This window comes from Streptomyces sp. NPDC047880 (genome assembly GCF_040706515.1).
In the GTDB taxonomy this organism is placed as follows: domain Bacteria; phylum Actinomycetota; class Actinomycetes; order Streptomycetales; family Streptomycetaceae; genus Streptomyces.
The window spans coordinates 1-115,343 of the sequence record NZ_JBEZOK010000010.1 but is presented as its reverse complement, the minus strand read 5'-3'; the positions used below and the strand labels follow the sequence as shown (position 1 = coordinate 115,343).

Sequence of the window (115,343 nt, the reverse complement as noted above, 5' to 3'; positions counted from 1 at the left end):
GCGACCGCGGACACCGCCCACACCGTGGACAGCTTCGACTGGATCCTGGGGCGGTCCTTCAGCGGATAAAGGTCCGCGGCGAGGGTCTGCACCGTCCCCTGGAGCGCGCCGCCGCCCAGACCCTGCACGACCCGGAACGCGATGAGCGCCCCCATGTTCCAGGCCAGCGCGCACAGCAGTGACCCGAGCAGGAACAGCACCGAGCCCGCCATGAGAACCGGTTTGCGGCCGAAGGTGTCGGAGAGCTTGCCGTACACCGGCAGCGTGACGGTCACGGCCAGCAGGTAGCCGGAGAACAGCCAGGAGAAGACGGAGAAGCCGCCGAGGTCCCCGACGATCTGCGGAACGGCGGTCGACACGATGGTCGCGTCGAGGGCAGCCAGCGCCATCGACAGCATCAGCGCCGCGACGACGGCTCCGCGCCGGCCGGCCGTGGCGGAACGTGCGGCCTCGCGTGCCGTGGAACGGGTAGTGCCCACCCCGGTGCCTCCTCCGGCCCCGGCCGCGCCCGCGCCACGGGTCCCGTCGTATGCCTGCCCCTTGCACCTACCTGCCGCGGACAGCTTGCCACTTGACCCTGACGCGACGGGAGGGTGGAGCCTGAGTCGGCCGGCGGGTGGAGCGAACCCTGAGACGGTCTCCACCCATCGGTGGAGTGCCCCTAGGGGTACCTCCGTACTACGACCTGCGGTGGGTTCGTACCGACGGAGGACGAGAGGGCGAGGATGCCTTCCTTAACCTGGCTTTACGCCGCCGGGGGGCGGTGCGAACACCGGCGGGGGTGGGGTTTTCCACAGGAAAAGACTGCGCTGCACACCAGGGCGCGGGGCCCCTCCCCGCCGGGAGACTGACACACGTCGGACGGATTCCTGATCCGGCATCGCACACGACGGCTGCCGACCGGGCGACCGTCTTCACCATCTGCTGACCGATATAGGAGACATACCGTGACTTCGGCTGTGACCATTCCCAGGCACGGGGGTACTGGAGGGCGTACGGCCGTTGCCGCACGGGCTCGGCAGGTCGTGAAGGCGTACGGGTCCGGTGAGACCCGTGTCGTCGCCCTCGATCACGTCGACGTGGACATCGCACGCGGCCAGTTCACCGCGATCATGGGCCCCTCGGGGTCCGGCAAGTCCACCCTCATGCACTGCCTGGCCGGCCTCGACACCGTGACGGGCGGCCAGATCTACCTCGACGACACCGAGATCACCGGTCTGAAGGACAAGAAGCTCACGCAGCTGCGCCGGGACCGGATCGGATTCATCTTCCAGGCGTTCAACCTGCTGCCGACGCTGAACGCGATCGAGAACATCACGCTGCCCATGGACATCGCGGGCCGCAAACCGGACAAGCAGTGGCTGGCACGGGTCGTGGAGACGGTCGGACTCGCCGAACGCCTCAAGCACCGGCCCACCCAGCTGTCCGGCGGCCAGCAGCAGCGCGTCGCCGTGGCCCGGGCCCTCGCCGCCCGGCCCGAGATCATCTTCGGGGACGAGCCGACCGGAAACCTCGACTCCCGCGCCGGCGCCGAAGTCCTGGGCTTCCTGCGCCGGTCCGTCGACGAGCTGGGCCAGACCATCGTGATGGTCACCCACGACCCGGTGGCGGCCAGTTACGCGGACCGGGTGCTGTACCTCGCCGACGGTCGCATCGTCGACGAGATGTACAAGCCGACCGCGGAGGCCGTGCTCGACCGCATGAAGGACTTCGACGCCCGGGGGCGCACATCATGACCGTCCTGAAGACCTCGATGCGCAACTTCTTCGCGCACAAGGGGCGGATGGCGCTCTCCGCGATCGCCGTCCTGCTGTCGGTCGCCTTCGTCTGCGGCACGCTCGTCTTCACGGACACCATGTCGACCACGTTCGACAAGCTCTTCGCGGCCACCTCCTCCGACGTGACGGTGAGCGCCAAGGGCGCCTCCGACACCGGTGAGACGACCGCCGACAACGGCAAGCCGCCGGTCATGCCGGCCTCCGTGCTGGGCGAGGTCCGCAAGGCGCAGGGCGTGAAGTCGGCCGAGGGCACGGTGTTCTCCACCTCCGTGACCGTCGTCGACGGCGACAAGGACAACCTGTCGCCCTCCAGCGGCGCCCCGACCATCGTGGGCAACTGGAACGACACCGACGCCCGCACCATGAAGATCACCTCCGGTGCGGCGCCCAAGGGCCCCGAACAGATCATGGTCGACGCCGACACCGCCGACAAACACGACCTGAAGCTCGGTGACGAGATCGGCGTGATCAGCGCGGTCGGCACGCACAAGGCGAAGGTCTCCGGCATCGCCGACTTCACCGTCACCAACCCCGGTGCCGCGATCTTCTACCTCGACACCAGGACCGCCCAGCAGGCCCTGGTCGGCGAGAGCGACGTCTACACCAACGTCAACGTCACCGCGGCCGCCGGCGTCAGCGACGCACGGCTGAAGAAGAACGTCACGGCCGAACTGGGCGCCGGCTTCCAGGTGAAGACGGCCAAGGAGACCACCGAAGCCAACCAGAAGAACGTCGCGAGCTTCATGAACGTCATGAAGTACGCGATGCTCGGCTTCGCCGGGGTCGCCTTCCTCGTCGGCATCTTCCTGATCATCAACACCTTCTCCATGCTGGTCGCCCAGCGCACCCGCGAGATCGGCCTGATGCGGGCCATCGGCTCGTCCCGCAAGCAGGTCAACCGCTCCGTGCTGGCCGAGGCGCTGCTGCTCGGCGTCGTCGGCTCGGTGCTCGGCGTCGCCGCGGGCGTCGGACTCGCCGTCGGCCTGATGAAGGTCATGGGCACGGTGGGCATGGAACTGTCCACCGACGACCTGACCGTGGCCTGGACGACCCCGGTGGCCGGCCTCGTCCTCGGCGTGGTCGTCACCGTCCTGGCCGCCTACCTGCCCGCCCGGCGCGCCGGCAAGATCTCCCCGATGGCCGCCCTGCGCGACGCGGGAGCCCCCGCGGACGCCAAGGCCGGCTGGATCCGGGCCGCGATCGGCACCGTCCTCACCGGCACCGGCGGCTTCGCCCTGTACCTCGCGGCCGCGGCCGACAAGGCCAAGGAGGGCTCGATGTGGCTCGGCCTCGGTGTGGTGCTGTCGCTGATCGGCTTCGTCGTCATCGGCCCGCTGCTCGCCGGCGCCGTGGTCCGCGTCCTGGGCGCCGTCCTGCTGCGCATGTTCGGCCCCGTGGGCCGCATGGCCGAGCGCAACGCCCTGCGCAACCCGCGCCGCACCGGAGCGACGGGCGCCGCCCTGATGATCGGCCTCGCCCTGGTGGCCTGCCTGTCCGTGGTCGGCTCCTCCATGGTGGCCTCCGCCACCGACCAGCTCGACAAGACCGTCGGCACGGACTTCATCATCCAGTCCGACCGCAGTCAGCTGATCACCCCGCAGGCCGTCGAGGCCGCCAAGTCGGCGCCGGACGTCGAGCGGGTCACCGAGTACAAGCAGGGCAGTGCCGACTTCACCACTCCCGACGGCAAGACGCTCAAGGACACGTCGATCACCGCGGCCGACCCGTCGTACGCGACCGACCTGCGCACCGAGACCGTCGCCGGCAAGCTCCCCGACGCCTACAAGCCCGACTCGATGTCGGTCCACGAGAAGTTCGCCGAGGACCACGGCATCACCCTCGGGTCCAAGGTCAAGGTCGCCTTCAAGGGCGGCTCCGCCGCCGAACTGACCGTGCGGGCGATCACCAGCAGCGACGTCGTGATCGACGCGGGCGCGATGTACACGTCCATCTCGACGATGGCCAAGTACATCCCGGCCGACAAGATGCCGCTGGACTCGCTGGTCTTCGCCAGCGCCAAGGAGGGGCAGCAGGACGCCGCCTACAAGTCCCTGAAGTCGGCGCTGCACGACTACCCGCAGTACGTCGTGCGCGACCAGACCGACTACAAGGACGCCCTGAAGGACCAGATCGGCCAGCTGCTCAACATGATCTACGGCCTGCTGGCCCTGGCGATCATCGTCGCCATCCTCGGTGTGGTGAACACCCTGGCCCTGTCGGTGGTGGAGCGCACCAGGGAGATCGGCCTGATGCGGGCGATCGGCCTCTCCCGCCGCCAGCTGCGCCGCATGATCCGCATGGAGTCCGTCGTCATCGCCCTCTTCGGCGCCCTGCTGGGCCTCGGACTGGGCATGGGCTGGGGCGCCACCGCGCAGCAGCTGCTCGCCCTGGAGGGCCTGGGGGTCCTGGACATCCCCTGGCCGACGATCATCGGCGTCTTCATCGGCTCGGCGTTCGTGGGCCTGTTCGCGGCCCTGGTCCCGGCGTTCCGCGCGGGCCGGATGAACGTCCTCAACGCCATCGCGACGGAGTAGCGGGCCGTCGCCGAGAACCACCGCACACGGGGGTTGCGGGGGACCCGGCGCCGGGAAGTCCTGGACTTCCCGGCGCCGGGTGCTGTGCTGACCTGCCGGGCAATGCCGGGCATCTCACACCGGGGGCGTTTTCCACAGCCCCGCCGCCGAGCCGCGCATCGTCGTACGCTGGAGACCCCCCGGCCCGCGGCGCGCGTCGGGCCCGTGGTGTTGCCCACCTCCCTGGACGGAAAAAGCCCCGAATGAGCCTGCACGGTCTGCTCGACGCCGTAGTCAAGGACGCCGCCCTCGCCGAAGCGATCAGGGCGGCCGCAGACGGCAACCGCATGCACGTCGACCTGGTCGGCCCCCCTGCCGCCCGGCCCTTCGCGGTCGCCGCCCTGGCCCGGGACACCGGCCGCCCGGTGCTGGCGGTCACGGCGACGGGCCGTGAGGCGGAGGACCTGGCCGCGGCCCTGCGCTCCCTCCTGCCGCCCGAGGGGGTCGTGGAGTACCCGTCCTGGGAGACGCTCCCGCACGAGCGGCTCAGCCCCCGCAGCGACACCGTCGGCCGCCGCCTGGCCGTGCTGCGCCGACTGGCCCACCCGCGCCCCGACGACCCCGAGACCGGCCCCGTGTCGGTCGTCGTCGCACCCGTCAGGTCCGTGCTCCAGCCGCAGGTCAAGGGCCTCGGCGACCTGGAACCGGTCTCCCTGCGGACGGGACGGAGCGCCGACCTGGAGCAGGTCGTCGACGCCCTCGCGGCCGCCGCCTACGCGCGCGTGGAGCTCGTCGAGAAGCGCGGCGAGTTCGCCGTGCGCGGCGGCATCCTCGACGTGTTCCCGCCCACCGAGGAACACCCCCTGCGCGTCGAGTTCTGGGGCGACGACGTCGAGGAGATCCGCTACTTCAAGGTCGCCGACCAGCGTTCCCTCGAGGTGGCCGAGCACGGCCTGTGGGCGCCGCCCTGCCGCGAGCTGCTGCTCACGGAGGACGTCCGCACCCGCGCGGCCGCCCTGGCCGAACAGCACCCCGAGCTCGGTGAACTGCTCGGCAAGATCGCCGAGGGCATCGCCGTCGAGGGCATGGAGTCCCTCGCGCCCGTCCTCGTCGACGACATGGAACTGCTGCTCGACGTGCTGCCCAAGGGCGCCATGGCCGTCGTCTGCGACCCGGAGCGGGTCCGCACGCGCGCGTCGGACCTCGTGGCCACCTCGCAGGAGTTCCTCCAGGCCTCCTGGGCGGCCACCGCCAGCGGCGGCGAGGCTCCCATCGACGTCGGCGCGGCCTCCCTGTGGTCCATCGCGGACGTCCGGGACCGGGCCCGCGAGCTGGACATGATGTGGTGGTCGGTCTCGCCGTTCGCCGCCGACGAGGAGCCCGACGGGGACACCCTCAAGCTGGGCATGCACGCCCCGGAGACCTACCGCGGCGACACCGCCAAGGCCCTCGCCGACACCAAGGGCTGGCTCGCCGACGGCTGGCGCGCCGTGTTCGTCACCGAAGGCCACGGCCCCGCGGCCCGCACGGTCGAGGTGCTGGGCGGTGAGGGCATCGCGGCCCGCCTCGACTCCGACCTCGCCGAGATCTCCCCGTCCGTCGTGCACGTGGCGTGCGGCTCGATCGACCACGGCTTCGTCGACCCCGCCCTCGGACTCGCCGTCCTGACCGAGACGGACCTGACGGGCCAGAAGGCGTCCGGCCGCGAGGGCGCCCGCATGCCCGCCCGCCGCCGCAAGACCATCGACCCGCTCACCCTGGAGCCGGGCGACTACATCGTCCACGAGCAGCACGGCGTGGGCCGCTACATCGAGATGGTGCAGCGCACCGTGCAGGGTGCCACCCGCGAGTACCTGGTCGTCGAGTACGCCCCCGCCAAGCGCGGCCAGCCCGGCGACCGCCTCTACATCCCCACCGACCAGCTGGAGCAGATCACCAAGTACGTCGGCGGCGAGGCCCCCACCCTGCACCGCCTCGGCGGCGCCGACTGGACGAAGACCAAGGCCCGCGCGAAGAAGGCCGTCAAGGAGATCGCCGCCGACCTCATCAAGCTGTACAGCGCGCGCATGGCCGCCCCCGGGCACGCCTTCGGGGCGGACACCCCCTGGCAGCGCGAGCTGGAGGACGCCTTCCCCTACGCGGAGACGCCCGACCAGCTCACCACCATCGCCGAGGTCAAGGAAGACATGGAGAAGACGGTCCCGATGGACCGCCTGATCTGCGGCGACGTCGGCTACGGCAAGACCGAGATCGCGGTCCGCGCCGCCTTCAAGGCCGTCCAGGACGGCAAGCAGGTGGCCGTCCTGGTGCCCACCACCCTGCTGGTTCAGCAGCACTTCGGGACGTTCAGCGAGCGCTACGCACAGTTCCCGGTCAATGTGAAGGCGCTGTCCCGCTTCCAGACCGACACCGAGGCCAAGGCGGTCCTGGAGGGCCTGCGCGAGGGCTCGGTCGACATCGTCATCGGCACCCACCGCCTGTTCTCGTCCGAGACGAAGTTCAAGGACCTGGGCCTGGTCATCGTCGACGAGGAGCAGCGCTTCGGCGTCGAGCACAAGGAGCAGCTGAAGAAGCTCCGCGCCAACGTCGACGTGCTGACGATGTCCGCGACCCCCATCCCCAGGACCATGGAGATGGCGGTCACCGGCATCCGCGAGATGTCGACGATCACCACCCCGCCGGAGGAGCGCCACCCGGTGCTCACCTTCGTCGGCCCCTACGAGGAGAAGCAGATCGGCGCCGCGATCCGCCGCGAGCTGCTGCGCGAGGGCCAGGTCTTCTACATCCACAACCGCGTCGAGTCGATCGACCGCGCGGCGGCCCGGCTGCGCGAGATCGTCCCCGAGGCGCGCATCGCCACCGCCCACGGCCAGATGTCGGAACAGGCCTTGGAACAGGTCGTCGTCGACTTCTGGGAGAAGAAGTTCGACGTGCTGGTGTCCACGACGATCGTGGAGTCCGGCATCGACATCTCCAACGCCAACACCCTGATCGTGGAGCGCGGCGACAACTTCGGGCTCAGTCAGCTCCACCAGCTGCGCGGCCGGGTGGGCCGCGGCCGTGAGCGCGGCTACGCCTACTTCCTGTACCCGCCGGAGAAGCCGCTGACGGAGACCGCGCACGAGCGGCTCGCGACCATCGCCCAGCACACCGAGATGGGCGCCGGTATGTACGTGGCGATGAAGGACCTGGAGATCCGCGGCGCGGGCAACCTGCTCGGCGGCGAGCAGTCCGGTCACATCGCGGGCGTCGGCTTCGACCTGTACGTGCGGATGGTCGGCGAGGCCGTCGCGGACTACCGGCGTCAGCTGGAGACCGGTGAGATCGAGGAGGAGCCGCCGCTCGAGGTGAAGATCGAGCTGCCCGTCGACGCGCACGTCCCGCACGACTACGCGCCGGGCGAACGCCTGCGCCTCCAGGCGTACCGGGCCATCGCCTCCGCCAACTCGGAGGAGGACATCAAGGCCGTCCGCGAGGAACTCGTCGACCGCTACGGCAAGCTGCCCGAGCCGGTGGAGAACCTGCTGCTCGTCGCCGGTCTGCGGATGTTCGCGCGCGCGTGCGGAGTCGGCGAGATCGTGCTGCAGGGCAACAACATCCGCTTCGCCCCGGTGGAGTTGCGCGAGTCGCAGGAGCTGCGGCTCAAGCGGCTCTACCCCGGGACGGTCATCAAACCGGCGGTCCACCAGGTGCTGGTGCCGCGCCCGAAGACCGCGAAGGTGGGCGGCAAGCCGCTGGTCGGTCGGGAACTGCTGGCGTGGGTGGGGGAGTTCCTGACGTCGGTACTGGGGTCGTGATGCCGGGGCGCCGGCGCGCCCGGTGACGGGGACGGCGCCGGCACCCGGGTGACCGGGCGGATCGGGGGCGCTACCGCGCCCCGGTTCCGCTGAGCCGCCGTCAGGCCACCGGTCGTACGGGTGTGCCGACGCCGGCCCGGCGCAAGGCTTCCGCGAGCCGGTCGCGTACCGCGGTCTGCGCCGCGATACGGGCCTCCAGCATCGCGAGACGGTCCGCGGCCACCCGCAACCCCTTCCCGGAGGCGGGCCCCGCCGTGATGTCACCGTCCAGGCACGGCAGGAACACCCGTGCGTCCTCGAGCGTCAGCCCCACGTCGAGCAGCTGCCGGATGTTGCGGACCCGCACGGCGGCACCGGCGTCGTACAGGCGATAGCCGTTCGCGGCCCGTTCGGAGGCGATGAGGCCCGCCTGCTCGTAGTGGCGCAGGGCGCGCGGTGACGTGCCGGTCGCCTCGGCGAGTTCACCGATCCGCATGAGAGCTGCCGGCCTGTGCGTACGAGGTACCGCCCCACGAGGTTCTGCCATGCGCGTCAGTCTCATGTGACGACTGCGCCGCCGTCCACGGGCAGGATCACGCCGGTGATGAACGAGGCCTGCGGCGAGGCGAGGCGGGCGATCGCCCACGCCACCTCCTCGGGGCGGCCGACCCGCGCGAGCGGCGTGTGGCCGAGCTGCCACGCCCTGATCGCGGCCTGCTGCTCGGGGGTGTGCCCGGCGTGTTCGCCGATGGGCGTGTCGATCGCGCCCGGGGCCACCGCGGCGACCCGGATCCCGAGGGGCGCGAGCTCCACGGCCCAACTGCGGGTCAGCACCTCCAGGGCCACCTTCCCGGCGCCGTACAGGGAGTTGCCGGGCCAGCCGCGCTGCCCCACCGACGTCGTCACGTTCACGATGACGCCGTGGCTCTCCTCCAGTGCCGGGAGCGCGGCCTGGGTGAGCAGGACGGGAGCGAGGAGGTTCGTGGCGAGCAGGGGCTCGACGGTCTCGCGCGTGTAGGTGCGCAGCGACCGGGCGTCGATGATCCCGGCGTTGTTCACCAGCACGTCGATGCGGCCGTGCCGGTCGAGTGCCGTACGGACGACGGTTCCGGGGCCGTCGGCGGCCGTGATGTCGGCGATCAGTGGAGTGATGCGGGACGGGGCATGGCCGGCGGTCTCGACGAGGGGCGCCTCGCGGCGGCCCACCGCCACGACGTGTGCGCCCTCGTCGGCGAAGGCATGCGCGGTGGCGCGGCCGATCCCGGTGCCGGCACCGGTGACGAGCACGGTGCGCGGGGTCGCCCGCGCGCTGTGCCGCCCGGTCTGCGGGTTCTGATGTGGAAGCGGGCGCGTGTGTGGAGGCGGGGAGGTCATGCGGAGATCGTCCGACCCTGACGTCAGTGTCAAGGTCAAGGCCTCACGGCCGGGACGTGGGAGGCCGTCCGCGGGAGATGCGTCCGAACCTCCGCGGACGGCCTCGGAGTCGGAGGCGCTACCGCGGTTCGGGACGGTCGCGGTCGCGGTCCATGCCCAGCGAGCCCTCGACGTGCTGCTGGCCGGAGTCGACCTGGTCCTCGTACTTGCCGCCGGTCCTCTCGTTGATCCGCTGTTCCGCGGCGTCAGAGCCCTGCTTGCCCCTGTGCCGCGCCTGGCTCTTGAACTTGTCGAAGATGCCCATGCGCAAGCTCCCTCCGGAGGTGACTCAGAACCGACGATACGCGTGAGATGTGAAGTATGCGCACTGAGGGCCGATGTGGTCTGAACCTCTTCCTCGCTACCGTGGAACCGGGCACCGGCAGCCCGTGCCGGAGCGGAACAGGCAGACAGAGGAGGGGCGCAGGGTGACGCGTCTGAGGGGTGGGGCGGCACTGGCTGTCGCGATGGTGTTCACCGGTTCGGCACTCGCCGGCTGCGAGGGCCTGGTCCCGCCCGCGGACGGCGGACCCTCCGGCTCCGGTGCGGCGGCCGCGCGTGACGGGCGGGCCGTGAACCCGCTGGACAACCCGGACGGCACCAAGCCGGGTCTGGCGGCCGTCACGTCCGGCGCGGACAAGGAGGAGGCGCGTGCCCTGATCGAGAAGGTGGAGACGAAGGGCCGCGGCCCCAGGACGGGTTACGAGCGGGACGAGTTCGGCTACGCCTGGATGGACTCGGCACCACGTGACGTCCCCTTCTCCCACAACGGCTGCGACTCGCGGAACGACCTGCTGAAACGAGACGGGGAGGACCTGCGGTTCCGGGCGGGATCGGACTGCGTCGTCACGTCCATGACGCTGCACGACCCCTACACCGGGAAGGTCATCGAGTGGACCAAGTCCCATGCGATCGAAGTCCAGATAGACCACGTCATGCCGCTCTCGTACGACTGGCAGATGGGCGCCTCCCGCTGGAGCAAGGACAAGCGGGAGTCCATCGCCAACGACCCGCTCAACCTCGTCCCGGTGGACGGGCCGACCAACGGCTCGAAGGGCGACTCCGGCCCGGCGTCCTGGCTGCCCCCGGACAAGCGCATCCGCTGCGCCTACTCGGTGCGCTTCGCCCAGGTGTCCCTGAAGTACGAACTGCCCGTGACGGCACCGGACAAGGAGATGATGCTGAAGCAGTGCGGCGGGTGACCGGCCCCCCGGCGGTCGGTCGGCCCCTGTGAGCCCAGCACCCGTCGGCGGCCGGTCGTTGACGGCCGGACCCGTGACCGCCACGTAATTCGGTTCCGTGCGTTCGGCGCCGCCGCCTAGCGTGATCACATGCAGCCGAAGATATCGAGCCTCGCCGACCGCCCGGACATGCTGGAGCGGGTCGTCGGAATGGCGGACAGCTGGCCGCAGTTCGTGATCCAGGACCTCGTGGGCGCCGCCCACTTCCCGCGGATCGCCGCCGAACTCCCGGAGTACGTGCTGTTCGCCGAGGACGAGCAGGGCGAGATCGTGGCGAACGCCTACAGCGTGCCCTTCGCCCTCGGCACCGAGCACCGCGGTGGCCGGCTGCCGGCCAACGGCTGGGACGCGGTACTGGTGTGGGCGTTCTCCGACCTTCGGCGCGGAGCCCGGCCCGACACGGTCAGCGCGATCTCGGTCTCCGTCGCCCCGCACGCCCAGGGACGCGGCCTGTCCACGGTGATGCTCTCGGCCCTGCGCGACAACGCCCGAACCCGCGGCTTCCGGGAAGTCGTCGCGCCGGTCCGCCCCAGCGGCAAGCACCTCGAACCGCACACGCCCATGGAGGAGTACGCCCACCGCGTCCGCCCCGACGGCCTGCCCCAGGACCCCTGGCTGCGGGTCCACGCCCGGGCCGGAGCCACCATCGACTCGGTGGCACCGGCGTCGATGACGGTGGCCGCCCCGCTCGCGGACTGGCGCCGCTGGACCGGCCTGCCCTTCGAAACCGACGGCGACATCGAAGTGCCGGGCGCTCTGGTGCCGGTGCGCTGTGAGACGGAGCGCGGATACGCGGTGTACGTCGAGCCCAACGTGTGGATGCGGCATCCCCTGTAGGGCGTGACGCGCGCCAGGTCCCACGACCGGGCCGGGGGCGGGCTGTTCACACGAAGTGATCAGCATGACAACGGTTCGGTACAACCCGTGACCGCTTGTCCGTGTCGGGCTATACGCTCGGATCCCCAACAGGGTCTGTCACTCGCACGTCCGTCCCCATCGGTCACACCGGTCCAGGAGCAGTCATGTACGGCCACGGCGCGGCGCCGCCTCCCCGCAGCGCGGCAACGGTCATCTCCCTGCGCGTGCTGTTCGCCGCAGCCGGTTTCCTCACGTGCGGCGTGCTGGCCTGCGTACCGCTGTTCCGTGTGGCCGTCCTGCGCGGCCGGGCCCTCGACTGGGTGCTGGCCTGGGTCAGCCTGCCGCTGTCCATCGCCTGCTTCGCCGTCATCGGCTCACTGCCGGAGGACGACGTCCGCACCGACATCGCGCTGGCCGTGATCCTGCTGCTCGGGGCGGGCGCCGCCATCTACTTCCTCGTCGTGGACATCGGCCACCACGCCGAGCAGCGGAGGTTCGCCGGTTACGCCCCGCCCCACGCGGCGACCGTCACCCACACCCCGTACGGCTACCCGCACCCCGCGCCGCCCTACGCCCCGACGTCCACCCCCGTCCCGCAGCCCGCCGCGCCCCACACACCTGCCGCGCACCACACACCCACCGCGCACGACACGCCCCCGGCCCCGGGCGCGATCCAGCCGCCCCCGTCCCCCCAGCGGCCCGACCCCGCCCGCATCGACCAGGTCCGCGCCGAACTCGACGAGCTCAGCGACTACCTGCGCCGGCACGAGGGCGACGGCCACCGCGACGGCCACCGGGACGGCGACCACGAGGACGGAAGGTGACCGCGGCGGCGGGACGAGTCGTCGCCGGCCGCTACGAACTGTCCACCGTCCTCGGGCAGGGCGGCATGGGCCAGGTCTGGACGGCGTACGACCAGCGGCTCGACCGCCGTGTGGCGGTGAAGCTGCTGCGCCCCGACAAGGTGGCCGGCCAGGACGCGGAGGAACTGCGCCGCCGCTTCGTGCGCGAGTGCCGGGTGACCGCTCAGGTCGACCACCCCGGCCTGGTCACCGTGCACGACGCGGGCAGTGAGGGCGAGGAGCTGTTCCTCGTCATGCAGTACATCGACGGGGCCGACCTCGCCGGCCACCTCGCCGAGCACACTCCGTACCCCTGGCAGTGGGCGGTCGCGGTCGCCGCGCAACTGTGCGCCGTGCTGAGCGCCGTGCACGCCGTGCCGATCGTCCACCGCGACCTCAAGCCGCGCAACGTGATGGTGAAGCAGGACGGCACCGTCACCGTCCTCGACCTCGGTGTCGCGTCCGTGATGGACGCGGACACCACCCGGCTCACGCACACCGGCACCCCCATCGGCTCGCCGGCCTACATGGCCCCGGAGCAGGCGATGGGCGGCGCGGTCGGCCCGTACACCGACCTGTACGCGCTCGGTGTGGTCCTGCACGAACTGCTCAGCGGCGACGTGCCCTTCTCCGGCTCCACGGCCCTCGGCGTCCTGCACCGGCACCTGTACGAGCCCCCGCTGCCCGTGCGCCGCATCCGACCCGAGGTGCCCGAGGCCCTGGAGGCCCTCGTCCTGCGCCTGCTCGCCAAGGACCCGCAGCACCGGCCCGCCTCCGCGCAGGAGGTCTACGAACACCTGGAGCTGCTCCTGCCGTCGCGCGGGACGCCCACCGGAGCGGCCCTGGACCCCACCCGCCCGTTCCTGCGCCCGCACGCCCCCTGGCCGGATCGTGCGCGCACCCCGGCGCCCCGGCCCGCGCCCGCCCCGCCCGTCACCGAGCCCCCGGGGCACACGGACATCGCCCGCGCCGTCGACGAGGTCAAACGGCTCCTCGGCGAGGGCCGCGTCACCCAGGCCGTCGACATCCTCGGGGGCATCCTGCCCGCCGCAGCCGAACAGCACGGCGCGCACTCCCCGGTCGTGCGCACCCTGCGCAAGCAGTACGCGGCGACGCTCCTGGACGACGGCCAGTACCGGCGCGCGCTGCCCGAGCTGCGCCGTCTCGCCGACGAACGCGCCGCCGAGGCGGGCCAGGCCGACCCCCAGGCCCTGCGCTTCCGCTACGAGGCCGCCCAATGCCTCGAACAGCTCGGCGACCCGGCCGCGGCGCTCGCCGAGTACCGCGCGGTGCTGCCCTACTACGAGAACCAGTACGTCGCCGCCGGGGGCCCGGAGCTGGCGCACGACGTGCGCCGCCGGATCGGCCACCTCCTGCTCGCCCTCGGCGACCGCGGCGGCGCCCACGACACCCTGGCCCGGCTGCTCCACGACGTGGAGCGCACCCACGGCCCCGGGCACCCGCTCGGCGCGGAGATCCGCCGGACGCTGCAGTGGCTGGGGCAGGTCCGCGGCTGACGGGCGCCCCGGAGGCGCGGCGGTGCCGGAAGTCCCGGTGAATCGTTGGTCGAATGGGTTGGCCAGAGCCTGGTCACTGCCTACCATCGATCACCGCAAGACCTTGTGCACCGTCGCACAATCTCCTCAGGAGGTCTCCTTGCACCGCCGCCGTCGCACCGCGCTCGTCCTCACCGCCGCGATCGCCGCCGCGGCACCCCTGCTCACCGCCTGCGGGAACGACGCGCATCCCGGCGCGGCGGCCGTGGTCGGCGGCCAGCGGATCACCGTCTCCCAGCTGGATGAGCGGGTCGGCGAGGTGCGCGCGGCCCAGCGGGCGGCCGTACAGGACGAGGCCCAGTACCAGCAGGCCATCGCCCGGACCGGCACCCTCACCCGCGACACCCTGCACACCATGGTCCTGGACCGGGTGCTGCACCGCGCCGCCCAGGACGCCGGGGTGACCGTCTCCCGCAAGGAGGTCCAGGCGATGCGGTCCGGTCTGGAGCAGCAGGCCGGCGGCGCCAAGGGGCTGGAGACGACCTGGCTCCAGCAGTACGGCATCCCGCCGCAGCGCCTCGACGAGAACCTCCGCCTCCAGCTGGAGGCCCAGAAGCTCGCCGAGAAGCTCGGTACGGGCACCGACCGTCCCGAGTTCTGGAAGGCCCTCTCCGACGCCTCCAACGACCTGAACGTCGACCTCAACCCCCGCTACGGCACCTGGGACGTCCAGAAGAGCAGCCGCGCCGACGCGAAGACGCCGTGGGTCCGCGACGTCACGGCGGCGCAGACGCAGCAGGGCACGTAGGCGGTCAGAGGCCGGCTCCGCTGCGTGCCCGGGCCCCGGGGCCCGGCCTCCCGGGCCCTGGCATCGCGGCCTCCCGGTCTCCCGGCCTCCTGGGCCCTGCATGCCGGGCCCCGGCTTCCCGGGCCCCCTGGGCCCCGCCTCCGAGTCCCAGCCTCCCGGGCCCCGGCATCCCCGGGCTCTGCACCCCCGAGCCCCGACCTCCTGGGCCCGGGCCCCTGCCCGCCGGCCCCCCGGCCTCCCGGGCCCTGCCCGCGGGCCCCGGCCTCCTGGCCCCTGCACCCCGGCCTCCCGGGCCCTCCACCCCCGGGTCCCGGCCCCCGGGTCCCGGCCCCCGAGTCCCGGCCTCCCGGGCCCTGCCCGCGGGCCCCGGCCCCCGAGTCCCTGCACCCCGGCCTCCCGGGCCCTCCACCTCCGGGTCCCGGCTCGCGGGTCCCGGCCTCGCGGGTCCCGGCCCACCCCGGGCCCCACCCCCCGGGCGGCCCCGGCCCCCGCCCTCGCCCCCGCCCCTCCCAGGCCCCTGTGGGCAACTTCAGGCGCCGTCCGCGGCGTGGGATAGCTTCGAAGCGTGAACGCCAACAGCCCCGAAGACACCCCGGGCCCCGAGCGGACCGCTCCCGACGCGGTCGCCCCGGCCGGCCGCGTCGTCCTGCTCACCACCAGCCACCGCGTCGCCCCTGGCCTGCTCTCCTGGCCGGCCTGGCAGGCCCTGCACGAGGCCGACCGGGTGCTCTGCGCGGACGGCACGCACCCGCAGCTGCCGTATCTGCGCGAGGCCGGGATCGACGTCGCCGAGGTGTCCCCGAGCGCGCAGGAGCTGGTCGACGCCTGCGCCGGCGGGCACACGGTGGTCGTGGTGGCGACGGGCGAGGGGGAACCGGCCCTGACCGACGGCCTGGCCCGGCTGGCCGGCACCGGCCGCATCGCCATGCCCGAGCTGGAGCTGCTGCCGGCCTCCTACGACCTTCCCGGCGCCCGCCTCCTCGACCTCGTCCAGGTCATGGACCGCATCCGCGCCGAGTGCCCCTGGTCCTCGCGGCAGACCCACGAGGGCCTGGCCAAGTACGGCATCGAGGAGGCGTACGAGCTCGTCGAGGCGATCGAGGAGGGCGACCGTGACGAACTGCGCGAAGAACTCGGCGACGTCCTCCTCCAGGTCGTCTTCCACGCCCGCATCGCCGAGGAGGGCCGCCCGGAGGACGGCGAGGAACCCTTCTCCATCGACGACGTGGCCGGCGGCATTGTCGCCAAGCTGATCCACCGCCACCCGCATGTCTTCGGCGACGCGACGGCCACCACCCCCGAGGAGGTCAAGGAGCACTGGCTGCGCACCAAGGCGGTCGAGAAGCAGCGCACCTCGATCACCGAGGGCATCCCCCTCGGCCAGCCCGGCCTCGCCCTCGCCGCCAAGCTGGCCTCCCGCGTCCGCACGGCGAACCTGGACATACCCCTCCCGCCCGTCGAGGGCATCGGCTACGACCTCCTGGCCCTGGCCGTCCGCGCCGAGTCGGAGGGCGTCGACCCGGAGGCGGCCCTGAGAGCGGCGGCCCGCGCCTACCGCGACGCGATCCGGCAGGCCGAAGGCTAGGGCCCGGCGTTCGGAGCAGGCCGGCGTCGCCGGGCCCGGGGCCTGTCGGACCGGGGCGGGGCGTGCCGGGGGGCCCGCTCGGCCGAGCACCGACGCCGGGCGGGGGGACCGCAGGAAGCCGGATACGGTCGACGCGTGACCGACCAGCACAGGCCCAGCCCGCCCCCGCCCGCTCCCGACCTCTTCACCTGGGAGTTCGCGAGCGACCCCTACCCCGCCTACGCCTGGCTCCGCGAGCACAGCCCCGTCCACCGGACGCGGCTCCCGAGCGGTGTGGAGGCATGGCTGGTCACGCGGTACGCCGACGCCAAGCAGACGCTCGCCGACCCCCGGCTCTCCAAGAACCCGGCGCATCACGACGAACCGGCGCACGCCAAGGGCAAGACGGGGATCCCCGGGGAGCGCAAGGCGGAGCTGATGACGCACCTGCTCAACATCGACCCGCCGGACCACACCCGGCTGCGGCGGCTCGTGTCCAAGGCGTTCACGCCCCGCCGGGTCGCCGAGTTCGCGCCGCGGGTGCAGGAGCTCACCGACACCCTCATCGACGGATTCGCGGCGAAGGGCTCCGCCGACCTGATCCACGAGTTCGCCTTCCCGCTCCCCATCTACGCCATCTGCGACCTGCTCGGCGTCCCGCGTGAGGACCAGGACGACTTCCGCGACTGGGCGGGCATGATGATCCGTCACCAGGGCGGACCCAGGGGCGGCGTGGCGCGGTCCGTGAAGAAGATGCGCGGCTATCTCGCCGACCTCATCCACCGCAAGCGCGAGGCGCTGCCGGCCGAGCCAGCCCTGGGTGAGGACCTCATCTCGGGTCTGATCCGCGCCTCCGACCACGGCGAGCACCTCACCGAGAACGAGGCGGCGGCCATGGCCTTCATCCTGCTGTTCGCCGGATTCGAGACGACCGTCAACCTGATCGGCAACGGCACCTACGCCCTGCTCACCCACCCCGGGCAGCGTGCCCGGCTCCAGGCGTCCCTGGCCGCGGGGGAGAGCGCCCTCCTGGAGACCGGCGTCGAGGAACTCCTCCGCTACGACGGCCCCGTCGAACTCGCCACCTGGCGCTTCGCCACGCAGTCCCTCACCCTCGGCGGGCAGCGCATCGAGGAGGGCGACCCCGTCCTCGTCGTGCTGGCCGCCGCGGACCGGGACCCGGAGCGGTTCGCCGATCCGGACGTCCTGGACCTCTCCCGCCGTGACAACCAGCACCTCGGATACGGCCACGGCATCCACTACTGCCTCGGCGCCCCGCTGGCCCGCCTGGAGGGCCAGACCGCGCTCGCCACGCTCCTCACCCGGCTCCCGGACCTCCGGCTCGCCGTGGATCCGGCCGAGCTGAGGTGGCGTGGCGGCCTCATCATGCGGGGGCTGCGCACGCTGCCGGTGGAGTTCGCACCGGCCGGACGTGACGAAACATCAGGTCTGTGATCTTCACGTGATCTGCGCGGCATGAACTTGTGACAAGTGATCGTCTGCCGATACGTTCACCCATCAACGCGGCCGGTATCGCGCCGCGTCGGTCACTGCTGTCACGTGAAAGGTCTCCGTATGCTCTCCGGGAACGGTCGGCACCGTCGCCCCCGCCAGGCTCCGGCTCTCCTCGTCGCGGCCGGAGTGACCGGCTCCGCCATCGCGATCCCCCTCCTCGGGGCCTCCGGCGCCAGCGCGGCCGACGGCACGACCTGGGACCGGGTCGCGGACTGCGAGTCCGGCGGCGCCTGGAGCCAGAACAGCGGCAACGGCTACTACGGCGGCCTGCAGTTGTCCCAGGAGGACTGGGAGGGCCACGGCGGCCTCGACTACGCCGCGAGCGCCGACCTGGCCAGCCGCTCCCAGCAGATAGCCGTGGCCGAGAGAATCCTCGCCGACCAGGGGGTCGGCGCATGGCGCACCTGTGGCCTGCTCTCCGGCCTCGAACAGGACAAGGAATCAGATTCATCCGAATCGTCGGAATCGTCCGACTCGTCCGGTGAAGTGGACTCGCCCGGTTTGCTCGACTCGCTCGGTTCGTCCCTGTCGGAGAGCGCTTCCCCGTCGCCCTCGTCGTCGCCTGACGGGTCGTCGGCCTCGAAGGATGAGAACGCCGATCCGGACAAGTCGCCCGAATCCACCGAATCGCCGAAGGGTCGGCAGTCCGGCAGCTCCTCGTCGGCCGGCTCCAAGGGTGACAAGTCCAACTCGCAGTCCGCGGGCGACTCCTCGGAGCTGACCGACACCGGCTCCGGCCGCCATCGCGGCCCCAGCGCCGACGAGACCCGGGAGTCCGAGGACGGTCGTACGGGCGGGTCCACGGGCCGGCACGCCTCGCGCGGTGACGACAGCTCCCGCGACGCCTCCGAGGGTGCCTACATCGTGGGTGTCGGCGACAGCCTCTGGTCCATCGCCGACTCCCTTGACGTCAGCGGCGGATGGCACGAGCTCTACGAGAGCAACGAGAAGTCCGTCGGCGCCGACCCGGACCTCATCCTCCCCGGTGAGAAGCTCACGGTGGAGGGCGAAGCGGACGAGAAGTAGCTGTTCGGGCAGTGCGGAAACCGGGGCGGAAGTCGCCCCGAAACCGTGCGAGTTAGCGCCCCGATTCGCGGCTGATGTCCCGTTTGGGGCCCTGAGAGATAGATCTCAGAAGCCCTGATCGTCTTTGAAATTCCGCCGATCGCGTGTCTACGGTCATGACCGCTCGCCACCGCGAGCCCCGGCTGCCGCAACGCCGAATCCTGCCAGCGGCCGCACGGGAACAGTCGTCGCGTCAAGCGCCGTAGGCAGGAGCGGGGGACCCAAGGTAGGTGCCCGACCGGCAGGTTGTGCCGGAAGGGCTTGGGGTGAAGCCGTGTCCCGGGAGGGACGCGGCCGGGCAACTCAACCGGCCCGAACCCGACAGCTCACCTCGCAGGCGTCGGTGAGGGGATCCATCCATGCTGTTTTCCAGCAAGGGCAAGCACCGTCGTCCGTCCAAGGCCACCCGTGCCATCGCCGTCGCCGGTGTCGCCGGCGCCGCCGTCGCCGCCCCGCTGATGGCGGCCGGCAACGCCTCCGCCGCCACCGCCTCCGAGTGGGACGCGGTCGCCCAGTGCGAGTCCGGCGGCGACTGGTCCATCAACACCGGCAACGGCTACTACGGCGGTCTGCAGTTCTCCGCCTCCACCTGGGCCGCTTACGGCGGCACCCAGTACGCTTCCACCGCCGACAAGGCCAGCAAGGACCAGCAGATCCAGGTCGCCGAGAAGGTCCTGGCGAGCCAGGGCAAGGGCGCCTGGCCGGTCTGTGGCAAGGGCCTGTCGAGCGCCGGCTACACCGGCGGCGGCTCCTCGAGCGACTCCGGCAGCACCTCGCAGCAGAGCACCGACTCCCGCGAGACCCAGCAGCAGCCGGCCTCCCGCTCCGACGAGCGCCCGGCGGCCAAGAAGACCGTCACCACCCCGACCGGCAAGAAGGTCAAGAAGGGCGACGGCGAGTACAAGGTCGTCAAGGGCGACACCCTCAGCTCGATCGCCGCGGACAAGAAGGTCAAGGGCGGCTGGGAGAAGCTGTTCGAGCTGAACAAGGACATCCTCGAGGACGCCAACCTCATCTACCCGGGCCAGCAGCTGCACCTGAAGTAAGCAGCGGCCCACCCGGACCCTCCCGGGTCCACGGGCTCCCCGCCCCGGTGCGTCACCCCCCGTACGCACCGGGGCGGGGTTTTTTCGGCAACGGGCTTTGTTCCGTTCGGAAACAATTTACTCTCGGTTCTGTCCATGAGGTGGGCGACCCGGTGGCCGATCGCCCCGGGCCGGTTAGGCTCATGTCGCGAGCCACCGGGCCCGCACCTCGCCGGGTCCGCGCGACCCGCGTACCGCGTCACATCAAGAAGGAGATGCTCGTGCCGTCCATCGACGTCGTCGTAGCCCGGGAAATCCTGGACTCCCGAGGCAACCCCACGGTCGAGGTCGAGGTCGGCCTCGACGACGGCAGCACCGGTCGTGCCGCCGTCCCGTCCGGCGCCTCCACGGGCGCCTTCGAGGCCATCGAGCTCCGCGACGGCGACTCGAACCGCTACCTCGGCAAGGGCGTGGAGAAGGCCGTCCTCGCCGTCATCGAGCAGATCGGCCCGGAGCTGGTCGGCTATGACGCCACCGAGCAGCGCCTGATCGACCAGGCGATGTTCGACCTGGACGCCACCGACAACAAGGGCTCCCTCGGCGCCAACGCCATCCTCGGCGTCTCGCTCGCCGTCGCCCACGCCGCCTCCGAGGCCAGCGACCTGCCGCTGTTCCGCTACCTGGGCGGCCCCAACGCGCACCTGCTGCCGGTGCCGATGATGAACATCCTGAACGGCGGCTCGCACGCCGACTCCAACGTGGACATCCAGGAGTTCATGATCGCCCCGATCGGCGCGGAGTCCTTCTCCGAGGCCCTGCGCTGGGGTGCCGAGGTCTACCACACGCTGAAGAAGGTCCTGAAGAGCAAGGGCCTGGCCACCGGCCTCGGCGACGAGGGCGGCTTCGCCCCGAACCTCGGCTCCAACCGCGAGGCCCTCGACCTCATCCTCGAGGCCATCAAGGAGGCCGGCTACACCCCCGGCGAGCAGATCGCCCTCGCCCTCGACGTCGCCGCCTCCGAGTTCTACAAGGACGGCTCCTACACCTTCGAGGGCAAGACCCGCTCCGCCGCCGAGATGACCGAGTACTACGCGGAGCTCGTCGACGCGTACCCGCTCGTCTCCATCGAGGACCCGCTGTTCGAGGACGACTGGGAGGGCTGGAAGACCATCACCGCCAAGCTCGGTGACAAGGTCCAGCTCGTCGGCGACGACCTGTTCGTCACCAACCCCGAGCGCCTCGCCCGCGGCATCGAGGAGGGCGCGGCCAACGCGCTGCTCGTGAAGGTGAACCAGATCGGTTCGCTCACCGAGACGCTGGACGCCGTCGAGCTGGCCCAGCGCAACGGCTTCAAGTGCATGATGTCCCACCGATCCGGCGAGACCGAGGACGTCACCATCGCCGACCTGGCCGTCGCGACCAACTGCGGCCAGATCAAGACCGGCGCCCCGGCCCGCTCCGAGCGCGTCGCCAAGTACAACCAGCTGCTGCGCATCGAGGAGATCCTCGACGACGCCGCGGTCTACGCCGGCCGCAGCGCCTTCCCGCGGTTCAAGGGCTGACCCGGCACTGACCCCTACGGGGTCAAGCCGTAGCCAGTCGTACGTACGTCCCCGTACCCGGTCCCGTACCGTGTCCGGGGACGTACGCGCGTAGGACGGTGGAGCGGGAGGCGGACAGATGGCCGTGAAGGACCGGGACCGGTTCTCCACCGCGACCAGGATCCGGTTGCTCGGCGAGCAGACCGCGGCCCGGGTCTACCGTTCCCAGACCAGGCGCCAGGCCCGCCGCTCGCGGCTGACCGGCCGGGCCGCGCTGCTCGCCCTGGTGATGTGCTCGCTGATCGTGGCCCTGGCCTACCCGATGCGGGAGTACGTCTCGCAGCGCGCCGAGATCGACGACCTGCAGCGCGAGCAGCGGCAGGCCCGTGAGCGCGTCGAACGGCTGCGCGACCTGAAGGCGCGCTGGCAGGACGACGCGTACGCCGAGCAGCAGATCCGGCAGCGGTTGCACTACGTGATGCCGGGGGAGACGGGCTTCATCGTCGTCGACCCGCACGCGGCGAAGCAGTCGCGCACCGACCTGGGGGCGGCCGACCGTCCCTGGTACTCGAACGTCTGGGACGGGGTCGACAAGGCCGACGCCTCCGACCGGTGACCCGAACCCCTGCCAGTGACCCGAAACCAGAGAAAGACAGCCTGAAGACAGTCATGGAAACGCCCCCGCCGACCACCCCGCGCACCGAGCCGACCGACGCCGACGTCGAGGCCTTCAAGCAGCAGCTCGGTCGGCCCCCGCGCGGTCTGCGCGCGATCGCGCACCGCTGCCCGTGCGGACAGCCCGACGTCGTCGAGACGGCCCCGCGGCTGCCGGACGGCACGCCGTTCCCCACGCTATACTACCTGACGTGCCCGAAGGCGAACTCGGCCATCGGCACGCTGGAGGCCAACGGCGTGATGAAGGAGATGACCGAGCGGCTCGGCTCGGACCCGGAGCTGGCCGCGGCCTACCGCGCCGCGCACGAGGACTACATCCGGCGGCGCGACGAGATCGAGGAGCTGAAGAACTTCCCGAGCGCGGGGGGCATGCCGGACCGGGTGAAGTGCCTGCACGTCCTGGTGGCCCACTCGCTGGCCGCGGGGCCGGGGGTGAACCCGCTGGGCGACGAGGCGCTGGCGATGCTGCCGGAGTGGTGGCGCAAGGGCGCCTGTGTGACGACCGCCGAGGAGGACGCACAGTGACCCGTGTCGCCGCCGTGGACTGCGGTACGAACTCCATCCGGCTGCTGGTCGCCGACGCCGACCCGGAAACCGGAGAGCTGACCGACCTGGACCGCCGGATGATGGTCGTGCGGCTCGGGCAGGGTGTCGACCGCACCGGCCGGCTCGCCCCCGAGGCGCTCGAGCGGACCTTCGCGGCGTGCCGCGAGTACGCCGGGATCATCAAGGAGCACGGCGCGGAGCGGCTGCGGTTCGTGGCCACGTCCGCGTCCCGGGACGCCGAGAACCGGGACGAGTTCGTGCGCGGCGTGCTGGACATCCTCGGCGTGGAGCCCGAGGTGATCACCGGGGACCAGGAGGCCGAGTTCTCCTTCACCGGCGCCACCAAGGAGCTCGCCGGGGACGACCGCCTTGCCAAGCCCTATCTGGTCGTGGACATCGGCGGCGGTTCGACCGAGTTCGTCGTGGGCGACGACCACGTCCGGGCGGCCCGCTCGGTGGACGTCGGCTGTGTCCGCATGACCGAGCGGCACCTGGTCCGGGACGGCGTGGTGAGCGACCCGCCGTCCGAGGAGCGGATCGCGGCGATGCGGGCCGACATCGAGGCCGCGCTGGACCTCGCCGAGCAGACCGTTCCGCTGCGCGAGGCGCGCACCCTGGTCGGCCTGGCCGGCTCCGTGACGACGGTGTCGGCGATCGCGCAGGGGCTGCCGGGGTACGACTCGGAGGCCATCCACCACTCCCGCGTGTCCTACGACCGGGTCCGCGAGATCACCGAGTGGCTGCTGCGCTCCACGCACGCCGAGCGGGCGGCCGTGCCCTCCATGCATCCGGGCCGGGTCGACGTGATCGGGGCGGGCGCCCTCGTCCTCCTGGCGATCATGGAGCGGATCGGGGCGCAGGAGGTCGTCGTGAGCGAGCACGACATCCTCGACGGCATCGCGTGGTCGGTGGCGTAGCCCGCTTCTGAGCAGGCATGGACCACGAATGAGCGTGCCCGGGGGGTCCGGACGGACCCCCCGGCGACAGCCCGTCGGAAAAGTTCGTGAAGTTCTTCACAAGGAATTCGGCCCTCCCGGGCGACGAGAAGAACCCCGTTGACCCGTCCGGGGGCTGAACGGCCCTTTGAACATGTTCAGAAGCATGGTATGGAGGTGCCCGGAAGGGCACTCCGGGCGGCGCTCACGGAGTGCCTCACGGAGGCCTCCGCGGCACAGAGAGGCAGCTCACGCGGCATTGACAACGCTCCGCGGTGCACAAAGGAGCCCGGTTGTCACCATGACGTGGATCACGCGGGCCGCGGAGGATAGCACACACCCCACCCAAGCTTGTGAAGGGGCGCACGAGCCACCCCCCTGAGACGGGTGGATACTCGATGCCATGAGCACCACGGAGCGTCCCAGGATCCTCGTAGTAGGCGGTGGGTACGTAGGCCTGTACGCAGCTCGGCGCATCCAGAAGAAGATGCGCTACGGCGAGGCGACCGTCACGGTCGTCGACCCCCGGTCGTACATGACCTACCAGCCCTTCCTCCCCGAAGCCGCCGCCGGCAACATCTCCCCGCGCCACGTCGTCGTCCCGCTGCGACGCGTGCTGCCCAAGGCGGAGGTGCTGACCGGCCGGGTCACCACCATCGACCAGGACCGCAAGGTCGCCACGGTCTCCCCGCTGGTCGGCGAGGCCTACGAGCTGCCCTTCGACTACCTGGTGATCGCGCTCGGCGCGGTCTCCCGCACCTTCCCGATCCCCGGCCTCGCCGAGCAGGGCATCGGCATGAAGGGCGTCGAGGAGGCCATCGGCCTGCGCAACCACGTCCTCGAGCAGCTCGACAAGGCCGACTCCACCACCGACGAGGAGATCCGCCGCAAGGCGCTCACCTTCGTCTTCGTGGGCGGCGGGTTCGCCGGTGCCGAGACCATCGGCGAGGTCGAGGACATGGCCCGCGACGCGGCGCAGTACTACAAGAACGTGTCCCGTGAGGACATGCGCTTCATCCTGGTCGACGCCGCCGACAAGATCCTCCCCGAGGTCGGCCCCAAGCTCGGCAAGTACGGCAAGGAGCACCTCGAGGGCCGCGGCGTCGAGGTCTACCTGTCCACCTCCATGGACTCCTGCGTCGACGGCCACGTGGTGCTGAAGAACGGCCTCGAGGTCGACTCCAACACCATCGTCTGGACCGCCGGCGTCAAGCCCAACCCGGCCCTGGCCCGCTACGGCCTGCCGCTGGGCCCGCGCGGCCACGTCGACTGCGAGCCGACCCTCCAGGTCAAGGGCACCGACTACATCTGGGCCGCCGGCGACAACGCCCAGGTCCCTGACCTCGTCGGCCGCAAGGCGGGCAACGAGAACGCCTGGTGCCCGCCGAACGCCCAGCACGCGCTGCGCCAGGCCAAGGTCCTCGGCGACAACGTGGTCTCCGGCATGCGGGGCTTCCCGCAGAAGGAGTACAGCCACGCCAACAAGGGCGCCGTGGCCGGCCTCGGCCTCCACAAGGGCGTCGCGATGATCGTCATGGGCAAGATGAAGATCAAGCTCAAGGGCCGTCTCGCCTGGTACATGCACCGTGGCTACCACGGTCTGGCGATGCCGACCTGGAACCGCAAGATCCGCGTCTTCGCCGACTGGACCCTCGGCATGTTCCTCAAGCGCGAGGTCGTCTCGCTCGGCGCCATCGAGACGCCGCGCGAGGAGTTCTACGAGGCCGCCAAGCCGGCCCCGGTCGCCGCCGCACCGAAGGAGAAGACCGAGGAGAAGGCCAAGGCCTCCTGACCTCCGTCCGGTCGTCCGTCTGACGAAGGGCCTCCCGCCATCCGTGGTGCGGGAGGCCCTTCGGCGTGCCGGAAGACCCCGTTCGGCGTGCCGGGGTTCCCGTGCTGTCCTCCGGCACGTCAGGGTGCCGCCTCCGGGCGGGCGAAGGGGCGTTTTTGCCCATACATGACGCGTGCCGGGGACTGCGCCGAGGCCCCGCAGGTGTTTACGTGGTGTCGGACATTCCGGGATTCCCTGTCACGGAGGTGTACACCATGGCAGACGCCGCGCCGCGGCTGCAGGGCCTCTTCACACAGTTGCTGGGAGCACCGCTCCCGGTGCGCATCCGCGCCTGGGACGGTTCGCAGTCCGGCCCGCCGGATGCGCCGACCCTGGTCGTACGCAACCGCCGTGCGCTGCGCCGCCTGCTGTGGAAGCCGGGCGAACTGGGCCTGGCCCGCGCCTGGGTGGCGGGGGACCTCGACATCGAGGGCGACCTCTACACGACCCTCGATCTGCTGGCCGGTCTCATCTGGGAGCGCGGCGAGGACGCCCGCACCCTCGTCCAGGCCCTGCGCGCCCCCGAGGTCCGCGCCGCCGTCCGCGGACTGGTCAAGCTCGCCGGACCGCCGCCGCTGCCGCCTGCCCCGCCCCGCGAGGAGACCCGCAGCCCCCGCCGTCATCTGCACACCAAGCGCACCGACCGCCGCGCCATCAGCCACCACTACGACGTCGGCAACGACTTCTACGAGATCGTCCTCGGCCCGTCGATGGTGTACTCCTGCGCCTACTGGCCCACCCCGGACAGCACCCTCGAACAGGCCCAGCGGGACAAGCTCGAACTCGTCTGCCGCAAGCTCGGCCTGAGACCCGGCGGACGGCTGCTGGACGTCGGCTGCGGCTGGGGCTCCATGGCCGTCCACGCCGCCCGCGAGCACGGCGTGAGCGTCGTCGGCGTCACGCTCTCCCAGGAGCAGGCCGCCTACGCCCGCAAGCGCGTCGCCGACGAGGGCCTCACCGACAAGGTCGAGATCCGCGTCCAGGACTACCGCGACGTCCGGGACGGGCCCTACGACGCCGTCTCCTCCATCGGCATGGCCGAACACGTCGGCGCCGACCGGTACCTGGAGTACGCAGCCGACCTGTACGGCCTGCTCAAGCCCGGCGGCCGGCTGCTGAACCACCAAATCGCCCGCCGCCCGCAGCGCGACGAGTCGACCTACAGCGTCGACGCCTTCATCGACTCCTACGTCTTCCCCGACGGCGAACTCCAGCCGATCGGCGCGACTGTCGCCCTGCTGGAGCGCGCCGGGTTCGAGGTGCGCGACGTCGAGGCGATCCGCGAGCACTACGCCCTCACGCTGCGCCGGTGGGTGTCCCGCCTGGAAGCCGACTGGGAGCGTGCCGTGCGGCTGACCACCCCCGGGCGCGCCCGCGTGTGGCGCCTGTACATGGCGGCCTCCGCCCTGGCCTTCGAACGCAACCGCATCGGCGTCAACCAGGTCCTGGCCGTCCGCGTCCCGGACTCGGGCGCCTCCGGGATGCCGCTGCGGGCCCGCACCTGGATCGCGCCCGGACAGGACTGAGCGGCGTACGAACGGAAGGGCCGGGCCCCCGTGACGGGGAACCCGGCCCTTCGGCGTGCCGCGGCGCGGCGAGGTCACTCTGCCTTGATCGCGTTCAGCATGTTCAGCCGCGCGGCGTTGCGGGCCGGCCACATCGCGGCCAGCACGCCCACCAGACCGGCCAGCACCAGGAAGATCCCGATCCGGTCCCAGGGCAGGACCAGCGTGTACCCCGGGATCTGGTCCGCGAAGGTCTCGCCGATCGCCCAGCCGAGGAATGCCCCGAGACCGATGCCGACCACTGCGCCGAACACCGAGATGACGACGGCCTCCAGCCGGACCATCCGCTTCACCCGGCGCCGGTCCAGGCCGATGGCGCGGAGCATGCCGATCTCCTGCTGCCGTTCGAAGACCGACATCGCGAGGGTGTTGACCACGCCCAGCACCGCGATGATCAGGGCCATCGCCAGCAGGCCGTACATGATGTTCAGCAGGGTGTTGATGGCGCCGCCGAACTCGTTGCGGATGTCCTGCCGGTCCATGACGGTGATCGCGGGGTTGTCGCCCAGCGCGTCGACGATGACCTGCTCGTTCGCCGCGGACTGGCCGCCGTCGACCTTCACGAAGATCTGCCTGATGGACGGCTTCGTCTCGTGGCGGTCCACGATCTTCCGGTCGACGAGGACGGGGGAGAGGAACTCGCTGTCCTTGTAGACGGCGCCGACCGTCAGCCTGTCCTTCTTGTCGTCGCCGAAGGTGACGGGGACGGTGTCGCCGGTCTTCCAGCCCCTGCTCTTCGCCGTCTTCTCGGCGACCGCGATCCGGCCCTCGGCGAGCGAGTCCACGCTGCCGCTGACGACGTCGACGGTCAGGACCTTCTCGATGTCGCCGGGGGTGACCGCCGAGGCGGAGACGTAATCGTCGCCGTCGGCCTGGAAGTAGGCGTCCTGCTGCGGCGAGACCGCGGACACGCCCTTCGCCTTCTCCAGCGCGGTCAGGGCCGACCGGTCGAGGTCACCGCCGTTGGCCATCGAGACCATGTAGTCGGCCTTGATGTTGTCGGTGGTCATCTTGTCGATGGCCGTGCCGACCGTGATGCCGAGCACCGACAGACCGGTCACCAGCGTCAGTCCGATGGCCAGCGCCGAGGCGGTGGCGCCGGTGCGGCGCGGGTTGCGGACCGCGTTCTGGCCGGCCAGCCTGCCGGCCACCCCGAAGGGGCCGACGAGCAGCGGACGGACGAGCGCGATCACGGGCCGGGACAGCAGCGGAATCAGGACGATCACGCCGATCAGCGCGAAGAAGGCGCCGGCCCCGATGTACATGCGGCCGTCGTCGCCGCCGGCCGAGGCACCCGCCACGATCCCCACCGCACCGATGGCGGTGACGGCCGCACCGATGGAGTTGCGCAGCACCAGCGACTTGGTGGTGGCCACCGCGTGGACACTGTTCATGGCCGCCACCGGCGGGATCTTCGCGGCCCGGCGGCCGGGCAGCCAGGCGGCGAACGTCGTGATCAGCACGCCCACCGCGAACGCCGCGATCACCGGCGTGGCGGACAGGACCAGCGGACCGTCCGGCATCTTCATGTCGAACGCGGCCATGCCGGAGCGGAGTCCGACGGCCAGGCCGATGCCGAGGACGAAGCCGACGGCCGAGGCGACCAGGCCCACCAGCGCGGCCTCGGCGAGCACCGAGCGGGTGATCTGCCTGCGGGACGCGCCGACGGCGCGCATCAGGGCGATCTCCTTGGTGCGCTGGGCGACCAGCATCGTGAACGTGTTGGAGATCAGGAAGATGCCGACGAAGAGCGCGATGCCCGCGAAGCCGAGCAGGACCTGCTTGAGGTTGCCCATGCCCTGTTCGATCTGCTCGGCCTGCTCGTCGGCGAGCGCCCGGCCGGTCTGCGCCTCGGCGTCGTCCGGCAGCAGCGGCTTGACCGCGTCCAGGATCCTCGCGTCGTCGGCGCCGGAGGCGGCGGTGACGGTGACGCTCTCGAAGTAGCCCGGCTTGAGGTACTGCTTCTGGGCGACGGCGGTGTCGAACAGGACGAGGCTGCCGCCGGCGTTGACGGCGCCGTCCTCGGTGGTGAACACACCGCTGAGGGTGTACTCCTTCACCGGGCCGTTGGTCGCGACGCGCACCCGGTCGCCGACCTTGTACTCGCCCTTGGCGGCGGACTCCTCGTCCAGGGCGATCTGGTCGTCCTTCACCGGGCCGGAGCCGTCGGTGAACGTGTAGGCGGTGTCCTTGCCGTCCTTGCCGGGGGCGAAGTTGGAGCCCTTGTTGGACCAGCCGACACCGATCAGCTTCCCGTCGGGGTCGGCGACCCCGGCGAAGCCCTCGACACGGCCGTACACCCCTGCCACGCCGTCCACGGCGGAGATCCTGTCGAGGACCTTGCCGGACAGGCCCGGCTCCTGCTCGGGGTTGTCGGGGTCGGCGTACGAGGAGACGGAGACGGCGACGTCGTCGTAGCTCTTCGCCGACTGGTTGCGGAAGGCGTTGGAGAGGGTGTCGGCGAAGACCAGGGTGCCGGAGACGAACGCGACGCCGAGCATCACGGCGAGTACGGTCATCAGGAGCCGGGCCTTGTGTGCGAGCACATTGCGCAAGGCGGTACGGAACATGGGTTCTTCTTCTCAGTCCTGTCGGTCCTGACGGGGGATCAGCTGGTGCGGCCCTTGGCGTCGAACGCCTTCATGCGGTCGAGCACGGAGTCGGCCGTCGGCCCGTGCATCTCGTCGACGATCCGGCCGTCCGCCAGGAAGATCACCCGGTCCGCGTAGGCGGCGGCCACCGGGTCGTGCGTCACCATGACCACCGTCTGGCCCATCTCCCGCACGGAGTTGCGCAGGAAGCCCAGCACCTCGGCGCCCGAGCGCGAGTCGAGGTTTCCGGTGGGTTCGTCACCGAAGATGATCTCGGGCCGGGAGGCCAGCGCCCGGGCCACCGCGACGCGCTGCTGCTGACCGCCGGACAGCTGGGACGGCCGGTGACCGAGCCGGTCCGCCAGGCCGACCATGCGGATGACGGAGTCCAGCCACTCCTTGTCCGGCTTGCGCCCGGCGATGTCCATCGGAAGGGTGATGTTCTCCAGGGCCGTGAGGGTCGGCAGCAGGTTGAACGCCTGGAAGATGAAGCCGATCTTGTCCCGGCGCAGCTTGGTCAGCTGCTTGTCCTTCAGCGAGCCGAGCTCGGTGTCGCCGATGCGCACCGACCCGGAGGAGAAGGTGTCGAGGCCGGCCACGCAGTGCATCAGGGTGGACTTGCCGGAGCCGGACGGGCCCATGATCGCGGTGAACTCGGCCTGCCGGAAGTCGACGGAGACGCGGTCCAGGGCGACCACCTGGGTCTCACCCTGCCCGTAGATCTTCGACAGATCCGTGGCGCGCGCGGCCGCTGCGGTGGCCCGGTCGGTGAGGGAGGCGGTGGTCACGGGATGACTCTCCTGTCGGACGGCTGTGTGAGGGGGAAGGACGTGTTCCATCGTCCGTGTCCCTCGCCGCCGTGTAGTCACCCGTTGTTCCGGTTCCGAAGGCCGACTGCAGGCTGACCGCGTGGGGCCGTGTCATACCTGGGGATGACGAACACCCCTGAGAGGCCCCGCTGTCGGGAACGCATGCGTCCGGGTGTCGAGAACAGGTGGAGTGCCCTTGTTCGGGCGGTGAAATTCCGTCATTCCGCATACGCGGCCGACCGCCGCACGCAAGGCTATTGGCAAGTGCGGATGGCGCGTTCCGTGTGCTGATGCACCCTCAGACGTCAATAAAATAAGACAACATCGGTCCACGCTGCCGCTGTTCGGGGGACCCGTCCGGATAGTCTCGGAACCTCGATGCGGAGCCCACGGCCTGCCCGGATGGTGGAATGCAGACACGGCGAGCTTAAACCTCGCTGCCCCTTCGCGGGCGTGCCGGTTCGAGTCCGGCTCCGGGCACCATCCGATCCCTGTGTGGTCCATTGAAGAGTTCACGGCGTGCCCGTTGACAGCGGCTCCGTGTCGTCGGAGACTCACACGCACATGGTGAAAGAAATTTCACCTGACGAACGTGGATGAGAAGAGGTCGTCCGATGCGCACCACCGTCGGCATCATCGGAGCGGGCCCCGCCGGCCTCCTCCTCGCCCGGCTGCTCCACGACGCCGGCATCGACTCGGTCGTCCTGGAGAGCCGCGACCGCTCCTACGTCGAACGGCGGCAGCGCGCCGGGATCCTGGAGCAGGGCACGGCGGACGTGCTGCGGGCGGCCGGCGCCGGGGAGCGCATGGACCGCGAGGGCCTGCGCCACGACGGCATCGAGCTCCGCTTCGACCGCAGGCGTCACCGCGTCGACTTCCCCGCCCTCACCGGCGGGCGGTCCGTGACGGTCTACGCCCAGACTGAGGTCTGCAAGGACCTCATCGCCCTCCAGCTGCGCGAGGGCGGACCGCTGCTCTTTGAGGCCGAAGCGCTGGCCGTGGAGGACGCCGGCACCGAGGCCCCGCGGATCCGCTTCCGGCACGAGGGCCGCGAGGACGTCCTGGAGTGCTCCTACGTCGTCGGCTGCGACGGCTTCTGGGGTGTGGCCCGCAAGGCGATCCCCGCCGGACTGACCCGGGTCTTCGAGCGGACGTACCCCTTCGGGTGGCTCGGCATCCTCGCCGACGTGCCGCCCTCCCACGACGAGCTCGTCTACGCCCGCCACGACCGCGGCTTCGCCCTGCTCTCCATGCGCTCACCGGCCGTCTCCCGCCTCTACCTCCAGGTGCCCGACGGCACCGACGCCGGGGCGTGGGGCGACGAGGAGATCTGGGACGAGCTGGAACGCCGGTTCGAGACCGCCGACGACTGGCGCCTGGAGCGCGGCCCGATCACCCAGAAATCGGTCACGCCCATGCGCTCCTACGTCCACGAGCCCATGCGGCACGGCCGCCTCTTCCTGGCCGGCGACGCGGCGCACATCGTCCCGCCGACCGGCGCCAAGGGCCTGAACCTCGCCGTGGGCGACGTCGTGACCTTCGCGCGGGCCCTGGTCCACCGGCAGCGGACCGGATCCCCGGACCTGCTCGACGCCTACTCCGCGACCTGCCTGCGCCGGGTCTGGCAGGCCGAACGGTTCTCCTGCGACATGACGACCCTGCTGCACCGCGCACCCGGCGCGACGCCCTTCGAGGACCGGCTCCAGCTCGCCCGGCTGGAGCGGATCGCGACCTCCCGCGCCGCCGAGGCGGACCTGGCGGAGGCGTACACGGGCTTCCCCTTCGGCTGAGCCCGCGGACGACAACCCCCTCGGGTGAACGGATGACCTTCCTCCGGTGAGGGGATGACCCCCTCCGGTGAGGGGAATCACCAAGCCACGTAGCGTGTTGCGCAGCATGACGAGGGAAAGATCCTCCCCAAGCAGTAGGGTCATTCCTTTGCCTACCTATTACTCTTGAGCCAAGGCCGCGCCTGGTGGCCATGGAGGAGTGAAATGAGGAGCAGAAACCCGGTCTTCTCGCGACGGGGGTTCAGCCGCGACAACGGCTACGCGGGCTTCAACACCGCGCCGCAGGCCGGGGGTCCCGCTGTCGCCACCCAGGGCAACCCGTACGCCCAGCCGACGGGCAACCCGTACGCGCAGAACCCGTACGCGCAGAACCCTTACGCCCAGCAGCAGGACCTGCAGTACGGCGCGCCGCCGCAGGCCCCGGCCACCACCGGCCGGATGACCATCGACGACGTCGTCCTGCGCACGGCGAGCACGCTCGGCGTGCTCATCCTCACCGCGGCGCTCTCCTGGGCCCTGCTGCCGGTCGACGACGCCAACATCAGCCGTAGCTACGGCATCGGTATCGGCGCCGCCCTGATCGGCATGGTCCTGGCGTTCGTGCAGTCCTTCAAGCGCAAGGCCTCGCCGGCGCTGATCCTGACGTACGCCGCGTTCGAGGGTGTCTTCCTCGGCGTCGTCTCCAACATCGTCGACAGCCGCATCGCCGACGGTGCGGCCATGCAGGCCGTGATCGGCACCATGGCGGTCTTCGCCGGTGTGCTGATCGCGTACAAGGCCGGCTGGATCCGCGTCAACCGCCGCTTCTACGGCTTCGTGATGGCCGCCGCGCTCGGCTTCATCCTGCTGATGACCGTGAACCTGCTGTTCGCGGTGTTCGGCGGCGGTGACGGCCTCGGCTTCCGCAGCGGTGCCCTCGGCGTCGTCTTCGGCGTCATCGGCATCATCCTCGGCGCCTGCTTCCTCGCCCTGGACTTCAAGCAGGTCGAGGACGGCATCGCCTACGGCGCCCCGCGCGAGGAGGCCTGGCTCGCGGCCTTCGGCCTCACGCTGACGCTGGTGTGGATCTACATGGAGTTCCTGAGGATCCTCTCGATCCTCAACAGCAGCGACTAGTCCTCGACGGTCGTAGCGCGAAGGGCCCCGGCTTCGGCCGGGGCCCTTCGTCGTCGAGGGAGGATGCGCGCCTAGACCAGTTTGCGCGCGGCCCTCCTCAGGTCGTACTCGTGGACGATCGCCTTGGCGTGGCCGTAAGCGAGATTGTGTTCGTGCCGGAGCCAGCTGACCTTTTCCTCGAAGCGGAAGAGCGCCGGGCCTTCGTCGACGGTGCGCAACCAGTCGGAGATCTCACGACCGGTGCAGTGCGGGATGCGGGCGAGCATGTTGCGATGGGTCTCTTCGGAGAAGACTTGGGACATCGGCGCCTCCGGACGCTGGGATGTAAGCCGGTCCTTGAGGTCACGGTGCCTGAGTGTTCGCCCGTTGGCAACAGTCCCGGTGCGACGCGTACGCTCGCGGAGTGGTTGATACGACGCCTCTGAGCCGTGCGGTGGAGCACTTCGCCGATCGATTGAGGGCCGCGCCCCAGAGCCGGTTGCAGCGGGGTGCTGCCGCCGAGGCCCTGGAGCTGGCCCGGGAGTTGGCCCGGAGGTCGCAGGCCCTCGAGGGCGTGGAGCCCCGGGAGATGCCGGATGCGGGGATGTTTGCGGCAGCAGATCAGATCACCGTGGCCGGGCATGATCTGGCCGTTGTGCTTTCCGGCGATGCCGACGTCGCCGAAGCGGTGGCCTTGGTGGAGGAAGCGCAGAAGCGGGCGGGTGTCTGAGATCCGTTCGCGGGTGCGGGCCGTGATCGGCTGCTCGCGCTTTCCCGTGCCCCTGACGGGGCGCTCCCCTGCGGGGCGCTTCCCTACAGGGACGCGATGACCCTGTCCGCCAGGATGTAGACGTTCTCCTCGCCGCATTCGAACGTGAGGGTGTACGCGCCCGAGATGCCGGAGCCGCCCAGGAGGAACGGGGTCGCGCCTGCGCGGAGGGCCGCGGCGAGGTGCTCCGCCGTCTCCCGGTGGCCCGGGGTCATGCACAGGGTCGTGCCGTCGGCGAAGACGTAGACGTCCAGGGTGCCCAGCGGGCCGGGGCGGACGTCGGTCAGCTCCACGCGGGCGGAGGCCAGCTCCTCCAGGGTGGCGACGGTGCGCTCATGGTCGTTCACGACCGGCGACTGGGCAGGCACGAAGTCCGGGTGTGAGGGGTGGCGACGGCGGGCCGCGGCCAGCTCCGGGGACTCGCCGAGCGGCTCCTCCGTGTCCGCGCCGTGCTCGGACACCGGCTCCAGACCCGCGAAATCGGCCTGCCGGGGCAGGAACAGATCGTGGTCGGGCAGGCCCAGCATCGGGGGCGCGTCCGAGGCGTCACGGGCCTCCTGGGCGGCCCAGAACGCCCGCGCCTCGGCCAGTTCGCGCTCCCGCTCCTCCGCGAGAGCCGCCGCCACGGCGGCACGTATCTCGTCGGTGTCGGCAGTGGTGCGGGCGGCGGGCAGCAGCGCACGGGTGGTGGCGGCGCGGCTCTCGGCCAGCGCGGTGTGCAAGGCCGCGACCTGTCGGCGCAGCTGCAGGACGGTGCGCAGGACGGCGACGCCCACGGCGCCCGTGGCGGCCGTGGTGACCAGCAACGCGATCGGCATGGCGCTCACTGACGTACTCCCGGTTCAAAGTCGACCCCCGACTTCCTACATCAGCTTGAAGGGCGGACTAACCAGCTGTCAGTGCGTAACGTCACGAAACGGACAGGGCTTCGGTGTCGGGGAAGGGGGTGTGGCTACTGTGACCTGCTGTTCTTCCCTGGCGCAGGGATATAGGTCACATCCTGGGGGAGATTGGATCACAAAACAGCCCAGAACCCTGGTGTTTCCAGGGTTCCGGGCCGGGAGCTCACAGCGGGTGCTATGGCGGCTACGGCGTGCCGTTCAGCTGAGGCGCTCGATGACCATGGCCATGCCCTGGCCGCCGCCGACGCACATCGTCTCCAGACCGAACTGCTTGTCGTGGAACTGGAGGGAGTTGATGAGGGTGGTGGTGATGCGGGCGCCGGTCATGCCGAAGGGGTGGCCGACGGCGATGGCGCCGCCGTTGACGTTCAGCTTCTCCAGCGGGATGCCCAGGTCGCGGTAGGAGGGGATCACCTGCGCGGCGAACGCCTCGTTGATCTCGACCAGGTCGATGTCGTCGATGGTCAGGCCGGCGCGCTTCAGCGCCTGGTTGCTCGCCTCGACCGGGCCGAGGCCCATGATCTCGGGGGAGAGGCCGGAGACTCCCGTCGACACGATGCGGGCGAGCGGGGTGAGACCGAGCTCGCGGGCCTTGGTGTCGGACATGATCACGAGGGCGGCGGCGCCGTCGTTCAGCGGGCAGCAGTTGGCGGCCGTGACCATGCCGTCGGGGCGGAACACCGGCTTGAGGCCCTGCACGCCCTCCAGGGTGACGCCGGCGCGGGGGCCGTCGTCCTTGGAGACGACCGTGCCGTCGGGCAGGGTCACCGGGGTGATCTCGCGCTCCCAGAAGCCGTTCTTGATGGCTTCCTCGGCGAGGTTCTGCGAGCGGACACCGAACTCGTCCATGTCCTGGCGGGTGACGCCCTTGGCGCGGGCCAGGTTCTCGGCGGTCTGGCCCATCGCGATGTACGGGTCGGGCAGCAGGCCGTCCTCGCGCGGGTCGTGCCAGGTCGAGCCCTCGGACTCGGCGACCGCGGCGGTACGGGCCTCGGCGTCGGCGAACAGCGGGTTGTGCGTGTCCGGGAGGCTGTCGGAGTTGCCCTTGACGTACCGGGAGACCGTCTCGACGCCGGCCGAGATGAAGACGTCGCCCTCACCGGCCTTGATGGCGTGCAGGGCCATCCGGGAGGTCTGCAGGGAGGAGGAGCAGTACCGGGTGATGGTGCAGCCCGGCAGGTGGTCCATGCCCATCTGCACGGCGACGACGCGGCCGAGGTTGTGGCCCTGCTCGCCGCCGGGCAGGCCGCAGCCGAGCATCAGGTCGTCGATGTCCCTCGGGTCCAGCCCGGGAACCTTGGCCAGTGCGGCCTGGATGATCGTGGCGGTCAGGTCGTCCGGTCGCACGTCCTTCAGGGAGCCCTTGAAGGCGCGGCCGATGGGGGAGCGGGCGGCTGAGACGATCACGGCTTCGGGCATCACGGCTCCATTGGCGTACCGGGTGGTCTGGCAGGGCTGACTGGGAAGTTACCCGTACGTATGGGCTGGGTCACGGGTGTCACGGTGTGACCCTGACCGCAGTTTCCAAGCGCTTGCTTTTCCCTGCTCCACGCTCACCCCTCTGCACGCTCCTCCGCACGCTCCTCAGCTCGAAGGGGTCGCGGGTGCCGGCTCCTGCTCGGGTACCCGCCGGCGCCGCCGGCGCTTCAGCAGGGCCCAGGGGCCGCGCGGTCCGCTCGGCATCGCCGCCGCGACCTCCGTGCCCGCCTCCGAGGCGGCCTCCGCCGCGGCACGCGCCACCGGCAGGAAGCCCTCGCGGCGGGAGGCGTCCGGGCGCTCCTCCTCGGCGGGCCACAGGCCCAGGGAGGCGCAGACGGTCGGCAGGACCGCCATCGCCGCCGTCGCGTAGCCCTCAGCGGAGGGGTGGTAGCTGTCCGGGCCGAACAGCTCGCGCGGGTTCTCGGCGAACTCGGGGCCCAGCAGGTCGCCCAGGGACACGGTGCGGCCGCCCTGTTCGACGACTCCGATCGTCTGGGCGGCCGCCAGCTGGCGTGAGGCCCGCCGGGCCAGCCAGCGCAACGGCTGCCGCACCGGCTCGATCGTGCCCAGGTCGGGGCAGGTGCCGACCACGACCTCCGCACCGGCCGTGCGCAGCCGCCGGACCGCCGAGGACAGACAGCGCACCGAGCGGGTCGCCGGCATGCGGTGGGTGACGTCGTTCGCCCCGACCATGATCACGCAGATGTCGGGCACGGGGCCGCGATCGGCCAGCACCAGGGCCACCTGCCGGTCCAGATCGTCCGAGCAGGCCCCCGGTGTCGCCACCGTGCGCAGCTCCACCGGACGTTCCGCCAGCGCCGCGAGCCCCGACGCCAGGAGCGCTCCCGGCGTCTGCCCGCCCCGGTGCACGCCCTGGCCCGCGGCCGTGGAGTCACCCAGCATCGTCAGCCTCAGCGGTACCCCGCCCGGACCGGCGTACGTACGGCCGTACAGCCCGTCCGCGTGCGGCACTCGGGGAGACGTGCCGTTGCCCACCCGGCGCCGCGCCAGCTGCACCTCGGCCAGCACCAGCCCCAGTGCGGCCGCCCCGGCCAGACCGACCCCGCCGCCGCCATAAGCCGCGCCGGCCGCGATCCGCCGGGCCACCCTCGCCCTCGACATGCTCGTCATGCGTCGCCGCCACCTCCTCGAACCCGTACACCCAGTGCTTGCCCCGTACAGCCCGTCGTCCAATCGCAACCGGGAGTGAACGACCGTCACGGACCACGGCGAGGTCATAGGCTGGCGGCACCATCAGGATCACTTCTTTGCGGCATCCGGAGACAACGGTGCAATTCCACGACTCGATGATCAGCCTCGTCGGCAACACCCCGCTGGTGAAGCTCAACAGCGTGACCAAAGGCATCAGGGCGACCGTCCTGGCCAAGGTGGAGTACTTCAACCCCGGCGGTTCGGTGAAGGACCGCATCGCCCTGCGCATGATCGAGGCGGCGGAGGAGAGCGGCGCGCTCAAGCCCGGCGGCACGATCGTCGAGCCGACCAGCGGCAACACCGGCGTCGGGCTCGCCATCGTGGCGCAGCAGAAGGGGTACAAGTGCATCTTCGTGTGCCCCGACAAGGTGAGCACCGACAAGATCAACGTGCTGCGCGCCTACGGTGCCGAGGTCGTCGTCTGCCCGACGGCCGTCGACCCCGAGCACCCGGACTCGTACTACAACGTCTCCGACCGGCTGGTCCGTGAGACCCCGGGCGCCTGGAAGCCAGACCAGTACTCGAACCCCAACAACCCGCTCTCCCACTACCACTCGACCGGTCCGGAGCTGTGGGAGCAGACGGAGGGGAAGATCACCCACTTCGTGGCGGGCGTGGGCACCGGCGGCACCATCTCCGGGACCGGCCGCTACCTCAAGGAGATCAGCGGTGGCTCCGTGAAGGTCGTCGGCGCGGACCCCGAGGGCTCCGTCTACTCCGGCGGCTCCGGCCGGCCCTACCTCGTCGAGGGCGTCGGTGAGGACTTCTGGCCGACCGCCTACGACCGGACCGTCGCGGACGAGATCGTCGCCGTGTCCGACAAGGACTCCTTCCAGATGACCCGCCGTCTCGCCAAGGAGGAGGGCCTGCTGGTCGGCGGCTCCTGCGGCATGGCGGTCGTCGCCGCGCTGGAGGTCGCCGAGCGGCTCGGCCCGGACGACGTCGTGGTGGTCCTGCTGCCGGACAGCGGCCGCGGCTACCTCAGCAAGATCTTCAACGACGAGTGGATGGCCGACTACGGCTTCCTGGAGGACACCGGCCCGAGCGCCCGCGTCGGCGACGTCCTGAACGACAAGGAGGGCGACCGCATGCCCTCCCTCGTCCACATGCACCCGGAGGAGACGGTCGGTCAGGCCATCGAGGTGCTGCGCGAGTACGGCGTCTCGCAGATGCCGGTCGTCAAGCCCGGCGCCGGCCACCCCGACGTGATGGCGGCCGAGGTCGTCGGCTCGGTCGTGGAACGCGAGCTGCTGGACGCGCTGTTCAGCAAGAGCGCTTCGCTCGACGACCCGCTGGAGAAGCACATGTCCGGCCCGCTGCCCCAGGTCGGCTCCGGCGAGCCAGTCGCGGACCTGATGGCCGTGCTGGGCAAGGCGGACGCGGCGATCGTCCTCGTCGAGGGCAAGCCGACCGGTGTGGTCAGCCGGCAGGACCTGCTGTCCTTCCTCGCCCGCACGGGGAAGTGACGGCAGACTCCGGATGAACCGCCCGTGAACGGGGCGCACTTGCGGCTTCCGTGATCTTCGTGGACTTCGCGCAACCGGTACGCGGGTGTCACGTTCGCGCAGCACCCGCTTAACACGCGTCCTGCACATTGGTGGATGTCGGCAGGGGCGGGAGCGGCTCCCCGCCCGGGCCGGCGCCGAACGGCGTCGACGGACCTCCGGAGCGGCTCCCGGACCTCCACGGACGCCACGGACGCGCAAGCCCGGCCCTGACCGGGCCCGCGTCCCTCGCGGGGACCGCCGTCGTCCCGCCCCCCGTTCACGGGGGTGCGGCGGTCCCCGCGCACCCGCCTCACACGGCGTCAGCCCGTCCGGCTCGTCGCCCAGCTCCCCAGCAGCGCCAGGCGCTCCGCCGTCTCCGAACCCGCATCCGGCGTGTACGCCACGATCGTCTGGTCCGGGGCGGCCGGGATCCCGCCGCGGACGGCCGTACGGCCGACATCGTCAACATCTCGTCCATCGCGGCGCACGTCAGCTTCCCGAACTACGCGGTGTACGGCGCGGCCAAGGCAGCCGTCACCTACCTGTCGGAAGCCCTGCGCGGGGAGTTCGGGCCCCGGGACGTCCGGGTCACCAACATCGAGCCCGGCTTCGTCGAGAGCGAGCTGCGCACCCACATCGCCGACGCCGAACTGTCCCGGCAGGTCGAGGGCATGCTGGACGCGGTGGGCGCGCTGTCCGCCGAGGAGCTGGCCGACCTGGTGGCCTACGTGACGAGCCGGCCCCGCCGGGTCAATCTGCGGCAGATCGTCGCGCTGCCCACCCGGCAGGTGTGAGACGGGCGGGGCGGGGGCGCTCAGTCCTCCCAGTCACCGCCGGGGGAGGACGCGCGGCGGCGTCCGAAGAGGTTCGGGTCGGTACGGGCCGCCTGGACGAGGTTGACGCCGACGATGCCCGCCCAGGCGACCAGCATGCCGGGCAGACGGGCCACGCCTCCGCCGATCGCGGACAGCGGCACCGCGAGGACCAGGGAGACGATCCCGAAGCCGAACCGCTCGCCCCAGGAGTCCGTGGCCCGTGGCGCACGCGAGTCCCGGACCGTCTGCGTCTGCTGCTCGGCGAGCTGCCGCCGCACCCGGCGTTCCACCGCGCTGTCGATGCGCTGGTCGACCTTCTCCAGGAACGATTCGACCAGCGCCGACTCGTACTCCTCGCCCAGGTCCCTGCGAGCGTGCAGGGTGGCGTCGAGGTCCCTCTTCAGTTCGGTGTCCCGCGCGTCCATTCCCGTCATGCGCCCCACGGTAGAAAGCGCCGCCGCCGGGCGCACTGGGGCTAGCCCCAGGGTTCGCGTTCCGGGCTCATGGCCTTCTCGGTCTCGGCCGGTGTCTCCGCTCCCGTCTCCCGCTCGATGAACCGGCGCTGCTCGGCAGGCAGTTCAGGAGCCTGCTTCGCGGATCACGGACGACACCCTGACATCCCGAGGGAGGTCCGGCATAAAGGAGAATGCGTGAAAAGGGCCACGGATCCCGGACGGAACGGCCCGCGTTGATCGGTCCTCGTTCGAAGACACCGGTGGATGAATCGCATCTGGCATCACCAGGAAGCGGGGAAAATCCGGGGAACGAGAATCACGCGGATGGTGCATGAATCAACTTCACTGCAGAACGCCATGTGAGGTAGATGGCAAAGAGCCGGTCACGGTTGTCCGACTCCAGCACTATCCGGCCCAACTCCCCCTCCCCCCAGGGTGGTAGACAACACCGCCCTGTGGAGGGATCAAACCGCTGTGCACGCACGGCAGGGTGAATGCGTCCCCGTACGCATCGGCCTAAGGACTCAACGCGCGTGCGTAACAGCCGAATAGCCCTTTTCCTGGCGGTCAGCGCCGTCACTCCGCTGGTCCCCGTGCTCACCCCGGCCACGGCATCCGCCGCGGAGAACCCCCTCCGCCCCTACCTCCAGCAGAAACCGGCCTGGCACCGCTGCGACCGGACGGCGCCCGCCTCCCTTCAGTGCGCCACGATCAAAGTGCCGCTCGACTACGGCAAACCCGGCGCCAAGAGACTCGACCTCGCGATATCCAGGATGAAGACGAGTACCAAAAGGGAGCGGCGCGGCGTGCTTCTCCTCAACCCGGGCGGGCCGGGCGGGCCGGGCGTCGACATGCCGCAGTACATGGCCGGCGAACTGCCGAAGGCCGTGAAGAACAAGTACGACCTCGTGGGCTTCGACCCGCGGGGCATCGGACGGAGTTCACCGGTCGGCTGTGGCCTGACGTCCGGCGAGCGGAACTGGGAACGGCCCTACAAGGCCGAGACGTTCACCAAGGACGTGAAGTGGGCCCGGACCGTCGCCGAGAAGTGCGACAAAAAGCAGGGCGACAAGCTGCGCCACATCACCACCCGCAACACCGCCCGGGACATGGACGTCATTCGCGCCGTGCTCGGCGAGAAGAAGATCTCCTACCTCGGATACTCCTACGGCACCTACCTCGGAGCCGTCTACACGCAGATGTTCCCCAAGCGCACCGACCGCTTCGTGCTGGACAGCGCAGTCGACCCGGCCCGCATCTGGCGCGGGATGATCCAGGTCTGGGCGGAAGGCGCCGAGCCCGCCTTCACCCGCTGGACCGAGTGGACCGCCGCGCGGCACGCCACCTACAAGCTGGGCCGGACTCCGGAGGCGGTACGCACGACCTTCTACGGCCTGGTCGCCCAGGCCGACCGCAAGCCCATCGACCTCGACGGCACGCTGCTGACCGGTGACGACATCCGTCACGGCTTCCGGGGCGTGTTCTTCGGCACGCGCGAAGCCGCCGAAGCGGTCGCCGAGCTGAAGAAGGCCGCCGCCGGAGCACCCTCGTCCGCCGACCGGGAACTCAGGACGCCCGAGCCCGTTGCGCCGTCATTCGGCCGGACGGTGCCCGAGGACAACAGCGACGCCGGCTTCTGGGCCGTCGTCTGCGCCGACACCCGCGCCTGGCCCCGCGATCCCGAGCAGTACCGCAGGGACGCGATCCGGGACAAGGCCAAGTACCCGCTGTACGGGGACTTCGCCTCACACATCAAGCCGTGTGCCTTCTGGAAGAAGAGCGGCAGCGAACCCGCGACCCGGATCGGCAACAAGGTCGGCGCGCTGATCCTCCAGAACGAGTGGGATTCCCAGACGCCGCTGACCAGCGGCCAGGGCCTGCGCCGCGCCATGAAGGGCTCCAAAATGGTCACGGTCGCCGGAGGGGTGGGCCACGGCATCTACGGCAACAAGTCGTGCGCCGACAAGACGGCCACCGCCTACCTGACCACCGGAAAACTCCCCAGGAAGGACCTGACCTGCAAGGCCGCTCCGGCCGCAGACGACCGCAACACCCCCAACCGGCTGCCGCTCCCGACACCCCCCGGCATCCCGGGGATGGCCGGCCACTTCTGATCACAGGAGCCCCCGGCGGGGCCCGGCGGTCGGCGGGCCCGGAGGGACCACGGTGCCGGGGCCACCGTCGGGGCTGCGATCGGAGGCGAGGGGAGCCACGGAAGGGTTGAGCAGGCCGGAGCCACCGGTCCGGCTTGCCGCTCTGCATATGCTCATGCAGAATCCTCAGCTACTGAATAGGCGAGGGGGAGCACGTCATGAGCGTGACCGACAGCCCTGCCGCGCGGCTGCAGGCGCTCTTCGAGGGCCACCGGCTGACGCCGACCCAGCGGCGCATCGCGCACAGCATGGTGCGGCGCGCCGCCGACGTGCCGTTCCTGTCGAGCGTGGAGCTCGCCGAACTGGCCGGGGTCAGCCAGCCGTCCGTGACCCGCTTCGCGGTCGCCCTCGGCTTCGACGGTTACCCCGCCCTGCGCCGCCACCTGCGCGAGGTCGCCCCCGCCGAACCGGCGGAGGAGGCCGGGGTCCACAACGAGTACCAGCAGGCCGTCGAGGCCGAGATCGCGAACCTGCGGCACCTGTCGGAGGCGCTGGCCGACCCCGCGCCCGTGCAGCGCGCGGGACGCCTCCTCGCGGCCTCCCGCCCGCTCCTCGTCCTGGGCCTGCGGGCGGCCGCCGCCCAGGCGCACGGCTTCGCCTACTTCGCCGCCAAGGTCCACTCCGACGTACGGCTGCTCGGCGAGGGCGGCACCATGCTCCAGGACCGCATCGACGCCGCCGTCCGGGCCGGGGCGAGCGCGCTGCTCTGTTTCGCGCTGCCCCGGCACCCCCGCGAGGTCGTCGACACCCTCGGCTACGCCAGAGAGGCCGGGCTGACCGTCGTCACGGTCGCCGACTCCGCCTTCGCACCCGTCGCCAAGGTGTCCGACCTGCTGCTGCCCGCCGCGGTCGGCACCGGCCTCGCCTTCGACACGGCCTGCGCGCCGATGCTGCTCGGCCGGGTCCTGCTGGAGGCCATGTGCGACGACCTGCCCCAGGCGCAGTCCCGTCTGGAGGAGTTCGACGCGAAGGCGGCGGCGCGGGGCCTGTTCGTCGACTGACGGCATGCCGCGCGGCTTCTCAGACTCGTCTCACATTGCGTCGCTAACCTTCGGCTCCCCAAAGCTTCGGAGACCGGACGGAGGCTGGACGTGACGCGTGGAGGACAGGGACTGGCCCGGGTGGCCGTCGTGGTACGGGCGGGGGCGGCCCCGCTGTGGTGGCTGGGCGTACTCGCGACGGGCATCGGGCTGCTGGCACCGGGCCTGACGGGACGCCGTATCGGGGTCCTCGCCGGAGCGGCCCTCTTCGTCCTGGCGGTGGCCGTCGTGGGCCTGGGCCGCCGGGGGCGCTACGCGGCCCTCGCCGCCTCCGCGTCCCGGGCCGGGAAGCACGACGTACTCCAGGACCGCGCGGTCACGGTGCGCAACTGGCGCCGGGGACACCACTGGTGGCTCCTCCTCGCCTTCCTCGCCGCCCTGGGCAGCGCCTTCGCCGCCCCGGCGGCCGGGGGCATGCTCCTGGCCGGCTGCGGCGCGGGCCTGTGGCTGAAGTCGGCCTGGCTGGGCCGCCGGGAGCGGGAGGGCGACGCGCTGCTGTGGGTCCGCGTGGACTGGCTGCGCGGGGGAGCGGCCCACCCGGCCGGCCGGCGTGTGAGGGCGTACCGCAGCACGGGCATCGCGGCGGGCGACGCGGCGCCGGGCGGCGCACGGAGGAAAACGCCGGCACCGGTGTGATCGGGCAGCGGCACACTGCCCCAGGGGCGTGGGGAACCGCGCGACCAGCCAGGATGCAAACGCGGCCGGAATCCCGGGGAGCCTCCCACGGCGTCGGCGGCTAACGCGGCAGCCTACTCTGCAGAGGTACACGAACCCTCGGACCTCCCCACGCCTCTCCGGCAGTGGGGAGGTCCTGAGAGTCCACGGCAGCATCGCGGTCGTTGCGGAGGGCGGCGGTGAGCCACGGTGACAGCGACAGCCGCACATCCGGAGCGGTTGGCGACACTGCTGGCAGGTCATTCGTGCGACAGGGGGCAACAGTCATGCCGGGCCCGGAGGCCAGCGGCCCTCTTGCAGGACCGCGAAGAAAAAAACCGGGGAGAAGCCGGAGAGGCCCGCCCTCGGCGGTCGTTCGGCTCCCCGCGCAGCATGACCCAGGTCTTTCCGCCCACGATGCCGTCGGTCTTCAACCCATAGGCCTTCTGGAGTCGCTTTCGGCGGGTCCGACCCGCCACTTGGGACATTTGGTAGCGGAGCTGTCCCCGTACCAGCCGCAGACGAGGCACACCACGGCGCGCCAGAGGGGCGTACCAGAGCACACACCACATCACCCGGCGCGCAATCGGACCGGAACTCCTCGATTCACAAGTCCGGTGCCCGGGTGGCCGCCGTCGGCGATCCGACGCATGCTTTGACGTTGACCCACTGGACGGCGAGGAGCCAGGGGAGGGGCTGGTGCCCGCGGTGCGTCTGCTGGGCGCGCACGTCACCGGCGTCTGCGGAAACCCGGCACGACGATCTGGCACCTCAGCGACAGACCCCGGTCACCGGTAGTCCTCGGCGACGTCCTCCGCAAGCTTCTGTGCTCTGTTGAGTGCCGTCTCCACGCTGGTCTTGCCGGCGATGGCGGCGGAGATCTCCTGCGTGACCTTGGTGCCGAGGTCCTGGAATTCGGGGATGGCGACGAACTGGATGCCCACGGTGGGCCGCGGCTGGGTGCCGGGGTCGGAGGGGTCGGCCTGTTCGATGGACTTCAGGGTGATGTCGCCGAAGGACGCGGCGGCCTTCTTGTACTGGGGGATCTGGTAGGTGCTGGCCCGCTTGCCGGCCGGTACCCGGGACCAGCCGAGCTTCTCGCCGACGAGCTTTTCGTACTCCTTGCTGGACGCCCAGAGCATGAACTTCGAGGCCAGGTGGGACTTCTTGGTGGTTTCCGGCATCGCCCAGGCCCAGGCCCACAGCCAGCCGCTGCTGTCCGTCTTTTCGACGGGGGCGTATGCGTAGCCGATCTTGCCGGCGACCTTGCTGGTGGTCGGGTCCTCCAGTGAGCCGGCCGCGCTGGTGGCGTCGTACCACATGGCGACCTTGCCCTGGCTCATCGCGTTCAGGCACTCGGTGAACCCGGCCTGCGCGGCGCCCGCCTCGCCGTGCTTGCGCACCAGGTCGACGTAGAACTGGGTGGCCTCCTTGAAACCGCCCGTGTTGACCCGGGCCGTCCAGTCCTTGGTGAACCAGGCGCCGCCGAAGGTGTTGACCATGCTGGTCAGCGGCGCCCCCAGCTCTCCCCAGCCCGGCCGGCCGCGCAGGCATATGCCCTTCATTCCCGGCTTGGCGCCGTCGGCCTTCGCCACGAGATCGGCCACCTGCTGCCACGTCGGGCGCTCCGGCATCGTCAGCCCCTTCTCCGCAAACACGTCCTTGCGGTACATGAGGAAGGACGACTCGCCGTAGAACGGCACCGCGTACGGTCTGCCGTCCGAACCGGACAGCGACTTCATCATCGGCTCGAGCAGGTCGTTCCGGTCGAAACTGCTGGACAGCTCGAATTCGCCGTTCAGGTTGCGCAGCCATCCGTTGAAGTCCCAGATCGCAGCCTCGTAGGCGCCGATGGTGACCACGTCGTACTGGCCCGCCCGTGTGGCGATGTCCCGACTGACCTTGTCACGCAGCTCGTTCTCCGGCAGCACCGTGAAGTTGACCTCGATGCCGGTCTCCTTGGTGAAGTTGCTCTGCGTCAGCTTCGCGATGTCATGCATCTGAGGGTTGCCGACCATCAGCACGTTGATGCTCTTTCCGTCGGCGGATCCGCCGGCTCCAACGCCCGAACACGCGGTGGCGAGAAGAGCGGTGACGGTTGCACCGGCGATGAGTACATGTCTGGTTGATCGCATGAAGGGACCCCTTGTGCAGGTGAGTGGCATGTCCGAGTGACCGGTGTGTCCCCGAGCTGCCGGTCCGGCAGAGGGGCCCGTCGGGAGAAAAAGGGGGGCGCCCCCCTGGCTGCGGCAGCAGATTGGCCGAGCTGGGGGGCGCTGAGGGTGCGCCTTCGAGTGTGCGGCGTCACACCAGCATCGCCATTATTAGCAGACTGGCAGCGGAAGTTAACACACTGAGTGATAGATTCGTTACTGACCTATCACTGATTGGTGGCCGCTGGCAGGTCTTCAAGTGCGACCTCCCCTACCCGGATGGTGGGTATCCGATACACCCGGCCGCGAGACGGGCGCAGGGGATGGCCGGCGCAGGCGTGGGCGAGGACGAGCAGGCCTGCCGCCGGCGGGTGCCGAGCACGCGGCAGTGCCCAGCACCGGTCGTGACAATTCAGGGCCGTGGCGCTAGGGAGCCTCCCACCTCGCTCGCGTCAGCGCGTCCCCCTGCGCCCCACCCGACTCGGCGACGACCTCCTCCACGGTCTGCGCCCGCCGTACCACCGCGAACCGCCCGCCCGGCCCGAACCCGTAGATGCCGGGCCGGACCAGCGAGTTGTACCCGTAGTGGTGCGCGAAGTAGTACGCCCCGGTGTCCAGCGCCGCCGCGTAGTCCCCCTGCTCCAGCAGCGGCATGGACCGCTCCTGCGCCAGCAGGTCCCCCGCGAAACAGGCCGGCCCCGCGACGTCCTGCACCACCACCGGCCCGTCCTTCGGCAGCCCCTTCGCGTCGTACGCGGAGATCCGCAACGGCCAGCTCTCCGGCGCGTACACCGTCCGTGCGGCCACCTGAACCCCGGCGTGCGTCACGGCCACCGCCCGCCCGCCGGAGGCCTTCGCGTACTCGACACGCGCCACCACCGTCCCGTGCTTCGCCAGCAGTGACCGCCCGAACTCGGTGACCAGCCCGTACCGCCCGTCGAACAGCCCCGGCACGTGATCGGCCAGCAGCCGCGCGTACTGCGTGTACGTCGGTGTCGTCTCCTCGGAGGCGAAGTTCACGGGCAGGCCGCCGCCGATGTCGAGCGTGTCGACCTGCCGCCGCCCCGCCCGCCGGTTGATCTCCGCCGCCAGGGCGTACGTCTCGGCCACGCCCCGTGCCATCAGGGCCGGCGGGATGCCCTGGGAGCCGGTGTGCGCGTGCAGCCGGGTCAGCCACGGCCGGTCCAGATACGCCTGGACGACCCACTCCCGGGCTCCCTCGTCGCGCAGCGCCACCCCGAACTTCGAGGTGGCCGTCGCCGTGGACAACGCCTCGATGGAGCCCCCGCCCACCTGCGGATTCACCCGGATTCCCAGGGGGGAGCGGCTCGTCGGTGTCCGCATCAGGGCGTCGATGCGGTCCAGCTCCTGCGGGTTGTCCGCGTTGACGGCGATGCCCAGGGACAGCGCCTCGCGCAGCTCGGCCGGCGTCTTCGCGGGTGAATCGAGCACCGTCATGTCCGACGGCACGCCCGCGGCCCGCGCCAGCGCCAGCTCACCCGGGCTCGCGACCTCCGCGCCCACGCCCTCCTCGCGCAGCAGCCGCAGGACCGGCACCAGCGGGGTCGCCTTCACCGCGAAGGCGTGCAGCACGGGCGTGCCCGGCGCCATCACCGCCTCGAACGCCGCCCGCAGCTGCCCGACCGACTCCCGGATGCCGGTGACGTCCAGCAGTCCGACGACGGGGCTGCCGGGACCCAGCAGCCCTTGCTCGACGGCGGCCCGCACCGCCTCGTCCCGCCGGGCCGCCCGCCCGGCCCCGGTGCCGTCCGCCTCTTCCGCCTCGATGTGTGCGCCCATGCATCCAGCCAAACACCCACGGCACCGCCGCGCCGACACCCCGACGTATTGACTAGCTCTATTCATGAGGCCAGGATGTGAATAGAGGTAGCAACATTCCGCCGGGAAGCACCCACCAGGAGGCAGACCATGTCAGGACCCCGTCCCGTCCGAGCGCCGCGCGGCACGGAACCGAGCGCCCTGGGATGGCAGCAGGAAGCCGCCCTGCGGATGCTGCAGAACAACCTCGACCCCGAGGTCGCCGAGCACCCCGACAAGCTCGTCGTCTACGGCGGCACCGGCAAGGCCGCGCGCGACTGGCGCTCCTTCGACGCCATGGTGCGCACCCTGAAGGGCCTGAAGCAGGACGAGACCATGCTGGTCCAGTCCGGCCGTCCCGTCGGCGTCATGCAGACCCACGAATGGGCCCCGCGCGTCCTGATCGCCAACTCCAACCTCGTCGGCGACTGGGCCAACTGGGAGGAGTTCCGCCGCCTCGAGCACCTCGGCCTGACGATGTACGGCCAGATGACCGCCGGCTCCTGGATCTACATCGGCACCCAGGGCATCCTCCAGGGCACCTACGAGACCTTCGCCGCCGTCGCCGCGAAGAAGTTCGGCGGGACCCTGGCCGGCACCATCACCCTGACCGCCGGCCTCGGCGGCATGGGCGGCGCCCAGCCGCTCGCCGTCACGATGAACGACGGTGTGGCGATCTGCATCGACTGCGACCCGCGCGCCATCGATCGGCGCATCGAGCACCGGTACCTCGACGTGAAGGCCGACAGTCTCGACCACGCCCTCAAGCTGGCGACCGAGGCGCGCGACGCCCGCCGCCCGCTCTCCGTCGGCGTCCTCGGCAACGCCGCCGAACTGGTCCCGCAGCTCCTCGCCATGGGCGCCCCCATCGACATCGTCACCGACCAGACCTCCGCCCACGACCCGCTGGCCTACCTGCCGCTGGGCACCGCCTTCGAGGACATGGCCGACGCCGCCGCCAAGGACCCGGCCGGTTTCACCACCCGGGCCCGCGAGTCCATGGCCCGGCACGTGGAGGCCATGGTCGGCTTCATGGACGCCGGCGCCGAGGTCTTCGACTACGGCAACTCCATCCGCGGCGAGGCCCAGCTCGCCGGATACGACCGGGCCTTCGCCTTCCCCGGCTTCGTCCCCGCCTACATCCGCCCGCTGTTCTGCGAGGGCAAGGGCCCCTTCCGCTGGGCCGCCCTGTCCGGCGAGGCCTCCGACATCGCCAAGACCGACAAGGCGATCCTCGACCTCTTCCCGGAGAACGAGTCCCTGGCCCGCTGGATCAAGATGGCCGGCGAACGCGTCCACTTCCAGGGCCTGCCCGCCCGCATCTGCTGGCTCGGCTACGGCGAGCGCGACAAGGCCGGTGAGCGTTTCAACGACATGGTCGCGAGCGGTGAGCTGGCCGCGCCGGTCGTCATCGGCCGCGACCACCTCGACTGCGGTTCCGTCGCGTCCCCCTACCGGGAGACCGAGGCCATGCTCGACGGCTCCGACGCGATCGCCGACTGGCCGCTGCTGAACGCCATGGTGAACGTCGCCTCCGGGGCGTCCTGGGTGTCGATCCACCACGGCGGCGGCGTCGGCATGGGCCGGTCCATCCACGCCGGTCAGGTGACGGTGGCCGACGGCACGGCACTCGCGGGCGAGAAGATCCGCCGGGTCCTCACCAACGACCCCGGCATGGGCGTCATCCGGCACGTCGACGCCGGGTACGACATCGCCGAGTCGGTGGCCGGGGAGCGGGGCGTCCGCGTCCCCATGCGCGAGGGTGACCCGGCGTGACCCAGGACACCGGCGGCTCCTTCCACCAGATGTGGCGCGAGCTGCTCCCCCTCGGCCGGCATCCCGACTCCGGCGGCTACCGCCGATTCGCCTGGAGCGGCGTCGACGGCGACTGCCGCGCCTGGTTCGAGGACCAGGCCACCGCCCGCGGGCTGCGCTACGAGCTGGACCGGAACGGCAACCAGTGGGCCTGGCTCGGGGACCCCGCCGAGGGCGACGCCGTCGTCACCGGGTCGCACCTGGACTCCGTGCCCGACGGCGGCGCCTTCGACGGCCCCCTCGGCGTCGTGTCCGCCTTCGCCGCCCTGGACGAGCTGCGCGGCAGGGGCGTCCGCTTCGACCGGCCCCTCGCCATCGTGAACTTCGGTGACGAGGAGGGCGCCCGGTTCGGGCTCGCCTGCGTCGGGTCCCGGCTCACCGCCGGGCAGCTCACCCGCGAACAGGCGCACCGGCTCACCGACGGCGACGGCGTGACGCTGCCCCGGGCCATGGAGGCGGCCGGATACGACCCGGACGCCATCGGCCCGGACCCCGAACGGCTCGCCCGCATCGGCGCCTTCGTCGAGCTGCACGTCGAGCAGGGCCGCGCCCTCGACCTGTCCGGCGACGCGGTCGGCATCGCCAGCTCCATCTGGCCGCACGGCCGCTGGCGGTTCGACTTCCGCGGCGAGGCCAACCACGCCGGCACCACCCGGCTCGCCGACCGGCACGACCCCATGCTGTCCTACGCCGAGACCGTCCTCGCCGCCCGGTGCGAGGCCGAACTCGCCGGGGCCGTCGCCACCTTCGGCAAGATCGCCGTCGAGCCCAACGGCGTCAACGCCATCCCCTCCCTGGTGCGCGGCTGGCTCGACTCCCGTGCCGAGGACCAGGCGAGCCTCGACACTGTCGTCGGCGGTATCGAGAAGGCGGCCCGGAGTTACGCGGACGCGCACGGCGTCGACCTCGACATCGTCCGTGAGTCCTTCACGCCCGTCGTCGAGTTCGACCACGCCCTGCGCGACGAACTGGCCCGCATCCTCGGCACCGACACCGGCCTCAGGGTCCCCGTCCTCGGCACCGGCGCCGGCCACGACGCCGGAATCCTGTCCGGGAGCATCCCGACCGCCATGCTGTTCGTGCGCAACCCCACCGGCGTCTCCCACTCCCCGTCCGAGTCCGCGAGCGAGGACGACTGCGTGGCCGGGGTACTCGCACTCGCCGACGTACTGGAAGGACTGGCGTGCAGGTGACGACAGCAGCCCCGCGCACGTACTGGCTCGAGCACGCCTGGCTCGGCACCCGCGTCGAGCCGGGCGTGGCCCTGGAAGTCGCCGACGGACGCATCGCCGCCGTCCGCACCGGCACCCCCGCCCCGCCCCCCGGCGCCGAGGTCCTGCGCGGGCTCACCCTGCCCGGCCTGGCCAACGCCCACAGCCACGCCTTCCACCGCGCCCTGCGCGGCACCGTCCAGGTCGGCTCCGGCACCTTCTGGACCTGGCGCGAGGTCATGTACGCCACGGCCGCCCGCCTCACCCCGGACCGCTACCACGCCCTCGCCCGCGCGGTGTACGCCGAGATGGCCCTGGCCGGCATCACGGCGGTCGGCGAGTTCCACTACGTCCACCACGCCCCCGGCGGCACCCCCTACGCCGACCCCAACGCCATGGGCGAGGCACTGATCGCCGCCGCCGCCGAAGCCGGGATCCGCATCACCCTCCTCGACACCGCCTACCTCTCCTCCGGCTTCGGACAACCGCCCACCACCCACCAGCTCCGCTTCTCCGACGGGGACGCCGAGGCCTGGGCCGCACGCTCTTCACTTCTCAAGGAACGGGATCACGCACGGATCGGCGCGGCGATCCACTCCGTACGGGCCGTGCCCGCCGACCAGTTGGCGACCGTCGCGCGGTGGGCCGAGGAGCGGCGGGCACCCCTCCATGTGCACCTGTCCGAACAGACCGCGGAGAACGAGGCGTGCCGGGAGATCCACGGCTGCACCCCGGCCCAGCTCCTCGCTCTGCACGGCGTCCTCGGACCGCGCACCACCGGTGTCCACAACACCCACCTCACCGCCGAGGACATCTCCCTCCTCGGCGGCAGCGGCACCGGCACCTGCATGTGCCCGACCACCGAACGGGACCTCGCGGACGGCATCGGTCCGGCCGTCGCCCTGCAGAACGAAGGCTCACCGCTCAGTCTCGGCTCCGACAGCCACGCCGTGATCGACCTGCTCGAAGAGGCCCGGGCGATGGAGCTGAACGAGCGGCTGCGCACCCGCACCCGAGGTCACTGGACGGCGGCGGCCCTCCTGCGGGCGGCCTCGGAGGACGGCCACGCGGCCCTCGGCTGGGACGAGGCGGGTGCCCTGGAGGCCGGCGCGCTCGCCGACTTCACCACCCTCGCGCTCGACTCGGTCAGGACGGCAGGGCCGCTTCCGCGGCTCGGGGCCGAGACGGCCGTATTCGCTGCGTCGGCAGCAGACGTGTCGCATACGGTCGTGGCTGGTCGGCACGTCGTACGGGACGGGGTCCACTCCCTCGTACCGGACGTGCCGCGAGCCCTCGCGGACGCCGTCGAAGCCCTGCGCGGATGACCGGGGGCCGGCCGCACGCGCGGCCCGCCTCCGCCCCCGAACCCGCCCCCACCGCCGACCAGGCCACCAAGGACGCCATGAGCAACGCGACGACCGTCAGCCCCGCCCACTCCGCGAGCACCGCAAGCACGCTCATCACGAACATCGCCAGCCTGGTCACCAATGACCCCTCCCTCGGTGACGGATCCCCCCTCGGACTGGTCCAGGACGCGGCCGTCGTCATCGAAGGCGACCGCGTCGTGTGGACCGGTGATCAAAGCAAAGCACCCGCCACTGACAATCGGGTCGACGCGGAAGGCCGGGCGGTCCTGCCCGGCTTCGTGGACTCCCACTCCCACCTCGTCTTCGCGGGCGACCGGACACAGGAGTTCAACGCCCGTATGTCCGGGCGGCCCTACAGCGCGGGCGGCATCCGCACCACCGTCGCGGCCACCCGGGCGGCGAGCGACGAGGAACTCGAGGCCAACGTCACCCGTTACCTCGCCGAAGCCCTCCGCCAGGGCACCACGACCTTCGAGACCAAGTCCGGCTACGGCCTGACCGTGGAGGACGAGGCCCGCGCCCTGCGTATCGCCGCCGCCCACACCGACGAGGTCACCTACCTCGGCGCCCACATCGTCCCGCCGGACCACGCCGAGGACCCGGCGGCCTACGTCGCCCTCGTCACCGGCGAGATGCTCGACGCCTGCGCCCCGCACGCCCGCTGGATCGACGTCTTCTGCGAGAAGGGCGCCTTCGACGGCGACCAGGCCCGCGCGATCCTCACCGCCGGCAAGGCAAAGGGCCTGCACCCCCGCATCCACGCCAACCAGCTGTCCTACGGCCCCGGCGTGCAGCTCGCGGTCGAGCTCGACGCGGCCAGCGCCGACCACTGCACCCACCTGACGGACGCGGACGTGGACGCCCTGGCCGGCGGCCGAACGGTCGCCACCCTGCTGCCCGGCGCCGAGTTCTCCACGCGGGCCGCATGGCCGGACGCGCGGCGGCTGCTGGACGCGGGCGTCACGGTCGCACTGTCCACGGACTGCAACCCCGGCTCGTCCTTCACCTCGTCCGTCCCGTTCTGCGTCGCCCTGGCGGTACGGGACATGGGGATGACCCCCGACGAGGCCGTGTGGTCCGCCACGGCGGGCGGGGCCGCGGCCCTCCGGCGGGACGACGTCGGACGCCTCACCCCGGGCGCGTACGCGGACCTGACGCTCCTCGACGCGCCGAGCCACGTCCACCTGGCCTACCGGCCCGGCGTCCCCCTGGTCAGCGGGGTGTGGCGGCGCGGAGTGCGCGTGGTGTGATCACCGTCCGGTGAGAATGAGGTGCCGCGTCGGGGGAGCTGGCTGCTGAGCCCGGCCCCGCTCCTCCCCACGGCGGTGCTGGTCCTCGGCACCTGAAGGGCCGTCGGAGGCCACTGGTGCACGCGCCCGGGGGCGGGCCGTCCGGCCCGCCCCCGAAGGACACGTTCACCCGGGTCGAGGATCACTCCTCGACGGTCAGCCCCTTGCGCAGCCGCACCAGCGTCCGCGACAGCAGCCGCGAGACGTGCATCTGCGAGATGCCGAGCTCCTCGCCGATCTCCGACTGGGTCATGCCCGCGACGAACCGCAGGGACAGGATCTTCCGGTCGCGCGGCGGGAGTTCCGCGATCAGCGGCTTCAACGACTCGACGTACTCGATGCCTTCGAGCCCGTGGTCCTCGTAGCCGATGCGGTCCGCGAGCGCGCCCTCGGAGTCGTCCTCCTCCGGCTGGGCGTCCAGCGAGGAGGCGGTGTAGGCGTTCGACGCGGCCATGCCCTCGACGACCTCGTCGTTGGAGATCCCGAGACGCTCCGCCAGCTCGGCCACCGTGGGGGCGCGGTCGAGCTTCTGGGCCAGTTCGTCCCCGGCCTTGGCCAGGTCGAGCCGCAGCTCCTGGAGCCGCCGCGGAACGCGCACGGACCACGAGGTGTCGCGGAAGAAGCGCTTGATCTCGCCGATGATGGTCGGCATCGCGAACGTGGGGAACTCCACACCGCGGGACAGCTCGAAACGGTCGATCGCCTTGATCAGGCCGATGGTGCCGACCTGGATGATGTCCTCCATCGGCTCGCTGCGGGAGCGGAACCGGGACGCGGCGAACTTGACCAGCGCGAGGTTCAGTTCGACGAGCGTGTTGCGGACGTACGAGTACTCGTGAGTGCCTTCCTCCAGCGTCTCCAGACGCTCGAAGAGGGTCCTGGACAGGGCCCGGGCGTCGACCGCGTCGACTTCCTCGTACGGGGGGATGTCCGGAAGTCCGGCGAGAGTGCCGTCCTGTGTGACGAGCATCTCGTCCTGCTCGATGGGATCCAGATGTTCCGGAAGGGGTGTCGACGTCGCTTTGTGGGTACGCGATCCGTCGAGCCGGGGTGACATGATGTCCTCCATCGTTCTCGGCATATGGCTGCCGGAGCCGTTAGGTGCACTGCGGTGTGCGGCGCCTCCAAAGCCGGCCGTGTCGGGTACGTGTCCTTACTAGGCCTACCCGCTTTCCCGAGCCCACCGCAAGTGCGTTCTGTGGGCATATGTCCGTTTGTGTGTAGTTGTTCGGGTGTCGGACCGTGCGGGGAAGGCGTAGTGTTCGAGGGCGTCAGCAACCAGCCTCGACGTCAGGAGAGAGAGACGGCATGGACCGCGGGACGGTCGGCAGCGCACAGTCTGGCCGGCTTCTGGTGGAGGTGCGGGAAGAGGGCTCTAGTGCCGTCGTGACCCCGGCGGGTGAGTTGGATCACCACACCGCCGATCTGTTGCGTGAGCCACTCGAGGACTGCCTCGCCAAGGGATTCAAGCGCCTGGTCATCGATTGCGCGCGCCTGGAGTTCTGCGACTCCACGGGACTCAACGTGCTCCTCGGGGCGCGGCTGAAGGCGGAGGCCGCCGGTGGCGGTGTCGCCCTCGCCGGTATGCAGCCGGTGGTGGCGCGCGTGTTCGAGATCACGGGTGCGGATGCGGTCTTCAGCGTCCATGATTCGCTCGAGGCGGCCCTGTCCGACGAGTCGGGCTGACCGGCGGTGCGTCGGCGCGTGGTGCCTCGGCGATCCCTCTGTGACCGGTATCGCGGCTCCGTCACGTCTTTCGTGCGGAATGCATGGGTGTTCACCCCGTCCCCCAGGGCAGGAGACATCCTGAACCTGTCGGACGCCGCGGTGGCAGGGGTGCCGCGAGACCGACGTGCCGCGCACTGCGTGACGGACGGTGTAGTGATTTCTTTGAATCGTGAACTGGCGAATCGGTGAGGTGAAGCGCTGATGAGCACCACCCGGCCTTACCCGCCGGGCGACCGCGGGCCGGAGCCCGGCGGCGCTTCCGGGGCGTCCGAGGGTGGCGTGGCGGCGGCCGGCACGGCCGGCGAGGGTGCGGGAGCGCCGTCCGGGGCCGCGGCGCCGCCGGGGGGCCCGCAGGTGCGCCGGCTGAGCTTCGACGACGAGAGCGGCGTCGTTCCGCTGGCCCGCGACTTCACCCGCCAGGCGCTGTACGCGTGGGGCTGGCTGCCGGCCGCCTCCGCCGACCAGCGGGCCGCCGCCGAGGACGTGCTGCTGGTCGTCTCCGAGCTGGTCACCAACGCCTGTCTGCATGCCGGGGGGCCTGACCAGTTGCGGATCAGCTGCGACAACAAGGTCATCCGTGTCGAGGTCGCCGACCGGGGCACCGGACAGCCGGCACCCCGCACCCCGCACCGCGCGGGGCGCCCGGGTGGCCATGGCATGTTCATCGTCCAGCGGCTGTGCCTGGACTGGGGCGTCGTCCGCACGCCGGGGCTCTCGGGCAAGACGGTGTGGGCGGAACTGGGTGCGCCTGCGTGATTCCGGGGGGCTGTGTTCGGTCGGGGCAGCCCGCCTGATCCCCGTCCGGTGCACCCGTGATCCCGTACCGGTCCCATCCTGGCGTACCGGTCGATCTTGGCGTACCGGTCCGATCTCGATGTGTCCGCCGGATCTCGGCACACGGGCTTGATTCCGCCGCATCGGCCGGATTTCGGCGCACCTGGCCGGGTGGGTGTCCGGTCCGGTCCGCGCAGGTCTCCGGGGGCATCCGAACGGGTGCCCCTCCTTGGTATTCCGCCGCGCGCCTCCGGCGACGGCCCCAGCCCGGCTTCCGCCGCACAACCCCCCCCCATGCGTCACGCACCACACGCCGGATCCGCACAGATCCGGCGTGCGCCGTCTCTTCCTTCCTCAAGGCCCCGGGCGTACCTTGACGGCCCTATCTGATACGCCGTCAGGAAAAGGAAGGGGAGCGCCACCGTGTCGTACCGGAAACGAACCGCCGCGCTCGCGTCCGCCGCGGCCCTGGCCGGCTCGGCGGCGGTGTGGATGGCCGCCCCCGTCGCCCGGGCCGAGGTCGTCGACGTGAACTACCAGTGCAAGACGCCGATCGGCGACAAGAGTGCCGTCTCTCCCATCGACATCAAGAGCGTCGAGCGCGGCGACGGCTACCGGATCACCATGTCCTGGCAGAAGGGCGTCTCCTCCAGCCCGGTCGAACTGGGCAAGGGCGCGATGACCCCGAGCGCCACCATCGCCCTCGGCGGCGCCGACAGCGGCACCCTCTCGGTGACCGGCCCGGCCAACGACGCCGCGATCCCGGCCAACACGCCCATCAAGATCAGCGATCTGAGCGGCACGTACATGCCCAAGAAGAGCGGCAAGGTCACCTTCACGGCCGGTGTGCTCACCATCAAGGCGCTCGGCACGACGACCACCTGCACCCCGACGAACGACCCGGGCCCGTCCCGCACGCTCGACGTCACGGCCGCGAGCGGCGGCGGCGCCCCGGGATCCGCCCAGGGCGGCGGCTCCGGCGCGGACACCGGCGCCGGGCTTCCGCAGACCGGCCCCGAGGACTCGGCCATCGCCCTCGGCACCCTCGGCGGCACGGTCCTGCTCACCGGTGCGGCGGGCACCCTGTGGCTGACCCGACGTCACCGGGGGACTCAGGCAGGCCATTGACAGGAGCGCCCCTCCGGCGGCACCGCCAGGTACACGACCGCCGGAGCCGTCGCTGGAGTGCTCCTCCTGGCAGGTGTAGTGCCGGGTGCGCGCCTGCCGGAGCCGTCACAGGACCCTCTCCTGGCAGGTGCATCCCCGAGCGAACGACCGCTGGAGCCGCCCATGCCGCTCGCCGTCCGTGTTCCGTATCTCCATCTCCCACTGCCGGTTCTGCTGGCGCTGCTGCTGGTCCTCGGGGGTTCCGGGCCCGCCGGGGCCGTGGACCGGCCCGTCGTCGAGCTGTCCAAGACCCAGGCGGGCACGGGCGGTTCGGTCATCGTCCGCGGCAGCGGCTGGCGGCCCCGGGCCCTGCTGACGCTGCTCGTGTGCGGGCAGGCCGAGCCGAAGCGGGGGGTGACCGGCGGCACCAACTCCTGCGCCAACGCCGACGGCCGGGCCGTCACCACCGGCGCCGACGGGCGTTTCCGCCGTGAACTGCCCGTCGTGGAGCCGCCCGTGCCGTGCCCCTGCGTGGTGCACGTGGCGACCGTGACGGGAGCCGAGGCCGAAGCCGACGCGGCCCTCCGGGTCGCCGGGCACGCGGTCGAGCCGCTGCCGGCGGAGGCGGCCGGCGGACGGCTGTCCCTGCTCGCGGACACCCGGCTGCGCGGCTCCGGCGGTCCGCTCACCTGGTTCGGCTCCCCGCCCGCCCGGACCCTCGTGGTCACCGTCGGCAACGTCGGCACGTCCCCGGTGCGGAACCCGGTCTTCCAGGTCGGCACCGCGCACGGCGTGTACGCCCCCGAGTGGCAGGACCAGCGTTGGCGCGGCACGATCCGGCCCGGCGGCAAGGCCCGCATCGAGCTGCCCGTGGAGCTCGGGGCCGGGGCGCACGGCGACTACACGGTGTCGCTGAAGTACGGCGGCAAGGTGCTCGCCGAGCACCCCTGGGGCGTGGGCCGCCCCTGGGGCGTGACCCTGTTCTGGGGCCTCGTCCTGCTGGTCGTACCGGCGGCGCTGTTCCGCGCGGGGCTGGCCGTGATCGACCACCTGCGGCCCCGCCGTCCCGGCCACGCGGCGCGCCCGGCCCGGCGCCTGCCGCTGCCCCCTGCCCGCCGGGCCTCCGGCACTCCCTGGTTCGCCCCGGACGGCGACCCTCCGAGATCCACCGGTACATGAGACCGGTACATGAGACCGGTACATGAGACCGGTACATGAGACCGGTACATGAGACCGGGACATGAGACCGGGACATGAGAAAGGGACATGAGAAAGGGACATGAGAAAGGGCCGCCGCACCCGGAGGTGTGACGGCCCTTGTCCCGGAGGAGGTCTCCTTCGGCGTCAGGCGACCGTGCTCAGTGGACGTCGCCCATCAGGGACTTGACCTTCCTGCGGTACATGTACACCGCGAGACCGGCGAGCACGGCGAGCACCGCCTCCGCGGCGACCGCACCGGTGCCGCTCAGGTCCACGCCGCCGACGGCCGGGTTGGAGAGCAGACCCGTCACCGAGTCGCCCGCCGTGACCGCGAGGAACCAGACGCCCATCATCTGGCTGGCGTACTTGGCCGGGGCCATCTTCGTCGTCACGGACAGGCCGACCGGGGAGAGGCACAGCTCACCGACGGTCTGGATCAGGTAGATGCCGACCAGCCACATCGGGCTGACCAGCGTGTCACCGCCGGCCATGCCCAGCGGGAGCAGGAAGAAGAAGAACGAGACACCGATGAAGAACAGCGCCGCGGCGAACTTGGCGACGGTGCTCGGCTCCTTGCCCTTGCGGTTCAGCCACAGCCAGAACCAGGCGAAGACCGGGGCCAGCGCCATGATGAAGACCGGGTTCAGCGACTGGTACCAGGAGGACGGGAAGTCGAAGCCGAGCAGCGAGCCGGAGGCCTTCGTCTCACCGAACGCCTGGACCGTGGAACCGCCCTGGTCGTAGATCATCCAGAACGCGGCGGCCGCGACGAAGAACCAGATGTAGCCGGTCATCTTCGACTGCTCGACCGTGCTGAGCTCCTTGTCCCGCTTGATGCGGATCAGCACACCGGCCGGGATGACCAGGCCGATGACCGTCAGCGGGATCATCGCCCAGTTCAGGGTGAAGTGGCCGGTGAAACCGACGACGCCGTAGAAGACGGTCGCGACGATCAGCCACAGCAGGCCCTTGCGCAGCCAGGACGTGCGCTCCTCGGCCGCCAGCGGCTTGGGCACGACGTTGCTCTGCGGGCTCAGGTGGCGGGTGCCGATGAGGAAGGCGGCGAGACCGATGCCCATGCCGACCGCGGCGAGACCGAAGCCGAGGTGCCAGCTCACCTGCTGGCCGACGGTGCCGATGATCAGCGGCGCGAAGAAGGCACCCATGTTGATGCCCATGTAGAAGATCGTGAAGCCGCCGTCACGACGCGGGTCGTCCGGGCCGTCGTAGAGGTGGCCGACCATCGTGGAGACGTTGGCCTTCAGCAGGCCCGAGCCCAGGGCCACCAGCGCCAGACCGGCGAAGAACGGCGCCTGGCCGCCGGGCAGGGCCAGCACCAGGTGGCCCGCCATGATCGTCACGGCCGCGATCGCCACCGTCTTGCGCGGTCCCCAGACCCGGTCGCCGAGCCAGCCGCCGGGCATGGCGAGCAGGTACACCATCGACAGGTAGACCGAGTAGATCGCCGTCGTCGTGGCGAGGTCCATGCCCAGACCGCCGCCCATGCTGCCCTTCTTGGCGTCCGGACCGCCGGAGAGCAAATACACGACGAGCAGGGCCCGCATGCCGTAGAAGCTGAAGCGCTCCCACATCTCGGTCATGAACAGAGTGGCCAGTCCGCGGGGGTGGCCGAAGAAGGTCTTCTCGGAACCGGGGGTGCCCGGTCGGGCCGAGTCCTTCGTCAGGCTGGACGCCATGGTCGTTCCTTGCTGCTCGGGACGCGCCCCGCATGCAGCGGTGGTGCGCCCGGTGGGGGTTGCCGGCACCGGCGGGTACGGCCGTCCGTCCGACGCCTACGGGGTTCGCTCCGGGTCACGGAGCGGTGGGCGGTCGCCACCGGGATCCACGCCTCTACGCGCGTCGCCGCACGCATGAGGCCCGGCCACAGGTCGTTACACATCGGGGGCCGGCGGGAACCGGCCGCACACAAAAGAGACCTCCAGGGCAGACAGCCTCCGAAGGTCGCCGTGGTGCTACAGGCGTTGATTCACCATACGGCAGGACACCGCCCCATATGAAAGGACTTGAGACACGGATCACAGGTTTCGACGGAACCGCACGACCGTTTCCAAGGTCCTTGCCAGGATCCCACCCCACAGGCAGAGGTATGTACGCATACCTCTGACACGTAAGAGCCGCGTATGCCGACGGTAAGAATCAAGGATTCCGGTCACACCCCAGCTCAGGGCGCCGCAGGTCTACCATCACCTCATGACCCGTGTACTGCTCGCCGAGGACGATGCGTCCATCTCGGAGCCGCTGGCCCGTGCTCTGCGCCGGGAGGGCTACGAGGTCGAGGTCCGTGAGGACGGACCCACCGCTCTCGACGCCGGACTGCAGGGGGGCGTCGACCTGGTCGTGCTCGACCTCGGGCTGCCCGGCATGGACGGTCTGGAGGTGGCCCGCCGCCTGCGGGGCGAAGGCCACGCCATCCCCATCCTCATCCTGACCGCGCGCGCCGACGAGGTGGACACCGTCGTCGGGCTCGACGCGGGCGCCGACGACTACGTCACCAAGCCGTTCCGGCTCGCCGAACTGCTCGCGCGCGTGCGGGCACTGCTCCGGCGCGGCGCCTCCGAGCCGCAGCAGCCGCCCGCCACGCACGGCGTGCGCATCGACGTCGAGTCGCACCGCGCCTGGATGGGCGAGGAGGAGCTCCAGCTCACCGCCAAGGAGTTCGACCTGCTGCGGGTGCTGGTGCGCGACGCGGGCCGGGTCGTCACCCGCGACCAGCTGATGCGCGAGGTCTGGGACACGACGTGGTGGTCGTCGACCAAGACCCTCGACATGCACATCTCCTGGCTGCGCAAGAAGCTCGGCGACGACGCGGCCAACCCCCGCTACATCGCCACCGTGCGCGGTGTGGGTTTCCGTTTCGAGAAGAGCTGAGCCGCGAGGCGGGCTCGGGTAACAGGACATGCGTCGCCGACTGATCCAGTCCACGCTCGCCGTGGTGCTCGTCGTGATCGCCGTCTTCGGCGTCTCCCTGGTCATCGTGGAGACCCGGACCATCAGCAACAGCGCCCAGGAGCGGGTGGAGTCCGAGTCGGTCCGGCTCGCGAGCATCGTCGACAGCCGGCTCTTCGGGGCGCAGCAGGTCGACGCTCAGGTGCTGCGCGAGCAGGTCACGCAGGACCGGTACTACGCGGTGATCCGCATCCCCGGCGAGGCGCCCATCGAGATCGGCGACAGGCCGGACGGTGACGTCATCAGCGCCACCGCGCCCGGCGAGGAGGGCGAGACGGTCACCGTCCAGGAACCGCGCTCCTCGGTCACCCGTGAGGTCGGCCGGACGCTGCTGATCATCGCGCTGGTCGCGCTGCTGGCGGTGGTGGCCGCGGTCCTGCTGGCCGTCCGCCAGGCGAACCGGCTGGCGTCCCCGCTGACCGACCTCGCGGAGACGGCCGAGCGGCTCGGCTCGGGCGACCCGCGGCCACGGCACAAGCGGTACGGGGTGCCCGAGCTGGACCGGGTGGCGGACGTGCTGGACGGCTCCGCCGAGCGCATCGCCCGCATGCTGACCGCGGAGCGCCGGCTGGCCGCGGACGCCTCCCACCAGCTGCGCACGCCGCTCACGGCGCTGTCGATGCGGCTGGAGGAGATCACCCTCACCGACGACTTGGACACGGTGAAGGAGGAGGCGACGATCGCGCTGACGCAGGTCGAGCGGCTCACGGACGTCGTGGAGCGGCTGCTGACGAACTCCCGCGATCCGCGCACCGGCTCCGCCGTCTCCTTCGACCTCGACGAGGTCATCCAGCAGCAGCTCGCGGAGTGGCGGCCGGCGTACCGCAGCGCGGGGCGGGCGATCGTCAGCTCCGGCAAACGGCATCTGCGGGCGGTGGGCACGCCCGGCGCGGTCGCGCAGGTCCTGGCCGCGCTGATCGAGAACTCCCTCATGCACGGCGGCGGCACGGTGGCCCTGCGCACCCGCGTCACCGGCAACCAGGCCGTCATCGAGGTCACGGACGAGGGCCCCGGCATCCCCGCCGACCTCGGCGCCAGGATCTTCGAGCGGGCGATCAGCGGCCGCAACTCCACGGGCATCGGCCTGGCGGTCGCCCGCGACCTCGCCGAGGCCGACGGCGGCCGCCTGGAGATGCTCCAGACCAAGCCCCCCGTCTTCGGCCTGTTCCTGTCCCGCACCCCGCTGCAGAAGCCCGCGGACGACGACGAGGAGCCGACGGTCCGCTAGTGCCGCGGCGGGCAACGTTTGCCCGTGAAGGAGTGGCGTCCGGTGTGTGCTCTCGGCGTGCCGGCCGGAAGCCCTCGTACGGGGTGTACCCGTGCTTTCGGCCGGTGCGGCGAGAGGGGGTGCCGGGCGTCGCGACGGGGCGAACGTTGCCTGCCGCGGCACTAGGTCGCGGGCCGCGCCGCGTGGGTCACGGCACCTGCTGCTTGGGCTTCGGGAGGCCGGCGGGCCCGGTCCGCGGGACCGGGTCCGGCGCGGGCTCGCGGGCGGGCAGCGCGCGGAAGACCCAGGAGCGGTAGGACCAGAAGCGGAACAGGGTCGCGATGCCGATGCCCAGGAACTTGAAGACGTTGTTCTGGAGCGGGGTGTCCCAGCCGAAGCCGTACGTGGCCGTGTACAGGACGCCGTTCTCGATGACCAGGCCGATCGCGCTGAACAGCAGGAAGAGAGTCATCTCACGCGTACGGCGGCTCTTGTCGCGGTCGCGGTAGGTGAAGTAGCGGAAGCCGACGTAGTTGAAGACGATCGCGACGACCGTCGCGATGACGCTCGCGCGGACCACCTGGAGGTCGGTGGTGTGGCGTACGAGGTTGAACACGGCGAGGTTGACCAGCACCCCGGCACCGCCCACCGCGCCGAACTTGGCGACTTCGCGTACGACCCGTCGGAGCCGGGAGGCACCATGTCCCATGGTCGTGCAGGCCCCCGTCCGTTCGTCGGCGTCGATCCAGCCATGCTAACCACCCGCCCGCGCGATCTTCCTGCGGATACCGGTGGACGGCCGGAGATGGTCCGGGCGGTGCGGGTGAGGGACAGGAAACCGGCCACCCTGGCGCGGCCGATACCCTGGGGGCGTGACGTTCCCGGTAGTCGGCATGGTCGGCGGTGGCCAGCTCGCTCGTATGACACACGAGGCGGGCATCCCGCTGGGCATCAGGTTCAAGCTCCTCAGTGACACCCCGCAGGACTCCGCTGCGCAGGTCGTGAGCGATGTCGTCATCGGCGACTATCGCGACCTCGACACGTTGCGCGAGTTCGCCCGGGGGTGCGATGTGATCACCTTCGATCACGAACACGTGCCCACCGAGCACCTCAGGGCCCTGGAGGCGGACGGTATCCCCGTCCGCCCCGGCCCGGACGCGCTCGTGCACGCCCAGGACAAGGGGGTGATGCGCGCGAAGCTCGACGCGATCGGCGTGCCCTGCCCCCGGCACAGGATCGTGTCCGATCCGCAGGACGTGGCCGCCTTCGCGGCCGAGGGCGGTGGGGGCACCTCCCGCTCGAGCGAAGCCGAGAGTGGGGGATTCCCGGTCGTCCTCAAGACCGTCCGCGGCGGCTACGACGGCAAGGGTGTGTGGGTCGTCGACTCCGTCGAGGAGGCCGCCGACCCCTTCAAGGCCGGTGTCCCCGTGCTCGCCGAGGAGAAGGTCGACTTCCTGCGCGAGCTCGCCGCCAACGTGGTCCGCTCCCCGCACGGCCAGGCCGTGGCCTACCCGGTCGTGGAGTCCCGCCAGGTCAACGGCGTCTGCGACACGGTCGTCGCCCCGGCGCCCGACCTCGACGAGGCCCTCGCCCTGGAGGCCTCCGGGATGGCGCTGAACATCGCCAAGGAGCTCGGCGTCGTCGGGCACCTCGCCGTCGAGCTGTTCCAGACCCGCGACGGGCGGATCCTCGTCAACGAGCTCGCGATGCGCCCGCACAACAGCGGCCACTGGTCGATGGACGGCGCCGTCACCAGCCAGTTCGCCAACCACGTCCGGGCCGTCCTGGACCTCCCGCTCGGCGACCCGCGCCCGCGCGCCCCGTGGACCGTCATGGTCAACGTCCTCGGCGGCGACTACCCGGACATGTACTCCGCGTACCTGCACTGCATGGCCCGCGACCCCCAGCTCAAGATCCACATGTACGGCAAGGACGTGAAGCCCGGCCGCAAGGTCGGACACGTCAACACCTACGGCGACGACCTGGACGACGTGCTGGAGCGCGCCCGTCACGCAGCCGGCTACCTGAGAGGCACCATCACCGAATGAGCCCTGTTGTTGGCATCGTCATGGGGTCGGACTCCGACTGGCCCGTCATGGAGGCCGCCGCCAAGGCCCTCGACGAGTTCGAGATCGCCTACGAGGTCGACGTCGTCTCCGCGCACCGCATGCCGCGCGAGATGGTCGCCTACGGCGAGCAGGCCGACGCCCGCGGGCTCAAAGTGATCATCGCCGGGGCGGGCGGCGCCGCCCACCTGCCCGGCATGCTCGCCTCGGTGACCCCGCTGCCGGTCATCGGCGTACCCGTGCCGCTGAAGTACCTCGACGGCATGGACAGCCTCCTGTCGATCGTGCAGATGCCTGCGGGTGTCCCGGTCGCCACGGTCTCCGTCGCCGGCGCCCGCAACGCCGGGCTGCTGGCGGCCCGCATCCTCGCCGCGCACGACGAGGAGCTGCGCGGCCGGATGCGCGACTTCCAGCAGGAGCTGAACGACCAGGCCACCGAGAAGGGCAAGCGCCTGCGTTCCAAGGTCGAGGGTGCGGGCGGCTTCGGCTTCGGCGCGGGGAAGTGACGGCGTGACGTCCCAGGAGGCGGCCCGGGAACTCCTGCGTGAGTTCCCGGTCGTCGACGGCCACAACGACCTGCCCTGGGCGCTGCGCGAACAGGTCCGCTACGACCTCGACGCCCGCGACATCGCCGCCGACCAGAGCGCCCATCTGCACACCGACATCCCCCGGCTGCGCGCGGGCGGGGTCGGCGCGCAGTACTGGTCGGTGTACGTCCGCACGGACTCGCCCGATCCGGTCGCCGCCACCCTCGAACAGATCGACTGCGTACGGCAGTTGCTGACCCGTCACGCCGAGGACCTGCGCCCCGCGCTCACCGCCGCCGACATGGAGGCCGCGCGCGGGGAGGGCCGTATCGCCTCCCTCATGGGGGCGGAGGGCGGCCACTCCATCGCCAACTCCCTGGGCACCCTGCGCGGCCTGTACGGGCTCGGCGTGCGGTACCTCACGCTCACCCACAACGACAACGTCGACTGGGCGGACTCCGCGACCGACGAGCCGAAGGCCGGTGGACTGACCGCGTTCGGCCGCGAGGTCGTCCGGGAGATGAACCGGCTCGGCATGCTCGTCGACCTCTCCCACGTGGCGGCGACGACCATGCGGGACGCGCTCGACGCGAGCTCCGCCCCGGTGATCTTCTCCCACTCCTCCGCCCGGGCCGTGTGCGACCACCCGCGCAACGTCCCCGACGACGTCCTGGAGCGGCTGCCCGCCAACGGCGGCATGGCGATGGTGACGTTCGTGCCGAAGTTCGTGCTCCAGGCGGCCGTGGACTGGACGGCTGCGGCCGACGAGAACATGCGCGCCCACGGCTTCCACCACCTCGACACCACCGCACAGGCCATGAAGGTCCACCGCGCCTTCGAGGAGCGGCACCCGCGGCCGGTCGCGACGGTGTCGACGGTCGCCGACCACCTGGACCACATGCGCGAGGCGGCCGGCATCGACCACCTCGGCATCGGCGGCGACTACGACGGCACGGCCTTCACCCCCGACGGCCTCGCGGACGTCTCCGGCTACCCCAACCTCCTCGCGGAACTGCTCGAGCGCGGCTGGTCCAAGGCCGACCTGGCCAAGCTGACCTGGAAGAACGCGGTCCGGGTGCTGGACGCGGCGGAGGATGTCGCCCGGGGTCTTCAGGCGACGCGGCCGCCGTCCAACGCCACGATCGAGTCGCTGGACGCGTCCGCCGGCTGATCGTCGAGGGCGGGGTAGTCGGTGTAGCCGGTCGCCCCGCCCACGTACATGAAGTACCGGTCGCGCATCGCGTTGAGCGGCGCCCCGAGCCGCAGCCGCGCCACCAGGTCGGGGTTGGCGAGGAAGGGCCGGCCGAGCGCGATCAGATCCGCACCGGCGGCCAGCAGCGCCTCGGACGCCCGGCGCACCTCCCACGTGGTGAACTCGCTCAGCACCGGGTTGCCGATGAGCACGCCCGGCCAGGCTGCTCGCACCGAACGGAACACCTCGGTGTCCGGATCGGAGCGCACCAGGTGCAGATACGCGAGCCCCAGCCCGCCCAGCCGCTCGGCGAGCACCGGGTAGAGCTCCTCCGTCTCGCCCTCTTCGATGCCGTTGACCGTGTTGCCGGGGGAGACCCGCAGCCCCGTCCGCCCGGCCCCGATCTCGGCGGCCACGGCCTCGGTCACCTCGGCCGTGAACCGGATCCGGGCGGCGACGGAACCGCCGTAGCCGTCGGTGCGGAGATTGGTGTTGCGGGCCAGGAACTGGTGCAGCAGATGGCCGTTGGCGGAGTGCACCTCGACGCCCTCGAACCCGGCGTCGATCGCGTTGCGGGCGGCCCTCGCGAAGTCGGCGACGGTGGTGCGGATGTCCTCACCGGTCATCTCCCGGGGGACGACGGCCGGCAGCCGCCCCTGCGGGGTGTGGATCGTCTCGGGCAGCGGGACGGGCGAGGGCGCCAGCGGCGTGAGCCCGCTGGTCGCGGGGTGGCCGACCCGGCCGCCGTGCTGGAGCTGGAGGAACATTCGCCCGCCCGCGTCCCGCACGGCGTCCGTGACCTGCCGCCAGCCGGCCACATGGGCCGGAGTGTGGATGGCGGCGATGCCGGGGTACGTCTGACCGACCGCGTTCGGTGTCGAGGCCTCGGCGATGATCAGCCCGGCCGAGGCGCGCTGGGCGTAGTACTCGGCCATGAGCGGGGTCGGGGTGCCGTCCGCGCCGGCGCGGTTGCGGGTCAACGGGGCCATCACCAGACGGCTGGGCAGGTCCAGCCCGGGGAGACGAGCCGGTTCGAAGAGTGCTGTCGTGTGCTGCGTCATGCCCGTACGCTAGAACCTGACACTCATGTCAGGATCAAGTCCGGGGGTGGCACGTGCGGATCGGTGAACTGGCCCGGCGCACGGGCGTCAGCGAACGCTCGCTGCGCTACTACGAGAAGCAGGGCATGCTCTCCGCCGAGCGGACCCCCGGCGGGCACCGGGCGTACCCGGAGGCGGCCGTGGACCGGGTCATCCGGATCCAGGAGCTGTTCGCGGCGGGACTGTGCAGCGAGAAGATCGTCCAGTTGCTGCCCTGCATGCGGGACACCGACGGCGGCCCCTCCGTCGTCGCCACGCCGCAGCTGGTCGCCGACCTCACCGCCGAGCGCGCCCGCATCGACCGGATGATCGCCGACCTGGTCCGTTCCCGGGACACCCTGGACGAGGTGATCGACGCGGCCCGGCTGTCCTGAGGGCACCCGCCCGCGAGGCCCGCGCCGTACTCCGAACGCCCCGCCCACCAGGAACCACGCCCCGCTCCGTGCGACGGTGACCGTACCTCACGAACGACCGTACGGAGCCGCCATGGCAGACCTCCACGACGACCTGCGCACCACTGCCGCGGCCGCCGCCGAGTTCGACGATCTGGCCGAGCCGTACCCCGAGGAGGGCGTCGTCCCGGCGGAGTCCTTTCATACCGTCTCCGACCCGGACGACGCGCCCATGACGCGGGCCCACGCCCTCCTCGCCGCGCACCCCGTCGCCGACGGCTACAACGGGCTGCCCTGGGCGCTCAAGCGTCTGCCCTGGTACGACCTGGAGGACGGCGAGAGCACCGTGGACACGGACGTGCCACGGCTGCGCAGCGGTCATGTGGGCGCGATCTTCTGGTCGTTGCACCTGCCCGAGGGCCTCGACGGCGACCGGGCCGTCGGTGCCACCCTGGAGCAACTGGACCTGGCCAAGGCCGTCGCCCGGACCTGCGAAGAGGGCCTGCGCCCGGCCTGCACGGCCGGGCAGGTCGCGGACGCCCGCAACTGCGGCCGCGTCGCCGTGCTCCTCGGTCCCGCCGGCGCCCCCGCCCTGGGCGACTCGCTCGGCATCCTCCGCCAGCTGCACCTGCTCGGCCTGCGTGCGCTGACGCTGACCGGGGTGTCCTGGGCGAGCGAGGCGGGGCTGACCCGGTTCGGCGAGGAGGTCGTGCGCGAGATGAACCGCCTCGGCGTCATCGCGGACCTCTCGGGCGCCTCCTCGCAGACCCTGCGCCGGGTCCTGGCCCTCTCCCGGGCACCCGTGCTGTGCAGCCGCTCCGCGGCCCGGAGCCTGCGCCCCCACCCTGCCAATCTGCCCGACGACCTGCTGGCGGAGCTGGGCGCGGCCAAGGGCCTGTGCCTGGTGCCGCTGACCGCCGAGCAGACCGGGCCGACCGTCCGCGACGTCGCCGACCACCTCGACCACATCCGCGCCGTGGCCGGAGCCCACTGCGTGGGGCTGTCCGGCACCTACGACTCCGGGGCCGCCCATCCGCAGGAGCTCGGCGACACCTCCTGCTATCCACGGCTGATCGCCGAACTGCTGCGGCGCGGCTGGGACGAGCCGGACGTCGCCCTGCTGACCTGGGGCAACGTCCAGCGCGTCCTGCGCGGCGCCGACTTCACGGCCCGTACCGCCCAGCAGCGCCGGGAGCCGTCGACGGCGACGATCTCGGAGCTGGACGGGTAGTCAGGGGCTCAGCCGTGTTCGATCCGGCACAGGCAGAACGGGTGTCCCGCCGGGTCGGCGTAGACGCGGAAGCCCTTCTTCTCATGGTCCTCCTTGTCCAGCACCCGCGCGCCCAGCGCCAGCACCCGCTCCTCGGCCGCGTCGATCTCGTCCCAGGTCGAGCCGGCGTCGAAGTCCAGGTGGAGCTGCTGGGCGTTGCGGTCGGCCCGCGGCCACTCCGGCGGGGTGTGGCCCGGGGAGCGCTGGAAGGCGAGCCGGGGCCCGCCGGGGACGCGCAGCACCACCCAGCCGGGGTCGTCGTCCTCCCGCTCCGGCGTACCGCCGGCGACCTGCGCGTAGAAGCGGGCCAGGGCCTGGGGATCGGGGCAGTCGACGACCACGGAACGAAAACGGGCCACGGCGGACATGGGACCTCCGGAGATCAGCCGGCGCAGAGGCAGAACGGGTGCCCGGCCGGATCGGCGTAAACCCGGAACGAGCGCTCCCGGTCGTCGGCGTCCAGCGGCTTCGCGCCGAGCGCCAGCACGCCCTTCTCCGCCGTGTCCAGGTCGTCCACCACCAGGTCGAGGTGGAACTGCTGCGAGCCGTCGGCGGACGGCCACCGCGGTGCCACGTACCCGGGCGAGGCCTGGAAGGCGAGCGGTGTGCCGCCCGGCACCTTCAGGTCGACCCACTCGTCCTCCCCGTCGGTCTCCACCACCGGCGTGCCGCCGAGCACCTCGGCGTAGAAACCGGCCAGTGCGCGCGGGTCGGGACAGTCCAGGACGACGACACCCAGCTTGGCGAGAGCCATGACTCCTCCTCGAAGTCGACGTTACCCAAAGAGGCGGGTAACCAGTAACCGTTACTGCATGCTGCCCCATTGGCGGTAACCTGGCAAGGGAATGCGTGAGAGGTACGGTCCAGCCATGACGGAGAGATCGCCCGCGCCCGGCGGCCTGGCCCTGGTCGAGGCCCTGGTGAACACGCTGGACATCGAGTCCGGCGCCGACGCGCTGGACAGCCCCGAGACCCGCGAGCGCCTCGGCATCACCGCGGACGAGACCGGCCGCGCCCGCACCCTGCGCGAGTCGCTGCGCGCGACCCTCCTGGCCCACGCCGGCCACCCGCCGCACCGCGAGGTCACCCCGCTCGGCGAGCTCCTGGCCGAGGCCCCGCTCCTCGTCACCGTCGACGCGGCGGACGGCTCGGCCGCCCTCGCCCCCGCCCGCGACCACTGCCTGCACGCACGCGTGGCCGCCGCCGTCGCCGAGGCCCTGGTCGCCGGCACCTGGACCCGCCTCAAGGCCTGCGAGGCCGCCGACTGTCACTGGGCCTACTACGACCGCAGCCCCGCCGGCCGCGGCCGCTGGTGCTCCATGCAGGTCTGCGGGGCCCGCGCGAAGATGCGCCGCTACCGGGCCAAGGAGGCGTAGCCGCCCCGCCGCACGTCCGGGTGGGGCAGAATGCACGAAGACGCCGGTTCGGCCGACTGAGCCTCGGCCGAACCGGCGTCGTCTGTCCCGCGCTCCTCGCGCTCAGGCCTTCGGACGCCCCATCGCCCGGTACGTCCAGCCGGCCTTGCGCCAGCGCTCCGGCTCCAGGGCGTTGCGGCCGTCCAGGATGACCCGCGCCGCCGCGACCTCACCGAGGGCCTCGGTGTCCAGCTCCCGGAACTCCCGCCACTCCGTCAGGTGCAGCACGATGTCGGCACCGCGCACGGCGTCCAGCGCCGAGTCGGCGTAGCCGAGGGTCGGGAACACCCCGCGGGCGTTGTCCATGCCCTTCGGGTCGTAGACCGTCACCTGGCCGCCCTGGAGGTGGATCTGCCCGGCCACGTTGAGCGCGGGGGAGTCCCGCACGTCGTCCGAGTCGGGCTTGAAAGTCGCGCCCAGCACCGCCACCCGCTTGCCCAGGAACGGCCCGCCGCCCAGCGCCTGCCGGGCCAGCTCCACCATCTGCCCGCGCTGGCGCATGTTGATCGAGTCGATCTCCCGCAGGAACGTCAGCGCCTGGTCCGCGCCCAGCTCACCGGCGCGCGCCATGAACGCCCGGATGTCCTTGGGCAGGCATCCGCCGCCGAAGCCGATCCCGGCCCGCAGGAACTTCTTGCCGATCCGGTCGTCGTAGCCGATGGCCTCCGCCAGCTTGGCGACGTCACCGCCCGCGGCCTCGCACACCTCCGCCATCGCGTTGATGAACGAGATCTTCGTGGCGAGGAAGGAGTTCGCGGAGGTCTTCACCAGCTCCGAGGTCGGGAAGTCCGTCACCACGAACGGCGAGCCCTCGGCGATCGGCGTCGCGTACACCTCCCGCAGCAGCTTCTCGGCCCGCTCGCTGCGCACGCCCACCACGAGACGGTCGGGGTGCAGCGTGTCGTCGACGGCGAAGCCCTCACGCAGGAACTCCGGGTTCCACGCCAGCTCGGCGTCCTCCCCGGCGGGCGCGTGCGCGGCCAGGTAGGCCGCGAGGCGGTCCGCGGAGCCGACCGGCACGGTGGACTTGCCGACGACCAGCGCCGGACCGTGCAGATGCGGGGCGAGCGAAGCGATCGCGGAGTCGACGTAGGTCATGTCGCAGGCGTACTCGCCGTGCCGCTGCGGGGTGTTCACACAGACGAAGTGCACATCGCCGAACGCGCCGATCTCCGCCCAGTCCTGGGTGAAGCGCAGCCTGCCGCTGGAGCCCTCGATGCCGGCGACGTGCTTGCGCAGCAACTCCTCGAGACCCGGCTCGTACATCGGGGCCTCGGCGCGCTCCAGCTTCTCGATCTTCTCGCGCACGACGTCGAGGGCGAGCACCTCGAAGCCCAGCTCGGCCATGGCCGCCGCGTGTGTCGCGCCGAGATAACCGGTGCCGATCACGGTGATCTTCAGGGCCATGGGGTGCTCCAGGGGTCTACGGCATGCGGTGCGCGCCCGAGCATAGCCGGGGCATGACGGCGCTCCTTCACGGGCAACTTCTCCGCTGTCGCCTAGCTCACGTATCACTCGGGTGGGCGACCCCATAAACTTTTGATTACTTAACGGTAGTTAGCGCCACCATCGCAGCGTTTTGGAGCGTGAGAGACCTTGGCCGGATCGGCTGACTTCGACCTGTACCGCCCGTCCGAGGAGCACGACATGCTCCGTGACGCCGTCCGCTCGCTGGCCGAGGCGAAGATCGCGCCGCACGCCGCCGCCGTGGACGAGGAGGCCCGCTTCCCCCGCGAGGCCCTCCAGGCGCTCGTCGCGAACGACCTGCACGCCGTGCACGTACCCGAGGAGTACGGCGGCGCCGGCGCGGACGCGCTCGCCACCGTCATAGTGATCGAGGAAGTCGCCCGTGTGTGCGCCTCCTCCTCCCTCATCCCCGCGGTGAACAAGCTGGGCTCGCTCCCGGTGATCCTCTCCGGCTCCGAGGACCTCAAGAAGAAGTACATGACCCCGCTCGCCAAGGGCGAGGGCATGTTCTCCTACTGCCTCTCCGAGCCGGACGCCGGCTCCGACGCCGCCGGCATGAAGACCAAGGCCGTCCGCGACGGCGACCACTGGATCCTCAACGGCGTGAAGCGCTGGATCACCAACGCCGGCGAGTCCGAGTACTACACGGTGATGGCCGTCACCGACCCGGCCAAGCGCTCCAAGGGCATCTCGGCCTTCGTGGTCGAGAAGTCGGACGAGGGCGTCTCCTTCGGCGCCCCCGAGAAGAAGCTGGGCATCAAGGGCTCCCCGACCCGCGAGGTCTACCTCGACAACGTCCGCATCCCCGCCGACCGCATGATCGGCGAGGAGGGCACCGGCTTCGCCACGGCGATGAAGACCCTCGACCACACCCGCATCACCATCGCCGCCCAGGCCCTCGGCATCGCCCAGGGCGCCCTCGACTACGCCAAGGGCTACGTCCAGGAGCGCAAGCAGTTCGGCAAGCCGATCGCCGACTTCCAGGGCATCCAGTTCATGCTCGCCGACATGTCCATGAAGATCTCGGCCGCCCGCGCCCTGACCTACCAGGCCGCCGCCGCCTCCCAGCGCGTCGACGCCGACCTCACCTACCTGGGCGCCGCCGCCAAGTGCTTCGCCTCGGACGTGGCGATGGAGGTCACCACGGACGCGGTCCAGCTCCTCGGCGGCTACGGCTACACGCGCGACTACCCGGTGGAGCGCATGATGCGCGACGCCAAGATCACGCAGATTTATGAAGGCACGAATCAAGTCCAGCGGATCGTCATGGCGCGCAACCTGCCGTAACCCGTCTCCCGGGGGCCGGACATCACCGGCCCCCCGGTGCCCTCACAGGAACCGCCGGATCGGGGTGACCGCTGCCTCGGCGAGGCGTTCGGTGAAGGGGCGGTGCTTCCAGAGGGCAGGATCGATGGGCTCGCTGCGTTTGCGGTCGGCCTCGAAGTCGGCGTCGAGCTGTGCGGTGAAGTCCTCGTCGAGGACCGCCAGGACGACCTCCTCGTCGTGCTCCATGGAGCGGCGGTTGAAGTTCGTGGAGCCGATGAGGGAACAGACCCCGTCCACCGTCATGATCTTCGTGTGGAGCATCGTCGGCTGGTACTCCCGCACCTCCACCCCCGCGTCGACGAGCGTCTGGTAGTGCTGCCGCCCGGCCAGCAGGCACGCCCGCTGGTCGGTGTGCGGTCCGGGCAGCAGGATCTCCACCGTGACTCCGCGCCGGGCCGCCGCCGCCAGCAGGTCGACGAAGTAGGCGTCGGGGGCGAAGTAGGCCGTGGCCAGCCGCAGGCGCTCCTGCGCCGAGGTGATCAGGACCCGCAGGATCGTCTGCATGTCCTGCCAGCCGAAGGAGGCCGAACCCCGCACGACCTGGACCGTGGCCCGTCCCGGCTGCTCCTGGGCGGTGAAGCGGTCGTGCTCGTCGTAGAGGTCGTCGTGGCACTCGGCCCAGTTCTGGGCGAAGGCCGCGGCGATGCCGTCCACGGCCGGCCCGCGGACCTGTACGTGGGTGTCGCGCCACTCGTCCGGGTTCCGTGCGGAGCCGCACCACTCCTGCGCGATGCCCACGCCGCCCGTGAAGGCCGTGTGCTCGTCGGTGACCAGGACCTTGCGATGGCAGCGGTGGTTCTGCCGCATCGGGGACAGGCGCGTGGGTCTGCGGAACCAGGCCACCTGGACGCCTGCCTCGTCCATGGCGTCCAGCAGGTCCTGCTCTATCTCCTTGGCCCCGAACCCGTCCAGCAGCAGCCGCACCCGGACCCCCGCGCGGGCCCGTTCCGCCAGGGCGGCGGCGAACTCGTGGGCGACGTCGCCGCGCCAGTACACGAACGTCATCATGTCGACGGTGTGCTCGGCGGCCCGGATGGCGGCCAGCATCGCGGGGAAGATCTCGTCGCCGTTGCGCAGCGGCACCAGCTCGTTGCCCTCCGTCGCGGCGATGCCGATCAGCCGCTCCAGCCGTCTGCGCAGCCGCAGCTTCTGCTCCTCCGGTCCCCTCGCCTCCGGCTCGCCCTCCGGCTCCTGCGCCCGTCGTTCGTCGTACATCTGCTGTGTCATGTGTGGGTCTCCCCCCTGCACGGTTGCTCGCCGCCCCGCCCTCGCCGTGCCGGGCCCCGGCACGTCTGGAAACCCTTTTTGCCGCTGTCGGCGCTTTCACGCAGAGCCCGCTGAGTCGTGCCTCACAGACGGAACAAGTCACACCGGGAGGCTCCGCCCTGTGGTGCTCATGGGACCGGAGGCGTAGGACGAGAAGGAGCGGGCGTCGATCCGCGGCTCCCGCCACCCCCCTGGGAGGACGTCATGACCCAGCAGCCCGCCACCACCACCCCGCTCAGCAAGGAGATGCAGGACTGCGTCCAGACCTGCATGACCTGCCACAGCGTGTGCGAGGAGACCATGAGCTCTTGTCTGCAGATGGGCGGCCCGGCCCAGATGCAGATCATGCGCGCGGTCATGGACTGTGCCGAGATGACGCGCATGTGCGCCGACATGATGATGCGTCGTTCGCCCCTGATGGCCGAGATGTGCGCGATGTGCGCCCGGGCCTGTGACATGTGCGCCGAGGCGTGTATGGCCATGCCGGAGGACGCGCAGATGATGCGCTGCGCCGAGGCCTGTCGCCGCTGCGCCGAGTCGTGCCGCTCGATGTCGGGTGCCTCGATGTGAGAACCGCCTCACGGCGAAGGGGACACCCGCCCGGGTGCCCCCTTCGTCTCGCCTGCCCGCTCAGTTGCCGGAGACGGTGACCTTCTCGTCGTTCTTCAGCTGGCTCACCAGCGACTTCACCTTCGCGGTGTCCCACTGCAGGTTGCCGTTGGGGGTGTTGCCGGAGATCGGCATGTTCATCGACTTGCCCTCGCCGCCGCTGACGCCCTTCATCGCCCAGAACATGGACGCCAGGTCGAACAGGCTCATGTCCTTGTCGACCACGAGGGTGTCGAGGCCGGCGCTCATGGTCGGGTACAGCTTGAAGGGGTTCAGGACCGTGCCCGGGGTGGCGACCTGGTTGGCCAGGGCCGAGAGGAACTTCTGCTGGTTCTTCGTACGGTCCAGGTCGGAGCCCGCGAGCGCGTAGCGGGTGCGGACGAAGGCGAGGGCCTGCTCGCCGTCGAGCGTCTGCCGGCCCTTCTTGAAGTCCGCGCCGGACTTGGTGTCCTTGATGTCCTGAGGGATGTCCATCTCGACGCCGCCGACCGCGTCCACGATGTTCGCGAAGCCGGCGAAGCCGATCTCCACGTAGTGGTCGATGTGCAGGCCCGTGTTGGCCTCCACCGTGCGGACCAGCAGCTCCGGGCCGTCCTCGGCGTAGGCCGCGTTCAGCTTCGTCTGGCGGCCCGTGGCCGGGTAGAGCTTGCCGGAGTCCGAGCCCTTGAACGACGGGATGGTGACGTTCGAGTCGCGCGGCAGCGAGACCAGCGTCGGTGCGCCGTCGCCGGTGTGCAGGATCATCATCGAGTCCGTGCGCTTGCCCTCGGCGGACCCGGTGTGCAGCTTCTTCTTCTCCTCGGCCGACATGCCCTTGCGGCTGTCGGAGCCGACGATCAGGTAGTTCGTGCCCTCGCCCGCCTCCGGACGGTCGATGACCTTCGACAGGTCGACGTCGCGGTTGAGCTTGGAGTCGGCCCAGAAGTACGTGCCGACGCTCGTCACGACGAGCAGCGTCACCAGCGTGATGGCCGTCACCTTGATACGCCGGCGCCAGTTCGGCGCGGGACGCGGCTCGTACATGCCGTCGCCCGGACCGCCGGGGCCTTGGCCGCCGGGCGAGCCGTAGACCTGGCCGGTGTTGTAGCCGCTGTCGTATCCGTCACCGGGGCCGTAACCGCCGCCGTCCACGTAGGACGGCTGCTGCGGTACGCCGCCGCCGTACGGCGGGGCGCCGCCGTACGCCGCCTGCCCGGGCGATGCCGCCGGGCCGCGGCGGACCTGCCGCATGACGCGGGCGCTCTCGGGCTGCGCGCTCGAGCTGCCGCGTCCGTAGCGGTTGCCGCGGTTGTCGGCGGAGAATCCCTCGGGCCAGTCATTCATGCGCCCCAGTGTGCAGGTCCCCGTGGTGCGCCATACAAGAGTCGTCGGAAAATCAGAGCACGGCTGTGGCGAAGCTGACACAAAACCCCCACGCGCGGCCTCGGCATAAGGTGGGGGCCATGACAGACCAGGCCCCATCTGCGGATTCCGGCAGTCCGGACATCCCGGGCAAGCCGACCTCGGCGTCCCGCACCACCCTCAGCCACATCATGACCCACAACGACACGAACCTTCTGGGGACCGTGCACGGTGGGGTGATCATGAAGCTGGTCGACGACGCGGCGGGGGCCGTGGCCGGGCGGCACTCCGGCGGGCCGGCGGTCACCGCGTCCATGGACGAGATGGCGTTCCTGGAGCCGGTGCGCGTCGGCGACCTGGTGCACGTCAAGGCGCAGGTCAACTGGACCGGCCGGACGTCCATGGAGGTCGGTGTCCGGGTCCTGGCCGAGCGCTGGAACGAGTCCGCCCCGCCCACCCAGGTCGGCTCCGCCTACCTCGTCTTCGCCGCGGTCGACGCCGACGGCAAGCCCCGCCGGGTCCCGCCGGTCCTGCCGGAGACGGAGCGCGACAAGCGCCGCTACCAGGAGGCCCAGATCCGCCGCACCCACCGCCTGGCCCGCCGCCGCGCGATCATGGACCTGCGTGAGAAGCGAGCGGCGGAGGGCTTCGAGGACTGACCGCCCGCCGCCCGCGCTCCCGGCAGGCTGCTCGGCACCACCGCGCACCACCTGACCCGCCGGGACCGCCCCGCGCCGCCCGCCGGGACCGCCCCGCGCCGCTAGCCGCAGGACACCTCGTCGCCCCGGACCACGCTGTACTCGCCCCGGCCCGGGTCCTCGGCCCGTACCTTGCGGACGCGCTCGAAGTCCGGGCCCGCGATCACCTTCAGGGTCGCGCCCAGCCCCTTGACCGCGCGCAGTTCGCTGCCCGGCAGGGCGGTCGCGAGCGACTTGGCCGAGCGGTCCCAGCGGGGGTCGTAGGCGACGACCGTGCGCTTCATGTCACGGTTGGGGGAGTTCACGGGCGCGTGCGTCGTGCGGAAGCCCGTCGACGCCAGGGCCGCGTCCACCCTGCGGCCGAGGCCGGGCGTGCGGGTGCCGTTCTCCACCTGCACGCGGATCTGCTGCGGGGCGACCGAGACGACCCGGGCGGCGCCGCGCGACCGGTTCGCGGACAGCGGCTGGTCCGTGCGCAGGGCATGGAAGACGCGCTCCGCCTTCACGGGGTCCCACTTCAGCGTGGAGCCGACGCCCTTCACGGCATACCCCATCCGCCCGATGGGGACGGTCGTGAACTCGGAGGAGGAGGGGGAGAAGTTCCGCATGGCGCGGCCCAGGTCCAGCATCTCGTCGGTGCCGAAGCCCTTGTCGGCGCGTACCGAGCCCAGCACGGCCCGGGTCACGTCCCGGAACTTCATGGGGTTGAGCAGGAGCCCGGAGGAGGTGAGCCGCTCCACCAGCGCCGCCATGAAGCGCTGCTGCCGCTTCATGCGGCTGAGGTCCGACGCCCCGTCCACATGGCGGGCGCGCACGAACTGCAGCGCCTGCCCGCCCCCCAGCGTGTGCCGGCCGGCCGGGAGGTTCAGGCCGCTGTAGCTGTCCTTCAACGGGTCGGACGTGCAGATCTGCACGCCCCCGACCACGTCCACCGTCTTCATGAAGCTGGTGAAGTCGACCTCCAGATAGTGGTCGATCTTCACCTTCGTCATGTTCTCGACCGTGCGCACGGTCAGCTGCGGGCCGCCCTCGGCGTACGCGGCGTTCAGCTTGATGGGGTGCCCGTGGTGCCGCTTGCCCGACGTACGGTCGACATGCTCCGGCGTCACCGCGTACGAGTCGCGCGGCAGGCTCACCACACTGGCCTGCCGCCGGTCCTCGGAGATGTGCACGATCATCATCGTGTCGGTGCAGTGGCAGGGTGCGCCGCCCAGCCGGTACTTGCGGCGGTCCTCAGCGCTGATCTTCTCCCGGCCGTCGGTGCCGACGAGCAGGACGTTCATGCCGTGGCCCGCCTGCGGGCGGTTCTTCATGTCCTTGAAGGGGTCGACCCGGGCGATGTCCGCGTCCAGGCTGGTCATCACCGAGTGCCCGATGCCCGCGGAGGCGAGGACCATCACGGACAGCGTGGTGACCACGCGCATCGCCCAGCGCGGTTTGCGCGCGGGCGGCGAGGGCCTGCGCGGGGCGCGACGGGGGGCGGGGGGCTGCGGACGGCGCTGGGGACCGGCGGTGGACCGGGAGGACCGCGGCGGCGTGGGCATGGGGACACCTCCGGACGACGGCCGTACGTGGGATCCGTGAAACCGTAGGCCGATACGATCTGCGGCCTGCGGCAGCGCCCCGGCGGCGCGCACCGGTGTCCCCCGTTCGCGGTAACGTGAGCCCCCTATGAACGCCAATCCCGACGTGCGGCACCCCGCCGTTTCCGTGATCATGCCCGTCCTCAACGAGGAGCGGCATCTGCGGGGAGCAGTCCAAGCGATCCTCGCGCAGGAGTACGCCGGCGAGATGGAGGTCGTGATCGCCCTCGGTCCGTCCACGGACCGCACGGACGAGATCGCCGCCGAGCTCGTGGCAGAAGACGCGCGTATCCACACCGTCCCCAACCCCACCGGCCGTACGCCCGCGGCGCTGAACGCGGCGATCAACGCCTCGCGGCACCCGATCGTCGTCCGCGTCGACGGGCACGGCATGCTCTCGCCGAACTACATCGCGACCGCGGTACGGCTCCTGGAGGAGACCGGCGCGCAGAACGTCGGCGGCATCATGCACGCCGAGGGCGAGAACGACTGGGAGCACGCGGTCGCCGCCGCGATGACCTCGAAGATCGGGGTCGGCAACGCGGCCTTCCACACCGGTGGCCAGGCCGGCCCGGCCGAGACCGTCTACCTCGGTGTGTTCCGGCGCGAGGCGCTGGAACAGCAGGGCGGCTACAACGTGGAGTTCATCCGCGCCCAGGACTGGGAGCTGAACTTCCGGATCCGTGAGGCGGGCGGCCTCGTCTGGTTCTCGCCCGAGCTGAAGGTGTCGTACCGGCCGCGGCCGAGCGTCAAGGCGCTCGCCAAGCAGTACAAGGACTACGGCCGCTGGCGGCACGTGGTCGCCCGCTTCCACGAGGGCTCGATCAACCTGCGCTACCTCGCCCCGCCGACCGCCGTGTGCGCGATCGGCGCCGGCGTCCTGGTGGGCGCGCTGCTGACGCCGTGGGGCTTCGTGGTGCCCGGCGGTTACCTCGCGGCGATCCTGCTCGGCTCGGTACCGGCGGGCAGGGGCCTGCCGCTGAAGGCGCGGCTGCAGATCCCCGTGGCGCTGGCCACGATGCACATGTCGTGGGGCTGGGGCTTCCTGACCAGCCCGCGGACGCTGGCGAAGAAGGTCATCGCCTCGCGGCGTCCCGCGGTGCGTGCGGACGCCACCGCGAGCTGACCCGACGCGGCCAGGGGCCCCTTCCCGGACGGGGAGGGGCCCCTGGCGTGTGCGCACCGGCGGGTCCCGGCGGGCGAACGGCGGGCCCGGCGGCGACGAGGAGGACCGGGGCCCTTCGGTCAGCGGGCCCCGGCCGCCGCCGCTGCCTTCAGGATGGAGCTCTTGCGTTCCTTGAGCGTGTTCAGCCAGCCGCATCCAGCCGGCGGAGGCGCTGCGCCGCTGACCGGCCACGGACACGAAGAAGGGGGCCCGCCGTCCTCCCGGACGGTCGGCCCCTTCTCTCACGCCGCTGCCGTGTTCACCACCGGTAGGGCTTGTACACGTCCATGCACTCCGTCTCGTCCGCGCTCAGCGCGTCCGCGGTCTCGGGCAGATCGCCCGCCTCGGGAGCCTTCTGCTTCGGGTAGGTCGTGCCCTCCCGCCAGTCGCTGCCGATGGTCAGCGTGGTGGTCACGTCGTCCGTGGCCCGTACCTGGCCGCTGGGGATGCCGACCGCCTTCGCCACCGACAGCGCGTTCGCCCGGCCCTGCTCCCCGGTGCTCGTCGGGTACGTCACCTGGGTCCGGGAGTGCGGATCCTGCTGTCCGGAGGCGACGGCCCGGGTGAAGCCCTCCTGCTGCAGCGCGGCCACGATCGCGGCTGCCCGCTGGGGAACGGCGGCCTGCTCGTCACCGGCCGTGCCGTTGACGACGGTGACCGACAGCCCCGCGGCCGGCGCGGCGGCGGGCCCGGTCGCCTTCACCGACGCCGGGGACGGACCCGAGGCCGGTGCCGCACTCGCCTTGCCGCCCTTGCCCGCCTTGTCGAAGGAGACGTCGTCGCGGAGCATCGCCCACATCTTGTCGGCGTCCTCCGGCTTGGGCACCAGGTGGTTGGGGTTCAGGGGGTCCTCGATCCACGGCATCGTCGTCATCGTGATGCGGTTGGTCGGGACCGACTTCAGCTGCATGCCGACGTCGTACAGCTCCTTGACCGTGCCGATCTCCTCGGACACCGTCAGCGCCTTCGTGCCCGCCTCGGCCAGCCCCATCAGGCGGCCGGTGTCGGTGAAGACGTTCTGCTGCTTCAGCGTCCGGATCATCGAGTTCATGTACATGTGCTGCGCCTTGGCGCGCAGCGGGTCACTGCCCCAGGCGTGACGGGTGCGCAGCCACTGCAGCGCCTCCTTGCCCTGCACCTTGTGCGTGCCGGCCTTCAGTTTCAGTCCGGAGCCGCCACCCTGACCGGGCAGCGGCCGGTCCCACACGTTCTGGTTGACGCAGACCGGGACGCCGCCGATGGCGTCCGCCATGTCCACCACTCCGGCGAAGTCGACCATCATCCAGTGGTCGATGTACACACCGGTCAGGTTCTGCCAGGTGGCGAGGGTGCAGCCCGGGCCGCCGCGCTGGAGCGTCTCGTTGATGATGGTGTTCTTCGCCGGGTACTTCTCCCCGGTGCCGGGGTCGACGCACTTCGGGATGTCCACCCGGGTGTCCCGCGGGATGCTCACCACGGACGCGCTCTCCCGGTCCGCCGAGACGTGCAGGAGCATCTGCACGTCCGCCAGGGGCTTGCTGCCGACGTTGTCCCGGCCGCCGCCGAGCTTGACGTTCTCCGCGGAGTTCCGGCTGTCGGAACCGATCAGCAGGATGTTGAGCGGGGTCTGGCCCGCCGCGTTGGGCCCGGTCTTCTTGACATCGGACTCGCCGCTGTTGCGCTTGCCCTTGTCGATGTTGCCGTTGAGGTGGCGGTAGTAGAGGTATCCGGCGCCGGCCGTCCCGAGTATCAGCACCGACAGCACGAGCGCGGACCAGCGCAATATCCGGCGTCCGCCGCCGTGCCGCCGGCCGTGCCGGCGGCCGTGGCCGCCTCCGCCCCCCTCGCCGCCGCCCGTGGCGGGCGCCGCCGTCCCCGGACGCTCGTCCTGGGCCAGGCCGCCCGAATCGTGCCGCGTGCCGCTTCCGCGCACGTCACTCTGCGCCATATCCCTGCCTCCCCACCCAATGGCCGACCCCGGGGCGCGCCCCGCGTCGTGTTCGGATCACGGGTGACCCGTGTCCGTCCGGACCCGGGTTCCCCCACTGCTCCGCCGGAGCACGGTCGTCCCCGTTTCTGGTTGGACCTCTGACATGCCCGGTCGGATGTACACCCGGCCGATTCGTCCGGGCTTGCTCCGTCCACCTGTTAGACGCAGGAAGGGACGGTCAGGTCACTTCGCGCACTCGACCTTGTCGGCCGTGGCCTTCTGGACGTCGTCCGGGACCTTCGCCGGAGTGGTGAGGGGCACGCCCGCCCCCTTGAAGTCCTTGCCCAGGGTCAGCGTCATCGCGGGCACCCCCTGGGAGTTGGTCACGCTCTTGCCCGGCTTCAGCGCGGCACCGGACAGGCCCATGATCGCGGCGAGCCGGCGCGCCTGGTCGGCCTGGTCGGGCGCGTACTCCAACGTGGTCCTGGCCAGCGGCTCTTCGGCGTTGCCCGCGTTCTCGGACCTCGTCACGCCCTCCTCGACCTGGAGCCAGCTGAGGGTCTCCTGGGCGCTGCCGGAGACGGCCCCGCCGTTGAGGATGCGCACCCGCACCTCGGAGGCCGGGGCCTTGGTGCCCTTCAGCCGGGCGGCCTCGGCGGCCTTCTCCTTCTTCTTCTCCTGCTTCACGGCGGTCAGCGACACGTCGTCCCTGACCATCGCGAACAGCTGCTGGGCCTGAGGCTCCTTCAGGACCACCGTGGCCTTGACCCTCTCCGCGGGGTTGTCGACGACGGGCACGGTGGCGAAGGTGAGGTTCTTCGTGTCGAACTTGCCCAGTTCCGCCCCGAGATCGGCCAGCTTCTTGATCGTGCTGATCTGGGAGTCGACGGTCAGCGCCTTGGTGCCCGCCTCGGCCAGCTTGATCATCTTCGAGGGGCTGGTGAGGGTGTCGTTGGACTTCAGCTTGCGCAGCATCGAGCCCAGGAACTGCTGCTGCAGCTCGATGCGGCTCAGGTCGCCGCCGAAGCCCACCGAGTGCCGGGTGCGGACGAAGGCCAGCGCCTGCTCGCCCTCGATCGTGTGCTCGCCCTTGGGCAGGTCGAGCTTGGAGTCGGGGTCCTTGATGTCCTTGGCCAGACAGACGTCGACGCCGCCCACCGCGCTGGTCAGCGTCTTGACCGCGTTGAAGTCGGCCACCATGAAGTGGTCCATCTTCAGCCCCGTCAGCTCGGTGATGGTGCGCATGGTGCAGCTCGGCGTACGGTCCTCCTGCCCGAGGCTGTTGTTGAAGCGAGTGCGCTGCTTGCCCGGGATGACCTTCTCCGAGCCGTCCTCCTGCGTCGTCGGGCAGTCCGGGATGTCGGTGATCAGGTCACGCGGAATGCTCAGCACCGTCGCGTTCGTGCGGTCCTTGGAGACGTGCAGCACCAGGGTGGTGTCCGCGTGCCCGGCGCTGTTCTTGTCGCCGTAGCCCTCGTTGCCCTTGCCGGTGCGCTTGTCGGTGCCGATCAGCAGGATGTTGATCGCGCGGTCCTTGCTGAACCCGCCGGTGCCGGCGCCGTCGTCGGAGACGGACGTGATGTTGCCGTTGAGGTGCTCGTAGTAGAGGTACGCGGCCGCGCTCGTCCCCACCAGGACGAAGGCAAGCGACCCGCCGGTCCACATCAGGACCTTCTTGCCCTTCCCCTTCTTCTGCACCTTCTTCTGCACCGGACCGCGTGCGCGCCGCCCCTCTGCCGGGGTGCCGGAGCGTCGGCGGGGGGAGGGGGCCTCACCGTCGGAGGCGGCAGCCCCGGGACGCCGGGACGGTTCGGGACGGCGGGCACGGGCCGCACCGCCCGGGCCACGGCCACCGGAACCACGGGAACCGGGAACGGACGGCTGCGCTGCGGAAGGGGCCAGTCGCAGTTCGTATTCGCCGGTGTCCGGGTTGAGTACCCACTGGTCTGCGGGATCGACGTCGTCCGCCCGCCCACGGCCTTGCGCGTCCACGGTTGCCTGTTCCTCCGTATGGCCACGCGGCGCCCTCCCCCGGAAGGCGCACGGTGCTGGTCAAGCAGTGCACGCCCCCAGGACGGACCTCATGGGTGAGAGCACTGGATCGCACACACTATCCGCACACTTCGGCGTCAAGCGACGTGGGTGAGAAATTGCACGTTCTCACAACTGGGCAATCCCGCCCATTTGTTTGGAGGAAGTCCGGTGAACGCGAAGGAATGTCACTTCACTTGGCGCACTCCACCTTGTCGGCGGTGGACTTCTGCACCCCCTCCGGTGCCTTTGTGGGCGTGGTGAGGGAGACCCCCGCCCCTTCGAAGTCCTTGCCGAGGGTCAGCGTCATGGCGGGCAGCCCCTGGGAGTTGGTCACGCTCTTGCCCGGCTTCAGCGCGGCACCGGACAGACCCATGATCTCGGCGAGGCGGCGGGCCTGGCCGGCCTGGTCGGGCGCGTACTCGAGCGTGGTCCTGGCCAGGGAGGACGGCGCGTTGCCCGCGTTCTCGGACCGGGTCACGCCCTCATCGTTCTGCAGCCAGCTCAGCGTCTCCTGGGCGCTGCCGGCGACGGCACCGCCGTTGAGGATGCGCACCCGCACCTCGGAGGCCGGGGCCTTGGCGCCCTTCAGCCGGGCGGCGACCGCGGCGGCCTCCTTTTTCTTCTTCTCCTTCACGGAGGTGAAGGAGACGTCATTCTTGATCATGTCGAAGACCTGCGGGGCCGTCGACTCGTTCAGCACGACGGTGGACTTGACCTTCTCCGTCGGATTGTCGATCACCGGGGTGGTGGTGAACGTCAGGTTCTCGGTGTTGAGCTTGCCCAGTTCCAGACCGAGGTCCTTCAGCTTGCCGATGCTGTCCAGCTGCGAGTCGACGGTCAGCGCCTTCGTGCCCGCCTCGGCCAGGTCGAGCATCTTCGACGGACTGGTGAGGGTGTCGTTGGACTTCAGCTTGCGCATCAGCGCGCTCAGGAACTGCTGCTGCAGCCCGATCCGGCTCAGGTCACCGCCGAAACCGACGGCGTGCCGGGTGCGCACGAACGCCAGCGCCTGCTCGCCCTCGATGGTGTGCGTGCCCTTGGACAGCTTCAGGTGCGAGTCCGGGTCGTCGAGGTCCTTGCCCACACAGACCTCGACCCCGCCCACCGCGCTGGTCAGCGTCTTGACCGCGTTGAAGTCGGCGACCATGAAGTTGTCGGGCTTGACCCCGGTCAGTTCGGTCACGGTCCGCATCGTGCAGCTGGGCGTACGGCCGTCCTGGCCGAGGCTCGTGTTGAAACGGACCTGCCGCGTGCCGGGTATGACCTTCTGTGTGCCGTCCTCCTGCGTCGTCGGGCAGTCCGGGATGTCGGTGATCAGGTCACGCGGGATGCTCAACGCGGTGGCGTTCGACCGGTCCTTGGACACGTGCAGCAGGATCGTGGTGTCGGCGTGCCCGACACTGCCCGCGTCGCCGTAGCTGCCGTTGCCCTTGCCGGTGCGCTTGTCGGTGCCGATCAGCAGGATGTTGATGGCCTTGTCCTTGCTGAAGCCACCGGTGCTCGCGCCGTCGTCGGAGACGGACGCGATGTTGTCGTTGAGGTGCTCGATGTAGAAGTACGCCGCACCCGCGCCCGCGACCAGCACGAACGCCATCGTGCCACCGGTCCACAGCAGGACCTTCTTGCCCTTCGAGGCCTGCTTCGCCGGACGCCGTCCGCGCCGCCCCGGCAGCGGCTCCTCCGGCGCGCCGCGCCGCCTGCGCGGCGGCGGCACCGCGCGGCCGGGCGTCTCGGGCCGTGACGGGCCGGGCGCCTCCGTACGGCTGCGCGCGGGCGGGGCCGCCTCGGAGGGTCGTGGCCTGCGCGGCGAGGGGACACCCGACTGCGGTGCGGAAGGTCCCAGTCGCAGTTCGTATTCGCCGGTGCCCGGGTTGAGCACCCACTGGTCTGCGGGATCGACGTCGTTCGCCCGCCCACGGCCTTGCGCGTCCACGGTTGCCTGATTCCTCCGTCGGGGGACGCGGCGCCTTCCCCCTCCAAGGCGCCCGGGTCTCGGTCACACAGTGCGCGACCTCAGGACCGTCCCTCAGAGCCGGGCGCACCGGATCGCTCACACTAACCGTCCCTTTCGCCGACGGGCGACGACGGTGACACATTCCACGTCCCTACACCTGGGCAATTCGCCCATTTCTCTGGAGAGAAGTCATTGCTGTGGAGCCGTCTTGGCGCCCGCTTTACTCGCAGGTGTCCTCAGCTGCCGTGTTCCCCCGATACGTCGGTGGCGGAGAAACGGTGACGGCGGGCTCGCGGTAAGGGCCCGGATACGCGTCCCCGTACGACCCGTCACGCGTGCCGGTGAGCCTCAGCAGGGCCGAATTCCGCGGGCCGTTCCCCTCCACGACCAGGGGAGAGTCCGTGCGCAGCCGCTCGAACAGCCGCTGTGCCGCGGGCTCCACGAGTTGGTCGCGATTGGCGTCGTACGCATACGACTCCCGGGGGACGGTCAGGAATTGCACTTGTTCCATGGGGATGTCGCGCAGGCCGCGCACGAGTTCGTACAAACCACGCAAGCTGGCCAGTTCCGGGTCGGTGGTGAGCGACGACGTGGCGGCGTCCAGCACGGGATACAGCTTCGCCGGATTCAGCAGGACGTCATTGCTGCGCACCTTGTTGACCAGTGCCCCGAGAAATCGCTGCTGCCGCTCCATCCGCTCCGTGTCGCTGCCGTCGCCGAGGGTCTTGCGGGCGCGGACGTAGCCGAGGGACTGCTCGCCGTTCAGCGTCACGCGCCCGGCGGGCAGCCGCAGCTTGGCGGCCCGGTCGTCGATCGGCTCCCGCAGGCACACCTCGACACCGTCGACCGCGTCGACCATCTCCTTGAAGCCGTGGAAGTCGACGACGACGTGGTGGTCGACACGGATGTCGGTCAGCTTCTCCACGGTCCGGATGGTGCAGGCCGAACCGCCGATCTGAAAGGCCTGGTTGAACATCGCGAACCGGGGCGCGCTGCGGGACCCGTCCGGGCGCCGGCAGCCCGGCAGGTTCACCATGAGGTCCCGGGGGAGGGAGACGGCGGTGGCGCTGCCCCGGCCCGCGGACAGGTGCAGCAGGATCGTGGTGTCGGACCGCTCGGTCCCGGAGTCCCGCCCGTAGCGGGCGTTGTCACGCCCCTCCCGCGAGTCCGACCCGATCAGCAGGATGTTCCGGGCGTCCTTGACCAGGGAGGTCGGCCGCTCCTTGTCGTAGCGCGCGAGCTCGGCCGCGGCCGCCTCGTCGCGCGTGATGTTCCCGCTGAGCTTCGCGTAGAGCGCCCAGCCGGTCCCGCCGGCCGCCACGAGGAGACCCGCGGCCCCGAACGCCGTGATGCGCACCCAGCGCCGTCGGCGCCGCCGCACCAGCCCCCGCCCACTGGCGGACGCCCCCGCGCCCGGCCCGACCCTGTAGCCCACGGCAGCACCCATCCCTCCTGACGTAGGAACGCCCCGCGCGCACTGCTCCTACGACCATGGCGCGGATGGAGGGCCGGGGGCGGGTGGGGATGGGCCGAACGGGGTGCGGGGGGCGCCGGAACGAATACGGCGCGTGCGGCCGGGCGCCGAACGGCGCCTGTGGGCCGGCGCCGGGCGGCTGGGGTGACTCGGTACCAGGGCGGCTGGTGAGGCCCGGCGCCGGACGGCGACTGCCGTGCGCGGCCCGACGCGGGCGGTCGTCGTGGCGGCGGCTTCGCGAGCGGCGGCGGGAACACCGCCGGCCGACGGCGAACGTGTTCGTACTGCCCCGGTGTCAGTGGCCCGCTGTGCCTCGGGCGATCACCGTGACGCGTTCGCTCTCCACCCGCTTGTCCAGCACCCCGTCCCCGGCCTGCTCCAGGTGCCGGCACAGCACCACGGAACCCCCGGTGGCCAGAGGCCCGAACAGCCCGGCGTTCAAGCCGTCCCACGTGTCGTACGGCAGCCCCGACAGGATCCGCGACCCGGGCCCGGTCAGGCCCAGTGCCGCCGCCTCGGCCCGGGCCCGCTCGACCACCTCGGCCCCGCTGAACTCCCGCCCGGCCACGACCAGCGCGGGCCCGTCGGGATCCACGGGCGCGTACGGCACGAACCGGTCGCCCTGCCCCGGTACCTCCACCGCGTAGTCGACGAACCCCTCGGGCGCCTGCGGGAACCGCCCGCCGAGCGGTCGCAGCGCCATCGCGATGCGCGCCCCGGAGCAGGCGCGTGCCTCCTCCAGCCGGTCCGGCCCGCTCACCACGACGTCGGCCGCCCGGGTGTCCCCCGACACGTCCGCGACGACTCCCACCGACGCGCACGCCAGCAGCCACACGGCCGTCTGCCAGTGCGCGGGCAGCAGCAGCGCCACCCGGTCCCCGGGCTCGACGGACAGTTCGTCCTGGAGGAGGTTCGCGGTCTTGGCCACCCAATTGGCGAAGGTGGCCACGGACAGTTCGACGCGTTCGCCCGTGGCGTCGTCGTAGAAGGTCACCAGGGGACGTCCCGGGTCCGCGGCGAGCGCGGAACCCAGCAGGTCGGCGGGGGTGCGGTCGGTGGCGTTCATCGGCGCAAGCGTACGCGGCGCACGGGCCCCCACCCAACGGCCCGCCCACCGCCCCACCCCGATTCCGCCACCGGTTCGGCCGAATCCGGGCCGACGGGCCGTCAAATCCCAAATGGACAGACTTATACGACTATGTCCAAGATCAGGGGCATGCGTGGATTCCTTGCTTCCTCGATCGGTGTCACCTGTGCGGCCGCTCTGGCCCTCCCCCTCACCTCTCCCGCCCTCGCGGCGACGGCGAGACCGGTGCCGGCCACGGACGCCGCGACGACGGCGAGACCCGCACCCCATGCGGGGACCCGGGGCACGGCCCCGACCGCCCGTGGCGCGGCCGAGCCGAACGCAGCCGGCAGCACCCAGTCCCTCCCCCTCGAACCCCTCACCCGCACCCGCGCCACCCCGTCCGCCCCCGCCACCGAGCAGGGCCTGTCCCGCCGTGCCGTACGCCATTTCTCCCTCGTCGGCGTCGTCTGGGACGACCCCGACGCCGAACTGCACGGCCGCGTCCAGGTCCGCACCCGCGCCGCCGGCACCGGCACCTGGTCGGACTGGCAGGACGTGGAGACCCACAACGCGGACCACGCCGCCGACCGGGACACCCCCGAGCGGGCCTCGGACCGCGTCCGTGGCGCTACCGCACCGCTGTGGGTGGGCGATTCCGACGGTGTGGAACTCCGCGTCAGCTCCGAGTCCGGCGGGCCGGAGGCCGGTTCCCACGAGTCCTCCGGCACCCGCGACCTGCCCGCCGCGCCCCCGCTGCCCGCGGGCCTCCGCCTCGAACTCGTCGACCCCGGCGAGGGCGACACCGAGCGCGGAACGGAGGAGGAGCCCCGCGCCGCCGACGCGGTGAGCGTGTCCTCCGCCCTCGCCGAGGCTTCCGCCGCCAACGCCGGCCTCGCCCTGTTCGGCGCCACCGGGATCGCGGCACTGAGCCGCGTCGAGACCGAGCGGGATCACCCTGCCCGGGGCACAGGCGAAGTGACGGGGCAGCAGCGGCAGGCCAAGCCGTACATCGGCCCGCGCCCGGGTATCGTCACGCGGCGCGGCTGGGGGGCGGACGAGGGGTTGCGGGAGAGCGGCTTCCGGTACACGAAGAAGGTCAAGGCGGCCTTCGTCCACCACACGGCCAGCGGCAACAACTACCGCTGCTCGCAGGTCCCCTCACTCATCCGCAGTATCTACCGCTACCACGTCAAGAGCATGGGCTGGCGGGACATCGGCTACAACTTCCTCATCGACAAGTGCGGAAAGATCTACGAGGGCCGTGCAGGGGGCGTGGCGAAACCGGTCCTCGGCGCGCACACCCTGGGTTTCAACAGCAACAGCATGGGGATCGCCGTCCTCGGGTCGTACGGCGCGAAGAAGCCGTCGAACGCCGCGGTCAAGGCCGTTGCCCGGCTCAGCGCCTGGAAGCTGGGGATGTACGGGATGAACCCGATGAAGAAGACCACGCTGCAGTCGGCCGGCAGCAACCTCTACGGCAAAGGCAGGAAGGTGCGGCTGAACGTGATCTCGGGGCACCGGGACGGCTTCCTGACGGAGTGCCCCGGCGGGAAGCTCTACGCGAAGCTCGGCTCGGCCCGCTCCAAGGCGGCCCAATACCAGGGCCGCTGAGTACACGTTCGCCGCCGTCGGGTGGCAGCGGGACGGAATGCCGCACGGCCAGCGAAGGCGCCACGGAACGGTCTGCATACACTGACCGGCCGAAAGACAGTTCGGCCGGTCCCGGCAGGAAGCAGAGACGACACGTGACAGAAGCGATCCTCCTGGTCGGCGGCAAGGGCACCCGGCTGCGCCCGCTCACGGTGCACACGCCCAAGCCCATGGTCCCGGCGGCCGGGGTGCCCTTCCTCACGCACCAGCTGGCGAGAGCGAGAGCGGCCGGTGTCGAGCACATCGTCCTGGCCACCTCCTATCTGGCCGAGGTCTTCGAGCCGTACTTCGGTGACGGCTCCGCCCTGGGACTCCACCTCGAGTACGTCACGGAGGAGGAGCCGCTCGGCACGGGCGGCGCCATCCGCAACGTCGCCTCCCGGCTCCACTCCGGCCCCGACGACCCGGTCCTGATCTTCAACGGCGACATCCTGACGGGCCTGGACATCCAGGCTCTCGTGGACACCCACGAGACGACGGGCGCGGACGTCTCCCTGCACCTCACGAAGGTCACGGACCCGCGGGCCTACGGCCTGGTCCCCACGGACGACACGGGCAGGGTCCTGGCGTTCCTGGAGAAGCCGCAGACCCCCGAGGAGATCGTCACCGACCAGATCAACGCCGGGGCGTACGTCTTCCGCCGCTCGGTCATCGACTCGATCCCGCTGGGCCGGCCGGTGTCGGTGGAGCGGGAGACCTTCCCCGACCTCCTCTCCGCCGGAGCCCACCTCCAGGGCATGGTCGACTCGACGTACTGGCTGGACCTCGGCACACCGGCGGCGTTCGTCCGGGGCTCGGCGGACCTGGTCCTCGGCCGGGCCCCGTCGCCCGCCGTCCCCGGCCGCTGCGGCGACCGCCTGGTCCTGCCCACGGCGCAGGTCGCGTCCGACGCGAAGCTGGCGGGCGGCACGGTGGTGGGCGAGGGCGCCTTCGTCGCCGAGGGCGCCCGGATCTTCGGCAGCACGATCCTGCCGGGCGCGGTCATCGAACCGGGCGCGGTCATCACCGACTCCCTGATCGGCACCCGGGCCCGCGTCGGCCAACGCTCGGTCCTCACGGGCACGGTCATAGGCGACGGCGCGGTGATCGGCCCCGACAACGAACTCCTGGAGGGCGCCCGCATCTGGTGCGACGCCCGCATCCCGGCAGGAGCGGTCCGCTTCTCCTCGGACCAGTAGGCCGGGACACACGGGGCGCCGCTGCGTCCACCCGTGCTCGAGGGCGGCACGGGTGGGCGCAGCGGCACCTCGTCGCGCCGAGCTGCGGACCCACCCGCCCCCGGCACCAACGCCGAACACCTGAAGAGCTCACAACTGCCCGATGTCCCACCGAGGCATCTTCGGCGCCCGCCGCGCCGGCACCCTCCCGCTCAGCAGGATCAACCGAGCCGCCCGATGCCGCTGACCCGCATACGGCTCCAGCAGCTCCAGCATCGCCGCGTCATCCGCGTCCCGGTCCCCGGCCAGCGCCCACCCCACGATCCCGGGCAGATGCAGATCCCCCACCGTCACCTCGTCCGCCGCCCCATGACTGCGCTGCACCGTCTCCGCGGAGGTCCACGGCCCGACCCCCGGCACCAGCTCCAGCCGTGCCCGAGCCGCCCCGGGCTCCATCCCCACGGCCTGCTCCAGCCGCGCGGCGACCCTCACCGCACGCAGGATCGTCGACGCCCGCTTGTTGTCGACCCCGGCCCGGTGCCACTCCCACGACGGGATCAGCGCCCATGTCCGCGGGTCCGGCATCACGTACATCCGCGCGGGCGCGGGCCCCGGCGCCGGCTCCCCGAACTTCCGCACCAGCAGCCGCCACGCGCGGTAGGCCTCATCGGTGGTGACCTTCTGCTCCAGGATCGACGGGATCAGCGACTCCAGCACGAGCCCGCTCCGCGTCAGCCGCAGCCCCGGCCGCCGGTGCCGGGCCGACGCCAGCAACCGGTGCCGCGGCACGAACGCCGAGGGGTCGTCCGCCGCCCCGAGCAACTCCGGCAACCCCTCCAGCAGCCACAAGGCCCCGGGCCCCCACGCCTCGCCGCGCACCCCGCCGCCGTACGCGCACACGCGCAGCGTCCCGGGCCCGGCCGGGGTGAGACTGGTGCGCCACACGGACCCGTCCGGTGTCGCCCGGAACGTCGGGTCGCCGGGCCCGCGCCGCAACGGGCCGAGCACGAGGCCGAGGTCGAGCGGCCCGTCCGGCACCCACTCCCGCACCCGGACCGGCCCCGTCGCCTGCCGGGGCACACCCGCGGGCACGGCGACCTGCCCGCCGCGCACCGTGGTACGCGTGGGCCGCTGAGCGAACCGTCCTGCCATGAATGACGTCCCTGGGATCCGTGAGGAGTGGCCCTACGAGCGTAGGCGCCGCCCGGCTCCTGTCACCGCACCTCGATGAACGCGCCCGCGTCCCGCTCGGGCCGCGGCCGCGGTTCCTCGGCCGCGTGCCCGACCGCCACCGCCCCCATCGGGTCCCAGTCCGCCGGCAGATCCAGCACCTCGCGCACCACGTCCCGGCAGAACATCGTCGACGACACCCAGGCCGAGCCCAGCCGCTCCCCGGCCAGCGCGACCAGGAAGTTCTGCACGCCGGCACCCGTGGCGACCACGAACATCTCCCGCTCGGCCGAGTCCCTGCGCGGGTCGCCGTACGTGTGCGAACCGTCCATGACCAGACAGGGGACGACGAGGCAGGGCGCGTTGCGCAGCACGTCCCCGCGCCGGATCCGCTTGGCGATGGACTCCTCGCTCTTGCCGTCCCGCCGCAGGTCGGCGATCCATGCGTCCCGCATGGCGTCGAGCAGCCGTGTTCGCGATTCCTCCGACTCCAGCAGGACGAACCGCCAGGGTGTCGTGTGGTGCGGGGCCGGGGCGGTCACGGCCGCGGCCACGGCCCGCCGTACGGCACCGCCGTCGACGGGCTCGTCCGTGAAGGACCGGACCGTGCGCCGCTGGGTCACGGCCAGGCGGACCGCCTCCGAGGTGCCGAGGCGGAACATGTCGTCGCGTGCGCCGCGGACCATGGCCCGCGCTCCTCCACCGTCGTCGCCCTGCGCGACCAGGTGCCCGAGCCCGCGCACCACGGCGACGGGCAGCCCCGAGGCCTTGCCCTTGACCAGGTCGCCGGCGGCGGCGAGTTCGTCGGCGGTGGCGACGACGGTGGCGCTGAGCGGATTGCCGTACGCGTCCGTGCCGCCGCGCAGATCGTCGAGCACGCGCACGCCGGCGGCGCCGATCGCGACGTCCGTGAGCCCGGAGCGCCAGGGCCGGCCGAACGTGTCGGTGACCACGACCCCGACCTCGACGCCGAGGGCGTCGCGCAGCCCGTCCCGGATGGCGCGGGCGGAGGCGTCCGGGTCCTCGGGCAGCAACAGCACCGTCCCGGCAGGGGTGTTGGACGCGTCGACCCCGGCCGCGGCCATGACCAGGCCCTGCCGGTTCTCCACGATCCGCAGGGCGCCGCGCCGGGCCACCACCCGGACCGTCTCGGCGTCGATCGCCGCGTCCCGGTCCGCGGCCCGGACGACCCGGCCCTCCGCCTTGGACACGATCTTCGAGGTGACGAGCAGGACGTCCCCGTCGGCCAGGCCGGGCTCGGCGGCCGCGATCAGCTTCGCCAGGTCGTCCCCGGCCGCGATCTCGGGCAGCCCGCCCAGGGCCCACACCCGGTACCCGGCGGCACCCGGCTCCGCGCCGGTGACCTCGCCGCTCACGCGCCCCGCACCTCCTCGGCCAGCGCCAGCGCCTCCTGGGCCATCCGTGCGGTCGCGCCGGCGTCGCTCATCATCAGCGGCACGGCCCGGCAGCGGATCCCGGCCGCCTCGACCCGTTCCACCGCGCCGGCGTCGACCGTGTCGACGAGCCAGCCGTCCAGCAGGCCCGAGCCGTAGTGCTCGGCCACCGCCGTGGCGGTCGACTCGACGCCCACGGCGGCGAGCACCTTGTCGGCCATGCCCCGCACGGGCGCGTCACCGACGATGGGGGAGAGGCCGATCACCGGCACCCCGGCGTCGGCGATCGCCTCCCGGATACCGGGCACGGCGAGGATCGTGCCGATCGACACGACCGGGTTGGACGGCGGGAAGAGGATCACGTCCGCCTCGGCGATGGCCTCCAGAACACCTGGAGCGGGCTTCGCCTGGTCGGCGCCCACCGGCACGACGGCCCGGGCGGGCACCGAGGCGCGCAGCCGTACCCAGTACTCCTGGAAGTGGATTGCCTTGGTCTCGCCGTCCAGCTCGACGGCCACATGGGTCTCGACGCGGTCGTCGGACATGGGGATGAGCCGCACGCCCGGCTTCCAGCGGTCGCAGAGCGCCTCCGTCACCGCGCTCAGCGGGTACCCGGCGCCGATCATCTGCGTCCGCACTATGTGCGTGGCGAAGTCCCGGTCGCCCAGGCCGAACCACTCGGGCCCGACGCCGTACGCCGCGAGCTCCTCCTTGAGGTGGAAGGTCTCGTCGGTGCGCCCCCAGCCCTGCTCCTCGTTGATGCCGCCGCCGAGCGTGTACATCACCGTGTCGAGGTCCGGGCAGACCTTCAGCCCGAAGAGGTGGATGTCGTCCCCGGTGTTGCCGATGACGGTGATGTCCGCGTCCGGGACGGCCCGCTTCAGACCACGCAGGAACCGGGCACCGCCGATGCCGCCTGCCAGAACCACAATGCGCATGGGAGCCAGTCTTGCAGGCCCCTGCGACAACCGGTCAGGCAGTCACCACACCCGGTACGTCCCGGGCCTCGCAGTGCTGTGCCGTGTGCATCGGCATCTCCGTCAGGCCCGGGTAGTACACGTGCAGGCTCACCGCCGGCTCCAGCGCGTCGTTGACGACCTCGTGCACGTACCCCGGCGCGAACACGCGCTGCGCGCCCGCCCGCAAGGCGCGTGTGCCCCGCTCGGTGCGCTCGGTCAGCGTGCCGTCGAGGACGGTCAGCACGCCGGAGGAGCGGCCGTGGTCGTGCAGCCCGCTGCCCTGCCCGGGCACCCAGGACAGCAGCCACACCTCGTAGCCCGGGCCGGTGCGCAGCCGGTGGTACCAGCGGCTGGAGGCGTCGTAGCGGACGAGGTGCTCCCACTGGGAGCGGTCCTCGGCGAGGGAGCGGGCCAGTCCGACGAACTCGGCGACGGTGGCCGGGTGCTCGCGCGGGGTCTGGAGGAGGTGGGTGACTTCGAGGATGTCGCCGGCGATCTGGAGGTCGCTGTCGCTGTTCATGGGGTGCGTGGTTCCTCAGTGAAAGAAGGTCAGAGGGAACGGGAGCCGAGAGACGGGTGGGGCTCGGCCTTCAGCTGGAGCAGGGGTGGCTCAACAGCTGGAACAGCGACAGCTACAGCGAGCGCGGGCAGCACCGTGGGACCCGGCGGTGCGGGTCGAGGTGAATGCCAAGTTCGCGAGCATGCCCACAAGGACACCGGCTCACACCTTCGCTGTCAACTCGACACCCGGTACGTGGGACGTGTTTCACCTCATCCGGTCGATCGCTCAGATGAAAGGTTTGTTCATGCCCCGCCCGGGACACATGGCGTCCAACCGGGCGCACAAACCCCGTTGCGTACTCGTGATCCGACTGTGATCCGTTTCGCTTCGACGTGCGTGTCGGAACGAGATCGAACCGCTGGGCGTCCTTGTCCGTACAGGTCTGCGCGGGGTCCGCCGGAAGGTGTGAGCCCTCGCGGGCTCGGTCTGTGTGTCAGGCTTTATGGTGATTTGAACACTTTCCGCATGGGCTTGGTTCCGCAGAGTGAATAAGGGGCTCAATAGCAGATCTCGGCTTGACTCGCCCGGAGCAGCACACTTGTAATTTCACTCGTGTCGTTCAGCCGGAATCGGTAACGGCTAGATCACGGGGACGCGAAAGACAGACGAGGGGCGCACATGACCGAGACGGTGCAGCAACTGCTGGTCGACGACGCGGACGAGGAACTCGGCTGGCAGGAGCGCGCGCTGTGCGCCCAGACCGACCCCGAGTCCTTCTTCCCCGAGAAGGGCGGCTCGACCAGGGAGGCCAAGAAGGTCTGCCTCGCCTGTGAGGTCCGCTCCGAGTGCCTCGAGTACGCCCTCGCCAACGACGAGCGATTCGGCATCTGGGGCGGCCTGTCCGAGCGGGAGCGCCGCCGGCTGAAGAAGGCCGCCGTCTGACCCCACCCCTCCTTGCGTGAACGGCCCGTCGCCCGTGGGTTATCCACAGGCGGCGGGCCGTCTTCCGTGCAGCCGATAGTGTGGTCGCTCGTCCGAGACGCCCCGCCGCCCCCACCGGGCGCAGGCGTCCACCGCAGTCCACCGAACCGGGGCCCGTACCTCGATGTCCGTGCACAGCCACCCGGCAGCCCATCACGACACCGCTGCCGCACCTGAGTTCCCGCGCCACGTGGTGACCGCGGTCCTCGTCTCCCACGACGGCGCCCGCTGGCTGCCCGACGCGCTCGCCGGACTGCTCGGCCAGGAGCGTCCCGTCCAGTACGCGATGGGGGCCGACACCGGCAGCTCGGACGCCTCCGCGCAGCTGGTCACCGAGGCGCTCGGCGCCGACCGGGTGCTGCACCTCGCCCGCCGCACCGGCTTCGGCCAGGCCGTCGAGGAGTGCGGCCGCAGCGCCCCGGTCCTCACCCCCGAGGAACTGCCGTACCTGAAGCGCCCCAGCGGCTGGGACCCGGTCACGCGCTCGTGGCGCGACGACGCCTACGACCTGCCCGAGCTCCCGCACGGCGAGCCGGTGCAGTGGCTGTGGCTGCTGCACGACGACTGCGCTCCCGACCCGGACGCCCTGGCCCAGCTGCTGCGGGTCGTGGACACCGAGTACGAGCTGGGCCGCGAGGACGTGGCCGTCGTGGGCCCCAAGCTCCGCGGCTGGTACGACCGGCGGCAGCTGCTGGAGGTCGGCGTCTCCATCGCCAACTCCGGCCGCCGCTGGACCGGCCTGGACCGCCGTGAGCAGGACCAGGGTCAGCACGACCACGTCCGGCCCGTGCTGTCGGTGTCCACCGCCGGCATGCTCGTGCGCCGCGACGTCTTCGAGCAGCTCGGCGGCTTCGACCGCCACCTGCCCCTCATGCGCGACGACGTCGACCTGTGCTGGCGCGCGCACGCGGCCGGCTACCGCGTCCTGGTCGCCCCCGAGGCGGTCGTCCGGCACGCCGAGGCGTCCAGCCGCGAGCGCCGCACGGTCGACTGCGTGGGCCGCACGGCGGCCTCCCCGCACAAGGTCGACAAGGCCGGCGCCGTCTACACCCTGCTCGTCAACTCGCGTACGGCCGTGCTCCCCTGGGTGATCCTGCGGATCGTGCTCGGCACCGTGCTGCGGACCGTGGCCTACCTCGTCGGGAAGGTCCCCGGGCAGGCCGTCGACGAGATCCGCGGCCTGATGGGCACCCTGCTCCGGCCCGAGCGGATCCTCGCCGGGCGGCGCGGCAGAGGCGCACCCCAGATCGACAAGGGCGAGCTGCGGGCTCTGTTCCCGCCGCCCGGCGCGACCGTCCGCGTCACCGTCGAGCAGGTCGCGAGCAGCCTCGTCGGCCGCTCCGACCCGGAGGTCGCGGCCGGCGCCGGACGGCACGGCAGCGCCGTGGAATCGGGCCCCGGCGGCGACGACGCCGACTTCCTGGAGATCGAGCAGTTCGCCCGGCTCAAGCGCATCGCGCGCAAGCCCGGCCCGGTCCTGTTCCTGGTGCTGCTCCTCGTCTCCCTGGTCGCCTGCCGCCAGCTCCTCGGCGGCGGCGCGCTCGCGGGCGGCGCCCTGCTGCCCGCCCCGGCCGGCTCCGGCGAGCTGTGGTCGCGCTACCTCGACGCCTGGCACCCGGTCGGCGCCGGCGGCACCTCGTCCGCGCCGCCGTACGTCGCGCTCGTGGCGATGCTGGCGTCCCTGCTGTTCGGCTCGACCGGCCTCGCCGTCACCGTCCTGCTCGTCGGCTCGGTGCCGCTGGCCGGTATCGCCGCCTACTTCGCCTCCCGCCCGCTCGTCGAGTCCCGGCTGCTGCGTGCCTGGGCGGCCGTCGTCTACGCCTTCCTGCCCGCCGCCACCGGCGCCCTCGCCGGCGGCCGCATCGGCACCGCCGTCCTCGCCGCGCTGCTGCCGCTCATCGCCCGTGCGGCCATCGCGGCCGGCGGCCTGACGCGGGGCGGAGCGCGCGGCAGCTGGCGCGCCACCTGGGCGTACGCGCTGCTGCTGACCATCACCACCGCCTTCACGCCGGTCGTGTGGCCCATCGCGCTGCTCCTCGGCATCGGGCTGCTCGTGCTGCGCCGGAGCGACATCACGGCCTACGGGCTGCGGTTCCTCGCCCAGCTCGGCACGCCCCTGCTGCTCCTCGCCCCCTGGTCACTGACCCTGCTCCCGTTCGGCTTCCTCGAGGAAGCGGGCCTCGAGTACGGCCCCTCGGCCGCCTCCGCCCTCGACCTGCTGGGCGCCAGCCCGGGCGGCCCGGGCACCGTCAGCGGCCTGATGCTCCTCGGCATCGTGCTGGCCGCCCTCGCAGCCCTGCTGCGCTCGGAACGCCAGTCGGGCATCCGGACCGCCTGGGCCGTCGCCCTGACCGGCTTCGTCTTCGCCGTCCTGTCCAACAGCTCCACCTGGGCCGGACCGGCGACGCTCGTCTACGGCATGGCCCTCCTGGCGGCCGCCGCGCTCGGCGCCGACGGGGCACGCGCGCGCGTGGCCGAGCAGAGCTTCGGCTGGCGCCAGCCGGTCGCCGTGCTGATCGCCTTCGCCTCGGCCGCGGGCCCGCTGCTCATCGCCGCCGGCTGGATGATCCGCGGCGCCGACACCCCCCTGGAGCGACGCGACCCGACACAGGTCCCCGCCTTCGTCGCCGAGGAGAGCAGCACCCGCGACCAGGCCCGCACCCTCGTCCTCGACAGCGACTCCGGCGCCCACGTCGGCTACATGCTGGTCCGCGGCTCCGGCGCACGCCTCGGCGACGGCGAGATCGCCGCGGCCGACGGCGAGAACGGCAGGCTCGACAAGGTCGTCGCCAACCTGGTCGCCGGCTCCGGTGCCGACCAGGCCGACCAGCTCGGCGGCTTCGCCGTGCGCTACGTCCTGGTCCACCAGGGCGCGCCCCGCGAGGTCACCCGCGTCCTGGACGCCACGCCCGGCCTGACCCGGCTCAGCCAGCAGGCCGGCGGCGCGCTGTGGCGCGTCAACCGGGAGGTCGCGCGCGCCACGGTCGTCTCCGCCTCCGGCACCCCGCAGCCCGTCGCCGCCGGGCCGGTCGACATCCACACCAGGATCCCCGCCGGCGCCGGCGGACGCGTGCTGCGCCTCGCCGACTCCGCGGCCGACGGCTGGACCGCCACCCTCGACGGCAAGCCACTGACCCGTACCACGGTCGACGGCTGGGCCCAGGGCTTCCGGCTCCCCGCCTCCGGCGGCACGCTGGACGTCACCTACGACGACCCGATCGGTCACACGGCCTGGCTGTGGGCCCAGGGCCTGCTCGCCGTCGTCCTCGTGGTGCTCGCCCTGCCCGGCCGGCGTCGCGACATCGACGACGACCTGCCCGACGAGCCGGCCGTCCCGGCCGAGGCCGTCGCCGGTGAGGGCCGCCGGGCCCGCCGCCTGCGCGCCCAGGCGGAAGCCGAGGCGGAAGAGGCCGCCGTCCCCGAGGAGTTCCCGCCCCCGCAGCCCCAGCAGCCGCCGGCGGCGGTGCCCCAGCAGCAGAACTACGGCGAGTGGGACAACGCCGGCCACCAGAGCGGCGCGTACGCCGGATACGGCGACCAGTACCAGAACGCCCAGTACCCGGCGGACGCCTACGGGCAGCAGTACCAGGCGGACCCGTACCAGGGCGGCCAGTACGACCCGTACGCCTACGGCGGCCAGGGCCAGAACCCGTCCTTCTACCAGCAGGGCTACGACCAGACCTACGGCCAGGGCCAGGGCTACGGAACGCCGTACGACCCGGCGCAGCAGCACCACCCCCACGGCACGGGCAGTGAGCGTCCCGACGGGAGCCAGCAGTGAACCGCACCACCCTGTCCCTGATCGCCGGCACGACCGCGCTCGCCGCCGTCACCGGCTTCGCAGCGCTGTCCCAGCCGGACGCGCCGGGCACGGACACCGCCAAGGCGGCGGCCCAACTGCCCGTGGAGCGCACCAGCCTGCTCTGCCCGGCGCCCAGCACGTCCGACCTCGCCGAGACGTCCTACACGTCGTTCACGCCCGTCACCAAGGGCGCCGGAAGCGGCGGCAAGGCCGAACTCAGCGCGGCCACGCCGGAGTCGGCGGACGCCGCGCCCGACGGCAAGGACACGGGTGACGGCGAGAACGGCGGCAAGTCCGGCGGCGAGGACGGGGACGAGGACGGCGGGAAGTCCGGCAAGGACCAGTCCGCAGAGCCCGTGCTGACGCCCAAGGAGCCCGGCAAGCCGGTCACCGGCGACAGCTCCGGCGGCGACGCGCCCGCCCTCGTCGGGACCGCCGACGGCAGGTTCGCGCCCGGCTGGACCGTCCAGGAGACGACCGAGGTCGCCGCGGGCACCGGGCGCGGCCTGCAGGGCGTCAACTGCACCGCCCCGGACACCGACTTCTGGTTCCCCGGCGCCGACACGGCCGCCGACCGCACCGACTACGTCCACCTGACGAACCCCGACGACTCGGCCGCCGTGGTCGACATCGAGCTCTACGGCAAGGACGGCGCCCTGAAGTCCGCGGTGGGGGAGGGCATCACCGTCCCGCCGCACTCCAGCGAACCGGTCCTGCTGTCCACCCTCACCGGCGAGCGGCAGACCGACCTCACCGTGCACGTCAACGTCCGCAGCGGACGCGTCGGCGCGGCCGTGCAGGCCCTGGACGACAAGATCGGCGGCGACTGGCTGCCCGCCTCCACGGACCCGGCGGGCAGCCTGGTCCTGCCGGGCATCCCCAAGGACGCCACCTCCGTGCGCCTGGTCGCCTTCACCCCCGGCGACGCCGACGCGGACCTGAAGGTGCGCCTCGCCTCCCCCTCCGGGCCGATCACCCCGGCCGGGCACGAGACGGTGCACGTCAAGGGCGGCATGACGACCGCGGTCGACCTGGGCGACGTCACCCGCGGCGAGGCGGGCTCGCTGGTGCTGACCCCGACGGACCGGTCCGTGCCGGTCGTGGCGGCCCTGAAGGTCGTACGCGGCAAGGGCGGCAAGCAGGAGACGGCGTTCATCCCGGCCACCCGCCCCGTCGGCACGCGCGCGACGTCCGCCGACAACAGCGGCAAGGGCAGCACCCTGTCCCTGACGGCCCCGGGCTCCGCGGCCACGGTCAAGGTCACCGCCTCGGCCGGCAGCGAGGGCGGCACGCCGGTGTCGAAGACGTACACGATCAAGGCCGGCACGACCCAGGACATCGAGCCCCCGGTCCCCGGCGGCCTCAAGGGCACCTACGCGCTCACGGTCGAGCCGGTCTCCGGCGGCCCGGTGTACGGCGCCCGCACCCTGGCGGCGAACGAGGGCGGCGTCCCCGCCTTCACGATCCAGACACTGCCCGACGACCGGGGGACGGTGGCGGTACCCGAGGCGGACGAGGACCTGTCGGTGCTCCAGAAGTAGATCCGCAGGCGGGCGACCGTCCGGATCAGCCGGCAGCCGGTGACGTCCGTCCTCAGCCCTGGTCCTCGCCGTACCTCGGGTCCACCGTCTCCGGCGTCAGCCCGAGGAGCTCGGCGACCTGCTCGACGACGACCTCGTGCACCAGCGCCGCCCGCTCGTCGCGCCCCTTGGTGCGGATCTCGACCGGCCGCCGGTAGACGACCACGCGCGCGGGGCGGCCCTCGCGCGCGCTGATCGTGCCGCCGAGCGGCACGGCCTCGTCGTTCCAGGCCTGACCGGGCCCGTCGAGCCTCGGCACCTCGAGAACCAGGAAGTCGATGTCGGCGAGTTGGGGCCAGCGCCGCTCCAGACGCTCCACGGAGTCCTGCACCAGATCGGCGAACACGTCCGCGCGGCTCGCGGCGAGCGGCACCTGCGGCGGTGCGATCGGGCCGCGCATGCCCCGTCCGTGGCGATCACGACGGCGGGGGCCGGGGGCGGCGGCACGAGGCGTTACGGGCTTGTCCATCACTGGTGAAGGGTAGTCCCCGGCGTGCCGCCGTGCCCGGCACCGCACTGCGGCAGGGGCGGCTTCCGGCCGCCGCCGCAGGCCATGTCGTTACATGACCATTCAAGCCAAGGTTGGGCTCAAATCCGTATCCCGCCGAGACCGGCGACCTCGTGCTATTTGAGGGTTTTGTGATAACTCTTGATCGCTTGCCGGGCTGTTCGACCTCTCGGGCGTCGATGTCCTGCCAGGTCAGAAAGGTACGCCCGAAAGGGTGTGTGCGGCGTTTCACAGCACGACACGGGGGAGTGACCTGGTGGAGAGTCGTCGCGGCCCGCTCAAGAGTGCGGTACCGTCCAACATCGTGAGCCCTGTACGTCGCTGTTCGCGCACCGCCTGCGGCCGTCCCGCCGTCGCGACGCTGACGTACGTCTACGCCGACTCGACCGCGGTCCTCGGCCCGCTCGCCACCTACGCCGAACCCCACTGCTACGACCTGTGCGCCGAGCATTCCGAGCGCCTCACCGCCCCGCGCGGGTGGGAGGTCGTCCGGCTCCTCGACGGTTCGGCCCCGGCCCGCCCCAGCGGCGACGACCTGGAAGCGCTTGCGAACGCCGTGCGCGAGGCGGCCCGCCCCCAGGAGCGGGCGGCCGAGGCCGGCGGCGGAGGCCGCGGTGCCGACCCGCGGGAGGTCGCGCGGCGCGGGCACCTGCGCGTCCTGCGGTCGCCCGACAACTGACCCGGCCCCCCGATTCCTTCACGCGCGCACCCATTGGCGTGAGCTTGGCGCGGACATGGCCATCCCGGTGTGAGGCTGCGGGAAATCGCTTTCGCATGACGGAAGCACGGCGGACACCGGGGAGTCGCCCGTGTGCGTCCAGGAGCTCCGACCCTTCGCCGGCTCACTCGGCCTGTCCGCCCTGGTGGCGGCCCTGCCCCTGGTGACCGTCCTGGTGCTGCTGGGCGGCGTCCGCAGGAAGGCCCACCTGGCGGGCCTGACCGGCCTCCTCGCCGCCGTCCTGGCCGCTTGGCTCGCCCCTACGGCATGCCCCTCGGCCAGACCCTCTCCGGCGGCGCCCAGAGCGTCGTCTTCGGCCTCTTCCCCATCCTGTGGATCGCCGTCAACGCCCTGTGGGTGTACCGGATGACCGTCCGCACCCGGCACTTCGACATCCTGCGCCGCTCCTTCGGCAGGCTCTCCGACGACCCGCGCATCCAGGCCCTCGTCATCGCCTTCTGCTTCGGGGCGCTGCTGGAGGCGCTCGCCGGCTTCGGCACGCCCGTCGCGATCAGCGCGGTCATGCTGGTCGCCCTCGGCTTCGAACCGGTGCGCGCCGCCGTCGTCGCCCTGGTCGCCAACACCGCGCCCGTGGCGTTCGGCGCGATGGGCACACCGGTCGTCACGCTCGCCCAGGTGACCGGCTGTCCCTGGACTCCGCGGCGTCCGTGGTGGGCCGTCAGACGCCGTTGCTGGCACTCGTAATGCCCCTGGTGCTGGTATGGCCCGTGGACGGGCGACGGGGCCTGCGCGAGACCTGGATGCCCGCCCCGGCGTGCGGAGTGGCCTTCGCCGTCGCCCAGTTCGCCGCCTCCAACCACCTCTCCGCCCAACTCGCCGACATCGCCGCCGCCCTGGCCGGCGCCGGAGCCCTGGTCGCCGTACCACGCGCGCGTGCCCGCCACCGATGCCGTACGCGCCGGTGTGCTGACCGGCGACCGCAGCGAGGAACTCGACGAGCTGGACCCGCCCCGCGAGGTCCTGCGCGCGTACGCCCCCTACGCGCTGATCGTCGTGATCTTCTCCGCCGCGCAGATCCCGCCCGTCAAGGACTGGCTCGCCCGGACCACCCGGACCTTCGACCGGCCCTTCCTGGACGTCGCCGGGCCCGACGGCGTACCGGTCGGCGGTGACGTCTTCAGCTGGCCCGTCGTGTCGACCGGCGGCACCCTCGTCCTGCTCGCCGGGATCCTCACGGCCGTCGTCAGCGGCGTCCACGCGCGCGTGGCGGTCGGGGAGTGGCTCGCCACTGTCCGCGAACTGCGCTTCGCGATCCCGACGGTGACGTCCGTCCTGGCCCTCGCCTCCGTCATGAACCTCTCCGGCCGCCGCGACCACCGGCCACTGCGTCGCGGCGGCCGGAGCCGGTCTCGCCTTCCTGTCACCCGTCCTCGGCTGGTTCGGCGTCGCCGTGTCCGGCTCGGACACCTCCGCCAACGCTCTCTCCGGCGCCCTCCAGGTGACCGCGGCCCGCGAGTCCGGACTCTCGCCCGAGCTGCTGGCCGCCGCCAACAGCTCCGGCGGCGTCCTCGGCAAGATGATCTCCCGCAGAACCTCACCATCGCCTGCGCGGCCGTCGGACTGGCCGGCCGTGAGGGCGACTTGCTGCGCAAGGTGCTGCCGTGGAGCCCGGGCCTGCTGCTGGTGATGTGCCTGATCGTGATCGGCCGGAGCACTCCGGTCCTGGGCTGGATGCTGCCCTGACCTGAGGTGACAGCCGGGTGCCGTCTTGGCATCCGCCCGGCGCGCTGTCGGTGGGCGGGGGTAGTTTGTGCGGACCGACAGTACTTTTCCAGGAAGGTTGGCCGTGGCTGATCTGTCGCAGGTCGTGAAGGCGTACGACGTACGCGGGGTCGTCCCCGACCAGTGGGACGAGTCCCTGGCCGAGCTCTTCGGGGCGGCCTTCGTGCGGGTCACCGGCGCGAGCGCCATCACGACCGGGCACGACATGCGGCCCTCCTCACCGGGCCTGTCGCGTGCCTTCGCGCGCGGGGCGGCCGCCCAGGGCGCCGACGTGACGGAGATCGGCCTCTGCTCGACGGACCAGCTGTACTACGCCTCGGGCGCGCTGAACCTGCCGGGTGCCATGTTCACCGCCTCCCACAACCCGGCGCAGTACAACGGCATCAAGATGTGCCGCTCCGGCGCCGCTCCCGTCGGGCAGGACACCGGCCTCGCGGACATCCGCGAACTCGTCGAGCGCTGGAGCGAGTCGGGCGCCCCGCAGGCGGCCGCGTCGACGGGCACCATCAGCGCCCGCGACACGTTGTCGGACTACGCGGCCCACCTGCGCTCCCTGGTCGACCTGACGTCCATTCGCCCCCTGAAGGTCGTCGTCGACGCGGGCAACGGCATGGGCGGGCACACCGTCCCCGAGGTCTTCGCCGGCCTGCCCCTGACGCTGGTCCCGATGTACTTCGAGCTCGACGGCACCTTCCCCAACCACGAGGCCAACCCCCTCGACCCCGCCAACCTCGTCGACCTGCAGAAGCGGGTCCGCGAGGAGGGCGCCGACCTGGGCCTCGCCTTCGACGGCGACGCCGACCGCTGCTTCGTCGTCGACGAGCGCGGCGAGCCGGTCTCCCCGTCGGCGATCACCGCCCTGGTCGCCTCCCGCGAGCTGGCCCGGCACGGCGGCAAGGGCACGATCATCCACAACCTGATCACGTCCTGGTCCGTGCCCGAGGTCGTCGAGGAGAACGGCGGCAGCCCGGTCCGCACGCGCGTGGGCCACTCCTTCATCAAGGCCGAGATGGCCCGCACCGGCGCGATCTTCGGCGGCGAGCACTCCGCGCACTACTACTTCCGCGACTTCTGGAACGCCGACACGGGCATGCTGGCCGCCCTGCACGTCCTCGCGGCCCTCGGCGGCCAGGACGGCCCCCTGTCCTCCCTCGTGGCCCAGTACGACCGCTACGCCGGCTCCGGCGAGATCAACTCCACGGTCGCCGACCAGCAGGCCAGCCTCGCTGCCATCCGAGCCGCGTACGGCACCCGCGAGGGCGTCACCCTCGACGAGCTCGACGGCCTCACCGTCTCCGCCGCCGACTGGTGGTTCAACGTCCGCCCCTCCAACACGGAGCCGCTGCTGCGCCTGAACGCGGAGGCGAGGGACGCCGGGACGATGGCCCGGGTGCGCGACGAGGTGCTGGGGATCATCAGAGGCTGAGGCCCGACCCCCACCGGCGGTAATCTGACCAGGCACGACCCCAAGCGCCCGCACCCCGGAGGAACCTCCATGCCCCTCGAAACCGGCCTCCTCGAGATCCTCGCCTGCCCGGCCTGCCACTCCCCGCTCAGGGAGCAGGACACCGAGCTGATCTGCACCGGCACCGGCTGCGGCCTGGCCTACCCCGTGCGCGACGGCATCCCCGTCCTGCTCGTCGACGAGGCCCGCCGCCCCGCGTGACCGGCAGGGGGCGCACCCGCCGAGGCGACCCTCGGTGCACATAGCCCCCGGCACAGCGGGCACGATCCAGGACACCTCACAACGGACCCCGGCGATGGGAAGCTGCCGCCCATGCTCGACGAATCGCTGCTCGACTCACCGGAGGGCCTCGCCGAGGCCGACCACCGCGGGTTGCTCCGCGGCGCCGCGGAAGCCGGCGCCCGCGTACGCACCGCCGTCCGCCATGCCGCCGAGGCGGGCGTCAACGACCTGAAGCCGGACGGCCGCCCCCGCGCCGTCCTCATCGCCGGCCCCGGTGCCGCCGCCACCCACGCCGCCGACCTCATCGGCACCCTCGCCGGCGCCGGCAGCCCGGTCACCCGCCTCGCCCCCACCGGTGTCGCCCCGGCCGCGGGCGCCCTGCGCTGGGAACTGCCCGGCTGGGTCGGCTCCGTGGACCTCCTGCTGATCACCACGCCGGACGGCACCGAACCCGGCCTGTCACTGCTCGCCGAGCAGGCCTACCGCCGCGGCTGCTCCGTCGTCGCCGTAGCGCCCGCCCGCACCCCGCTCGCCGACGCCGTCGCCGGCGCGCACGGCCTGTTCGTGCCCGTGGCGACCGCGCCCTACGACCAGGACGAGCCGTTCGCCGCGTCCGCCCCCGGCGTCCTGTGGGCCCTGCTCACCCCGCTCCTCGCCCTCCTGGACCGCACCGGCGTGCTCGCCGCTCCGCCGGAGGCCCTAGGCAAGGTCGCCGACCGGCTCGACCACGTCGCCGAACGCTGCGGCCCGGCCATCGCCACGTACAGCAACGCCGCCAAGACCCTCGCCGCCGAGCTCGCCGACGCCCTCCCGGTCGTCTGGACCGAGGGCACCTCGGCAGGCCCCGCGGGTCGCCGCTTCGCCGCCGCCCTCGCCGAGCTGTCCGGCACGCCCGCGGTCGTCGCCGAACTCCCCGAGGCCCTCGCCGCCCACAGCGCGCTGCTCGCCGGCCCGCTGGCCGCCAGCGCCGACCCCGACGACTTCTTCCGCGACCGCGTCGAGGAGCCCCCCGCCCTGCACGCGCGCGTGGTCCTGCTGCGCGACCGCCCCATCGGCGGCCTCACCGCGGCCCCCGGCGCCCGCGACCTCGCCCTCAGCCACGACACGCCGATCAGCGAGCTCGAACCGGAGGCCGGCGACGAACTGGAAACCCTCGCGGAACTGATCGCCATCACGGATTTCGCCGCCGTTTACCTGGCGCTCGCTTCGAGGGCCTGATCTTGCCCGGGACACCCTGACGCGCCCGCCCCCGCACCACGCAGAGAGAACCCCATGGACCGCCTCGACAACACCATCCGCCCCTACGCCTGGGGTTCCACGACGGCCATCCCGCAGCTGCTCGGCGTCGAACCGACCGGCGAACCGCAGGCGGAGATGTGGATGGGCGCCCACCCCGGCGCACCCTCGCGCACCGGCCGGGGCACCCTCGTCGAGGTCGTCGCCGCCGACCCCGAGAAGGAACTCGGGCCCGCCGCCGTCGCCAGGTTCGGCCCCCGGCTGCCCTTCCTCCTCAAGATCCTCGCCGCGGGCGGCCCACTCTCCCTCCAGGTCCACCCCGACCTCGCACAGGCGCAGGAGGGCTACGCCGACGAGGAGCGGCGCGGCATCCCCGTGGACGCCCCGCACCGCAACTACAAGGACGCCAATCACAAGCCCGAACTGATCTGCGCCCTCACCGAGTTCGACGGTCTGTGCGGCTTCCGCGACCCCCTGGAGGCCGCCGCCCTCCTCGACGACCTCGGAGTCGACTCCCTCAAGCCCTACGTCGACCTGCTGCACGCCCACCCCGAGGACGCCGCCCTGCGCGAGGTCCTCACCGCCATCCTCACCGCCGACCCCGACGAGATGTCCCGCACCGTCGCGGAGGCGGCCACCGGCTGCACCCGCCTCGGCGGCGCCTACGCCCCCTACGCCGACATCGCCCACCACTACCCGGGCGACCCCGGTGTCATCGCCGCGATGCTACTGAACCACGTCCGGCTCCAGCCCGGCGAGGCCCTCTACCTCGGCGCCGGCATCCCGCACGCCTATCTGAACGGCCTCGGCGTGGAGATCATGGCCAACTCCGACAACGTCCTGCGCTGCGGACTGACCCCCAAGCACGTCGACGTCCCCGAACTCCTGCGCATCGTCCGCTTCCGCCCCAGCGACCCCGGCGTCCTGCGCCCCGAGGCCTCCCCGGACGGCGAGGAGGTCTACGAGACCCCCATCGACGAGTTCCGCCTCTCCCGCTACGTCCTGCCCGAGGCGGGCGCCGCCCACGACCTGACCCGACCCACACCGCAGATCCTGCTCTGCACGGCCGGCACCGTCCGGGCTGGCGAACACGACCTGACCCCGGGCCGGTCCGTGTTCGTCCCGGCCGGCGAAAAGGCCGAAGTGTCCGGTACGGGAACGCTTTTCCGCGCCACCGTCGTCGCCTGACCGTTTCGGGAACCCCGTGCTGGTGACCTGACTCACCGCTCCGGCGGCGGGCTGCAACAATGGCCCACCGTCAAGCACGGGCAAAGCCACGGGCGTGCACCAAGGCGATCGCCCGGGCCCTGGAACGGCGTACGAAGGGACAACGCGAACATATGAGCGCGTCAGGCGGTACCAAGGCGATCGTGGCGGCACTGGGCGCCAACCTGGCGATCGCGGTGGCGAAGTTCGTGGCGTTCCTCTTCAGCGGCTCGTCGTCGATGCTCGCCGAATCCGTCCACTCCGTCGCCGACTCCGGCAACCAGGCACTGCTCCTCGTCGGCGGCAAGAAGGCGAAGCGCGAAGCCACCCCCGAACACCCCTTCGGCTACGGCCGCGAGCGCTACATCTACGCCTTCCTCGTCTCCATCGTCCTCTTCTCGGTCGGTGGCATGTTCGCCCTCTACGAGGGCTACGAGAAGATCAAGCACCCGCACGAGCTGACGCACTGGTACTGGCCCGTCGGCGTTCTGGTCTTCGCGATCATCGCCGAGGGCTTCTCCTTCCGCACGGCCATCAAGGAGTCCAACACCCTGCGCGGCCAGCGCTCGTGGAAGGACTTCGTCCGCCACGCCAAGGCCCCCGAGCTCCCGGTCGTCCTCCTGGAGGACCTCGGGGCCCTCGTCGGTCTGGTCCTCGCGCTCGGCGGCGTCGGCCTCGCCCTCCTGACCGGCGAGAGCGTCTGGGACGGCATCGGCACCCTCTGCATCGGCGTCCTGCTCATCCTCATCGCCCTGGTCCTCGCCGCCGAGACCAAGTCGCTGCTGCTCGGCGAGTCCGCCGGCGTCGAGGAGACCCGGAAGATCGAGGCCGCGATCGTCGACGGCGACACCGTCACCCGCATCATCCACATGCGCACGCTCCACCTCGGCCCCGAGGAACTCCTCGTCGCCGCCAAGATCGCCGTGCAGCACGACGACACCGCCACCGAGATCGCCTCCGCCATCGACGCCGCCGAGGCCCGCATCCGTGACGCCGTCCCGATCGCCCGCGTGATCTACCTCGAGCCGGACATCTACAGCGAGCGGGAAGCGGCCAAGGGCTCCGACCCCGAGGCCTCCCCGGGCGGCCCGGCGCCCCACCCCGCCGACGAGCACTGACCCTTCCGCTCCGGCCCACGGGGCCCGCCGAACCACTCGGCGGGCCCCGTCCCGTCATCCGCTCCGGCCACCCGAACGTCCCCCGCTTCGTCACATGATCGGCTCGATGTGTTCGCCGACAGACTGGGGATCGCCCCCGCGCCCGGTGTAGCTTGGGACGGAGCCAGACGTCGCTGCTGATGGCGGTCGGGCGGTCCCCCGCGGACCGGCCGAGGGAGAGAGGGCCTCCGACGGACTGCGCTGCGCGTACGCGGGCATGCCTGTGTCCTCTTCCGGGCACTCCTGTGTCCGCCGCCGCGCAGACCAGCCGTACCCACCCTCGACCCACACTCCGAGGAGCAGCTCGCAATGACGACTGTCGAGAACCGACAGGACTTCAAGGTCGCCGACCTCTCCCTGGCCGAGTTCGGCCGCAAGGAGATCACCCTCGCCGAGCACGAGATGCCGGGCCTGATGGCGATCCGCAAGGAGTACGCCGAGGCGCAGCCTCTGGCCGGCGCCCGTGTCACCGGCTCCCTGCACATGACCGTGCAGACCGCCGTGCTCATCGAGACTCTGGTCGCCCTCGGCGCGCAGGTCCGCTGGGCCTCCTGCAACATCTTCTCCACCCAGGACCACGCGGCCGCCGCCATCGCCGTCGGCCCCAAGGGCACGCCCGACAACCCGCAGGGCGTCCCCGTCTTCGCCTGGAAGGGCGAGACCCTGGAGGAGTACTGGTGGTGCACCGAGCAGGCCCTGACCTGGCCGGACAGCCCCACCGGCGGCCCCAACATGATCCTGGACGACGGCGGCGACGCCACCCTCCTCGTCCACAAGGGCGTGGAGTACGAGAAGGACGGCAAGGTCCCCTCGCCCGACACGGCCGAGTCCGACGAGCACCGCGTGATCCTGGAGCTGCTCACCCGCACCCTGGGTGAGAACGCCCAGAAGTGGACCCAGCTGTCCTCGGAGATCCGCGGCGTGACCGAGGAGACCACCACCGGTGTCCACCGCCTGTACGAGATGCAGCGCGACGGCACCCTGCTGTTCCCGGCGATCAACGTCAACGACGCGGTCACCAAGTCGAAGTTCGACAACAAGTACGGCTGCCGCCACTCCCTGATCGACGGCATCAACCGCGCCACCGACGTCCTCATCGGCGGCAAGACCGCCGTCGTCTTCGGCTACGGCGACGTCGGCAAGGGCTGCGCGGAGTCCCTGCGCGGCCAGGGCGCCCGCGTGATCGTCACCGAGATCGACCCGATCTGCGCCCTCCAGGCCGCGATGGACGGCTACCAGGTCGCGACCCTCGAAGACGTTGTCGAGACGGCCGACATCTTCATCACCACGACCGGCAACAAGGACATCATCATGGCCTCGGACATGGCCAAGATGAAGCACCAGGCCATCGTCGGAAACATCGGCCACTTCGACAACGAGATCGACATGGCCGGCCTCGCCAAGATCCCCGGCATCGTCAAGGACGAGGTCAAGCCGCAGGTCCACACCTGGACCTTCCCCGACGGCAAGGTCATCATCGTCCTGTCCGAGGGCCGCCTGCTGAACCTGGGCAACGCCACCGGCCACCCGTCGTTCGTGATGTCCAACTCCTTCGCGGACCAGACCCTGGCCCAGATCGAGCTGTTCACCAAGCCCGACGAGTACCCGACCGGCGTCTACGTGCTCCCCAAGCACCTCGACGAGAAGGTCGCCCGCCTCCACCTCGACGCGCTCGGCGTGAAGCTGACCACGCTCCGCCCCGAGCAGGCCGAGTACATCGGCGTGAAGGTCGAGGGCCCGTTCAAGCCGGACCACTACCGCTACTGAGCCCCGGCAGCACCGCTGCCGGCCGGTTCACCACCGGTTGATGCGCCACCGGTGGTTCGCCGCCGGTTGATGCACCACCGGTCGGACCTCCGAGGCAGGCCCCCGCACCCCCGTGCCGGGGGCCTGCCCCGTTCCCGACCGGCCGAGACCGGCCCAGCCCGTCAAGACCCAGGACCCCCATGCCCCGCGGCCGTTATTCGCTCCACGATCCGCACGATCACACCCCCCTCGCAGACGAACACTTCCAGTGCGCCCCCGGCCCCTCCGGCTGGCGTTACGTCTCCCAGCTGACCACCCCCACCGGCGATCACCACGGCTCCGTCGACCTCACCCTCGACGAACTCGGTCGCCCCCTCCGCCTCGAACTCCACGCCGCCGCCTGGCAGGTCCGCGGCGCCGCCCTCGACGGCGTCACCTGGGTCCGCACCGACCCCACCGGGACCGAGGCCACCGAAGGCAATGTGCGCGCCCACGCCTTCACCGGCGCGTCCCCGGCGTTCCTCGTCGCGACCGCCCGTCTCCTGCGCCTCACCCCCTCCGCGACAGCCACCCGCATACGCCTCGTCGCCTTCACGGACCCGGTCCTCGCACCACGCACCGTGGACCAGTCCTGGGCCTTGCTGAGTAGCGAAGCACACGCCACTGACAACGGCCCCCTGACCGTGGACGAATACCAGGTCACAGCCCTGGACACGGGCGAGCAACACACCGTGCACATCGCCGGGGACGTGGTGCTCGCGGCCCCCGGCATCGAACTCGAAGACCTGGAATCACCACCGTCGACGTTCACCTGAGCGGGCAGCCGCACCGGAGCCGACACCGACGCCTTCACCCTCCACGACGCCGGAGGCTGCGCCCTTCACACGCCGGAGGCAGCGCCTTTCACTACGCCGGGGGCACGAACCCCGTGCCGGGCCGCTCACCTGCCGCAGCCCCCGGCTGCACCGGTTGCTGCTCACTCGCAGAACTCCTCGGCTGCACGGGATGCCGCTCGCTCACCGATCCCCCCGGCTGCACCGGCCGACCTGGTGACTCCGCGGGCCGCTCCCCGCCGGACGGCATCGGAGCGGCGGCGGAGGACGTGGCCGTCCGGGCCGCTTCACCCCCGAAGGCCCGCCGGGCCTCCCGTGCCTGCCGCTCCTGCACGACCGCCGCCAGATAGGCGGTCGGCGGCACCCCCGGCGGCACCGGAGCCCCCGTACGCTCCGCCAGATCCGCCGCAAGCCGTTCCGCCATCGAAAAGCCCACCTGCGGATCCAGCTGTTGCATGCGCGTCAGGTACTGCCGGACGGCGAGCCACAACCCGTCGGGCACCGCCGACAGATCGAGTTCCGCGAACCGCCCCGCCAGCCAGGGCGGAGGAGGCGGTACGAAACCGGTCCGCGCGACCGGAATCCGCTCCCGCACGACGAGCGTCCCCGCGAACACGTCTCCCAGCCGCCGCCCACGCGCCGACACGAACGAGGCGATACAGGCCACGATCCCGAACGTCATGAGGATCTCGATCACACCGATCAAGCCCCGCACCAGCGCGTGCCGGAACCGGATGGGTCCCCCGTCGTCCCGCACGACCCGCAGACCGCATGCCATCTTCCCGAGCGATCGCCCGTGACTGAGCGTCTCCACCGCGATCGGAACGCCGACCAGCACGAGAACGAACGACGCGATCGACAGTGCCGTCTGCGCTGCCTCATCCAGGGAGGCTGTGGAAGTGACCAGCACGATGGTCACCGCGACATAGACGGCCATGGCCGCCACCAGATCGAGCAGCACGGCCAGCGCCCTGCTGGGCAGCCTCGCGGGGCGCAGCTCCAACGCCACAGCCTCGCCCGTCACCAGCTCACTCACGCCCGTCGTCCTTCCCCTGCCCTGCCCCCGACAGGGCCAGTCTGCCAAGCTGAGGGCGCATCGCACCGTAGTACGACAAGCTGATCCACGACGAGCCTCCGACGACCAGCCGAGGAGCAGGCACACCGATGGACCTCGACGTCTTCGTCTCCGCCCACCGAGCGGAGTGGGACCGCCTCGAAGCCCTCCTCCGTCGCCAGCGCCGCCTCGACGGCGCGGAGGCCGACGAACTCGTCACCCTCTACCAGCGCACCGCCACGCACCTGTCCCTGATCCAGTCCAGCGCCCCCGATCCGCAGCTCACCGGTCGGCTCAGCCAGCTCGTGGCACGCGCGCGCAGTGCCGTGACCGGTACCCGACGCGCCTCCTGGCGCGACGTGACGCGCTTCCTCGCCCACGGCTTCCCGGCCGCCGTGTACAAGTCGCGGCACTGGTGGGTACCCACCGCGCTCCTTTCGACGGCGGTCGCGGCCCTCCTGGGCTGGTGGATCGGCACCCACCCCGAGGTCCAGGCCTCGATCGCGGCACCCGGCGAACTCCGTGAGCTCACCCGCCCAGGCGGCCAGTACGAGACGTACTACTCCAGCCACCCGGCCGCCAGCTTCGCCGCCCAGGTGTGGACGAACAACGCCTGGGCCGCCGCCCTGTGCCTCATCCTTGGCGTCTTCCTCGGACTCCCGGTCCTCTGGATCCTCTTCCAGAACATGCTCAACCTCGGTATCGGCGTAGGCCTGATGTCCTCGGCCGGCCGCCTCGACACGTTCCTGGGCCTGATCCTCCCGCACGGCCTGCTGGAACTGACCGCCGTCTTCGTCGCGGCCGGAACCGGTCTGCGCCTGGGCTGGACCCTCATCGACCCCGGGCCCCGGACGCGGCGCACGGCGCTCGCGGAGGAAGGCCGAGCCGCCATCGGCATGGCCATAGGCCTGGCCCTCGTCCTCTTCGTCTCGGGCGCCATCGAAGGCTTCGTCACTCCGTCCGGCCTCCCCACCTGGGCCCGCATCGCGATCGGCGTCGCCGCCGAAGTGGCGTTCCTGGCTTACGTCTACGTCGTGGGTGGCCGGGCCGCCCGCGCGGGAGAGACCGGTGACGTCGAGGCGGCGGAGCGCAGCGCGACCGTCCCGACAGCCGCTTGATCGTCCCGCCGACCGGCGGATGTGCGACCACGTCCGTTCAACTGCTAGTGTCCTCTTCGCCCCACAGGAGCCGTTGACACGGCAAGTGCGGGGAGGTAGATTTGAACAGTTGCCTGGAGATGGGCTCTAGTCCCAAACCAGCCAGAGTGAACATCTATCTGCTTCTTGAAACGCTGATTTCATTGAAGCCCCTCCCGATGTTTCGGAAATGAGTGGCCGGTCAGTCCGGCCCGAAACTTCTGATAAAGTCGGAACCGCCGGAAAGGGAAACGCGGAAGCGGGAACCTGGAAAGCACCGAGGAAATCGGATCGGAAAGATCTGATAGAGTCGGAAACGCAAGACCGAAGGGAAGCGCCCGGAGGAAAGCCCGAGAGGGTGAGTACAAAGGAAGCGACCGTTCCTTGAGAACT

At 71.5% G+C, this 115,343-nt stretch carries 93 protein-coding genes, 1 tRNA gene, 3 pseudogenes and 1 riboswitch (1 of these 98 running past the window's edge); of the genes and pseudogenes, 62 read left to right on the top strand and 35 right to left on the bottom strand.

Annotated elements, in window-relative coordinates:
- Window positions 1-479 carry the start of an MFS transporter gene (locus AB0937_RS17610; protein WP_366712662.1) on the bottom strand. 1,015 nt of this gene lie to the left of the window's left edge, so 479 of the gene's 1,494 nt are visible here — the first part of the coding sequence; it begins with the start codon at window positions 477-479; the stop codon falls past the left edge of the window.
- A gap of 468 nt (window positions 480-947) precedes the next feature.
- On the opposite strand from AB0937_RS17610, the gene AB0937_RS17605 reads away from it, so the two are divergent.
- The 3 genes from AB0937_RS17605 to mfd all read left to right on the top strand — a co-directional run bounded on the left by AB0937_RS17605 (window position 948) and on the right by mfd (window position 8,088).
- Window positions 948-1,736 (top strand): ABC transporter ATP-binding protein, encoded by a 789-nt coding sequence (locus AB0937_RS17605; RefSeq protein ID WP_366712661.1) that lies wholly within the window; start codon window positions 948-950, stop codon window positions 1,734-1,736.
- Complete coding sequence (locus tag AB0937_RS17600; protein ID WP_366712660.1) at window positions 1,733-4,312, top strand: FtsX-like permease family protein; 2,580 nt, start codon at window positions 1,733-1,735, stop codon at window positions 4,310-4,312. The genes AB0937_RS17605 and AB0937_RS17600 overlap by 4 nt, the downstream gene beginning before the upstream one ends.
- Window positions 4,313-4,554: 242 nt before the next feature.
- Entirely contained in the window at window positions 4,555-8,088 is a 3,534-nt protein-coding gene (gene mfd / locus AB0937_RS17595; RefSeq protein ID WP_366712658.1) for a transcription-repair coupling factor, read from the top strand.
- Between the two features lie 100 nt (window positions 8,089-8,188).
- On the opposite strand, the gene AB0937_RS17590 is transcribed toward mfd, so the two are convergent.
- The 3 genes from AB0937_RS17590 to AB0937_RS17580 form a co-directional block, all read right to left on the bottom strand.
- Window positions 8,189-8,563, bottom strand: a complete 375-nt coding sequence (locus AB0937_RS17590) for a MerR family transcriptional regulator (RefSeq protein ID WP_366712842.1) — start codon at window positions 8,561-8,563, stop codon at window positions 8,189-8,191.
- 62 nt (window positions 8,564-8,625) lie between these two features.
- On the bottom strand, window positions 8,626-9,441 hold the full coding sequence (locus AB0937_RS17585; RefSeq protein ID WP_366712656.1) for an SDR family oxidoreductase: 816 nt from the start codon (window positions 9,439-9,441) through the stop codon (window positions 8,626-8,628).
- 118 nt (window positions 9,442-9,559) lie between these two features.
- The gene (locus AB0937_RS17580) at window positions 9,560-9,745 is read right to left on the bottom strand and encodes an antitoxin (RefSeq protein ID WP_366712654.1); all 186 of its coding nucleotides are present in this window, start codon (window positions 9,743-9,745) and stop codon (window positions 9,560-9,562) included.
- 163 nt (window positions 9,746-9,908) lie between these two features.
- On the opposite strand from AB0937_RS17580, the gene AB0937_RS17575 reads away from it, so the two are divergent.
- The 15 genes from AB0937_RS17575 (at window position 9,909) to AB0937_RS17505 (ending at window position 26,948) form a co-directional block, all read left to right on the top strand.
- Window positions 9,909-10,682 (top strand): HNH endonuclease family protein, encoded by a 774-nt coding sequence (locus AB0937_RS17575; protein WP_366712652.1) that lies wholly within the window; start codon window positions 9,909-9,911, stop codon window positions 10,680-10,682.
- Between the two features lie 129 nt (window positions 10,683-10,811).
- Complete coding sequence (locus tag AB0937_RS17570) at window positions 10,812-11,558, top strand: N-acetyltransferase (protein ID WP_366712651.1); 747 nt, start codon at window positions 10,812-10,814, stop codon at window positions 11,556-11,558.
- Between the two features lie 185 nt (window positions 11,559-11,743).
- On the top strand, window positions 11,744-12,403 hold the full coding sequence (locus AB0937_RS17565; protein ID WP_366712649.1) for a hypothetical protein: 660 nt from the start codon (window positions 11,744-11,746) through the stop codon (window positions 12,401-12,403).
- Window positions 12,404-12,441: 38 nt separating this feature from the next.
- A complete protein-coding gene (locus AB0937_RS17560; RefSeq protein WP_366712841.1) occupies window positions 12,442-13,938 on the top strand; it encodes a protein kinase in 1,497 nt (498 codons plus the stop codon).
- 139 nt (window positions 13,939-14,077) lie between these two features.
- Window positions 14,078-14,725, top strand: coding sequence for a SurA N-terminal domain-containing protein (locus tag AB0937_RS17555; protein WP_366712648.1), 648 nt, complete (start codon window positions 14,078-14,080; stop codon window positions 14,723-14,725).
- 565 nt (window positions 14,726-15,290) lie between these two features.
- Window positions 15,291-16,310, top strand: coding sequence for a nucleoside triphosphate pyrophosphohydrolase (locus AB0937_RS17550; protein WP_366712647.1), 1,020 nt, complete (start codon window positions 15,291-15,293; stop codon window positions 16,308-16,310).
- Window positions 16,311-16,445: 135 nt separating this feature from the next.
- Window positions 16,446-17,744, top strand: a complete 1,299-nt coding sequence (locus AB0937_RS17545; protein WP_366712646.1) for a cytochrome P450 — start codon at window positions 16,446-16,448, stop codon at window positions 17,742-17,744.
- A 120-nt stretch (window positions 17,745-17,864) separates the two neighbouring features.
- A complete protein-coding gene (locus tag AB0937_RS17540) occupies window positions 17,865-18,830 on the top strand; it encodes a transglycosylase family protein (protein WP_366712645.1) in 966 nt (321 codons plus the stop codon).
- 227 nt (window positions 18,831-19,057) lie between these two features.
- A riboswitch (cyclic di-AMP (ydaO/yuaA leader) is annotated at window positions 19,058-19,224 on the top strand.
- A gap of 4 nt (window positions 19,225-19,228) precedes the next feature.
- Entirely contained in the window at window positions 19,229-19,915 is a 687-nt protein-coding gene (locus tag AB0937_RS17535) for a transglycosylase family protein (protein ID WP_366712644.1), read from the top strand.
- Window positions 19,916-20,175: 260 nt separating this feature from the next.
- Entirely contained in the window at window positions 20,176-21,456 is a 1,281-nt protein-coding gene (gene eno / locus AB0937_RS17530) for a phosphopyruvate hydratase (RefSeq protein ID WP_366712643.1), read from the top strand.
- A gap of 118 nt (window positions 21,457-21,574) precedes the next feature.
- The gene (locus AB0937_RS17525; RefSeq protein WP_234846886.1) at window positions 21,575-22,051 is read left to right on the top strand and encodes a septum formation initiator family protein; all 477 of its coding nucleotides are present in this window, start codon (window positions 21,575-21,577) and stop codon (window positions 22,049-22,051) included.
- A 53-nt stretch (window positions 22,052-22,104) separates the two neighbouring features.
- Window positions 22,105-22,635 carry a DUF501 domain-containing protein gene (locus AB0937_RS17520; protein WP_366712641.1) on the top strand — a complete coding sequence of 177 codons (531 nt, stop codon included), beginning with the start codon at window positions 22,105-22,107 and terminating at the stop codon, window positions 22,633-22,635.
- Window positions 22,632-23,573 carry a Ppx/GppA phosphatase family protein gene (locus AB0937_RS17515; RefSeq protein WP_366712640.1) on the top strand — a complete coding sequence of 314 codons (942 nt, stop codon included), beginning with the start codon at window positions 22,632-22,634 and terminating at the stop codon, window positions 23,571-23,573. Before AB0937_RS17520 ends, AB0937_RS17515 begins: the two co-directional genes overlap by 4 nt.
- Window positions 23,574-23,994: 421 nt before the next feature.
- Window positions 23,995-25,383 (top strand): NAD(P)/FAD-dependent oxidoreductase, encoded by a 1,389-nt coding sequence (locus tag AB0937_RS17510; protein ID WP_234846889.1) that lies wholly within the window; start codon window positions 23,995-23,997, stop codon window positions 25,381-25,383.
- A gap of 254 nt (window positions 25,384-25,637) precedes the next feature.
- Window positions 25,638-26,948, top strand: a complete 1,311-nt coding sequence (locus tag AB0937_RS17505; RefSeq protein ID WP_366712639.1) for a class I SAM-dependent methyltransferase — start codon at window positions 25,638-25,640, stop codon at window positions 26,946-26,948.
- 74 nt (window positions 26,949-27,022) lie between these two features.
- Here the strand turns inward: AB0937_RS17505 and AB0937_RS17500 are convergent, their stop codons facing one another.
- A complete protein-coding gene (locus AB0937_RS17500; RefSeq protein ID WP_366712637.1) occupies window positions 27,023-29,557 on the bottom strand; it encodes an FtsX-like permease family protein in 2,535 nt (844 codons plus the stop codon).
- A gap of 38 nt (window positions 29,558-29,595) precedes the next feature.
- The gene (locus AB0937_RS17495; protein ID WP_366712636.1) at window positions 29,596-30,366 is read right to left on the bottom strand and encodes an ABC transporter ATP-binding protein; all 771 of its coding nucleotides are present in this window, start codon (window positions 30,364-30,366) and stop codon (window positions 29,596-29,598) included.
- A 417-nt stretch (window positions 30,367-30,783) separates the two neighbouring features.
- Here AB0937_RS17495 and AB0937_RS17490 point away from each other — a divergent pair.
- The 3 genes from AB0937_RS17490 (at window position 30,784) to AB0937_RS17480 (ending at window position 33,293) form a co-directional block, all read left to right on the top strand.
- A tRNA-Leu gene (locus tag AB0937_RS17490) sits at window positions 30,784-30,870 on the top strand.
- 131 nt (window positions 30,871-31,001) lie between these two features.
- Window positions 31,002-32,177 (top strand): 4-hydroxybenzoate 3-monooxygenase, encoded by a 1,176-nt coding sequence (locus AB0937_RS17485; protein ID WP_366712634.1) that lies wholly within the window; start codon window positions 31,002-31,004, stop codon window positions 32,175-32,177.
- Window positions 32,178-32,381: 204 nt separating this feature from the next.
- On the top strand, window positions 32,382-33,293 hold the full coding sequence (locus AB0937_RS17480; RefSeq protein WP_366712632.1) for a Bax inhibitor-1/YccA family protein: 912 nt from the start codon (window positions 32,382-32,384) through the stop codon (window positions 33,291-33,293).
- A 71-nt stretch (window positions 33,294-33,364) separates the two neighbouring features.
- Here AB0937_RS17480 and AB0937_RS17475 read toward each other — a convergent pair whose 3' ends face one another.
- Window positions 33,365-33,595 carry a DUF4287 domain-containing protein gene (locus AB0937_RS17475; RefSeq protein WP_234846895.1) on the bottom strand — a complete coding sequence of 77 codons (231 nt, stop codon included), beginning with the start codon at window positions 33,593-33,595 and terminating at the stop codon, window positions 33,365-33,367.
- 101 nt (window positions 33,596-33,696) lie between these two features.
- Between AB0937_RS17475 and AB0937_RS17470 the strand changes: the two genes are divergently transcribed.
- On the top strand, window positions 33,697-34,002 hold the full coding sequence (locus tag AB0937_RS17470) for a hypothetical protein (RefSeq protein ID WP_366712630.1): 306 nt from the start codon (window positions 33,697-33,699) through the stop codon (window positions 34,000-34,002).
- Between the two features lie 83 nt (window positions 34,003-34,085).
- On the opposite strand, the gene AB0937_RS17465 is transcribed toward AB0937_RS17470, so the two are convergent.
- The 3 genes from AB0937_RS17465 to AB0937_RS17455 form a co-directional block, all read right to left on the bottom strand.
- Window positions 34,086-34,868, bottom strand: coding sequence for a hypothetical protein (locus AB0937_RS17465; protein ID WP_366712629.1), 783 nt, complete (start codon window positions 34,866-34,868; stop codon window positions 34,086-34,088).
- Between the two features lie 273 nt (window positions 34,869-35,141).
- Complete coding sequence (locus tag AB0937_RS17460; RefSeq protein ID WP_366712627.1) at window positions 35,142-36,362, bottom strand: acetyl-CoA C-acetyltransferase; 1,221 nt, start codon at window positions 36,360-36,362, stop codon at window positions 35,142-35,144.
- A gap of 165 nt (window positions 36,363-36,527) precedes the next feature.
- The gene (locus AB0937_RS17455) at window positions 36,528-37,553 is read right to left on the bottom strand and encodes an SGNH/GDSL hydrolase family protein (RefSeq protein ID WP_366712626.1); all 1,026 of its coding nucleotides are present in this window, start codon (window positions 37,551-37,553) and stop codon (window positions 36,528-36,530) included.
- A gap of 158 nt (window positions 37,554-37,711) precedes the next feature.
- Here AB0937_RS17455 and AB0937_RS17450 point away from each other — a divergent pair, with 158 nt between their 5' ends.
- Entirely contained in the window at window positions 37,712-39,100 is a 1,389-nt protein-coding gene (locus AB0937_RS17450) for a cystathionine beta-synthase (RefSeq protein WP_366712625.1), read from the top strand.
- Between the two features lie 341 nt (window positions 39,101-39,441).
- Here AB0937_RS17450 and AB0937_RS17445 read toward each other — a convergent pair.
- Window positions 39,442-39,552, bottom strand: a pseudogene (locus AB0937_RS17445) (transcriptional regulator); the annotation flags it as partial.
- Between the two features lie 3 nt (window positions 39,553-39,555).
- Between AB0937_RS17445 and AB0937_RS17440 the strand changes: the two are divergent.
- A pseudogene (locus AB0937_RS17440) lies at window positions 39,556-39,915 on the top strand (SDR family NAD(P)-dependent oxidoreductase); the annotation flags it as partial.
- A gap of 20 nt (window positions 39,916-39,935) precedes the next feature.
- Here the strand turns inward: AB0937_RS17440 and AB0937_RS17435 are convergent.
- Window positions 39,936-40,361 (bottom strand): hypothetical protein, encoded by a 426-nt coding sequence (locus tag AB0937_RS17435; RefSeq protein WP_366712839.1) that lies wholly within the window; start codon window positions 40,359-40,361, stop codon window positions 39,936-39,938.
- Window positions 40,362-40,924: 563 nt separating this feature from the next.
- Between AB0937_RS17435 and AB0937_RS17430 the strand changes: the two genes are divergently transcribed.
- The 3 genes from AB0937_RS17430 to AB0937_RS17420 all read left to right on the top strand — a co-directional run bounded on the left by AB0937_RS17430 (window position 40,925) and on the right by AB0937_RS17420 (window position 44,220).
- Window positions 40,925-42,505 (top strand): alpha/beta hydrolase, encoded by a 1,581-nt coding sequence (locus tag AB0937_RS17430; protein ID WP_366712624.1) that lies wholly within the window; start codon window positions 40,925-40,927, stop codon window positions 42,503-42,505.
- A 197-nt stretch (window positions 42,506-42,702) separates the two neighbouring features.
- Window positions 42,703-43,545, top strand: a complete 843-nt coding sequence (locus tag AB0937_RS17425) for a MurR/RpiR family transcriptional regulator (RefSeq protein WP_366712623.1) — start codon at window positions 42,703-42,705, stop codon at window positions 43,543-43,545.
- A gap of 90 nt (window positions 43,546-43,635) precedes the next feature.
- Window positions 43,636-44,220, top strand: coding sequence for a hypothetical protein (locus AB0937_RS17420; protein WP_366712622.1), 585 nt, complete (start codon window positions 43,636-43,638; stop codon window positions 44,218-44,220).
- Between the two features lie 806 nt (window positions 44,221-45,026).
- Here the strand turns inward: AB0937_RS17420 and AB0937_RS17415 are convergent.
- Both AB0937_RS17415 and AB0937_RS17410 read right to left on the bottom strand, forming a co-directional pair.
- Entirely contained in the window at window positions 45,027-46,373 is a 1,347-nt protein-coding gene (locus AB0937_RS17415; RefSeq protein ID WP_366712620.1) for a sugar ABC transporter substrate-binding protein, read from the bottom strand.
- Between the two features lie 444 nt (window positions 46,374-46,817).
- Window positions 46,818-48,191, bottom strand: coding sequence for a diaminopimelate decarboxylase (locus tag AB0937_RS17410; protein ID WP_366712618.1), 1,374 nt, complete (start codon window positions 48,189-48,191; stop codon window positions 46,818-46,820).
- A 129-nt stretch (window positions 48,192-48,320) separates the two neighbouring features.
- Between AB0937_RS17410 and hutU the strand changes: the two genes are divergently transcribed.
- From hutU to hutI, 4 genes are read left to right on the top strand one after another with little or no spacing between them, the layout of a single operon-like run.
- Complete coding sequence (gene hutU / locus AB0937_RS17405; protein ID WP_366712617.1) at window positions 48,321-49,985, top strand: urocanate hydratase; 1,665 nt, start codon at window positions 48,321-48,323, stop codon at window positions 49,983-49,985.
- 29 nt (window positions 49,986-50,014) lie between these two features.
- Window positions 50,015-51,217 carry an allantoate amidohydrolase gene (locus AB0937_RS17400; protein WP_366712838.1) on the top strand — a complete coding sequence of 401 codons (1,203 nt, stop codon included), beginning with the start codon at window positions 50,015-50,017 and terminating at the stop codon, window positions 51,215-51,217.
- On the top strand, window positions 51,208-52,560 hold the full coding sequence (locus tag AB0937_RS17395) for a formimidoylglutamate deiminase (protein WP_366712616.1): 1,353 nt from the start codon (window positions 51,208-51,210) through the stop codon (window positions 52,558-52,560). The genes AB0937_RS17400 and AB0937_RS17395 overlap by 10 nt, the downstream gene beginning before the upstream one ends.
- A complete protein-coding gene (hutI, locus tag AB0937_RS17390; protein ID WP_366712615.1) occupies window positions 52,557-53,852 on the top strand; it encodes an imidazolonepropionase in 1,296 nt (431 codons plus the stop codon). The genes AB0937_RS17395 and hutI overlap by 4 nt, the downstream gene beginning before the upstream one ends.
- Window positions 53,853-54,033: 181 nt before the next feature.
- Here hutI and AB0937_RS17385 read toward each other — a convergent pair whose 3' ends face one another.
- Window positions 54,034-54,960 (bottom strand): RNA polymerase sigma factor SigF, encoded by a 927-nt coding sequence (locus tag AB0937_RS17385; protein WP_366712613.1) that lies wholly within the window; start codon window positions 54,958-54,960, stop codon window positions 54,034-54,036.
- A gap of 239 nt (window positions 54,961-55,199) precedes the next feature.
- Between AB0937_RS17385 and AB0937_RS17380 the strand changes: the two genes are divergently transcribed.
- The 4 genes from AB0937_RS17380 to AB0937_RS17365 all read left to right on the top strand — a co-directional run bounded on the left by AB0937_RS17380 (window position 55,200) and on the right by AB0937_RS17365 (window position 58,679).
- Complete coding sequence (locus AB0937_RS17380) at window positions 55,200-55,577, top strand: STAS domain-containing protein (protein ID WP_366712612.1); 378 nt, start codon at window positions 55,200-55,202, stop codon at window positions 55,575-55,577.
- 243 nt (window positions 55,578-55,820) lie between these two features.
- On the top strand, window positions 55,821-56,375 hold the full coding sequence (locus AB0937_RS17375) for an ATP-binding protein (protein ID WP_366712611.1): 555 nt from the start codon (window positions 55,821-55,823) through the stop codon (window positions 56,373-56,375).
- Between the two features lie 441 nt (window positions 56,376-56,816).
- Window positions 56,817-57,521, top strand: coding sequence for an LPXTG cell wall anchor domain-containing protein (locus tag AB0937_RS17370; protein WP_366712609.1), 705 nt, complete (start codon window positions 56,817-56,819; stop codon window positions 57,519-57,521).
- A 162-nt stretch (window positions 57,522-57,683) separates the two neighbouring features.
- A complete protein-coding gene (locus AB0937_RS17365; protein ID WP_366712608.1) occupies window positions 57,684-58,679 on the top strand; it encodes a hypothetical protein in 996 nt (331 codons plus the stop codon).
- A gap of 179 nt (window positions 58,680-58,858) precedes the next feature.
- On the opposite strand, the gene AB0937_RS17360 is transcribed toward AB0937_RS17365, so the two are convergent.
- On the bottom strand, window positions 58,859-60,397 hold the full coding sequence (locus AB0937_RS17360) for an oligopeptide:H+ symporter (RefSeq protein WP_366712606.1): 1,539 nt from the start codon (window positions 60,395-60,397) through the stop codon (window positions 58,859-58,861).
- 514 nt (window positions 60,398-60,911) lie between these two features.
- Here AB0937_RS17360 and AB0937_RS17355 point away from each other — a divergent pair.
- Together AB0937_RS17355 and AB0937_RS17350 are read left to right on the top strand one after the other, a co-directional pair.
- A complete protein-coding gene (locus tag AB0937_RS17355) occupies window positions 60,912-61,589 on the top strand; it encodes a response regulator transcription factor (protein ID WP_030844734.1) in 678 nt (225 codons plus the stop codon).
- A gap of 28 nt (window positions 61,590-61,617) precedes the next feature.
- Window positions 61,618-62,895 carry an ATP-binding protein gene (locus AB0937_RS17350; protein WP_366712605.1) on the top strand — a complete coding sequence of 426 codons (1,278 nt, stop codon included), beginning with the start codon at window positions 61,618-61,620 and terminating at the stop codon, window positions 62,893-62,895.
- Window positions 62,896-63,082: 187 nt separating this feature from the next.
- Here the strand turns inward: AB0937_RS17350 and AB0937_RS17345 are convergent, their stop codons facing one another.
- Window positions 63,083-63,583 carry a GtrA family protein gene (locus AB0937_RS17345; protein ID WP_366712603.1) on the bottom strand — a complete coding sequence of 167 codons (501 nt, stop codon included), beginning with the start codon at window positions 63,581-63,583 and terminating at the stop codon, window positions 63,083-63,085.
- Between the two features lie 163 nt (window positions 63,584-63,746).
- Here AB0937_RS17345 and AB0937_RS17340 point away from each other — a divergent pair, with 163 nt between their 5' ends.
- The 3 genes from AB0937_RS17340 to AB0937_RS17330 are packed head-to-tail and all read left to right on the top strand — an operon-like array spanning window position 63,747 to window position 66,638.
- Window positions 63,747-64,922 carry a 5-(carboxyamino)imidazole ribonucleotide synthase gene (locus AB0937_RS17340; RefSeq protein WP_366712602.1) on the top strand — a complete coding sequence of 392 codons (1,176 nt, stop codon included), beginning with the start codon at window positions 63,747-63,749 and terminating at the stop codon, window positions 64,920-64,922.
- Complete coding sequence (gene purE, locus AB0937_RS17335) at window positions 64,919-65,446, top strand: 5-(carboxyamino)imidazole ribonucleotide mutase (protein WP_107092465.1); 528 nt, start codon at window positions 64,919-64,921, stop codon at window positions 65,444-65,446. The genes AB0937_RS17340 and purE overlap by 4 nt, the downstream gene beginning before the upstream one ends.
- A gap of 4 nt (window positions 65,447-65,450) precedes the next feature.
- Entirely contained in the window at window positions 65,451-66,638 is a 1,188-nt protein-coding gene (locus AB0937_RS17330; protein WP_366712601.1) for a dipeptidase, read from the top strand.
- Here the strand turns inward: AB0937_RS17330 and AB0937_RS17325 are convergent.
- Window positions 66,578-67,720: an alkene reductase gene (locus AB0937_RS17325; RefSeq protein ID WP_366712600.1), complete on the bottom strand. Its 1,143-nt coding sequence runs from the start codon at window positions 67,718-67,720 to the stop codon at window positions 66,578-66,580. The two genes, AB0937_RS17330 and AB0937_RS17325, sit on opposite strands and share 61 nt — an antisense overlap.
- A gap of 53 nt (window positions 67,721-67,773) precedes the next feature.
- Between AB0937_RS17325 and AB0937_RS17320 the strand changes: the two genes are divergently transcribed.
- Complete coding sequence (locus tag AB0937_RS17320) at window positions 67,774-68,133, top strand: MerR family transcriptional regulator (RefSeq protein ID WP_366712599.1); 360 nt, start codon at window positions 67,774-67,776, stop codon at window positions 68,131-68,133.
- Window positions 68,134-68,245: 112 nt separating this feature from the next.
- Window positions 68,246-69,382: a dipeptidase gene (locus tag AB0937_RS17315; RefSeq protein ID WP_366712598.1), complete on the top strand. Its 1,137-nt coding sequence runs from the start codon at window positions 68,246-68,248 to the stop codon at window positions 69,380-69,382.
- Window positions 69,383-69,390: 8 nt separating this feature from the next.
- Here the strand turns inward: AB0937_RS17315 and AB0937_RS17310 are convergent, their stop codons facing one another.
- Complete coding sequence (locus tag AB0937_RS17310) at window positions 69,391-69,789, bottom strand: VOC family protein (RefSeq protein WP_366712597.1); 399 nt, start codon at window positions 69,787-69,789, stop codon at window positions 69,391-69,393.
- A gap of 14 nt (window positions 69,790-69,803) precedes the next feature.
- Window positions 69,804-70,175 (bottom strand): VOC family protein, encoded by a 372-nt coding sequence (locus tag AB0937_RS17305; RefSeq protein WP_366712596.1) that lies wholly within the window; start codon window positions 70,173-70,175, stop codon window positions 69,804-69,806.
- 115 nt (window positions 70,176-70,290) lie between these two features.
- Between AB0937_RS17305 and AB0937_RS17300 the strand changes: the two genes are divergently transcribed.
- Complete coding sequence (locus AB0937_RS17300) at window positions 70,291-70,797, top strand: CGNR zinc finger domain-containing protein (protein WP_366712595.1); 507 nt, start codon at window positions 70,291-70,293, stop codon at window positions 70,795-70,797.
- A gap of 102 nt (window positions 70,798-70,899) precedes the next feature.
- Here the strand turns inward: AB0937_RS17300 and AB0937_RS17295 are convergent, their stop codons facing one another.
- Window positions 70,900-72,243: a UDP-glucose/GDP-mannose dehydrogenase family protein gene (locus AB0937_RS17295; protein WP_366712594.1), complete on the bottom strand. Its 1,344-nt coding sequence runs from the start codon at window positions 72,241-72,243 to the stop codon at window positions 70,900-70,902.
- A gap of 189 nt (window positions 72,244-72,432) precedes the next feature.
- Between AB0937_RS17295 and AB0937_RS17290 the strand changes: the two genes are divergently transcribed.
- Window positions 72,433-73,590, top strand: coding sequence for an acyl-CoA dehydrogenase (locus tag AB0937_RS17290; RefSeq protein ID WP_366712592.1), 1,158 nt, complete (start codon window positions 72,433-72,435; stop codon window positions 73,588-73,590).
- A 42-nt stretch (window positions 73,591-73,632) separates the two neighbouring features.
- On the opposite strand, the gene AB0937_RS17285 is transcribed toward AB0937_RS17290, so the two are convergent.
- Window positions 73,633-74,844, bottom strand: coding sequence for a phospholipase D-like domain-containing protein (locus tag AB0937_RS17285; RefSeq protein WP_366712837.1), 1,212 nt, complete (start codon window positions 74,842-74,844; stop codon window positions 73,633-73,635).
- A gap of 255 nt (window positions 74,845-75,099) precedes the next feature.
- On the opposite strand from AB0937_RS17285, the gene AB0937_RS17280 reads away from it, so the two are divergent.
- Window positions 75,100-75,465 carry a four-helix bundle copper-binding protein gene (locus AB0937_RS17280; protein ID WP_366712590.1) on the top strand — a complete coding sequence of 122 codons (366 nt, stop codon included), beginning with the start codon at window positions 75,100-75,102 and terminating at the stop codon, window positions 75,463-75,465.
- A 60-nt stretch (window positions 75,466-75,525) separates the two neighbouring features.
- Here AB0937_RS17280 and AB0937_RS17275 read toward each other — a convergent pair whose 3' ends face one another.
- Complete coding sequence (locus tag AB0937_RS17275) at window positions 75,526-76,827, bottom strand: LCP family protein (protein WP_366712589.1); 1,302 nt, start codon at window positions 76,825-76,827, stop codon at window positions 75,526-75,528.
- A gap of 119 nt (window positions 76,828-76,946) precedes the next feature.
- Here AB0937_RS17275 and AB0937_RS17270 point away from each other — a divergent pair, with 119 nt between their 5' ends.
- Entirely contained in the window at window positions 76,947-77,504 is a 558-nt protein-coding gene (locus AB0937_RS17270) for an acyl-CoA thioesterase (RefSeq protein WP_366712587.1), read from the top strand.
- Window positions 77,505-77,605: 101 nt separating this feature from the next.
- Here AB0937_RS17270 and AB0937_RS17265 read toward each other — a convergent pair whose 3' ends face one another.
- Window positions 77,606-79,087 carry an LCP family protein gene (locus AB0937_RS17265; protein WP_366712585.1) on the bottom strand — a complete coding sequence of 494 codons (1,482 nt, stop codon included), beginning with the start codon at window positions 79,085-79,087 and terminating at the stop codon, window positions 77,606-77,608.
- Window positions 79,088-79,214: 127 nt separating this feature from the next.
- Here AB0937_RS17265 and AB0937_RS17260 point away from each other — a divergent pair, with 127 nt between their 5' ends.
- Window positions 79,215-80,252 carry a glycosyltransferase family 2 protein gene (locus AB0937_RS17260; protein ID WP_366712584.1) on the top strand — a complete coding sequence of 346 codons (1,038 nt, stop codon included), beginning with the start codon at window positions 79,215-79,217 and terminating at the stop codon, window positions 80,250-80,252.
- Between the two features lie 298 nt (window positions 80,253-80,550).
- Here AB0937_RS17260 and AB0937_RS17255 read toward each other — a convergent pair whose 3' ends face one another.
- The 5 genes from AB0937_RS17255 to AB0937_RS17235 form a co-directional block, all read right to left on the bottom strand.
- Window positions 80,551-82,218, bottom strand: coding sequence for an LCP family protein (locus tag AB0937_RS17255; protein WP_366712583.1), 1,668 nt, complete (start codon window positions 82,216-82,218; stop codon window positions 80,551-80,553).
- 225 nt (window positions 82,219-82,443) lie between these two features.
- Window positions 82,444-84,192 carry an LCP family protein gene (locus AB0937_RS17250; RefSeq protein ID WP_366712581.1) on the bottom strand — a complete coding sequence of 583 codons (1,749 nt, stop codon included), beginning with the start codon at window positions 84,190-84,192 and terminating at the stop codon, window positions 82,444-82,446.
- A 232-nt stretch (window positions 84,193-84,424) separates the two neighbouring features.
- Window positions 84,425-86,167, bottom strand: a complete 1,743-nt coding sequence (locus AB0937_RS17245; RefSeq protein WP_366712580.1) for an LCP family protein — start codon at window positions 86,165-86,167, stop codon at window positions 84,425-84,427.
- Window positions 86,168-86,408: 241 nt separating this feature from the next.
- Entirely contained in the window at window positions 86,409-87,635 is a 1,227-nt protein-coding gene (locus AB0937_RS17240) for an LCP family protein (protein ID WP_366712578.1), read from the bottom strand.
- A 322-nt stretch (window positions 87,636-87,957) separates the two neighbouring features.
- On the bottom strand, window positions 87,958-88,728 hold the full coding sequence (locus tag AB0937_RS17235; protein ID WP_366712577.1) for a TIGR03089 family protein: 771 nt from the start codon (window positions 88,726-88,728) through the stop codon (window positions 87,958-87,960).
- A gap of 150 nt (window positions 88,729-88,878) precedes the next feature.
- Between AB0937_RS17235 and AB0937_RS17230 the strand changes: the two genes are divergently transcribed.
- Window positions 88,879-90,342, top strand: a complete 1,464-nt coding sequence (locus tag AB0937_RS17230) for an N-acetylmuramoyl-L-alanine amidase (protein WP_366712575.1) — start codon at window positions 88,879-88,881, stop codon at window positions 90,340-90,342.
- A gap of 134 nt (window positions 90,343-90,476) precedes the next feature.
- The gene (locus AB0937_RS17225; protein ID WP_366712573.1) at window positions 90,477-91,559 is read left to right on the top strand and encodes an NDP-sugar synthase; all 1,083 of its coding nucleotides are present in this window, start codon (window positions 90,477-90,479) and stop codon (window positions 91,557-91,559) included.
- Between the two features lie 129 nt (window positions 91,560-91,688).
- Here AB0937_RS17225 and AB0937_RS17220 read toward each other — a convergent pair whose 3' ends face one another.
- From AB0937_RS17220 to AB0937_RS17205, 4 genes are all read right to left on the bottom strand, one after another.
- The gene (locus tag AB0937_RS17220; protein ID WP_366712572.1) at window positions 91,689-92,690 is read right to left on the bottom strand and encodes a DNA-3-methyladenine glycosylase 2 family protein; all 1,002 of its coding nucleotides are present in this window, start codon (window positions 92,688-92,690) and stop codon (window positions 91,689-91,691) included.
- Window positions 92,691-92,752: 62 nt separating this feature from the next.
- Window positions 92,753-94,084, bottom strand: coding sequence for a coenzyme F420-0:L-glutamate ligase (locus tag AB0937_RS17215; protein ID WP_366712571.1), 1,332 nt, complete (start codon window positions 94,082-94,084; stop codon window positions 92,753-92,755).
- Complete coding sequence (gene cofD, locus AB0937_RS17210) at window positions 94,081-95,040, bottom strand: 2-phospho-L-lactate transferase (RefSeq protein WP_366712569.1); 960 nt, start codon at window positions 95,038-95,040, stop codon at window positions 94,081-94,083. The genes AB0937_RS17215 and cofD overlap by 4 nt, the downstream gene beginning before the upstream one ends.
- Window positions 95,041-95,074: 34 nt before the next feature.
- Entirely contained in the window at window positions 95,075-95,581 is a 507-nt protein-coding gene (locus AB0937_RS17205) for a cysteine dioxygenase family protein (RefSeq protein WP_366712568.1), read from the bottom strand.
- Window positions 95,582-96,241: 660 nt separating this feature from the next.
- On the opposite strand from AB0937_RS17205, the gene AB0937_RS17200 reads away from it, so the two are divergent.
- From AB0937_RS17200 to AB0937_RS17190, 3 genes are all read left to right on the top strand, one after another.
- Window positions 96,242-96,505: a WhiB family transcriptional regulator gene (locus AB0937_RS17200; protein ID WP_010034659.1), complete on the top strand. Its 264-nt coding sequence runs from the start codon at window positions 96,242-96,244 to the stop codon at window positions 96,503-96,505.
- A gap of 163 nt (window positions 96,506-96,668) precedes the next feature.
- A complete protein-coding gene (locus tag AB0937_RS17195; RefSeq protein ID WP_366712565.1) occupies window positions 96,669-100,325 on the top strand; it encodes a glycosyltransferase family 2 protein in 3,657 nt (1,218 codons plus the stop codon).
- Window positions 100,322-101,887, top strand: coding sequence for a DUF5719 family protein (locus AB0937_RS17190; protein WP_366712563.1), 1,566 nt, complete (start codon window positions 100,322-100,324; stop codon window positions 101,885-101,887). Before AB0937_RS17195 ends, AB0937_RS17190 begins: the two co-directional genes overlap by 4 nt.
- Before the next feature lie 52 nt (window positions 101,888-101,939).
- Here AB0937_RS17190 and AB0937_RS17185 read toward each other — a convergent pair whose 3' ends face one another.
- Window positions 101,940-102,395: a metallopeptidase family protein gene (locus tag AB0937_RS17185; protein WP_234849969.1), complete on the bottom strand. Its 456-nt coding sequence runs from the start codon at window positions 102,393-102,395 to the stop codon at window positions 101,940-101,942.
- Window positions 102,396-102,690: 295 nt separating this feature from the next.
- On the opposite strand from AB0937_RS17185, the gene AB0937_RS17180 reads away from it, so the two are divergent.
- The 9 genes and pseudogenes from AB0937_RS17180 to AB0937_RS17140 all read left to right on the top strand — a co-directional run bounded on the left by AB0937_RS17180 (window position 102,691) and on the right by AB0937_RS17140 (window position 112,742).
- Window positions 102,691-103,113: a DUF3499 domain-containing protein gene (locus tag AB0937_RS17180; protein WP_161363971.1), complete on the top strand. Its 423-nt coding sequence runs from the start codon at window positions 102,691-102,693 to the stop codon at window positions 103,111-103,113.
- A 130-nt stretch (window positions 103,114-103,243) separates the two neighbouring features.
- Window positions 103,244-104,856 (top strand): annotated as a pseudogene (locus tag AB0937_RS17175) (L-lactate permease).
- A gap of 97 nt (window positions 104,857-104,953) precedes the next feature.
- Window positions 104,954-106,321: a phosphomannomutase/phosphoglucomutase gene (locus AB0937_RS17170; protein ID WP_366712561.1), complete on the top strand. Its 1,368-nt coding sequence runs from the start codon at window positions 104,954-104,956 to the stop codon at window positions 106,319-106,321.
- Between the two features lie 69 nt (window positions 106,322-106,390).
- The gene (locus AB0937_RS17165; RefSeq protein ID WP_366712560.1) at window positions 106,391-106,561 is read left to right on the top strand and encodes a Trm112 family protein; all 171 of its coding nucleotides are present in this window, start codon (window positions 106,391-106,393) and stop codon (window positions 106,559-106,561) included.
- Window positions 106,562-106,672: 111 nt separating this feature from the next.
- Window positions 106,673-107,800 (top strand): SIS domain-containing protein, encoded by a 1,128-nt coding sequence (locus tag AB0937_RS17160; RefSeq protein WP_366712558.1) that lies wholly within the window; start codon window positions 106,673-106,675, stop codon window positions 107,798-107,800.
- A gap of 54 nt (window positions 107,801-107,854) precedes the next feature.
- A complete protein-coding gene (gene manA, locus AB0937_RS17155) occupies window positions 107,855-109,006 on the top strand; it encodes a mannose-6-phosphate isomerase, class I (RefSeq protein WP_366712557.1) in 1,152 nt (383 codons plus the stop codon).
- Between the two features lie 152 nt (window positions 109,007-109,158).
- Window positions 109,159-110,142, top strand: a complete 984-nt coding sequence (locus AB0937_RS17150; protein WP_366712556.1) for a cation diffusion facilitator family transporter — start codon at window positions 109,159-109,161, stop codon at window positions 110,140-110,142.
- A 348-nt stretch (window positions 110,143-110,490) separates the two neighbouring features.
- Window positions 110,491-111,948 (top strand): adenosylhomocysteinase, encoded by a 1,458-nt coding sequence (gene ahcY, locus AB0937_RS17145; protein ID WP_366712555.1) that lies wholly within the window; start codon window positions 110,491-110,493, stop codon window positions 111,946-111,948.
- 179 nt (window positions 111,949-112,127) lie between these two features.
- Window positions 112,128-112,742 (top strand): hypothetical protein, encoded by a 615-nt coding sequence (locus tag AB0937_RS17140; protein WP_366712553.1) that lies wholly within the window; start codon window positions 112,128-112,130, stop codon window positions 112,740-112,742.
- Between the two features lie 91 nt (window positions 112,743-112,833).
- Here AB0937_RS17140 and AB0937_RS17135 read toward each other — a convergent pair whose 3' ends face one another.
- Complete coding sequence (locus tag AB0937_RS17135) at window positions 112,834-113,796, bottom strand: RDD family protein (protein ID WP_366712551.1); 963 nt, start codon at window positions 113,794-113,796, stop codon at window positions 112,834-112,836.
- Between the two features lie 128 nt (window positions 113,797-113,924).
- Between AB0937_RS17135 and AB0937_RS17130 the strand changes: the two genes are divergently transcribed.
- Entirely contained in the window at window positions 113,925-114,932 is a 1,008-nt protein-coding gene (locus AB0937_RS17130) for a stage II sporulation protein M (protein WP_366712549.1), read from the top strand.
- Window positions 114,933-115,343: the final 411 nt, after the last annotated feature.

Bases quoted from the DNA above. Each gene is read 5' to 3' on its own strand.
- AB0937_RS17520 (WP_366712641.1), top strand. From the start codon at position 22,105: ATGGAAACGCCCCCGCCGACCACCCCGCGCACCGAGCCGACCGACGCC.
- AB0937_RS17570 (WP_366712651.1), top strand. From the start codon at position 10,812: ATGCAGCCGAAGATATCGAGCCTCGCCGACCGCCCGGACATGCTGGAG.
- AB0937_RS17410 (WP_366712618.1), bottom strand. From the start codon at position 48,191: ATGGGCGCACACATCGAGGCGGAAGAGGCGGACGGCACCGGGGCCGGG.
- hutU (WP_366712617.1), top strand. From the start codon at position 48,321: ATGTCAGGACCCCGTCCCGTCCGAGCGCCGCGCGGCACGGAACCGAGC.
- AB0937_RS17400 (WP_366712838.1), top strand. From the start codon at position 50,015: ATGTGGCGCGAGCTGCTCCCCCTCGGCCGGCATCCCGACTCCGGCGGC.
- AB0937_RS17355 (WP_030844734.1), top strand. From the start codon at position 60,912: ATGACCCGTGTACTGCTCGCCGAGGACGATGCGTCCATCTCGGAGCCG.
- AB0937_RS17360 (WP_366712606.1), bottom strand. From the start codon at position 60,397: ATGGCGTCCAGCCTGACGAAGGACTCGGCCCGACCGGGCACCCCCGGT.
- AB0937_RS17220 (WP_366712572.1), bottom strand. From the start codon at position 92,690: ATGGCAGGACGGTTCGCTCAGCGGCCCACGCGTACCACGGTGCGCGGC.
- AB0937_RS17130 (WP_366712549.1), top strand. From the start codon at position 113,925: ATGGACCTCGACGTCTTCGTCTCCGCCCACCGAGCGGAGTGGGACCGC.
- AB0937_RS17380 (WP_366712612.1), top strand. From the start codon at position 55,200: ATGGACCGCGGGACGGTCGGCAGCGCACAGTCTGGCCGGCTTCTGGTG.
- AB0937_RS17455 (WP_366712626.1), bottom strand. From the start codon at position 37,553: ATGACGAGCATGTCGAGGGCGAGGGTGGCCCGGCGGATCGCGGCCGGC.
- AB0937_RS17235 (WP_366712577.1), bottom strand. From the start codon at position 88,728: ATGAACGCCACCGACCGCACCCCCGCCGACCTGCTGGGTTCCGCGCTC.
- AB0937_RS17275 (WP_366712589.1), bottom strand. From the start codon at position 76,827: ATGAATGACTGGCCCGAGGGATTCTCCGCCGACAACCGCGGCAACCGC.
- AB0937_RS17540 (WP_366712645.1), top strand. From the start codon at position 17,865: ATGCTCTCCGGGAACGGTCGGCACCGTCGCCCCCGCCAGGCTCCGGCT.
- AB0937_RS17160 (WP_366712558.1), top strand. From the start codon at position 106,673: ATGCTCGACGAATCGCTGCTCGACTCACCGGAGGGCCTCGCCGAGGCC.
- ahcY (WP_366712555.1), top strand. From the start codon at position 110,491: ATGACGACTGTCGAGAACCGACAGGACTTCAAGGTCGCCGACCTCTCC.
- AB0937_RS17260 (WP_366712584.1), top strand. From the start codon at position 79,215: ATGAACGCCAATCCCGACGTGCGGCACCCCGCCGTTTCCGTGATCATG.
- AB0937_RS17535 (WP_366712644.1), top strand. From the start codon at position 19,229: ATGCTGTTTTCCAGCAAGGGCAAGCACCGTCGTCCGTCCAAGGCCACC.
- AB0937_RS17310 (WP_366712597.1), bottom strand. From the start codon at position 69,789: ATGTCCGCCGTGGCCCGTTTTCGTTCCGTGGTCGTCGACTGCCCCGAT.
- manA (WP_366712557.1), top strand. From the start codon at position 107,855: ATGGACCGCCTCGACAACACCATCCGCCCCTACGCCTGGGGTTCCACG.
- AB0937_RS17365 (WP_366712608.1), top strand. From the start codon at position 57,684: ATGCCGCTCGCCGTCCGTGTTCCGTATCTCCATCTCCCACTGCCGGTT.
- AB0937_RS17285 (WP_366712837.1), bottom strand. From the start codon at position 74,844: ATGTACGACGAACGACGGGCGCAGGAGCCGGAGGGCGAGCCGGAGGCG.
- AB0937_RS17345 (WP_366712603.1), bottom strand. From the start codon at position 63,583: ATGGGACATGGTGCCTCCCGGCTCCGACGGGTCGTACGCGAAGTCGCC.
- AB0937_RS17425 (WP_366712623.1), top strand. From the start codon at position 42,703: ATGAGCGTGACCGACAGCCCTGCCGCGCGGCTGCAGGCGCTCTTCGAG.
- AB0937_RS17485 (WP_366712634.1), top strand. From the start codon at position 31,002: ATGCGCACCACCGTCGGCATCATCGGAGCGGGCCCCGCCGGCCTCCTC.
- hutI (WP_366712615.1), top strand. From the start codon at position 52,557: ATGACCGGGGGCCGGCCGCACGCGCGGCCCGCCTCCGCCCCCGAACCC.
- AB0937_RS17200 (WP_010034659.1), top strand. From the start codon at position 96,242: ATGACCGAGACGGTGCAGCAACTGCTGGTCGACGACGCGGACGAGGAA.
- AB0937_RS17315 (WP_366712598.1), top strand. From the start codon at position 68,246: ATGGCAGACCTCCACGACGACCTGCGCACCACTGCCGCGGCCGCCGCC.
- mfd (WP_366712658.1), top strand. From the start codon at position 4,555: ATGAGCCTGCACGGTCTGCTCGACGCCGTAGTCAAGGACGCCGCCCTC.
- AB0937_RS17300 (WP_366712595.1), top strand. From the start codon at position 70,291: ATGACGGAGAGATCGCCCGCGCCCGGCGGCCTGGCCCTGGTCGAGGCC.
- AB0937_RS17375 (WP_366712611.1), top strand. From the start codon at position 55,821: ATGAGCACCACCCGGCCTTACCCGCCGGGCGACCGCGGGCCGGAGCCC.
- AB0937_RS17580 (WP_366712654.1), bottom strand. From the start codon at position 9,745: ATGGGCATCTTCGACAAGTTCAAGAGCCAGGCGCGGCACAGGGGCAAG.
- cofD (WP_366712569.1), bottom strand. From the start codon at position 95,040: ATGCGCATTGTGGTTCTGGCAGGCGGCATCGGCGGTGCCCGGTTCCTG.
- AB0937_RS17525 (WP_234846886.1), top strand. From the start codon at position 21,575: ATGGCCGTGAAGGACCGGGACCGGTTCTCCACCGCGACCAGGATCCGG.
- AB0937_RS17270 (WP_366712587.1), top strand. From the start codon at position 76,947: ATGACAGACCAGGCCCCATCTGCGGATTCCGGCAGTCCGGACATCCCG.
- AB0937_RS17415 (WP_366712620.1), bottom strand. From the start codon at position 46,373: ATGCGATCAACCAGACATGTACTCATCGCCGGTGCAACCGTCACCGCT.
- AB0937_RS17265 (WP_366712585.1), bottom strand. From the start codon at position 79,087: ATGCCCACGCCGCCGCGGTCCTCCCGGTCCACCGCCGGTCCCCAGCGC.
- AB0937_RS17385 (WP_366712613.1), bottom strand. From the start codon at position 54,960: ATGGAGGACATCATGTCACCCCGGCTCGACGGATCGCGTACCCACAAA.
- AB0937_RS17435 (WP_366712839.1), bottom strand. From the start codon at position 40,361: ATGGACGCGCGGGACACCGAACTGAAGAGGGACCTCGACGCCACCCTG.
- AB0937_RS17475 (WP_234846895.1), bottom strand. From the start codon at position 33,595: ATGTCCCAAGTCTTCTCCGAAGAGACCCATCGCAACATGCTCGCCCGC.
- AB0937_RS17150 (WP_366712556.1), top strand. From the start codon at position 109,159: ATGAGCGCGTCAGGCGGTACCAAGGCGATCGTGGCGGCACTGGGCGCC.
- AB0937_RS17510 (WP_234846889.1), top strand. From the start codon at position 23,995: ATGAGCACCACGGAGCGTCCCAGGATCCTCGTAGTAGGCGGTGGGTAC.
- AB0937_RS17460 (WP_366712627.1), bottom strand. From the start codon at position 36,362: ATGCCCGAAGCCGTGATCGTCTCAGCCGCCCGCTCCCCCATCGGCCGC.
- AB0937_RS17325 (WP_366712600.1), bottom strand. From the start codon at position 67,720: ATGACGCAGCACACGACAGCACTCTTCGAACCGGCTCGTCTCCCCGGG.
- AB0937_RS17195 (WP_366712565.1), top strand. From the start codon at position 96,669: ATGTCCGTGCACAGCCACCCGGCAGCCCATCACGACACCGCTGCCGCA.
- AB0937_RS17585 (WP_366712656.1), bottom strand. From the start codon at position 9,441: ATGACCTCCCCGCCTCCACACACGCGCCCGCTTCCACATCAGAACCCG.
- AB0937_RS17295 (WP_366712594.1), bottom strand. From the start codon at position 72,243: ATGGCCCTGAAGATCACCGTGATCGGCACCGGTTATCTCGGCGCGACA.
- AB0937_RS17255 (WP_366712583.1), bottom strand. From the start codon at position 82,218: ATGGCGCAGAGTGACGTGCGCGGAAGCGGCACGCGGCACGATTCGGGC.
- AB0937_RS17480 (WP_366712632.1), top strand. From the start codon at position 32,382: ATGAGGAGCAGAAACCCGGTCTTCTCGCGACGGGGGTTCAGCCGCGAC.
- AB0937_RS17165 (WP_366712560.1), top strand. From the start codon at position 106,391: ATGCCCCTCGAAACCGGCCTCCTCGAGATCCTCGCCTGCCCGGCCTGC.
- AB0937_RS17205 (WP_366712568.1), bottom strand. From the start codon at position 95,581: ATGAACAGCGACAGCGACCTCCAGATCGCCGGCGACATCCTCGAAGTC.
- AB0937_RS17240 (WP_366712578.1), bottom strand. From the start codon at position 87,635: ATGGGTGCTGCCGTGGGCTACAGGGTCGGGCCGGGCGCGGGGGCGTCC.
- AB0937_RS17305 (WP_366712596.1), bottom strand. From the start codon at position 70,175: ATGGCTCTCGCCAAGCTGGGTGTCGTCGTCCTGGACTGTCCCGACCCG.
- purE (WP_107092465.1), top strand. From the start codon at position 64,919: ATGAGCCCTGTTGTTGGCATCGTCATGGGGTCGGACTCCGACTGGCCC.
- AB0937_RS17565 (WP_366712649.1), top strand. From the start codon at position 11,744: ATGTACGGCCACGGCGCGGCGCCGCCTCCCCGCAGCGCGGCAACGGTC.
- AB0937_RS17505 (WP_366712639.1), top strand. From the start codon at position 25,638: ATGGCAGACGCCGCGCCGCGGCTGCAGGGCCTCTTCACACAGTTGCTG.
- AB0937_RS17600 (WP_366712660.1), top strand. From the start codon at position 1,733: ATGACCGTCCTGAAGACCTCGATGCGCAACTTCTTCGCGCACAAGGGG.
- AB0937_RS17140 (WP_366712553.1), top strand. From the start codon at position 112,128: ATGCCCCGCGGCCGTTATTCGCTCCACGATCCGCACGATCACACCCCC.
- AB0937_RS17230 (WP_366712575.1), top strand. From the start codon at position 88,879: ATGCGTGGATTCCTTGCTTCCTCGATCGGTGTCACCTGTGCGGCCGCT.
- AB0937_RS17350 (WP_366712605.1), top strand. From the start codon at position 61,618: ATGCGTCGCCGACTGATCCAGTCCACGCTCGCCGTGGTGCTCGTCGTG.
- AB0937_RS17500 (WP_366712637.1), bottom strand. From the start codon at position 29,557: ATGTTCCGTACCGCCTTGCGCAATGTGCTCGCACACAAGGCCCGGCTC.
- AB0937_RS17590 (WP_366712842.1), bottom strand. From the start codon at position 8,563: ATGCGGATCGGTGAACTCGCCGAGGCGACCGGCACGTCACCGCGCGCC.
- AB0937_RS17280 (WP_366712590.1), top strand. From the start codon at position 75,100: ATGACCCAGCAGCCCGCCACCACCACCCCGCTCAGCAAGGAGATGCAG.
- AB0937_RS17185 (WP_234849969.1), bottom strand. From the start codon at position 102,395: ATGGACAAGCCCGTAACGCCTCGTGCCGCCGCCCCCGGCCCCCGCCGT.